General features: G+C 64.7%; 103 protein-coding genes and 1 tRNA gene. 79 read left to right on the top strand and 25 right to left on the bottom strand.

What is annotated here, in order from left to right:
• Positions 1 to 22 precede the first annotated feature (22 nt).
• From C265_RS07670 to msrQ, 7 genes are all read left to right on the top strand, one after another.
• Complete coding sequence (locus C265_RS07670; protein ID WP_010812366.1) at positions 23 to 2,209, top strand: cytochrome c biogenesis protein ResB; 2,187 nt, start codon at positions 23 to 25, stop codon at positions 2,207 to 2,209.
• A gap of 49 nt (positions 2,210 to 2,258) precedes the next feature.
• Complete coding sequence (ccsB, locus tag C265_RS07665; protein WP_099045598.1) at positions 2,259 to 3,425, top strand: c-type cytochrome biogenesis protein CcsB; 1,167 nt, start codon at positions 2,259 to 2,261, stop codon at positions 3,423 to 3,425.
• Positions 3,426 to 3,584: 159 nt separating this feature from the next.
• Positions 3,585 to 4,025, top strand: a complete 441-nt coding sequence (locus C265_RS07660; RefSeq protein WP_011616154.1) for a hypothetical protein — start codon at positions 3,585 to 3,587, stop codon at positions 4,023 to 4,025.
• 27 nt (positions 4,026 to 4,052) lie between these two features.
• Positions 4,053 to 4,595 (top strand): RNA polymerase sigma factor, encoded by a 543-nt coding sequence (locus tag C265_RS07655; protein ID WP_010812363.1) that lies wholly within the window; start codon positions 4,053 to 4,055, stop codon positions 4,593 to 4,595.
• Positions 4,592 to 5,431 carry an anti-sigma factor gene (locus tag C265_RS07650; protein ID WP_010812362.1) on the top strand — a complete coding sequence of 280 codons (840 nt, stop codon included), beginning with the start codon at positions 4,592 to 4,594 and terminating at the stop codon, positions 5,429 to 5,431. The genes C265_RS07655 and C265_RS07650 overlap by 4 nt, the downstream gene beginning before the upstream one ends.
• A gap of 179 nt (positions 5,432 to 5,610) precedes the next feature.
• Positions 5,611 to 6,612, top strand: coding sequence for a protein-methionine-sulfoxide reductase catalytic subunit MsrP (msrP, locus tag C265_RS07645; protein WP_010812361.1), 1,002 nt, complete (start codon positions 5,611 to 5,613; stop codon positions 6,610 to 6,612).
• Positions 6,612 to 7,310 carry a protein-methionine-sulfoxide reductase heme-binding subunit MsrQ gene (gene msrQ / locus C265_RS07640; RefSeq protein ID WP_010812360.1) on the top strand — a complete coding sequence of 233 codons (699 nt, stop codon included), beginning with the start codon at positions 6,612 to 6,614 and terminating at the stop codon, positions 7,308 to 7,310. The genes msrP and msrQ overlap by 1 nt, the downstream gene beginning before the upstream one ends.
• Positions 7,311 to 7,329: 19 nt before the next feature.
• Here the strand turns inward: msrQ and lysA are convergent, their stop codons facing one another.
• Positions 7,330 to 8,589: a diaminopimelate decarboxylase gene (gene lysA, locus C265_RS07635; protein ID WP_010812359.1), complete on the bottom strand. Its 1,260-nt coding sequence runs from the start codon at positions 8,587 to 8,589 to the stop codon at positions 7,330 to 7,332.
• A 381-nt stretch (positions 8,590 to 8,970) separates the two neighbouring features.
• Between lysA and cyaY the strand changes: the two genes are divergently transcribed.
• A complete protein-coding gene (gene cyaY / locus C265_RS07630; protein ID WP_010812358.1) occupies positions 8,971 to 9,306 on the top strand; it encodes an iron donor protein CyaY in 336 nt (111 codons plus the stop codon).
• A 72-nt stretch (positions 9,307 to 9,378) separates the two neighbouring features.
• Here the strand turns inward: cyaY and C265_RS07625 are convergent, their stop codons facing one another.
• Positions 9,379 to 11,754, bottom strand: coding sequence for a penicillin-binding protein 1A (locus tag C265_RS07625; protein WP_010812357.1), 2,376 nt, complete (start codon positions 11,752 to 11,754; stop codon positions 9,379 to 9,381).
• A 402-nt stretch (positions 11,755 to 12,156) separates the two neighbouring features.
• On the opposite strand from C265_RS07625, the gene pilM reads away from it, so the two are divergent.
• The 11 genes from pilM (at position 12,157) to C265_RS07570 (ending at position 27,943) form a co-directional block, all read left to right on the top strand.
• On the top strand, positions 12,157 to 13,227 hold the full coding sequence (pilM, locus tag C265_RS07620) for a type IV pilus assembly protein PilM (protein ID WP_037023846.1): 1,071 nt from the start codon (positions 12,157 to 12,159) through the stop codon (positions 13,225 to 13,227).
• A 17-nt stretch (positions 13,228 to 13,244) separates the two neighbouring features.
• Positions 13,245 to 13,904, top strand: a complete 660-nt coding sequence (locus tag C265_RS07615; protein WP_010812355.1) for a PilN domain-containing protein — start codon at positions 13,245 to 13,247, stop codon at positions 13,902 to 13,904.
• Between the two features lie 2 nt (positions 13,905 to 13,906).
• Positions 13,907 to 14,578 carry a type 4a pilus biogenesis protein PilO gene (locus C265_RS07610; protein ID WP_010812354.1) on the top strand — a complete coding sequence of 224 codons (672 nt, stop codon included), beginning with the start codon at positions 13,907 to 13,909 and terminating at the stop codon, positions 14,576 to 14,578.
• The gene (locus C265_RS07605) at positions 14,575 to 15,129 is read left to right on the top strand and encodes a pilus assembly protein PilP (RefSeq protein ID WP_010812353.1); all 555 of its coding nucleotides are present in this window, start codon (positions 14,575 to 14,577) and stop codon (positions 15,127 to 15,129) included. Before C265_RS07610 ends, C265_RS07605 begins: the two co-directional genes overlap by 4 nt.
• On the top strand, positions 15,126 to 17,246 hold the full coding sequence (gene pilQ / locus C265_RS07600) for a type IV pilus secretin PilQ (RefSeq protein WP_010812352.1): 2,121 nt from the start codon (positions 15,126 to 15,128) through the stop codon (positions 17,244 to 17,246). The genes C265_RS07605 and pilQ overlap by 4 nt, the downstream gene beginning before the upstream one ends.
• Positions 17,247 to 17,589: 343 nt before the next feature.
• Positions 17,590 to 18,150, top strand: a complete 561-nt coding sequence (locus tag C265_RS07595) for a shikimate kinase (RefSeq protein WP_010812351.1) — start codon at positions 17,590 to 17,592, stop codon at positions 18,148 to 18,150.
• A complete protein-coding gene (aroB, locus tag C265_RS07590) occupies positions 18,147 to 19,253 on the top strand; it encodes a 3-dehydroquinate synthase (protein ID WP_010812350.1) in 1,107 nt (368 codons plus the stop codon). The genes C265_RS07595 and aroB overlap by 4 nt, the downstream gene beginning before the upstream one ends.
• 48 nt (positions 19,254 to 19,301) lie before the next feature.
• Positions 19,302 to 20,438 carry a deoxyguanosinetriphosphate triphosphohydrolase gene (locus C265_RS07585; protein ID WP_010812349.1) on the top strand — a complete coding sequence of 379 codons (1,137 nt, stop codon included), beginning with the start codon at positions 19,302 to 19,304 and terminating at the stop codon, positions 20,436 to 20,438.
• Positions 20,439 to 20,539: 101 nt separating this feature from the next.
• Positions 20,540 to 21,265, top strand: coding sequence for a transposase (locus C265_RS07580; protein WP_010812348.1), 726 nt, complete (start codon positions 20,540 to 20,542; stop codon positions 21,263 to 21,265).
• A gap of 288 nt (positions 21,266 to 21,553) precedes the next feature.
• Complete coding sequence (locus tag C265_RS07575) at positions 21,554 to 26,359, top strand: glutamate synthase-related protein (RefSeq protein ID WP_037023843.1); 4,806 nt, start codon at positions 21,554 to 21,556, stop codon at positions 26,357 to 26,359.
• 120 nt (positions 26,360 to 26,479) lie between these two features.
• Positions 26,480 to 27,943, top strand: coding sequence for a glutamate synthase subunit beta (locus tag C265_RS07570; protein WP_010812346.1), 1,464 nt, complete (start codon positions 26,480 to 26,482; stop codon positions 27,941 to 27,943).
• Positions 27,944 to 28,019: 76 nt separating this feature from the next.
• Here C265_RS07570 and C265_RS07565 read toward each other — a convergent pair whose 3' ends face one another.
• Complete coding sequence (locus C265_RS07565; protein WP_010812345.1) at positions 28,020 to 28,559, bottom strand: GNAT family N-acetyltransferase; 540 nt, start codon at positions 28,557 to 28,559, stop codon at positions 28,020 to 28,022.
• 224 nt (positions 28,560 to 28,783) lie between these two features.
• On the opposite strand from C265_RS07565, the gene C265_RS07560 reads away from it, so the two are divergent.
• The 27 genes from C265_RS07560 (at position 28,784) to C265_RS07430 (ending at position 49,893) form a co-directional block, all read left to right on the top strand.
• Complete coding sequence (locus C265_RS07560; protein WP_037023841.1) at positions 28,784 to 29,872, top strand: tripartite tricarboxylate transporter substrate binding protein; 1,089 nt, start codon at positions 28,784 to 28,786, stop codon at positions 29,870 to 29,872.
• A 143-nt stretch (positions 29,873 to 30,015) separates the two neighbouring features.
• The gene (locus tag C265_RS07555; protein WP_010812343.1) at positions 30,016 to 30,834 is read left to right on the top strand and encodes an ABC transporter ATP-binding protein; all 819 of its coding nucleotides are present in this window, start codon (positions 30,016 to 30,018) and stop codon (positions 30,832 to 30,834) included.
• Positions 30,831 to 31,610, top strand: a complete 780-nt coding sequence (mlaE, locus tag C265_RS07550) for a lipid asymmetry maintenance ABC transporter permease subunit MlaE (RefSeq protein WP_010812342.1) — start codon at positions 30,831 to 30,833, stop codon at positions 31,608 to 31,610. The genes C265_RS07555 and mlaE overlap by 4 nt, the downstream gene beginning before the upstream one ends.
• Before the next feature lie 63 nt (positions 31,611 to 31,673).
• Positions 31,674 to 32,186, top strand: a complete 513-nt coding sequence (gene mlaD / locus C265_RS07545) for an outer membrane lipid asymmetry maintenance protein MlaD (RefSeq protein ID WP_010812341.1) — start codon at positions 31,674 to 31,676, stop codon at positions 32,184 to 32,186.
• Positions 32,183 to 33,157, top strand: a complete 975-nt coding sequence (locus tag C265_RS07540; RefSeq protein ID WP_010812340.1) for a VacJ family lipoprotein — start codon at positions 32,183 to 32,185, stop codon at positions 33,155 to 33,157. The genes mlaD and C265_RS07540 overlap by 4 nt, the downstream gene beginning before the upstream one ends.
• 213 nt (positions 33,158 to 33,370) lie before the next feature.
• Positions 33,371 to 34,000 carry a phospholipid-binding protein MlaC gene (locus C265_RS07535; protein ID WP_010812339.1) on the top strand — a complete coding sequence of 210 codons (630 nt, stop codon included), beginning with the start codon at positions 33,371 to 33,373 and terminating at the stop codon, positions 33,998 to 34,000.
• A 150-nt stretch (positions 34,001 to 34,150) separates the two neighbouring features.
• Entirely contained in the window at positions 34,151 to 34,447 is a 297-nt protein-coding gene (locus C265_RS07530; protein WP_010812338.1) for a lipid asymmetry maintenance protein MlaB, read from the top strand.
• A 251-nt stretch (positions 34,448 to 34,698) separates the two neighbouring features.
• Positions 34,699 to 35,649, top strand: coding sequence for an ABC transporter ATP-binding protein (locus C265_RS07525; RefSeq protein ID WP_010812337.1), 951 nt, complete (start codon positions 34,699 to 34,701; stop codon positions 35,647 to 35,649).
• Entirely contained in the window at positions 35,646 to 36,467 is an 822-nt protein-coding gene (locus C265_RS07520; RefSeq protein WP_010812336.1) for an ABC transporter permease, read from the top strand. Before C265_RS07525 ends, C265_RS07520 begins: the two co-directional genes overlap by 4 nt.
• A 40-nt stretch (positions 36,468 to 36,507) precedes the next feature.
• Positions 36,508 to 36,756: a BolA family protein gene (locus C265_RS07515; RefSeq protein WP_010812335.1), complete on the top strand. Its 249-nt coding sequence runs from the start codon at positions 36,508 to 36,510 to the stop codon at positions 36,754 to 36,756.
• Positions 36,757 to 36,837: 81 nt separating this feature from the next.
• Positions 36,838 to 38,088, top strand: coding sequence for a UDP-N-acetylglucosamine 1-carboxyvinyltransferase (gene murA, locus C265_RS07510; protein WP_010812334.1), 1,251 nt, complete (start codon positions 36,838 to 36,840; stop codon positions 38,086 to 38,088).
• Positions 38,089 to 38,097: 9 nt separating this feature from the next.
• On the top strand, positions 38,098 to 38,772 hold the full coding sequence (gene hisG, locus C265_RS07505) for an ATP phosphoribosyltransferase (RefSeq protein WP_010812333.1): 675 nt from the start codon (positions 38,098 to 38,100) through the stop codon (positions 38,770 to 38,772).
• 39 nt (positions 38,773 to 38,811) lie between these two features.
• Entirely contained in the window at positions 38,812 to 40,152 is a 1,341-nt protein-coding gene (gene hisD / locus C265_RS07500) for a histidinol dehydrogenase (RefSeq protein ID WP_010812332.1), read from the top strand.
• 47 nt (positions 40,153 to 40,199) lie between these two features.
• Entirely contained in the window at positions 40,200 to 41,300 is a 1,101-nt protein-coding gene (hisC, locus tag C265_RS07495) for a histidinol-phosphate transaminase (RefSeq protein ID WP_010812331.1), read from the top strand.
• Positions 41,301 to 41,304: 4 nt separating this feature from the next.
• Positions 41,305 to 41,892: an imidazoleglycerol-phosphate dehydratase HisB gene (gene hisB / locus C265_RS07490; protein WP_010812330.1), complete on the top strand. Its 588-nt coding sequence runs from the start codon at positions 41,305 to 41,307 to the stop codon at positions 41,890 to 41,892.
• Between the two features lie 92 nt (positions 41,893 to 41,984).
• Positions 41,985 to 42,608 carry a YchE family NAAT transporter gene (locus tag C265_RS07485; protein WP_010812329.1) on the top strand — a complete coding sequence of 208 codons (624 nt, stop codon included), beginning with the start codon at positions 41,985 to 41,987 and terminating at the stop codon, positions 42,606 to 42,608.
• On the top strand, positions 42,605 to 43,258 hold the full coding sequence (hisH, locus tag C265_RS07480; protein ID WP_010812328.1) for an imidazole glycerol phosphate synthase subunit HisH: 654 nt from the start codon (positions 42,605 to 42,607) through the stop codon (positions 43,256 to 43,258). The genes C265_RS07485 and hisH overlap by 4 nt, the downstream gene beginning before the upstream one ends.
• 137 nt (positions 43,259 to 43,395) lie before the next feature.
• Positions 43,396 to 44,142 (top strand): 1-(5-phosphoribosyl)-5-[(5-phosphoribosylamino)methylideneamino]imidazole-4-carboxamide isomerase, encoded by a 747-nt coding sequence (hisA, locus tag C265_RS07475; RefSeq protein WP_010812327.1) that lies wholly within the window; start codon positions 43,396 to 43,398, stop codon positions 44,140 to 44,142.
• Positions 44,143 to 44,202: 60 nt separating this feature from the next.
• On the top strand, positions 44,203 to 44,973 hold the full coding sequence (gene hisF / locus C265_RS07470) for an imidazole glycerol phosphate synthase subunit HisF (RefSeq protein ID WP_010812326.1): 771 nt from the start codon (positions 44,203 to 44,205) through the stop codon (positions 44,971 to 44,973).
• Between the two features lie 2 nt (positions 44,974 to 44,975).
• Positions 44,976 to 45,380, top strand: a complete 405-nt coding sequence (gene hisI / locus C265_RS07465) for a phosphoribosyl-AMP cyclohydrolase (protein ID WP_010812325.1) — start codon at positions 44,976 to 44,978, stop codon at positions 45,378 to 45,380.
• Entirely contained in the window at positions 45,377 to 45,748 is a 372-nt protein-coding gene (locus C265_RS07460) for a phosphoribosyl-ATP diphosphatase (protein WP_010812324.1), read from the top strand. Before hisI ends, C265_RS07460 begins: the two co-directional genes overlap by 4 nt.
• A gap of 60 nt (positions 45,749 to 45,808) precedes the next feature.
• Positions 45,809 to 46,201 carry a membrane protein gene (locus C265_RS07455; RefSeq protein WP_010812323.1) on the top strand — a complete coding sequence of 131 codons (393 nt, stop codon included), beginning with the start codon at positions 45,809 to 45,811 and terminating at the stop codon, positions 46,199 to 46,201.
• A 54-nt stretch (positions 46,202 to 46,255) separates the two neighbouring features.
• Positions 46,256 to 46,612, top strand: coding sequence for a histidine triad nucleotide-binding protein (locus tag C265_RS07450; RefSeq protein WP_010812322.1), 357 nt, complete (start codon positions 46,256 to 46,258; stop codon positions 46,610 to 46,612).
• A 148-nt stretch (positions 46,613 to 46,760) separates the two neighbouring features.
• Positions 46,761 to 46,994 carry a Sec-independent protein translocase subunit TatA gene (tatA, locus tag C265_RS07445; protein WP_010812321.1) on the top strand — a complete coding sequence of 78 codons (234 nt, stop codon included), beginning with the start codon at positions 46,761 to 46,763 and terminating at the stop codon, positions 46,992 to 46,994.
• 95 nt (positions 46,995 to 47,089) lie between these two features.
• Positions 47,090 to 47,602 (top strand): Sec-independent protein translocase protein TatB, encoded by a 513-nt coding sequence (gene tatB / locus C265_RS07440; RefSeq protein ID WP_010812320.1) that lies wholly within the window; start codon positions 47,090 to 47,092, stop codon positions 47,600 to 47,602.
• A gap of 140 nt (positions 47,603 to 47,742) precedes the next feature.
• Positions 47,743 to 48,540, top strand: coding sequence for a twin-arginine translocase subunit TatC (gene tatC, locus C265_RS07435; RefSeq protein ID WP_010812319.1), 798 nt, complete (start codon positions 47,743 to 47,745; stop codon positions 48,538 to 48,540).
• Between the two features lie 243 nt (positions 48,541 to 48,783).
• Positions 48,784 to 49,893, top strand: a complete 1,110-nt coding sequence (locus C265_RS07430; RefSeq protein WP_010812318.1) for a porin — start codon at positions 48,784 to 48,786, stop codon at positions 49,891 to 49,893.
• 455 nt (positions 49,894 to 50,348) lie between these two features.
• Here C265_RS07430 and C265_RS07425 read toward each other — a convergent pair whose 3' ends face one another.
• A complete protein-coding gene (locus C265_RS07425; protein WP_010812317.1) occupies positions 50,349 to 51,542 on the bottom strand; it encodes a Do family serine endopeptidase in 1,194 nt (397 codons plus the stop codon).
• A 20-nt stretch (positions 51,543 to 51,562) separates the two neighbouring features.
• On the opposite strand from C265_RS07425, the gene C265_RS07420 reads away from it, so the two are divergent.
• Positions 51,563 to 52,309 (top strand): Nif3-like dinuclear metal center hexameric protein, encoded by a 747-nt coding sequence (locus C265_RS07420; protein WP_010812316.1) that lies wholly within the window; start codon positions 51,563 to 51,565, stop codon positions 52,307 to 52,309.
• A 72-nt stretch (positions 52,310 to 52,381) separates the two neighbouring features.
• Here the strand turns inward: C265_RS07420 and mscL are convergent, their stop codons facing one another.
• Positions 52,382 to 52,807: a large conductance mechanosensitive channel protein MscL gene (gene mscL / locus C265_RS07415; RefSeq protein ID WP_010812315.1), complete on the bottom strand. Its 426-nt coding sequence runs from the start codon at positions 52,805 to 52,807 to the stop codon at positions 52,382 to 52,384.
• A 214-nt stretch (positions 52,808 to 53,021) separates the two neighbouring features.
• On the opposite strand from mscL, the gene petA reads away from it, so the two are divergent.
• From petA to C265_RS07380, 7 genes are all read left to right on the top strand, one after another.
• Positions 53,022 to 53,639 (top strand): ubiquinol-cytochrome c reductase iron-sulfur subunit, encoded by a 618-nt coding sequence (gene petA, locus C265_RS07410; RefSeq protein ID WP_010812314.1) that lies wholly within the window; start codon positions 53,022 to 53,024, stop codon positions 53,637 to 53,639.
• 2 nt (positions 53,640 to 53,641) lie between these two features.
• On the top strand, positions 53,642 to 55,045 hold the full coding sequence (locus C265_RS07405) for a cytochrome bc complex cytochrome b subunit (RefSeq protein WP_010812313.1): 1,404 nt from the start codon (positions 53,642 to 53,644) through the stop codon (positions 55,043 to 55,045).
• 36 nt (positions 55,046 to 55,081) lie between these two features.
• On the top strand, positions 55,082 to 55,825 hold the full coding sequence (locus C265_RS07400; RefSeq protein ID WP_010812312.1) for a cytochrome c1: 744 nt from the start codon (positions 55,082 to 55,084) through the stop codon (positions 55,823 to 55,825).
• A gap of 219 nt (positions 55,826 to 56,044) precedes the next feature.
• Positions 56,045 to 56,656 (top strand): glutathione S-transferase N-terminal domain-containing protein, encoded by a 612-nt coding sequence (locus C265_RS07395; protein ID WP_010812311.1) that lies wholly within the window; start codon positions 56,045 to 56,047, stop codon positions 56,654 to 56,656.
• 57 nt (positions 56,657 to 56,713) lie between these two features.
• Positions 56,714 to 57,202: a ClpXP protease specificity-enhancing factor gene (locus C265_RS07390; protein WP_010812310.1), complete on the top strand. Its 489-nt coding sequence runs from the start codon at positions 56,714 to 56,716 to the stop codon at positions 57,200 to 57,202.
• A 52-nt stretch (positions 57,203 to 57,254) separates the two neighbouring features.
• Positions 57,255 to 57,330: transfer RNA gene (locus tag C265_RS07385), tRNA-Thr, on the top strand.
• Between the two features lie 97 nt (positions 57,331 to 57,427).
• Positions 57,428 to 58,471, top strand: a complete 1,044-nt coding sequence (locus C265_RS07380) for a site-specific integrase (protein ID WP_010812309.1) — start codon at positions 57,428 to 57,430, stop codon at positions 58,469 to 58,471.
• A 528-nt stretch (positions 58,472 to 58,999) separates the two neighbouring features.
• Here C265_RS07380 and C265_RS07375 read toward each other — a convergent pair.
• On the bottom strand, positions 59,000 to 59,872 hold the full coding sequence (locus C265_RS07375; RefSeq protein ID WP_144062242.1) for a hypothetical protein: 873 nt from the start codon (positions 59,870 to 59,872) through the stop codon (positions 59,000 to 59,002).
• Positions 59,873 to 60,329: 457 nt separating this feature from the next.
• Between C265_RS07375 and C265_RS07365 the strand changes: the two genes are divergently transcribed.
• Both C265_RS07365 and C265_RS33155 read left to right on the top strand, forming a co-directional pair.
• Positions 60,330 to 60,941 carry a helix-turn-helix domain-containing protein gene (locus C265_RS07365; protein WP_010812306.1) on the top strand — a complete coding sequence of 204 codons (612 nt, stop codon included), beginning with the start codon at positions 60,330 to 60,332 and terminating at the stop codon, positions 60,939 to 60,941.
• 53 nt (positions 60,942 to 60,994) lie between these two features.
• Positions 60,995 to 61,741: an HAD family hydrolase gene (locus C265_RS33155; RefSeq protein WP_371258343.1), complete on the top strand. Its 747-nt coding sequence runs from the start codon at positions 60,995 to 60,997 to the stop codon at positions 61,739 to 61,741.
• Positions 61,742 to 62,826: 1,085 nt separating this feature from the next.
• On the opposite strand, the gene C265_RS31280 is transcribed toward C265_RS33155, so the two are convergent.
• The gene (locus tag C265_RS31280; RefSeq protein ID WP_168163307.1) at positions 62,827 to 64,155 is read right to left on the bottom strand and encodes a C1 family peptidase; all 1,329 of its coding nucleotides are present in this window, start codon (positions 64,153 to 64,155) and stop codon (positions 62,827 to 62,829) included.
• 447 nt (positions 64,156 to 64,602) lie between these two features.
• Here C265_RS31280 and C265_RS07355 point away from each other — a divergent pair, with 447 nt between their 5' ends.
• The 3 genes from C265_RS07355 to C265_RS07350 all read left to right on the top strand — a co-directional run bounded on the left by C265_RS07355 (position 64,603) and on the right by C265_RS07350 (position 68,444).
• Entirely contained in the window at positions 64,603 to 66,723 is a 2,121-nt protein-coding gene (locus tag C265_RS07355; protein ID WP_010812304.1) for a DEAD/DEAH box helicase, read from the top strand.
• Complete coding sequence (locus C265_RS31275; RefSeq protein WP_010812303.1) at positions 66,720 to 67,415, top strand: DUF2290 domain-containing protein; 696 nt, start codon at positions 66,720 to 66,722, stop codon at positions 67,413 to 67,415. The genes C265_RS07355 and C265_RS31275 overlap by 4 nt, the downstream gene beginning before the upstream one ends.
• Before the next feature lie 753 nt (positions 67,416 to 68,168).
• Positions 68,169 to 68,444 (top strand): type II toxin-antitoxin system Phd/YefM family antitoxin, encoded by a 276-nt coding sequence (locus C265_RS07350; RefSeq protein ID WP_010812302.1) that lies wholly within the window; start codon positions 68,169 to 68,171, stop codon positions 68,442 to 68,444.
• 20 nt (positions 68,445 to 68,464) lie between these two features.
• On the opposite strand, the gene C265_RS07345 is transcribed toward C265_RS07350, so the two are convergent.
• On the bottom strand, positions 68,465 to 70,297 hold the full coding sequence (locus C265_RS07345; protein ID WP_010812301.1) for a DEAD/DEAH box helicase: 1,833 nt from the start codon (positions 70,295 to 70,297) through the stop codon (positions 68,465 to 68,467).
• A 389-nt stretch (positions 70,298 to 70,686) separates the two neighbouring features.
• Between C265_RS07345 and C265_RS07340 the strand changes: the two genes are divergently transcribed.
• Together C265_RS07340 and C265_RS07335 are read left to right on the top strand one after the other, a co-directional pair.
• The gene (locus tag C265_RS07340) at positions 70,687 to 71,529 is read left to right on the top strand and encodes a sensor histidine kinase (RefSeq protein ID WP_010812300.1); all 843 of its coding nucleotides are present in this window, start codon (positions 70,687 to 70,689) and stop codon (positions 71,527 to 71,529) included.
• Positions 71,530 to 71,542: 13 nt separating this feature from the next.
• Positions 71,543 to 72,304, top strand: a complete 762-nt coding sequence (locus C265_RS07335; RefSeq protein ID WP_010812299.1) for a LytTR family DNA-binding domain-containing protein — start codon at positions 71,543 to 71,545, stop codon at positions 72,302 to 72,304.
• A gap of 38 nt (positions 72,305 to 72,342) precedes the next feature.
• On the opposite strand, the gene C265_RS07330 is transcribed toward C265_RS07335, so the two are convergent.
• Positions 72,343 to 72,666 carry a 2TM domain-containing protein gene (locus tag C265_RS07330; RefSeq protein WP_010812298.1) on the bottom strand — a complete coding sequence of 108 codons (324 nt, stop codon included), beginning with the start codon at positions 72,664 to 72,666 and terminating at the stop codon, positions 72,343 to 72,345.
• Positions 72,667 to 72,914: 248 nt separating this feature from the next.
• Between C265_RS07330 and C265_RS07325 the strand changes: the two genes are divergently transcribed.
• The 7 genes from C265_RS07325 (at position 72,915) to C265_RS07295 (ending at position 78,249) form a co-directional block, all read left to right on the top strand.
• Complete coding sequence (locus C265_RS07325; RefSeq protein WP_010812297.1) at positions 72,915 to 73,691, top strand: FadR/GntR family transcriptional regulator; 777 nt, start codon at positions 72,915 to 72,917, stop codon at positions 73,689 to 73,691.
• A 106-nt stretch (positions 73,692 to 73,797) separates the two neighbouring features.
• Positions 73,798 to 75,219, top strand: a complete 1,422-nt coding sequence (locus C265_RS07320; RefSeq protein ID WP_011616135.1) for an amidase family protein — start codon at positions 73,798 to 73,800, stop codon at positions 75,217 to 75,219.
• A gap of 15 nt (positions 75,220 to 75,234) precedes the next feature.
• On the top strand, positions 75,235 to 76,239 hold the full coding sequence (locus tag C265_RS07315; RefSeq protein WP_010812295.1) for a Bug family tripartite tricarboxylate transporter substrate binding protein: 1,005 nt from the start codon (positions 75,235 to 75,237) through the stop codon (positions 76,237 to 76,239).
• Between the two features lie 264 nt (positions 76,240 to 76,503).
• Positions 76,504 to 76,911 (top strand): hypothetical protein, encoded by a 408-nt coding sequence (locus C265_RS07310; RefSeq protein ID WP_010812294.1) that lies wholly within the window; start codon positions 76,504 to 76,506, stop codon positions 76,909 to 76,911.
• Positions 76,908 to 77,366, top strand: coding sequence for a DUF2846 domain-containing protein (locus C265_RS07305; protein WP_010812293.1), 459 nt, complete (start codon positions 76,908 to 76,910; stop codon positions 77,364 to 77,366). The genes C265_RS07310 and C265_RS07305 overlap by 4 nt, the downstream gene beginning before the upstream one ends.
• 209 nt (positions 77,367 to 77,575) lie before the next feature.
• Positions 77,576 to 77,830 carry a type II toxin-antitoxin system Phd/YefM family antitoxin gene (locus tag C265_RS07300; RefSeq protein WP_010812292.1) on the top strand — a complete coding sequence of 85 codons (255 nt, stop codon included), beginning with the start codon at positions 77,576 to 77,578 and terminating at the stop codon, positions 77,828 to 77,830.
• Positions 77,827 to 78,249 carry a type II toxin-antitoxin system VapC family toxin gene (locus C265_RS07295; protein ID WP_010812291.1) on the top strand — a complete coding sequence of 141 codons (423 nt, stop codon included), beginning with the start codon at positions 77,827 to 77,829 and terminating at the stop codon, positions 78,247 to 78,249. Before C265_RS07300 ends, C265_RS07295 begins: the two co-directional genes overlap by 4 nt.
• 608 nt (positions 78,250 to 78,857) lie before the next feature.
• On the opposite strand, the gene C265_RS07285 is transcribed toward C265_RS07295, so the two are convergent.
• Together C265_RS07285 and C265_RS07280 are read right to left on the bottom strand one after the other, a co-directional pair.
• Positions 78,858 to 80,264, bottom strand: a complete 1,407-nt coding sequence (locus tag C265_RS07285) for an amidohydrolase family protein (protein ID WP_010812289.1) — start codon at positions 80,262 to 80,264, stop codon at positions 78,858 to 78,860.
• A gap of 3 nt (positions 80,265 to 80,267) precedes the next feature.
• Positions 80,268 to 81,617, bottom strand: coding sequence for a nucleobase:cation symporter-2 family protein (locus C265_RS07280; RefSeq protein ID WP_010812288.1), 1,350 nt, complete (start codon positions 81,615 to 81,617; stop codon positions 80,268 to 80,270).
• A 345-nt stretch (positions 81,618 to 81,962) separates the two neighbouring features.
• Between C265_RS07280 and C265_RS07275 the strand changes: the two genes are divergently transcribed.
• Positions 81,963 to 82,970 carry an AraC family transcriptional regulator gene (locus C265_RS07275; protein WP_037023832.1) on the top strand — a complete coding sequence of 336 codons (1,008 nt, stop codon included), beginning with the start codon at positions 81,963 to 81,965 and terminating at the stop codon, positions 82,968 to 82,970.
• A gap of 38 nt (positions 82,971 to 83,008) precedes the next feature.
• Here C265_RS07275 and C265_RS07270 read toward each other — a convergent pair whose 3' ends face one another.
• Both C265_RS07270 and C265_RS07265 read right to left on the bottom strand, forming a co-directional pair.
• Positions 83,009 to 84,199 carry a CaiB/BaiF CoA-transferase family protein gene (locus C265_RS07270; RefSeq protein WP_052181602.1) on the bottom strand — a complete coding sequence of 397 codons (1,191 nt, stop codon included), beginning with the start codon at positions 84,197 to 84,199 and terminating at the stop codon, positions 83,009 to 83,011.
• A gap of 130 nt (positions 84,200 to 84,329) precedes the next feature.
• Complete coding sequence (locus C265_RS07265; protein WP_011616132.1) at positions 84,330 to 85,232, bottom strand: LysR family transcriptional regulator; 903 nt, start codon at positions 85,230 to 85,232, stop codon at positions 84,330 to 84,332.
• Positions 85,233 to 85,389: 157 nt separating this feature from the next.
• Between C265_RS07265 and C265_RS07260 the strand changes: the two genes are divergently transcribed.
• Positions 85,390 to 86,373: a tripartite tricarboxylate transporter substrate binding protein gene (locus tag C265_RS07260; RefSeq protein ID WP_010812284.1), complete on the top strand. Its 984-nt coding sequence runs from the start codon at positions 85,390 to 85,392 to the stop codon at positions 86,371 to 86,373.
• Positions 86,374 to 86,427: 54 nt separating this feature from the next.
• A complete protein-coding gene (locus C265_RS07255) occupies positions 86,428 to 86,904 on the top strand; it encodes a MaoC family dehydratase (RefSeq protein ID WP_010812283.1) in 477 nt (158 codons plus the stop codon).
• Between the two features lie 33 nt (positions 86,905 to 86,937).
• Here C265_RS07255 and C265_RS07250 read toward each other — a convergent pair whose 3' ends face one another.
• The 5 genes from C265_RS07250 to C265_RS07230 all read right to left on the bottom strand — a co-directional run bounded on the left by C265_RS07250 (position 86,938) and on the right by C265_RS07230 (position 92,336).
• Complete coding sequence (locus C265_RS07250; RefSeq protein WP_010812282.1) at positions 86,938 to 88,026, bottom strand: GTP-binding protein; 1,089 nt, start codon at positions 88,024 to 88,026, stop codon at positions 86,938 to 86,940.
• Positions 88,027 to 88,088: 62 nt separating this feature from the next.
• The gene (locus C265_RS07245) at positions 88,089 to 88,685 is read right to left on the bottom strand and encodes a UbiX family flavin prenyltransferase (RefSeq protein ID WP_010812281.1); all 597 of its coding nucleotides are present in this window, start codon (positions 88,683 to 88,685) and stop codon (positions 88,089 to 88,091) included.
• On the bottom strand, positions 88,682 to 90,970 hold the full coding sequence (locus C265_RS07240) for a xanthine dehydrogenase family protein molybdopterin-binding subunit (protein ID WP_010812280.1): 2,289 nt from the start codon (positions 90,968 to 90,970) through the stop codon (positions 88,682 to 88,684). Before C265_RS07240 ends, C265_RS07245 begins: the two co-directional genes overlap by 4 nt.
• Positions 90,970 to 91,476 carry a (2Fe-2S)-binding protein gene (locus tag C265_RS07235; RefSeq protein WP_010812279.1) on the bottom strand — a complete coding sequence of 169 codons (507 nt, stop codon included), beginning with the start codon at positions 91,474 to 91,476 and terminating at the stop codon, positions 90,970 to 90,972. The genes C265_RS07240 and C265_RS07235 overlap by 1 nt, the downstream gene beginning before the upstream one ends.
• Positions 91,464 to 92,336 carry a xanthine dehydrogenase family protein subunit M gene (locus C265_RS07230; RefSeq protein WP_010812278.1) on the bottom strand — a complete coding sequence of 291 codons (873 nt, stop codon included), beginning with the start codon at positions 92,334 to 92,336 and terminating at the stop codon, positions 91,464 to 91,466. The genes C265_RS07235 and C265_RS07230 overlap by 13 nt, the downstream gene beginning before the upstream one ends.
• 210 nt (positions 92,337 to 92,546) lie before the next feature.
• Between C265_RS07230 and C265_RS07225 the strand changes: the two genes are divergently transcribed.
• Positions 92,547 to 93,452 carry a LysR family transcriptional regulator gene (locus tag C265_RS07225; RefSeq protein ID WP_011616129.1) on the top strand — a complete coding sequence of 302 codons (906 nt, stop codon included), beginning with the start codon at positions 92,547 to 92,549 and terminating at the stop codon, positions 93,450 to 93,452.
• 5 nt (positions 93,453 to 93,457) lie between these two features.
• On the opposite strand, the gene C265_RS07220 is transcribed toward C265_RS07225, so the two are convergent.
• The 4 genes from C265_RS07220 to C265_RS07205 form a co-directional block, all read right to left on the bottom strand.
• Positions 93,458 to 94,849, bottom strand: a complete 1,392-nt coding sequence (locus C265_RS07220; RefSeq protein WP_010812276.1) for a nucleobase:cation symporter-2 family protein — start codon at positions 94,847 to 94,849, stop codon at positions 93,458 to 93,460.
• Positions 94,850 to 95,079: 230 nt separating this feature from the next.
• Complete coding sequence (locus C265_RS07215; RefSeq protein WP_010812275.1) at positions 95,080 to 96,522, bottom strand: UbiD family decarboxylase; 1,443 nt, start codon at positions 96,520 to 96,522, stop codon at positions 95,080 to 95,082.
• 109 nt (positions 96,523 to 96,631) lie between these two features.
• A complete protein-coding gene (locus C265_RS07210) occupies positions 96,632 to 97,546 on the bottom strand; it encodes an amidohydrolase family protein (RefSeq protein WP_010812274.1) in 915 nt (304 codons plus the stop codon).
• 45 nt (positions 97,547 to 97,591) lie between these two features.
• The gene (locus C265_RS07205) at positions 97,592 to 98,494 is read right to left on the bottom strand and encodes an amidohydrolase family protein (RefSeq protein WP_010812273.1); all 903 of its coding nucleotides are present in this window, start codon (positions 98,492 to 98,494) and stop codon (positions 97,592 to 97,594) included.
• Positions 98,495 to 98,910: 416 nt separating this feature from the next.
• On the opposite strand from C265_RS07205, the gene C265_RS07200 reads away from it, so the two are divergent.
• Complete coding sequence (locus C265_RS07200) at positions 98,911 to 99,810, top strand: endo alpha-1,4 polygalactosaminidase (protein WP_010812272.1); 900 nt, start codon at positions 98,911 to 98,913, stop codon at positions 99,808 to 99,810.
• Here the strand turns inward: C265_RS07200 and C265_RS07195 are convergent.
• The gene (locus C265_RS07195; RefSeq protein WP_037023855.1) at positions 99,792 to 100,316 is read right to left on the bottom strand and encodes a M48 family metallopeptidase; all 525 of its coding nucleotides are present in this window, start codon (positions 100,314 to 100,316) and stop codon (positions 99,792 to 99,794) included. The genes C265_RS07200 and C265_RS07195 overlap by 19 nt on opposite strands.
• A gap of 49 nt (positions 100,317 to 100,365) precedes the next feature.
• The gene (locus C265_RS07190) at positions 100,366 to 100,590 is read right to left on the bottom strand and encodes a hypothetical protein (protein WP_010812270.1); all 225 of its coding nucleotides are present in this window, start codon (positions 100,588 to 100,590) and stop codon (positions 100,366 to 100,368) included.
• 138 nt (positions 100,591 to 100,728) lie between these two features.
• Here C265_RS07190 and ettA point away from each other — a divergent pair, with 138 nt between their 5' ends.
• Positions 100,729 to 102,396 carry an energy-dependent translational throttle protein EttA gene (ettA, locus tag C265_RS07185; protein ID WP_010812269.1) on the top strand — a complete coding sequence of 556 codons (1,668 nt, stop codon included), beginning with the start codon at positions 100,729 to 100,731 and terminating at the stop codon, positions 102,394 to 102,396.
• Between the two features lie 363 nt (positions 102,397 to 102,759).
• On the opposite strand, the gene C265_RS07180 is transcribed toward ettA, so the two are convergent.
• The gene (locus C265_RS07180; RefSeq protein ID WP_010812268.1) at positions 102,760 to 103,908 is read right to left on the bottom strand and encodes a metallophosphoesterase; all 1,149 of its coding nucleotides are present in this window, start codon (positions 103,906 to 103,908) and stop codon (positions 102,760 to 102,762) included.
• Positions 103,909 to 104,279: 371 nt separating this feature from the next.
• Here C265_RS07180 and C265_RS07175 point away from each other — a divergent pair, with 371 nt between their 5' ends.
• The 5 genes from C265_RS07175 to C265_RS07155 form a co-directional block, all read left to right on the top strand.
• Positions 104,280 to 106,676 (top strand): periplasmic protein, encoded by a 2,397-nt coding sequence (locus C265_RS07175; RefSeq protein ID WP_010812267.1) that lies wholly within the window; start codon positions 104,280 to 104,282, stop codon positions 106,674 to 106,676.
• A gap of 207 nt (positions 106,677 to 106,883) precedes the next feature.
• Positions 106,884 to 108,119, top strand: coding sequence for an efflux RND transporter periplasmic adaptor subunit (locus C265_RS07170; protein ID WP_010812266.1), 1,236 nt, complete (start codon positions 106,884 to 106,886; stop codon positions 108,117 to 108,119).
• Positions 108,116 to 111,274: an efflux RND transporter permease subunit gene (locus C265_RS07165; RefSeq protein WP_010812265.1), complete on the top strand. Its 3,159-nt coding sequence runs from the start codon at positions 108,116 to 108,118 to the stop codon at positions 111,272 to 111,274. The genes C265_RS07170 and C265_RS07165 overlap by 4 nt, the downstream gene beginning before the upstream one ends.
• The gene (locus C265_RS07160) at positions 111,271 to 112,719 is read left to right on the top strand and encodes an efflux transporter outer membrane subunit (protein WP_010812264.1); all 1,449 of its coding nucleotides are present in this window, start codon (positions 111,271 to 111,273) and stop codon (positions 112,717 to 112,719) included. The genes C265_RS07165 and C265_RS07160 overlap by 4 nt, the downstream gene beginning before the upstream one ends.
• A 198-nt stretch (positions 112,720 to 112,917) precedes the next feature.
• Positions 112,918 to 113,287, top strand: a 370-nt coding sequence (locus tag C265_RS07155; RefSeq protein ID WP_010812263.1) for an IS256 family transposase, incomplete at its 3' end; no start/stop codon positions are given.

Below are 113,287 nucleotides of genomic sequence, written 5' to 3'. Positions count from 1 at the left end.
GTTGTTTTAGGTTTCCCTGCACATGTCGACCGCTTCCACTTCAGGGCTGCACCTGAAGACCTCTCACCGCGTGCTGCGCGACGCGGTCGAATTGTTGTCCTCGATGCGCTTCGCGATCGCGCTGCTGACGGTGATCTCCATCGCCAGCGTGATCGGCACCGTGCTCAAGCAGAACGAGCCGTATCCCAACTACGTCAACCAGTTCGGGCCGTTCTGGGCCGATGTGTTCCACACGCTGTCGCTGCAGAAGGTCTACGGTTCCTGGTGGTTCCTGCTGATCCTGGCCTTCCTGGTGGTATCGACCAGCCTTTGCCTGATCCGCAATGCGCCCAGGATGGTGGCGGACATGCGCTCGTGGAAGGACCATGTGCGCGAGCGCAGCCTGCGCGCCTTCCATCACCGCGGCGAATTCGACGGCGCGCGCCCGCGCACCGAGGCGGTGAGCCGCCTGTCGGCGCTGCTGCGCAACCGCGGCTACCGCCTCAAGGCGGTCGAGCATGACGGCGCCACCCTGCTGGCGGCCAAGGCCGGCGCGGCCAACAAGGCCGGCTATATCCTGGCGCACACCGCCATCGTGGTGATCTGTATTGGCGGCCTGCTGGACGGCGACCTGCTGATCCGCGCGCAGATGTGGCTGGGCGGCAAGACCCCGATCAGCGGCAACGCGGTCATCAGCGAGATCCCGCCGCAGCACCGGCTGTCGGCGAGCAACCCGGGCTTTCGCGGCAACGCCTACGTGCCCGAGGGCTCGACCGTCTCCACCGCTATCCTGAACATCTCGGACGGCGCGCTGGTGCAGGACCTGCCTTTCGCGATCACGCTCAAGAAGTTCAAGGTCGATTTCTACGAGACCGGCATGCCCAAGCTGTTTGCCTCGGACGTGATCGTGACCGACCGCGCCACCGGCAAGCAGACCGAGGCCACCATCAAGGTGAACGAGCCGCTGATCGTCGACGGCATCGCCATCTACCAGTCCAGCTTCGAGGACGGCGGCTCGCGCCTGAAGTTCGTCGGCTACCCGATGCAGGGCAGCGGCCACGCCACCTTCACCATCGATGGCGCGGTGGGCGGCAACAAGCCGCTGGCGGGCACCGGCACCAACGCCGACAGCGATGGCCTGACGGTCGAGTTCAGCGACTTCCGGCTGATGAATATCGAGAACGTCACCGATGCCTCGGGCAAGCCCGACGCGCGTGGCGTGGCGCGCAAATCGTTCAACGAGACCCTGGAAAAGCACCTGGGCGCCGCCGCCAGCACCGACCGCGCCAAGACGCTGCGCAATGTCGGCCCGTCGGTGCAGTACAAGCTGCGCGACCGCACCGGCCAGGCGCGCGAGTTCAACAACTACATGGTGCCGGTGCAGATGGACGGCCAGTCGGTGTTCCTGGCCGGCATGCGTGAATCGCCCAGCGAACCATTCCGCTATCTGCGCATCCCCGCCGACGACCAGGGCAGCGTGGCCGACTGGATGCGCCTGCGCGCCGCGCTGCAGGACCGCGCGCTGCGCGGCGAAGCCGCGCGCCGCTTTGCGCTGGCGTCGATGCCGGGCGATGACAAGGCCGACCTGCGCCGCCAGCTGGCCGAAAGCTCGCTGCGTGCGCTCGACCTGTTCGCCGGCGCCACGCGGCCCACGCCGGATTCGCCCCCGGGCGGTTTCACCGCGGTCGCCGCCTTCCTCGAGAAATCCGTGCCCCCGGCCGAGCAGCAGAAGGCCGCCGACGTGCTCCTGAAGATCCTGAACGGTTCGATGTGGGAGCTGTGGCAGCTGGCGCGCGCCCAGGACAAGCTGCCGGTGGTGGCCAACAGCGCCCAGAGCGGCACCTTCCTGCAGCAGGCCATCAACGCGCTGTCGGACAGTTTCTTCTACGGCGCGCCGGTGTTCCTGCAGCTCGACGACTTCAAGGAGATCAAGGCCAGCGTGTTCCAGCTGACCCGTGCGCCGGGCAAGAACATCGTGTATCTTGGCTGTCTGCTGTTGGTGCTGGGCGTGTTCGCGATGTTCTATATCCGCGAGCGCCGGGTCTGGATCTGGGTGAAAGACAAGCCCGCCGAGGGCGACACCGAGCCTGGCAGCCATGTGCTGATGGCGATGTCGACCCAGCGCCGCACGATGGATTTCGAAAAGGAATTCACGGCGCTGCGTGACGATATCGGCCGCGCCGCAGGGGGCCGCAGCGAGGCGCCCGAGCCCGCCGGCACCCCCCACTGAATTGAGCAGGTACGCTATGTCCTCAAATGTGAACCAGGCCGGTCCCGCCATGCGCGGCACCACGCGCGCCGACACCGGCGCTGACGAGGCCTATCTCGAACCTTCCTTCCTGCGCCGTCTGACCTGGGTGGACTGGCTCTTTGCGCTGGCGCTGGCGGTTGGCGCCGGCGTGGCGCTGTCGCAATACGGGCAGTGGATGGATGGCTACGACAAGGCCGTGCTGGTCGGCGCCGTGCCTACCTTCGCGCTGCTCGGCTGGCACTGGAAGGCGGTGCGCCCGCTGATGCTGGCGCTCACCGCGCTGTCGCTGTTCGCGATCCAGCTCTACCAGGGGCAGCTGGCGCGCGCGGACCAGGCCTTCTTCCTGAAGTACTTCCTGTCGAGCCAGTCAGCCATCCTGTGGATGAGCGCGCTGGTGTTCCTGTCCACGCTGTTCTACTGGCTCGGGCTGGCGGCGCGCTCGAACACGGGCTACAGCATCGGCAGCAAGCTGTGCTGGGGCGCGGTGGTGCTGGGCTTCACCGGCCTGCTGGTGCGCTGGTACGAGTCCTACCTGATCGGCACGGACATCGGCCACATCCCCATTTCCAACCTCTATGAAGTGTTCGTGCTGTTCACGCTGATCACTTCGCTGTTCTACCTCTACTACGAAGGCCGCTACGCCACGCGCGCGCTGGGTCCGTTCGTGATGCTGGTGGTGTCGGCCGCGGTGGGCTTCCTGCTGTGGTACACGGTCAGCCGCAATGCGCAGGAGATCCAGCCGCTGGTGCCGGCGCTGCAAAGCTGGTGGATGAAGATCCACGTGCCGGCCAACTTTATCGGCTACGGCACCTTTGCGCTGGCGGCGATGGTCTCGGTGGCCTACCTGCTCAAGCAGCGCGGCATCCTGGCCGAACGCCTGCCATCGCTGGAACTGCTCGATGATGTGATGTACAAGGCCATTGCAGTCGGCTTTGCCTTCTTCACCATCGCCACCATCCTGGGCGCGCTGTGGGCGGCCGAGGCCTGGGGCGGCTACTGGAGCTGGGACCCGAAGGAAACCTGGGCGCTGATCGTCTGGCTGAACTACGCGGCGTGGCTGCACATGCGGCTGATGAAGGGCCTGCGCGGCACGGTGGCGGCCTGGTGGGCGCTGGTCGGCCTGCTGGTGACGACCTTTGCGTTCCTGGGCGTCAACATGTTCCTGTCGGGCCTGCACAGCTACGGCGAACTGTGACGCGGCGCCATGCTGCAATGCAAGAACCTGCCTCCGGGCAGGTTTTTTTTCGTCTTTTTTCAATTTTTCTGGATGCCCATGGAATAAAGGCGTCACATCCGGTGTTTACTTGAGGAGCGGTGCCGGCTGGCGGCACCGGTTTGCATGGAGAACAAGATCATGGCACGTGTGCGTCTTACCACTGCAGCATCCCTCGTTCGTCCCGCCGCGCTCGCGCTCGGCTGTGCGGCTGTCCTGCTCGCCGGTTGTTCCGGCATGGGCCTGGGCGGTGGCGGCGGCGCCGGCAACTTGCCGCCCACGGTGAAGGTGACCAGTGGCGTGCTGACCGATCCGCAGGGCCTGACGCTGTACACCTTCGACCGCGACACCGCCGGCAGCGGCAAGAGCGCCTGCAATGGCCCGTGCGCCACCAACTGGCCGCCGCTGATGGCCGCGCCTGGCAGCAATGCGTCGGGCCAGTACACCATCATCACGCGCGATGACGGCGGCAAGCAGTGGGCGTACCGCGGCATGCCGCTGTACCGCTTTGCCAAGGACGCCAAGCCGGGCGACCGCACCGGCGACAACCTCAACAACGTCTGGCACGTGGCCAAGCCCTGACGCTTCGGCAGCCACCGCAGCCACGGCATGGAAGGGTTTGACGGCCAGCTCGTCGCGCTGGCGCCGCGGCTGCGGCGCCATGCGCGCGGCCTCACCGGCGACGCGGCGCTGGCCGACGACCTGGTGCAGGACACGCTCGAGCGCGCGCTGCGCTACCGCTGGCGCTTCCGCCTGCGCCCCGGCGCCTGGTGGGGCGACGGCGCCGATGGCCTGCTGCCGTGGTTGCTGACCCTGATGCACCGCCTGCGCCTGAATACCGTGCGCAGGAAGGAACTGGTGGTCACCACCGAGACGCTGCCCGAGGTCAGCGCCCCCGCTGACGACCCCGGCCTGCGCCGCGACCTGGTGCAGGCGCTGGCGCAACTGCCGGAGGCGCAGCGCGCGGTGCTGCTGCTGGTCAGCCTGGAACAACTGACGTACGCCGAGGCCGCGCGCGTGCTCGATATTCCGCAGGGCACGGTGATGTCGCGCCTGGCGCGGTCGCGCGAGCAGATGCGGCGGCTGCTCGACGGCAAGGCGCCCGCTGCCGTGCCGGCAGCTTCCGGCAAGCCCCTGCAGCGGGTGAAATGATGTCCGCCATCCACGAAGCCGATCTACATGCCTACGCCGATGGCCAGCTTTCCGGCGCGCGGCGCGCCGCCGTGGAGGCGTACCTGGCGCAGCACCCGGAGGCGGCGGCACAGGTCGCAGTCTGGCGCAGGCAGGCCGATGCCCTGCACGGGGCGCTGGATCCCGTACTGAACGAACCCGTACCGCTCGCGGCCTTGCCGCCGGGGCTGCACGGAGATCGCAAGCGCAATGCCGCGCGAACCAGGCCGCGATGGGCGATGGCGCTGGCGGCCACCTGCGCGTCGGTGGCGCTGCTGGCGGTGGGCGGCGCTCTCGGCTGGCTGGCGCATGACCGCCTTGGCGGCAGCACGCTGGTGCTGGCGCCCGGCGAGCGCTTTGCGCGCGAGGCGCTGGCGACGCACGCGGTCTACGCTCCGGAAATGCGCCACCCGGTTGAAGTCGCGGCGACGGAAGAGGCTCATCTGATCGCATGGCTGTCCAAGCGCCTGGGCACGGCGCTGCAGGTGCCGGACCTGCGCGCGCAGGGCTTCCACCTGATTGGCGGCCGCCTGGGCGTGGCCGAAGGCGGCCCGTCGGCCATCCTGATGTATGAAGCGGACGACGGTACGCGCCTGTCGCTGCAGTTGCGGCGCATGGCACAGGGCACGCCCGATACGGGCTTCCGCGTCGAGCGCATGCCAGGCGCAGGCTCCAGGCGGCCAGCCGCCGGCCGCGACCCGATGATGGCCTTCTACTGGATCGACCGCGACCTGGGCTTTGCGCTGGCGGGCCCGCTGGAGCGGGCGCGGCTGCTCACGGTGGCTCAGATGGTGTACCAGCAATACCAGGGCGGATAGCCGCGCGCGAGGTGCAGGCGGCACATTGCGTGCGCCTGGCGCCTCATGACCCGCGGCATTCCGACGCAGGCACAAAAAACTGTCAGGACTGGCCAGCACTCTCCGACCAAGGCCAGAGTCCAATCCTGCAAGCGTGTGGGCGCGACCGGCGCCGGCACGGCCAGGCAACGAGGAAAACCATGCTGATCCCTTCCCCCAAATGGCTGCGCGGCGGCGATATCGCCGCCGGCGAGGTCACGCCCCGTCACGTCTTCGAAGCGCGCCGCCGCATGCTGGCGCTGGCCGCGGCCGGCGCAGCCGGCAGCACGCTGGCGCCGTGGTTTGCGCGCCAGGCCCTGGCGCAGGGGCAGCACGGCCAGAAGCTGGCCGCCACGCCCAACAACGCCTATGTCATCACCGACAAGCGCACGCCCTTCGAGGACGTCACCACCTACAACAACTTCTACGAATTCGGCACCGACAAGTCCGACCCGGCGCGCAACGCCGGCACGCTGCGCCCGCGCCCATGGCAGGTGTCGGTGGAGGGGCTGGTGAAGAAGCCCAAGGTCTATGACCTGGACGAGCTGATGAAGCTGGCGGCAATGGAAGAGCGCGTCTACCGCCTGCGCTGCGTGGAGGGTTGGTCGATGGTGATCCCGTGGGTCGGCTACCCGCTGGCCGAGCTGATCCGGCGCGTCGAGCCGCAGCCTGGTGCCAGGTATATCCAGTTCATCACGCTGGCCGACAAGAAGCAGATGCCCGGCGTCAGCAGCGGCGTGCTCGACTGGCCGTACAGCGAGGGCCTGCGCATGGACGAGGCCATGCACCCGCTGGCGCTGCTGACCTTCGGCCTGTACGGCGAGGTCCTGCCCAACCAGAACGGCGCGCCGGTGCGCATGGTGGTGCCGTGGAAGTACGGCTTCAAGAGCGCCAAGTCGATCGTGAAGATCCGCTTTGTCGACAAGCAGCCGCCCACCAGCTGGAACCTGGCCGCGCCGCAGGAATACGGCTTCTATTCGAACGTGAATCCGGACGTGGACCATCCGCGCTGGAGCCAGGCCACCGAGCGCCGCATCGGCGAGGAGCGCGGCAGCGGCTTTGGCGCGTTGTTCGCACCCAAGCGCAAGACCCTGCCGTTCAATGGCTACGGCCAGCAGGTGGCGTCGCTGTACCAGGGCATGGACCTGAAGAAGTTCTTCTGATGCAAGGCGAGCGCATGGCTACCTCTTCCACCAGCGCCGCCGCCGTGGCGGCGCGCAAGCCGGCCGGCCTGGCCACGCTGTCGCCGCAGCGCGTGCGCGCGCTCAAGCTTGCGGTCTGGCTGCTGGCGCTGCTGCCGTTCGTACGGCTGCTGTACCTCGGTGCCACGGAGCAGTTCGGCGCCAATCCGCTTGAATTCGTGACGCGCTCCACCGGCACCTGGACGCTGGTGATGCTGTGCCTGACGCTGACCATCACCCCGATGCGCCGCCTCACTGGCTGGAACTGGCTGATCAAGCTGCGGCGCATGCTGGGCCTGTTCGCGTTCTTCTACGGCCTGCAGCACTTCCTGCTGTGGATCGGGGTGGACCGCGGCTTTGACCTCGCCTACATGATCAAGGACGTGTACAAGCGGCCCTTCATCACGGTGGGTTTCACCGCCTTCATGCTGATGATCCCGCTGGCGCTGACTTCCACCAATGGCATGGTGCGCTGGCTGGGCGGCAAGCGCTGGCAGGCGCTGCACAAGCTGGTCTATGCGATCGCGGTGCTGGCCATCCTGCACTACTGGTGGCACAAGGCGGGCAAGAACGACTTTGGCGAAGTGTCGATCTACGCGGCGGTGGTGTTCGTGTTGCTGGGGATGCGGCTGTGGTGGCGGCTGCGCAAGCCCGCGGGGGCGCGCCAGCCCGCCGCGTAGGCGGGCCGGGCTTGGGGTATTAGTCCTGCAGCAGGCGCTCGTCGCGGAACAGGTCCTCGACCAGTTCGCGCTCGCGCACCAGGTGCACGCTGGCGCCATCGACCATCACTTCGGCGGCGCGCGGACGGGTGTTGTAGTTGGAGCTCATGGTGAAGCCGTAGGCGCCGGCCGACATCACTGCCAGCAGGTCGCCCGGCTGCACCGCGAGCGCGCGGTCGCGGCCGAGCCAGTCACCGGATTCGCACACCGGGCCGACGATGTCGTAGGTCGCCGCTTGCGCGTCGCGCAGCACCACCGGCTCGATGCGGTGGTAGGCCTCGTACATGGCCGGGCGTGCCAGGTCGTTCATGGCGGCATCGACGATGCAGAAGTTCTTGGCCGCGCCGGGCTTGAGGAACTCCACCTGCGTCAGCAGCACGCCGGCGTTGCCCACCAGCGAGCGGCCCGGCTCGAACAGCACCTCGCGGTGGCCGTGGCCGCGCGCGGCCACGCGTTCCAGCAGCGTGGTGGCAAAGCCGGTGATGTCCGGCGGGGTTTCGTCGGTGTAGGTGATGCCCAGGCCGCCGCCCACGTCGATATGCTCCAGGCGGATGCCGTCGCGCTCGAGCGCCTCGACTACGTCCAGCACCTTGTCCAGTGCTTCCAGATAGGGCTCGACCTCGGTGATCTGCGATCCGATATGGCAGTCGATGCCAGTCACTTCCAGATGCGGCAGCGCGGCCGCGGCGCGGTAGGTCGGCAGCACGTCCTCGAAGGCGATGCCGAACTTGTTGCCCTTCAGGCCGGTGGAGATATACGGGTGCGTCTTGGCATCCACGTCCGGGTTGATGCGCAGCGACACGCGCGCACGCTTGCCCACGCGGCCGGCCACTTCGTTGAGGCGGTCCAGCTCGGGGATCGACTCGACATTGAAGCAACGCACGTCATGTGCCAGCGCCAGTTCCATTTCCGCCGCGCTCTTGCCCACGCCCGAGAACACTACCTTGCGCGGGTCGCCGCCGGCGGCCAGCACGCGCTTGAGTTCGCCGCCCGAGACGATGTCGAAGCCGGCGCCGAGCTTGGCAAACACCTGCAGCACCGCCAGGTTGGAGTTTGCCTTCATGGCGTACTGGACCTGCGCCTTGCGGCCCTGGCAGGCGGCGGCGTAGGCCTGGTAGGCAGCGGTCAGCGCCGCGCGCGAGTACACATAGGTGGGCGTGCCGAATTCAGCGGCGATGCGCGCCAGCGGCACCTGCTCGACGGCAAGCGCGCCGTCCTGGCGATGGAAAAATGCGGTCATGGTTATCGGGTGGTGGGGGCGGCAGGAGACGAGGCCGGCTGCGCGGCGGGGGCAGGGGTGGCGGGCGGGCCCGGCATGGCATCTGCGCGGCCCAGGCCCGGATCCGTCACGGTCGGCGGGGTCGGCTCGGGCGGCACTTTGGGCATGGTCAGCGGCCCGCGGATGCCGCATCCGCCCAGTAGGGGCATCGCAAGGGCGGCGGCAAACGCCGATACAATCGCAACACGACGCAGCATCGGGTCGTCCTTTAGGCTGTTGGCAAGGCGTTGGATGGTCCGACGCGCAACGGCCGGGCATCCGAAGGATTCTTAACAAAAAAGCCGTTCGCGCCACGTACGCCCGGTCCGGGCAGCGGCGGCAACGGCGGTCTCGGAGTTTAGCATGCCCCCCTTGAGCGAAAGCGAGTTCCTGGCCCTGGCCACGCAGGAGCTGGACCGCATCGAAGCCACGGTCGAGGCGGCCGCCGACGCGGCCGACGCCGATATTGAGATCAGCCGCACCGGCAACGTGATGGAGCTGGAGTTCGAGAACGGCACCAAGATCATCATCAACAGCCAGGCGCCAATGCAGGAACTGTGGGTGGCCGCGCGCGCCGGCGGCTTCCACTTCCGCCGCGACGGCGAGCGCTGGATCGACACCCGCAACGGCGGCGAGCTGTACGCGGCGCTGTCGGGCTACGTCAGTGAGCAGGCCGGCGCGGCCCTCACGCTGGGCTGACGCAAAGCCTGCCTGGCGGGCAAAAGAAAAGCCGGCCTCGTGGGCCGGCTTTCTGCTGTCTGGCGGCCGTGATCAGGCGCCGCCGAACATCTCCAGGATCTTCTTCTTCTCGGTCTCGGTGTCGGCCGGCGCGTTGGTCGACTCCTCCGGCTTGCCCGGCCACGGATCGCCCAGGCCCACCGAAGCCACCCCGGCGCCGCCGGCGTTCTCTTCGAAGGTCCAGTCGCCGCCCACCATCAGCACGCCTTCCGGCGCCGGGCGCTCGGGCGACTCCGGCACGCCCTTGAGCGCCTTGCTCATGTAGCCGACCCAGATCGGCAGCGCCAGGCCGCCACCGGTTTCGCGCACGCCCAGGCTCTTGGGCTGGTCGTATCCCATCCAGGCGATCGCCACCAGGTTGGGCGTGTAGCCGGCGAACCAGGCATCGACCGCGTCGTTGGTGGTGCCGGTCTTGCCCGCCAGGTCGTTGCGGCCCAGGCGCTGCTTGGCGCTGTTGGCGGTGCCTATGCGCACCACGTCGCGGAGCATGGTGTCGGCGAGAAAGGCGGTGCGTGCATCAAGCACGCGCACGGCGTCGGTGCCGGCGCGTTGCGGCTGGGTTTCGGAGATCACGTTGCCGCGCGCGTCCACCACCTTCTGGATCAGGTACGGGTTGACGCGGTAGCCGCCGTTGGCGAACACCGAGTACGCGCCCGCCATCTGCAGCGGCGTCACGGCGCCCGAGCCCAGCGCCATCGGCAGGTAGGCCGGGTGCTTGTCGGCCTCGAAGCCGAAGCGCGTGATGTAGTCCTGCGCGTACTGCGTGCCGATCGCGCGCAGGATCCGCACCGAGACCAGGTTCTTGGACTTGGCCAGCGCGCGGCGCATGGTCATCGGGCCCTCGAAGCGACCGTCATAGTTCTTCGGTTCCCACACCTGGCCGCCGGTATCGGGGCCGATCGTCAGCGGTGCGTCGTTGATCACCGTGGCTGGCGAGAAGCCCTTTTCCAGCGCGGCCGAGTAGATGAACGGCTTGAAGCTGGAACCCGGCTGGCGCCAGGCCTGGGTCACGTGGTTGAACTTGTTGCGGTTGAAGTCGAAGCCGCCCACCATCGAACGGATCTCGCCGTCCTGCGGGTTGATCGACACGAACGCCGCGGCCACTTCCGGCAGCTGGGTCACCGACCAGTTGCCTTTCTCGTCCTGGGTCACGCGGATGACCGCGCCGGGGCGCATCTTCATCTTGGGTTGCGCGTTGGACGACAGCGACGGCGCGATAAAGCGCAGCGCCGAGCCCTCGATGGTTGCCACTTCGCCCGACAGCAGCGTCGCCTTCACCTGCCTGGCCGACACGCTGGTGACCACGGCCGAGCGCAGGTCGCCGCTGCCCGGGTGCTCGACCAGCGCATCGTCGATGGCCTGCTCGCGCTCGGCCGGGTCGGAAGGCAGGTCGATAAAGGCCTCGGGGCCGCGGTAGCCGTGCTTGCGCTCGTAGTTCATGATGCCGGAGCGCACCGACTCATAGGCGGCGTCCTGGTCCGGCTTGGTCAGCGTGGTGTAGACCGTCAGGCCGCGCGTGTAGGTTTCTTCGCGGTACTGCGCGTACATCAGCTGGCGCACGATCTCGGCGACGTACTCGGCGTGGGTCGAGAACTCGTTGCCCTCGGTGCGCACCTTCAGCTCGGCATGCACGGCCTGCTCGTACTGGTCGGGCGTGATATAGCCCAGGTCGCGCATGCGCTGCAGGATGTACTCCTGGCGCACCTTGGCGCGGCGCGGGTTGACCACCGGGTTGTACGCCGACGGCGCCTTGGGCAGGCCGGCCAGCATGGCGGCCTCGGCCGGCGTCACGTCGCGCACCGACTTGCCGAAATACACGCGCGCGGCGCTGTCGAAGCCGTAGGCGCGCTGCCCCAGATAGATCTGGTTCATGTACAGCTCGAGGATCTGGTCCTTGTTCAGGTTGGCCTCGATCTTGTACGCCAGCAGCATCTCGTAGATCTTGCGCGTGTAGGTCTTTTCGCTGGACAGGAAGAAGTTGCGCGCCACCTGCATGGTGATGGTGGAGGCGCCCTGCGACAGCCCGCCGCGCAGGTTGGCCAGCCCGGCGCGCAGCACGCCGACGAAGTCGACGCCGCCGTGCTCGTAGAAGCGGTCGTCCTCGATCGCCAGGACCGCCTTTTTCATCACGTCCGGAATCTCGGCGATGGGCACGAAGTTGCGTCGCTCTTCGCCGAATTCGCCGATCAGCACATTGTCCGCGGTATAGATGCGAAGCGGGATCTTGGGCCGGTAGTCGGTGATGGTGTCCAGCGAAGGCAGGTTGGGCGCGGCCACCAGCAGCGCGTAGCCGAGCAGCAGCGCAATCACGACGGCACCGGCGACAACCAGTCCGACCGCCCAGAACATGAGCCGCGTCCAGATCGGACGGCGGGCAGGGTTGGACGGCTTGTGTTGTGCGGTGGCCATAAGGGAAATACCTAGTCAGGGGTGCCCGGGATTATATCTTCCGGCATCGGCCCGCCCGGGCGTACAGTGGTGCGGGCGCCGCTATCGCGCTGTTACAAGATGTAATGTGGCGAATGCGTGCACGCACGGCGCTGTTGCGTGCAGCTAAAGGGGTGCGGGCAGGCGCACAAGCGCCCACGGAAGGGAACCCGACGACCGTGGGGTTTTGGCAACGGATTGGTGAGGGGCTTCTCAAAAAGAACTCGGCGCCAGTTCGGCACATTGCCACCGATGCTGGATTTTGTGAGAATCGACCAACATAAAAGAGCAAACGTTTCATTCAAGAAACAAGGCTCGCCCGATTAGAGCGTTCAAGCCAGGGGCGAGTTCAAAAGTCAGGGGGTCACCTTGCGTCGGGGCATTTTGTCGGGGCTTCTACGCCGGACTACGGTCGGTGTGGATATCGGGTCGTCCAGTGTCAAGGTAGTCGAGCTGTCCGTAGGGGGCAGCAGGCAAGACTATCGGCTGGAAAAATGCGCCAGCGAACTGCTGGACCGCAACGCCGTTGCCGATGGCAACGTCATCAATATCGAGGCCGTCGGGATCGCGCTCAGACGCGCGCTGGGCAAGGCCGGCATCCGTTCGAAGGACGTGGTGCTGGGCGTGCCGTCCATGCTGACGGAGTCACAGACGGTCAGCCTGCCGGACAACCTGTCCGACGACGAGCTGTATTCCCAGGTCGAATCCGAGGCGCACCGGCTCTATCCGCCGTCGCAGGCGGTCAACTTCGACTTCGCCGTGATCGGCCCCAGCGAGACCGAGGGCGGTATCGGGGTGCGCGTCACGGCGGCCAACAGCGACCGCGTGCAGGAGCGCGTGACCGCGGCCGAGATGGCGGGGCTCAAGCCCCAGGTCATGGATGTCGAGGAATACGCGGTGCAGCGCTCGATCGTGCAGATGCTGGGCGTGCCGCACGAGATGCCCGAGGCCGATGCGCGCGCGCTGCCGGTGGTGGCGGTGATCCATCTGGGCGGCAGCCGTTCCAAGGCGATCTTCTACCAGGGCTGGAAGGAACTCTACGAGCAGCCGCTGAACAGCTACGGCGACCAGCTCACGCAGAGTGCGGCGCGCATGTTCACCCTCGACGCGCTCAAGGCCGAGATCAAGAAGCGCAAGAACACGCTGCCTGAAGCCTGGCGCGCGCAGCTGCTCAAGCCGTCGCTGGATGCACTGGCGATGGAAGTGCAGTCCGCGGTCGGCAACTTCATCGCCAGTTCCAGCCTGGGCCGGGTCGACGAGATCCTGCTCTCGGGCGGACATGCGTCGCTGCTCGGCGTGCAATCGGCAATCCAGCACCAGACCAAGATCACCACCACGCTGGCGAACCCGTTCGCCAACATGGCGACCAACGCCAAGGTCAACGAACGCTACCTGCAGCGCGACTTGCCGGCGTACATCGTCAGTGCCGGCCTGGCCTTGCGCGGCCTGCAATAACGCACCGGAGGCATCAGATGTCTACGAACACACTGCCTTCGGTCAACCTGCTGCCTTACCACGAAGCCCGCAAGGCAGCACGCCGCAAGAAGGTCTATACGATGCTGGCCGGTGCCGCGGTGGCTGGCGCTGCCGTGGTGCTGCTGGGCGGCTTCTATATCGACGGGCGCATCGCTTCGGTGGTCGCGCTCAACCAGGTATTGAGCACTGAGAACGCCAGGCTGGACGGGCAGATCCGCGAGGTCAACAGCCTGAAGAAGGACATCGACGCGCTGCTGCAGCGCCAGAAGGCGGTTGAAAGCCTGCAGACCGAGCGCAACCGCCCGGTGCAGCTGCTTGAGGAACTGGTGCGGCAGGTGCCGGAGGGCGTCTACCTGACCAGCCTGAAGCAGACCGGCGAGGCCTTCACCATCGCGGGCGTGGCGCAGTCCAACGAGCGCATTTCCGAGCTGCTGCGCAACCTGAGCGGGGTGGCCTGGCTGGACAAGGCCGAACTGGTCGAATCCAAGGCCGTCACCATGACCAACAACCTGCGCGAGCAGCGCCGCTTGTTCGACTTCTCGATGCGCTTCGCGTACCGCGCGCCGGAAGCGGCGGCCGACGGCAAGAAGACCGTGCCGGGCGCCTCCGCACCCGCAGCCGCCCCAGTTCCCGCACCCGCAGCCGGAAAGGCCTGACCATGGCGCTCAATACTGAAATCAACCTGGCCGACCTGACCGGCCAGTTCCGCGGGCTCAACCTGAGCGAACCGGAGACGTGGCCGGCCGCGCCGCGTGTGCTGTTCGCGGTGCTGGCCGCGGCCGTGGTGCTGGTGCTGGGCTGGCAGTTCTACTGGAGCGCCAGGTTCGACGAACTCGACCGCCAGCGCCAGGAGCAGGAAAGCCTGAAGCAGGCGTACCAGTCCAAGGTGGCGCAGGTGGCCAACCTGGACGCACTGCGCGAGCAGAAGAAGCAGGTGGAGCAGCGCGTGGCGCTGCTGGAGCGGCAGCTGCCCAACAAGGCCGAGATGGATGCACTGCTGGCCGACGTCAATCACGCCGGTGTCGCACGGGGGCTGCAGTTCGAGCTGTTCAAGCCGCAGGGGGCGGTGATCAAGCCCTATTTCGCCGAGATCCCGGTGAACCTGCGCGTGACCGGGCGCTACCACGAGGTGGCGCAGTTCAATGCCGACGTGGCGGCCCTGTCGCGGATCGTGTCGATGCAGAACCTGCAGCTGGCCAATACCAAGGAAGGCGGGATGTCGATGGAGGCGGTGGCGATGGCCTACCGCGCGCTCGACCCGGACGAGCAGGCCGCGCAGCGCAAGGCCGCGGCAGCCGCTGCGGCAGCCAAGGCAGGAGGTGCCAAATGAGCCGCACCGCCCGTACCCGCAGCCTCTCCTGGACCACGGCGGCGCCACGCACGTTCGCGGCGGCGGCGCTGGCTGTCGGCCTGCTGGGCGCCTGCGGCGCCAGCGATGAAGACGCCTTGCGCCAGTGGATGGATGCCACCCGCAGCGCGCGCGCCAAGCCGCCCGAGCCGCTGCCCGACGCCCGGCCCTATGTGCCGCGCGAGTACGCCGCAGCCAAGGCGCCCGAGCCGTTCGCGCAGGCCAAGATCGGCGAGCTGAACAAGACGCTCGCGGATTCGCCCGAAGCCGGGCGGCGCCGCGAGCCGCTGGAGGACTACCCGCTCGAGAACTTCAAGATGCTCGGGATGATGAAGAAGCACGGGGAGACCTTCGGCATCGTGCGGGTTGATAACAAGATCCACCATATCAAGGTGGGTCAGTATCTCGGCCAGAGCTATGGCCGGGTGGTCCGCATCACCGATCAGGAGATCGTGCTGCGCGAATTGGTCCGGGAGGGGGTATCAGAGTGGAAAGAGAAAATGACCAGCCTGAAGCTGGAGGTGGCGGCATGACCCTCGCGCGCTGGTACCGTGCGCTCGCGGGCGCCGCAAGAATGGCGATGGCGCTGTTGCTGGTGATTGCCGCACCGGCCGCGCTGGCACAAAGCAACCGCATCAAGTCGGTTGACGTCAGCATGGTCGGGGAGCAGACCGTGTTCACGATCGAGCTCGAACGGCCGCTGGCGCAGAAGCCGGCGGACTTCACCACGCAGAACCCGGCACGGCTCGCGATCGATTTCTTCGATACCGGCTTTGCCAACCGGCGCGCGCAGTACGACTACGGCGGCAAGCTGGTCAAGTCAGCCAACGTGGTGCAGATCGGCGACCGTACCCGCGTGATCCTCGACCTCACGCGCAACGCCACCTATCGCACCGACCAGCGCGGCAACTACTTCGTGGTGGCGCTGGATAACGTGGCGCCGGCGCTCAAGAACGCTGCGCCCACGTTTGCGCCGGCTGCGACGCCTGCGGCCGCGGCGGCGCGGCCGTCGGTGCGCAATGTCGACTTCCGCCGCGGTGCCGATGGCGCCGGGCGCGTGGTGGTGGACCTGTCCTCGCGCGACTCGGGCATCAACATCGCGCAGCAGGGCAAGAATATCGTGGTCGATTTCCTCGGCACCACGCTGCCTGACAACCTGCGGCGGCGTTTCGACGTCAGCGATTTCGGCACGCCGGTGCAGGGCATGCACGCCTCGGACACCAACGGCAACGCGCGCCTGACGATCGAGCCGCGCGGCAACTGGGAATACAGCTCGTACCAGACCGATACCCAGTTCGTGGTCGAGGTGCGCCCGGTCAAGGAAGACCCGACCAAGCTGATCAGTGGCCCGGGCTACCGCGGCGAGCGCCTGTCGCTGAACTTCCAGAACATCGACATCCGCTCGCTGCTGCAGGTGTTTGCCGATTTCACCAACCTGAACATCATCACCAGCGAAAGCGTGCAGGGCAACCTGACGCTGCGCCTGAAGGATGTGCCGTGGGACCAGGCGCTGCAGATCGTGATGGATGCCAAGGGCCTGGCCTCGCGCCGCAACGGCAATGTGCTGTGGGTGGCGCCCAAGGCGGAGCTGCAGACCAAGGAGAAGCTGGAGCTGGAGTCGCAGCAGCAGATCAATGACCTGGAGCCGATCCGCAGCCAGGTGTTCCAGCTCAACTACCAGCGTGCCGAAGACGTGCGCAAGATGCTGCTCGGCATGGGGGCGGGCGGCGGTGCCGTGGCCGCCGTCAGTACCGCCGGGTCGGCGGGCGCCAGCGCGCGCATGCTGTCCAGGCGCGGTTCGCTGACGGCCGATGCGCGCACCAACCAGCTCTTCGTCTCGGATATCGCCAGCAAGTTGGAAGAGGTGCAGAACTTCATCGGCAAGATCGACATCCCGGTGCGCCAGGTGATCATCGAGGCGCGCATCGTCGAGGCCACCGACTCGTTCAGCCGCAACCTGGGTGTGAAGCTGGGCTTTGCCGGGCAGTACAACAACGCCCGCGTCGGCAACACGTACAACAACGTGCTGCCCGGGGCGACCTCCGACAACGGCCCGTTCCTGAGCCTGCCTGCCGGCGCCATCAACGGCACCAACCCGGCCAATATCGCGGTCAGCCTGTTCAACAGCGCCGCCACCAAATTCCTGGCACTGGAGTTGTCGGCGCTGGAAGCGGATGGCAAGGGCAAGATCATCTCCAGCCCGCGCGTGGTCACGGCCAACAACATCAAGGCGCTGATCGAGCAGGGTACCGAGCTGCCATACCAGGCGGCGACCTCCAGCGGTGCGACCTCGGTGCAGTTCCGCAAGGCCAACCTGAAGCTGGAAGTGACGCCGCAGATCACGCCCGAAGGCAATGTGCTGCTCGATGTGGACGTGAACAAGGACAGCGTCGGCATCCAGACCACTTCCGGCTTTGCCATCGACACCAAGCACGTGCAGACCCAGGTGCTGGTGGAGAACGGCGGCACGGTGGTGATCGGCGGCATCTACACCCAGACCGAGTCCAACGAAACCGACAAGGTGCCGCTGCTGGGTGATATCCCGGTGCTGGGCTACCTGTTCAAGAACAACGCCAAGGTGCGCAACCGCACCGAGCTGCTGGTGTTCCTGACCCCGCGCATCCTGAACGAGAGCGTGTCGCTCCGGTAGGGACATGGCGTCCGGAGGACGCCGGATACAGTAGACTGGCAGGCCGCATCGAGGGATGCGGCCTTTTTTTGCGCGCCGCGGGGGGCGGAGACGGCCCGGGACGGGCCAGCCATGTGGGCCATGCCGCATTCGCCACTTGCCGGCCGCGCCACAACATAAGAAGATGATGCAGTTCCCAACCGGGGAGGACGGCCCGCATGCCGCGCTCCCGAACGACAGTCCAGTGACAGCCTCAGCGACAGGCCCGGCGGCACAGCGCCAGGCCCAGGATCGGCGCGATGCCGATCGATCTGACTCCGAGCGACCGGAATCCGATCGACCCAACCTCTTTTTCGTCGGCCTGATGGGCGCCGGCAAGACCACCGTGGGCCGCACGGTGGCGCGGCGCCTGCACTATCCGTTTTTCGATTCCGACCATGAGCTGGAGGCCCACTGCGGCGTGCGCATCCCGGTGATCTTCGAGGTCGAGGGCGAAGCCGGCTTCCGCGACCGCGAGGCCGCGATGATCCGCGAGCTGGCCGCGCGCCAGGGCATTGTGCTGGCCACCGGCGGCGGCGCCGTGCTGCGCGCCGAGAACCGCGAGGTGCTGAAGGCCCGCGGCACGGTCGTGTACCTGCGCGCCAGCCCGCACGACCTGTGGCTGCGCACCCGCCACGACCGCAACCGGCCGCTGCTGCAGACCGAGGACCCCAAGGGCAAGCTCGAGGCGCTCTATGCCGAGCGCGACCCGCTCTACCGCGAGGTTGCCGACTTCATCATCGAAACCGGCAAGCCCTCGGTGGCGCAGCTTGCTAATATGGTGTTGATGCAACTTGAAATGGCCGGTTTCCCGATCGATCCCCCGCAGCCGGCCTCCGTGCCGCCGGAAGCGTCGGAGCCGCCGGCGCAGGACCCCAATCCATGATTACGCTTGAAGTCGACCTGGGCGAGCGCAGCTACCCCATCCATATCGGCACCGGCCTGCTGGACAACGCCGAACTGCTGCGCCCGCATGTACGCGGCCAGCACGCCGTCATCGTCACCAATGAAACCGTCGGCCCGCTCTACGCGGCGCGGGTGGAGGCGGCCCTGGCCGCGCTCGGCAAGACCGTGCGCACCGTCACGCTGCCCGACGGCGAAGCCTTCAAGCACTGGGAAACGCTGAACCGGATCTTCGACGCGCTGCTGCAGGCCGGCGCCGACCGCAAGACCACGCTGGTCGCGCTGGGCGGCGGCGTGGTGGGCGACATGACCGGGTTTGCCGCGGCCTGCTACATGCGCGGCGTGCCCTTTATCCAGATGCCGACCACGCTGCTGGCGCAGGTGGATTCGTCGGTGGGCGGCAAGACCGGCATCAACCACCCGCTCGGCAAGAACATGATCGGCGCGTTCCACCAGCCCAACGCGGTGATCGCCGACATCGACACGCTGCGCACGCTGCCCGCGCGCGAGCTGGCCGCCGGCATGGCCGAGGTCATCAAGCACGGCGCCATCGCCGATGCCGAGTACTTCGGCTGGATCGAGCGCAACATCAAGCCGCTGAATGCCTGCGACCCCGACCTGATGGCGCTCGCCGTGCAGCGCTCCTGCGAGATCAAGGCCGGCGTGGTGGCCCAGGACGAGCGCGAGGGCGGCCTGCGCGCCATTCTCAATTTCGGCCACACCTTCGGCCATGCGATCGAGGCCGGCATGGGCTACGGCGCCTGGCTGCACGGCGAGGCCGTCGGCTGCGGCATGGTGATGGCCGCGGACCTGTCGCACCGGCTGGGCTTTATCGACACCGAGACCCGCGCCCGCATCCGCGAGCTGACGCAGGCCGCCAACCTGCCCGTGGTGGCGCCGGAACTCGGTGCCGACCGCTATATCGAACTGATGAAGGTCGACAAGAAGGCCGAGGCGGGCAGCATCAAGTTCATCCTGCTGAAGCAGCTCGGCGAAGCGTTCATCACCACTGTGCCGGACGCTGACCTGCGCGCCACGCTCGCGCACGCCGTGCTCAAACCACCCACCGAGGCCCCGGTCGCCTGACCGATCGGTTATGCCTCGCCACCCCGCCCCAGCCACCGGACGCGCCGCATGACCGACTTTGAAAGCCATCTCGCCCCTTACGCCGCCCGCTCTGCGCAGACGCGCGGGCGGGTGCATGCAGAACCCGCATCGCTGTCGCGCAGCGAATTCCAGCGCGACCGCGACCGGGTCATCCACAGCACGGCGTTCCGGCGGCTCGAGTACAAGACCCAGGTCTTCGTCAACCATGAAGGGGACCTGTTCCGCACCCGGCTGACCCACAGCCTGGAGGTGGCGCAGATCGCCCGCTCGATCGCGCGCAACCTGCGCCTCAATGAAGACCTGGTCGAGGCGATCTCGCTGGCGCACGACCTGGGGCACACCCCCTTTGGCCACGCCGGGCAGGATGCGCTCAATACCTGCATGAAGAACCACGGCGGCTTCGAGCACAACCTGCAGAGCCTGCTGGTGGTGGACGAGCTGGAAGAGCGCTACGGCGGCTTCAACGGGCTGAACCTGACCTTCGAGACGCGCGAGGGCATCCTCAAGCATTGCTCGCGGGTCAATGCCTCGGCGCTGGGCGAGCTGGGCCGGCGCTTCCTGGAGGGCACGCAGCCGTCGCTGGAGGCGCAGCTGGCCAACCTGGCCGACGAGATCGCCTACAACAATCACGATATCGACGACGGCCTGCGCTCGGGGCTGCTGACGCTGGAGCAGCTCGACGAGGTGCCGATGTGGGCCCGCCACCGCGCCGAGGTGGCCGAGGTCTTCCCTGGCGTCAACGGCCGACGCGCGATCAACGAGACGGTTCGGCGCATGATCAATACGCTGATCGTCGACCTGATCGAGACCACCAGCAGCAATATCGCCGCGGCCAATCCGCGCAATATCGACGCGGTGCGCGCCGCCGGCCCGCTGGTCGGCTTCAGCCCGCAGATGCATGAAGAAGCGGCCGAACTCAAGCGCTTCCTGTTCCGGCACCTGTACCGGCACTACCTGGTGATGCGCATGTCGGCCAAGGCGCAGCGCATTGTCGGCGACCTGTTCCAGGCCTTTATGTCCGATCCGCGCCTGCTGCCGCCGCAGTACCAGGCCAGCCATGGCGGCGACCAGTCGCGTCTGATTGCCCACTACATCGCGGGCATGACCGACCGCTACGCGATCCGCGAGCACCGCCGCATCTTCGCGGTCAGCGAAGGCAACTGACGACCGCGTTCCGGCTGGCCCTCCAATCGGCGCGCCAGCCTGCCGCATAAGTGGGGACGGATCAGGCTATGATGCGGGCATCAATGCTCGCATGACCTGTCATGGCACGCCTTCCCCGCTTTTCCCCCGCCGGTCTGCCCGCTCTGGTGTTGCAGCGCGGCAACAACCGCCAGCCCGTATTCCTGGGGCCGGACGACTACCTGCACTACCTCGACTGCCTGCGCATGGCCGCGCGCGAGCATGACCTTGCCGTCCACGCCTACGTGCTGCGGCCTAACCACGTGCACCTGGTGGCCACACCCAAGGAGGCAGACTCGCTGAGCCTGACCATGCAGGCGGTGGGGCGGCGCTATGCGCGCTACTTCAACCGGGTGGCCAGCCGCACCGGCACGCTGTGGGAAGGGCGCTTCCGTTCCGCGGTGTTCGATCCGGCCCGGTGGATGCTGCCGGCGATGCTCTATGTCGAGGGCAACGCGCTGCGCGCGGGCGAGGTCAGCGCCCCCGAGGGTGACCGCTGGAGCAGCTACCACCATCACGCCGGTATCGAGGCCAGCCCGTTTGTGAGCGACCACTCCGCGTACTGGGAGCTGGGCAATACGCCGTTCGAGCGCCAGTCGAACTACCGGATGCTGACCGCCGAGGGCCTGGCGGGCAAGACCCTGGAAACCCTGCGCGCCCATGCCCACAGCGGCTGGCCGCTTGGCGACGAAGCGTTCCTGGCCCAATTGGAGCGGCACGCAACCCGGCGCGTGCAACCGCTGCCGAAAGGGCGCCCCAAAAAGGTGCAAACGGCACCGGTGAATGCGTCAGAGCCGTCGCATAATTAATGTGTCCCCATTTAAATGGATCACCGAAACGGTGCGCAACTTAATATGATCTGACCCCATTTAAAAATTTTGCGAGGCGAACGCGATTCCCATATAGTTGCTCCACCCACAGTCATTGTGCGGCGCGTCACGCTCGTGTACGCCGCTGCGGCCCGCTGACAGCTTCGTCCCCATTTTCCGTCCCGCCGGTTTCCGGTTTGGGTGGAGGAATAAAGAAAACGAGAAAGCGCGCGGTCCCCGTTCCGGTACGCCCAGCCAGTTCGCGCAGCCTTCACCGGAATTCAGCCCGTGGACCAAACGAAAAATCTTTCGGCCCAAGCTCAGGCACAATCGCAGACCAGCGAGTCTTCCCACGCCATTGACCTGCGCCCGCAAGCGCAGGGCATGTACGATCCCAGCAACGAGCATGACGCCTGCGGCGTCGGCATGGTCGCGCATATCAAGGGCAAGAAGTCCCACGAGATCATCTCGCAGGGCCTGAAGATCCTGGAGAACCTGGACCACCGGGGTGCGGTCGGCGCCGATGCGCTGATGGGCGACGGTGCCGGCATCCTGATCCAGATCCCGGACCAGTTCTACCGCGAGGAAATGGCCGCGCAGGGCGTGAGCCTGCCGCCCGCCGGCGAATACGGCGTGGGCATGATCTTCCTGCCGAAGGAACACGCCTCGCGCCTGGCCTGCGAGCAGGAACTGGAGCGCACGGTCCGCCTGGAAGGCCAGGTCGTGCTGGGCTGGCGCGACGTGCCGGTCGACGCCAAGATGCCGATGTCGCCGACGGTGCGCACCACCGAGCCGGTGATCCGCCAGATCTTCATCGGGCGCGGCCGCGACATCATGACCACGGACGCGCTGGAACGTAAGCTCTACGTCATCCGCAAGACCGCCAGCCATGCCATCCAGGCGCTCAAGCTCAAGCACGGCAAGGAATACTTCGTGCCGTCAATGTCGGCCCGTACCGTGGTGTACAAGGGCCTGCTGCTGGCCAACCAGGTTGGCGAGTACTACCTGGACCTGCTGGACCAGCGCGCCGTCTCGGCCCTGGCCCTGGTGCACCAGCGCTTCTCGACCAACACCTTCCCGGCCTGGGAACTGGCCCACCCGTACCGCATGGTCGCCCACAACGGCGAAATCAACACGGTCAAGGGCAATGTCAACTGGATCAACGCGCGCACCGGCGCGATCTCGTCGCCGGTGCTGGGCGACGACCTGCCCAAGCTGTGGCCGCTGATCTACCCGGGCCAGTCCGACACCGCATCGTTCGACAACTGCCTCGAACTGCTGACGATGGCCGGCTACCCGCTCGTCCACGCGATGATGATGATGATCCCGGAAGCCTGGGAACAGCACACGCTGATGGACGACAACCGCCGCGCCTTCTACGAGTACCACGCCGCCATGATGGAGCCGTGGGACGGCCCGGCCGCGATCTGCTTCACCGATGGCCGCCAGATCGGCGCCACGCTGGACCGCAACGGCCTGCGCCCGGCACGTTTCTACGTGACCGAGGACGACATCGTGGTGCTGGCTTCGGAAGCCGGCGTGCTGCCGTTCCCCGAGTCGCGCATCGTTGAGAAGTGGCGCCTGCAGCCGGGCAAGATGTTCCTGATCGACATGGAACAGGGCCGCATCATCGACGACAAGGAACTCAAGGACAACCTGGCCAACGCCAAGCCGTACAAGAGCTGGATCGACGCCGTGCGCATCAAGCTCGACGAACTCGACGCCAAGCCTGAAGACGTTGCCGCCGAGAAGAAGCCCGTGGCCAAGCTGCTGGACCGCCAGCAGGCCTTTGGCTACACCCAGGAAGACGTCAAGTTCCTGATGGCGCCGATGGCGCTGGCCGGCGAGGAAGCCACCGGCTCGATGGGCAACGATTCGCCGCTGGCCATCCTGTCGTCCAAGAACAAGACGCTGTACCACTACTTCAAGCAGCTGTTCGCCCAGGTCACCAACCCGCCGATCGACCCGATCCGCGAGAACATGGTGATGTCGCTGGTGTCGTTCATCGGCCCGAAGCCGAACCTGCTCGAGCTGAACAACATCAACCCGCCGATGCGCCTCGAAGTGTCCCAGCCGGTGCTGGACTTCAAGGACATCGCCAAGATCCGCAATATCGAGCACTACACCGGCGGCAAGTTCCGTTCGTACGAGCTGAACATCTGCTACCCGAAGGCCTGGGGCAAGGAGGGCATCGAAGCGCGCCTGGCCTCGCTGTGCGCCGAAGCCGTGGATGCGGTGCGTTCGGGCTTCAACATCCTGATCGTGTCGGACCGCCGCGTGGATGCCGAGCATGTTGCGATTCCCGCGCTGCTGGCCACGTCCGCCATCCACCACCACCTGGTGGAGAAGGGCCTGCGCACGTCCACCGGCCTGGTGGTCGAGACCGGCACCGCCCGTGAAGTGCACCACTTCGCGCTGCTGGCCGGCTATGGCGCCGAAGCCGTGCATCCGTACCTGGCGATGGAAACGCTGGCCGAAATGGCCCAGGGCCTGTCCGGCGACCTGTCGCCCGAGAAGGCGGTCAAGAACTTCGTCAAGGCGATCGGCAAGGGCCTGTTCAAGGTGATGTCCAAGATGGGCATCTCCACCTACATGTCGTACACCGGCGCGCAGATCTTCGAAGCCATCGGCCTGTCGCGCGAACTGGTGCAGAAGTACTTCCATGGCACCCCGTCGAATGTCGAGGGCATCGGCATCTTCGAAGTGGCCGAGGAAGCCCTGCGCCTGCACCGCGACGCCTTTGGCGACAACCCGGTGCTGGAAAGCATGCTGGACGCCGGCGGCGAATACGCCTTCCGCATCCGCGGTGAAGAGCATATGTGGACCCCGGACTCGGTCGCCAAGCTGCAGCACTCGGTGCGCGCCGACGACGGCAAGGGCGCCTACCAGACGTACAAGGAATACGCCAACATCATCAACGACCAGAGCAAGCGCCACATGACGCTGCGTGGCCTGTTCGAGTTCAAGGTCGATCCGGCCAAGGCGATTCCGCTGGAAGAGGTGGAGTCGGCCAAGGAGATCGTCAAGCGCTTCGCCACCGGTGCGATGTCGCTCGGCTCGATCTCGACCGAAGCCCACACCACGCTGGCGCTGGCGATGAACCGCATCGGCGGCAAATCCAACACCGGCGAAGGCGGCGAGGACGAGAAGCGCTACCGCAACGAGCTGCGCGGCATTCCCATCAAGCAGGGCGATACCCTCAAGGGCCTGCTGGGCGACAACGTGATCGAACGCGACCTGGAACTGCAGGAAGGCGATTCGCTGCGCTCGAAGATCAAGCAGGTGGCGTCGGGCCGTTTCGGCGTGACCGCCGAATACCTGGCTTCGGCCGACCAGATCCAGATCAAGATGGCGCAGGGTGCCAAGCCCGGCGAAGGCGGCCAGCTGCCCGGCCACAAGGTCTCGGACTACATCGGCAAGCTGCGTTACTCGGTGCCGGGCGTGGGCCTGATCTCGCCGCCCCCGCACCATGACATCTATTCGATCGAGGATCTGGCACAGCTGATCCACGACCTGAAGAACGTCAACCCGGTGTCGGACATCTCGGTCAAGCTGGTGTCCGAAGTCGGCGTCGGCACGGTGGCCGCGGGCGTGGCCAAGGCCAAGGCCGACCACGTCGTGATCGCCGGCCATGATGGCGGCACCGGCGCTTCGCCGTGGTCGTCGATCAAGCATGCCGGCACGCCGTGGGAGCTGGGCCTGGCCGAAACGCAGCAGACGCTGCTGCTCAACGGCCTGCGCAACCGCATCCGCGTGCAGGCCGACGGCCAGATGAAGACCGGCCGCGACGTCGTCATCGGCGCGCTGCTGGGCGCCGATGAATTCGGCTTCGCCACCGCGCCGCTGGTTGCGGAAGGCTGCATCATGATGCGCAAGTGCCACCTGAACACCTGCCCGGTGGGCGTGGCCACGCAGGATCCGCAGCTGCGCAGGAAGTTCCAGGGCAAGCCTGAGCACGTGGTCAACTTCTTCTTCTTCGTTGCGGAAGAAGCCCGCGAAATCATGGCCCAGCTGGGCATCCGCAAGTTCGACGAGCTGATCGGCCGCGCCGACCTGCTCGACACCAAGCCCGGCATCGAGCACTGGAAGGCGCGCGGCCTGGACTTCGGCCGCATCTTCCACCAGGTCTCGCTGGGCGCGGACGTGCCGCTGTACCACACCGACGTGCAGGACCACGGCCTGTCGGCCGAGGCCGGCAAGGCGCTGGACCACGTGCTGATCGCCAAGGCCCGACCGGCGATCGAGAAGGGCGAGCGGGTCTCGTTCATCCAGCCGGTGAAGAACGTCAACCGTACCGTCGGCGCGATGCTGTCGGGCGTGGTGGCGCGCCAGCATGGCCACGAAGGCCTGCCTGACGATACCATCCACATCCAGCTGCAAGGCACCGCCGGCCAGTCGTTCGGCGCGTTCCTGGCGCACGGCATCACGCTGGACCTGGTGGGCGACGGCAACGACTATGTCGGCAAGGGCCTGTCGGGCGGCCGCGTGATCGTGCGCGCTCCGCATGAGTTCCGCGGCGACCCGACCCGCAACATCATCGTCGGCAACACCGTGCTGTACGGTGCTATCGCCGGGGAAGCGTTCTTCAACGGCGTGGCCGGCGAGCGCTTCGCGGTGCGCAACTCGGGTGCGGTGGCAGTGGTGGAAGGCACCGGCGACCACGGTTGCGAGTACATGACCGGTGGCACGGTGGTGGTGCTGGGCGGCACCGGACGCAACTTCGCGGCCGGCATGTCGGGCGGCGTGGCCTACGTCTACGACGAGGACGGCCTGTTCGACAAGCGCTGCAACACCTCGATGGTGGCGCTGGAAGCAGTGCTGGCTTCGGCCGACCAGGAGAAGGGCCAGCCCGAGGCTTCGTGGCACAAGGTCGACGGCAAGCGCCAGCTGGATGAGGTCATCCTGCGCAACCTGATCGAGCAGCATTTCCGCTACACCGGTTCCGAGCGCGCCAAGGCGCTGCTGGCCGACTGGACCACGGCACGCCGCAAGTTCGTCAAGGTCTTCCCGACCGAGTACAAGCGCGCGCTGGGCGAGATGTACGCCAAGGAACAGGCCGCCCGCGACAGCGACCGCGAAGCCATCGCGGCCTGAGCGAGCGCAACGCAACCACGCAGAGGGGCCGCGGCAGCCGCCGCGGCCCTGACAAGATTCTGACCCCACCGCAGGGCTGGCGACGCCGCCGGTCCCGCGCAGCATGACCAAGGACGCAACATGGGTAAGGCGACTGGCTTTCTCGAATTTCCGCGCCAGAACGAAGGCTACGAACCGGTAGTCAAGCGCGTGAAGCACTACAAGGAATTCGTGTTCGCGCTGTCCGACAGCGAAGCGAAGATCCAGGGTGCGCGCTGCATGGACTGCGGCATCCCGTTCTGCAACAACGGCTGCCCGGTCAACAACATCATTCCCGACTTCAACGACCTGGTGTACCGCCAGGACTGGAAGTCGGCGATCGAGGTGCTGCACCAGACCAACAACTTCCCCGAGTTCACCGGCCGCATCTGCCCCGCACCGTGCGAGGCCGCCTGCACGCTGGGCATCAATGAACTGCCGGTGGGCATCAAGTCGATCGAGCACGCCATCATCGACAAGGCCTGGGAAGAGGGCTGGGTCAGGCCGCAGCTGCCGCGCCACAAGACCGGCAAGACCGTGGCCGTGGTCGGCTCCGGTCCCGCCGGCATGGCTGCCGCGCAGCAGCTGGCACGCGCCGGCCATGACGTGACCGTGTTCGAGAAGAACGACCGCATCGGCGGCCTGCTGCGCTACGGCATCCCCGACTTCAAGATGGAGAAGACGCTGATCGACCGCCGCATCGAGCAAATGCAGGCCGAAGGCGTGACCTTCCGTCCGGGCGTGATGGTGACCGACGGCGAACTGCCGGCCGGCATCAAGAACTACGCCCGTGAAACCATCTCGGCCCAGGCCCTGATGGACCAGTTCGACGCCGTGGTGCTGGCGGGCGGCTCGGAAGTGCCGCGCGACCTGCCGGTGCCGGGCCGCGACCTGGCCGGCATCCACTTCGCGCTGGAATTCCTGATCCCGCAGAACAAGGAAGTGGCCGGCGACGGCGAAAACGAGATCCGCGCCGAAGGCAAGAACGTGATTGTGATCGGTGGCGGCGATACCGGCTCCGACTGCGTGGGTACGTCCAACCGCCATGGCGCCACCTCGGTGACGCAGTTTGAACTGCTGCCGCAGCCGCCGGAAGAAGAGGACAAGCCGCTGGTGTGGCCGTACTGGCCGATCAAGCTGCGCACCTCGTCGTCGCACGATGAAGGCTGCGAGCGCGACTGGTCGGTCGCCACCAAGGAATTCATCGGCGAGAACGGCAAGGTCACCGCACTGAAGGCCTGCCGCGTCGAATGGAAGGATGGCCGCATGCAGGAAGTCGAAGGCAGCGAGTTCATCCTGCCGGCCGACCTGGTGCTGCTGGCGATGGGCTTTACCAACCCGGTGGGTTCGATGCTGGAAGCGTTTGGCGTGGATACCGATGCGCGCAAGAACGCCAAGGCCTCGACCGAGGGCGAGCGTGCCTACCACACCAACGTGCCCAAGGTGTTCGCCGCTGGCGACGTGCGCCGTGGCCAGTCGCTGGTGGTGTGGGCGATCCGCGAAGGCCGCCAGGCCGCGCGTTCGGTCGATGCCTTCCTGATGGGTCACACCGAACTGCCGCGCTGATTCACCCCGGCAGGAACAAAAAGCCCGCCTGGCGCAAGCCGGCGGGCTTTTTGTCGTCCTCGCGCCGGCGCAGCGCTCAGTCGGCCAGCGTGCGCTCCATCAGCACCGCACTGGCGCCGTAGCTGGCCAGCTTGGGCGCATGGGCGGTGGCCGTGTGCGCCGCCACCGGGACGTATCCGAGCCTGCGCCACCACGGCGCCGCCGACTGCACCGCGATCAGCCGCGAACGCCGCAGCCCCGCCGCGCGCGCGGCCGCCTGTGCCGCGGCGTACAGGCGCGGCGCCAGGCCGGCGCCGCGTCCGGCGGGCGCCACCGCCATGTCGTGCACGAACCAGGTGAGGGCGTCCGGCGCGGCGCCATGGCGCCAGCCGTGGTCGAGCACGCCGTCCAGCGGCGGCAGGGTGGCTTCGGGCCAGGCGTGGGTAAAGAGATAGGCGGCAAGCGCGCCGGGATGTCCGGGATCGTCCGCGACCCAGCAGGTGGCGGGGGACAGCGCCAGCCGGCTTGCCAGCGCGGCCTGGCTCTCCAGCAGGACTTCGGTATAGCAGCTGGCTTGTACCGCCAGCACGGCCGGCAGGTCGGCTGTGACCATCGGCCGCACGGTGAAAATCGTCATCGGCCGATTATAGCCGGCGAGGTCCGTGCATCCTGGCCGCCATGGCGCGTTTGGCAAGGCCTGGCGGGGCCTTCAGGGTTCTCCCGGCTATGGTTTACGTGCCTGTGGTGCCCTGGGCAATGTCCTTACAATTTTCAAAAAACAACTAACGGAAACTGCCTCGCAAATCCTTTTTCCCCAGAACCAGCTTGCCGCCTCCTCAGGGGACCGGCCGGAGGAAATTGATGCCCGAAGTGCGCAATTTGTCGCGGCTTTGGCGAGGTAAAGCGAAGTTCGCGCCGCGCCCCCCAATGGGCGCAGTCCGGCGCTGGCTCCGGTCTTTCCTGTGCCTGTACGCCCTGGGGTGTGCCACGCTGGCGCTTGCGGTGCCAGCCATGCCGGCGCATGCGGGGACCCAGCAGCTCGCCCGCAGCATGTCGTTCCCCGACCGCCCGATGCGCCTGATCGTGCCATTCCCGGCCGGCGGCGTTGCCGATGCGGTGGCGCGCATGCTGGCCGAGCGCCTCTCCGTCCGGCTGGGCGTGCCGGTGGAGGTCGACAACCGGCCCGGCGCCGCCGGCACCATCGCCGGCGACGTGGTCGCCAAGGCCAGCTCCGATGGCCACACCCTGTTGTTGCACCAGGCCAATATGCTGATCCAGCCCGGACTGGAGCCGGTGCCGTACGACGTCGTGCGCGATTTCACGCCGGTTGCGCGCGTGGCCACCACGCCGCTGTTCCTGGTGATCGATGCCCGGCTGCCCATGCGCACGCCGGAGCAATGGATGACCGCGGTCAGGTCGAACCCGGGCTCCTACAGCTATGGCTACGGCCAGCCGGGCAGCCCCTCCCACCTGTACGCCGAGTACGCCGTGCGCGGCATCCGCAGCGGCGTGCCGCTGGTCACCGCCAAGGGTGAGGCCGCCGTGGTCCAGGAGATGCTGGCCGGCCGCGTCAGTGCCTGTTTCTGTTCGTTTGCCGCGGTCCAGGGCCAGGTCAGAAGCGGCGGGCTGCGCCTGCTCGGGGTGACGGGCGTGGCCCGCTCGCCGCTGGCGCCGCTGGTGCCGACGCTGCAGGAGTCGGGGCTGGAAGGCTATGCCGCGGCTGCCTGGTTTGGCGTGATGGCGCCGGCCAAGACCCCGCGCGCGATCGTCGCCAGGCTGGCGGTCGAACTCGACGCGGTCATGTCCGAGCGCGAGGTGCGTTCGCGTCTGCAGGCGGCGGGGGTCACGCCGCTGCGCGATTCGCCGGAGGCGTTTGCCACCGCGATCCGCTCGGAATCTATCCAATGGCAGGTGATCCTGAAGGACGTCTCGCCGATACAGGAGCCTTGAGCAGCAAAGGGATGGGCAGGTTTGGGGGGCTAGGGCAAGTCTGAGAGGCTTCCCCGACGGGGGCATGTGGCGCGGGGCACACGGGCGCCAGCAGGGCTAGGTAGTACACCTTATAATGCGCGACTGTCCTGACCGGTGCCAACGTGACCGATTCTGCTCAAAACCTCGTCGAACTGACTGCGGTGGACTTCGCCTATGCGGACCACGGCAAGCCGATCCTGTCCGGCCTGACCATGCAATTCCCGCGTGGCAAGGTGATTGCGGTGATGGGCGGCTCGGGTTGCGGCAAGACCACGGTGCTGCGGCTGATCGGCGGCCAGGTCCGTCCGCAGGCAGGCACGGTCAGCTTTGCCGGCACCGATATCCACACGCTGGATACCCGCGGCCTGTACGCGGTGCGCCGCCAGATGGGCATGCTGTTCCAGTTCGGCGCGCTGTTTACCGACCTGTCGGTGTTCGACAATGTGGCGTTCCCGCTGCGCGAGCACACCGACCTGCCCGACTCGATGATCCGCGACCTGGTGCTGATGAAGCTCAACGCGGTCGGCCTGCGCGGCGCGCGCGACCTGATGCCGGCGCAGATCTCGGGCGGCATGGCGCGGCGCGTGGCGCTGGCGCGCGCGATTGCGCTGGACCCGGCGCTGCTGATGTATGACGAGCCCTTTGCCGGGCTGGACCCGATCTCGCTCGGGCTGACCGCGCGCCTGATCCGCAGCCTGAACGACGCGCTGGGCGCCACCACGATCATCGTCTCGCACGACGTGCACGAGACCTTCCAGATCGCCGACTACGTCTATTTCATTGCCGACGGCCGCATCGTCGCGCAGGGCGAGCCCGAGGCGCTGCGCGCCTCCACCGACCCGTTCGTGCACCAGTTCGTCCATGCCGAGGCCGACGGCCCGGTGCCGTTCCACTACGCCGGACCTTCGCTGGCCGAGGATTTCGCCGGAGGTGTGCGGTGACGGACTTCTTTATCACCATCGGCGCGGCCGTGCGCCGCAGCGTGTCGGGGCTGGGCCGCGCCACGCGCATGTTCCTGACACTGCTGGGCCTGTCGCCGGCGCTGCTGCGCCGCTTCCGCCTGGTGACCGACCAGGTCTTCTTCGTCGGCAACCTGTCGCTGGTGATCATCGCGGTGTCGGGCCTGTTCGTGGGCTTCGTGCTTGGCCTGCAGGGCTACTACACGCTGAACCGCTACGGGTCCGAGCAGGCGCTGGGGCTGCTGGTGGCCTTGTCGCTGGTGCGCGAGCTGGGCCCGGTGGTGACCGCGCTGCTGTTCGCCGGCCGCGCCGGCACCTCGCTGACGGCCGAGATCGGCCTGATGAAGGCGGGCGAGCAGCTGACGGCCATGGAAATGATGGCGGTGAACCCGCTGCAGCGCGTGATCGCGCCGCGCTTCTGGGCAGGCGTGATCGCCATGCCGGTGCTGGCGGCGATCTTCAGCGCGGTCGGCATCCTGGGCGGCTACGTGGTGGGCGTGCAGTTGATCGGCGTCGACGCCGGCGCCTTCTGGTCCCAGATGCAGGGCGGCGTCGACGTGCGCGCCGACGTGCTCAATGGCGTGATCAAGAGCTTTATCTTTGGCATCGCCGTGACGTTTATTGCCCTGTACCAGGGCTTCGAGGCCAAGCCCACGCCGGAAGGCGTCTCGCGCGCGACCACCCGCACCGTGGTGATTGCGTCGCTGGCCGTGCTGGGGCTGGATTTCCTGCTGACCGCGCTGATGTTCAGCAACTGACGCGGGCCATACCAACGACAAGACAGCGACAAGAACACTACGGGGTTGAAGAAAGAGATTCCAATGAAAAAGAACGCACTCGATTTCTGGGTGGGGCTGTTTGTGGCGGCGGGGTTCGTCGCCGTGCTGTTCCTGGCCCTCAAGGCGGGGAACATGAGCGCCTTTTCCTTCCAGGACACCTACAGCGTGCAGGCGCGCTTTGACAACATCGGCGGGCTCAAGCCGCGCGCGCCGGTCAAGAGCGCGGGCGTGGTGGTCGGCCGCGTGGCGGCGATCCGCTTCGACGACAAGACCTACCAGGCCACCGTCGAGATGAGCCTGGAGAAGCGCTACCAGTTCCCCAAGGACACCTCGGCCAAGATCCTGACATCCGGATTGCTCGGCGAGCAGTACATCGGCCTCGAAGCCGGCGGCGACACCGCCATGCTGGCCGAAGGCGCGCGCATCACCATGACGCAGTCGGCCGTGGTGCTGGAAAACCTGATCGGCCAGTTCCTGTACAACAAGGCGGCGGATGCCGGCGGCGGTGCGCCGGCCGGTGCCAGCGCGCCGGCGCCGGCAGGGGACCTCAAATGAGCGCTGCGCCATCGTTCTGCAAGGGCCTGGCCGCAGTCGCTGCCGCGGCCGTGCTCGCCGGTTGCGCCACTGGCCCCACCGCCAATCCGAAAGACCCGCTGGAGCCGTTCAATCGCGAAGTCTCGAAGATCAACGAGGACTTCGACAAGGGCATCCTGCGCCCGGTGGCCCAGGTCTATGCCGACTACATGCCCACGCCGGTGCAGCGTGCGGTGGAGAATTTCTTCTCCAACGTGAGCGATGTCTACTCGGCGGCGAACAACCTGCTGCAGGGCAAGCCCACCCGCGCCGCCGAGGACACCATGCGCGTGGCCATGAACACCGTGCTGGGGATCGGCGGCCTGATCGACATCGCCACCCCGGCCGGCCTGCCCAAGTACAAGGAAGACTTCGGCCAGACGCTGGGCGTGTGGGGCGTGCCGCCCGGGCCGTACCTGGTGCTGCCGCTGTTCGGGCCCAGCACCGTGCGCGACACCGGCGGCATGCTGGTGGACCGCAGTTTCGACCCGTCGGCCTATCTCTATCCGGTATCGCTGCGCAATTCACTGACCGGCGTGCGCATCGTCGCCGGCCGGGCGCAGCTGCTCGGCGCCAGCAACCTGCTGGAGCAGGCGGCGCTGGACAAGTACTCGTTCCTGCGCGATTCCTACCTGCAGCGGCGCCAGTACCTGGTCTATGACGGCAACCCGCCCGACGGCGACGAGGATGCGGACAGCGCTCCGGAGACCCCGACGGCGCGCCCTGAAGCCCCTGCCGGGACCGAAGGTGAAAAGCCCGCCACGCCCGCTACGCCGGCGCAGCCCGCGGCACCGGCTCCTCCCGCGCCGCCGGCCGACGCCTCGGCCCCGGCCGCCACCCAGGCCCAGCCTGCGCAGACGCCCTCGGGCGACCTGCAGCCTGAGAGCCAGAGCCTGCCGATACCACCCATGGACCCGATGCAGCGGATCGTGCCGGGGGTCCGTATCCGCTGACCCTGCGAGGCGCGGGCGGCTCCAGGGCCCACGCCAGGCTGTGAGTGCCCTGTGAGGGCTGAAACAATTTGTTTGTAAGTAGCGGAAAAGGCGCTTGTGGGTGCAACCACCGCCCCCCGCTTATGTTCCAATCTCCGCAAGGCCGCGCGCCAGCCATGGCGCCTGGCCAGTTCGCCCTCGGCGAAGAACGTCTTTGATAAAGAAGGAAAATCCATGATAAAGCGACTGTTGGTCCCCTTCCTTACGGTAGTTGCCTTCGCAGGCACGGCGCATGCCCAGGTGGCGGCCCAGGACGCGGCCACCCCGGACGGGCTGGTCAAGGCCGTGGTCAGCGACGTGATGACCACCGTCAAGGCCGACAAGGACATGCAGGCCGGCAATATCGGCAAGATCACCGCGCTGGTCGAGCAGAAGATCATCCCCAACGCCAACTTCCAGAAGACCACGCAGATCGCCATGGGGCGCAACTGGTCCAAGGCCACGCCCGAGCAGCAGAAGCAGATCACCGAGGAGTTCAAGACCCTGCTGATCCGCACCTATGCCGGCGCCATTGCCCAGATCCGCGACCAGACCGTGCAGTACCGCCCGTACCGCGGCACGGCTGAGGATACCGATGCCACCATCCGCACCCAGGTCGTCAACAAGGGCGAGCCGATCCAGATGGACTACCGTCTGGAAAAGACCGCCCAGGGCTGGAAGGTCTATGACATCAACGTGCTGGGCGCCTGGCTGACCGAAGCCTACAAGGGCAGCTTCAACACCATCGTCGGCCAGCAGGGCGTCGAGGGCGTCATCAAGACGCTGCAGGACCGCAACCGCCAGCTGGCCAGCGCCAAGAGCTGAGGCGCCTGCCCAACGGTGCGCCGCTGCAATGCAGCACGGCGCACCGATCTGCTCTACAATGGCCGCTCGCGGCACAGACTCCCGCCTGACGTGCGGGAGTCGTCGTTTTTGCCACTGTATTCAAGCTACCGATCCCCAGGCCACGCATCCATGCTCTCGCTAGGTACCTCGCTGACCAACCAGAACGCCGCCGCCGTGCTGCGTGACGGGCTGGCGCGCCTGGCGCAGGGCGAGGTGCAGGTCGACTGCACCGGCCTGGCGCAGGTGGATTCCTCCGCGGTCGCCGTGCTGCTGGCATGGAACCGCGCCGCCGCCGCGCGCAACCAGGCGCTGTCGCTGCGCGGCGTGCCGCCGCAGCTGTCGCAACTGGCCAGCCTGTACGGCGTGGACGGTCTGCTGGGCCTGGCCCCCGCAGCCGCAGCGCAGGGGCACCACCACCGACATTGATCCGGCATCGCCGGTCGCCAGCACGGCGGCCGCCCGCGATGCCGCGGCGACGGCCCTGCGCGGTCGCCGAGCCCCTGGGGGCGGATCAAGCGGGACCATCCCCGCATCCCCTATAATTCCGGGTTGTTCGCCCATCCCCCCGCCTGCTACCGGTTCATGCCATGCCGGGCCAGGAAGTCCGGGCACGCAGTTGCTCCCCAATTCCCGGCGGCTGGCCCTGAAAATGCCGAACCCGCCACAAACAATCGGCCATGAAAGCCATTGAAATCCACGACGTTCGCAAGCGCTACCGCAACCTGCAGGCGCTCAAGGGCGTCAGCTTCACCGTCGAACGCGGCGAATTCTTCGGCCTGCTCGGGCCCAACGGCGCCGGCAAGACCACGCTGATCTCGATCCTCGCCGGCCTGAACCGCGCCGATTCCGGCCGCGTCAGTGTGCTTGGCCACGATGTCGTTGCCGACTACCGGATGGCCCGGCGTATGCTGGGCGTGGTGCCGCAGGAACTGGTGTTCGATCCGTTCTTCACGGTGCGCGAGACGCTGCGGCTGCAGTCGGGCTACTTTGGCCTGACCCGCAACGACGACTGGATCGACGAGATCATGGCCAACCTGGACCTGACCGGGAAAGCCGACGCCAATATGCGCCAGCTCTCGGGCGGCATGAAGCGGCGCGTGCTGGTGGCGCAGGCGCTGGTGCACCGCCCGCCGGTGATCGTGCTGGACGAGCCCACCGCCGGTGTGGATGTGGAACTGCGCCAGACGCTGTGGAAATTCATCTCGCGCCTGAACCGGGAAGGGCACACCATCATCCTGACCACCCACTACCTGGAAGAGGCCGAGGCCCTGTGCGACCGCATCGCCATGCTCAAGTTCGGCGAGGTGGTGACGCTGGACCGCACCAGCAACCTGCTGACGCAGTTTGCCGGCCTGCAGCTGGTGCTGACCTTTGCGCGCGGCGTCCTGCCGCCGGCGCTGGAGCCGTTGCGCATGCCGGCCAACCCCGGCGAGCGCGCGGTACGCCTGCGGTTGTCGGGCTACCAGGCGGTTGAACCGATCCTGGCCGCCTGCCGCGAAGCGGGCTGTGACATCGAAAACATGGAAATCAACAAGGCCGACCTCGAGGACGTATTTGTGCAGATCATGCGCCGCGAGGGGCATATGCCCGGTGCGCTGCCCGATCCGGCGATGGAGGCCGTGGCATGAAGCAGCCTGGCGATATCGAGGTCCTGGACGACACCGGCCTCGGGCCGATGGCCGTGGGCGGCCTGGTGGGTTTCCGCACCCTGCTGTACAAGGAAGTGCTGCGTTTCTGGAAGGTGAGCTTCCAGACCGTGGCCGCTCCGGTGCTGACCGCGGTGCTGTACCTGCTGATCTTCGGCCATGTGCTGGAAGACCGGGTCAAGGTCTATGACCAGATCAGCTACACCGCCTTCCTGGTGCCCGGCCTGGTGATGATGAGCGTGCTGCAGAACGCGTTTGCCAACAGCTCGTCATCGCTGATCCAGTCCAAGATCACCGGCAACCTGGTGTTCGTGCTGCTGCCGCCCTTGTCGCACTGGGAAATGTTCGGCGCTTATGTGGTGGCCTCGGTGATCCGCGGGCTGACCGTGGGCCTGGGCGTGCTGCTGGTGACGGCGTGGTTTGCCAACCTGCATTTTGCCAATGTGGGCTGGATCCTCGTCTTTGCGCTGCTTGGTGCGGGCATCCTAGGCACGCTGGGCCTGATCGCCGGCATCTGGGCCGAGAAATTCGACCAGCTGGCCGCGTTCCAGAACTTCCTGATCATGCCGGCAACTTTCCTGTCCGGCGTGTTCTATTCGATCCATTCGCTGCCCGCCTTCTGGCAGGCGGTGTCCCACGCCAATCCGTTCTTCTACATGATCGACGGCTTCCGCTATGGCTTCTTCGGCGTCTCGGACGTGTCGCCGCTGTTCAGCCTGGCGGTGGTCGGATCGGCGTTCGTGGTGCTGGCCGCGCTGGCGCTGCGCTTGCTGAAGTCCGGATACAAGCTGCGCCACTGAACTGTGGCCGGCCATACTGAATCACGCTGAAGAGAACCCCATGCTGCCTACACCGGAACAAGTCAGGGATTACATTGCCCAAGGACTGCCCTGCGAACATCTGCAAGTCGAGGGCGATGGCCAGCACTTCTTTGCCACCATCGTCAGCGCCGAATTTGAAGGCAAGCGGCTGATCCAGCGCCACCAGCGCGTCTATGCCGCGCTGGGCGACCGCATGCGTGCCGAGATCCACGCGCTGTCGATGAAGACGCTGACGCCTGCCGAGTGGCAGGCGGGCGAAGGCAAGTAAGCCCCGCCAACATGCGCCGCGCCACCCGCGCGGCCCCAGAACCATGACGCCGGGCGCGTGCCCGGCTCCAGACGACAGAACATGGACAAATTCCAGATCCACGGCAATGGCCCGCTGAAGGGCGAAATCCGCGTGTCGGGCGCGAAGAACGCAGCCCTGCCGATCCTGTGCGCGGGCCTGCTGACGGCGGATACCGTTTCGCTGGACAACGTGCCTAACCTGCAGGACGTGCGCACCACCCTCAAGCTGCTGCGCCAGATGGGCATGCAGGCCGAGCTGGATGGCGCCCGCGTGACCCTGAACGGCGCCGACGTCAACGTGCTCGAGGCCCCGTACGAGCTGGTCAAGACCATGCGCGCCTCGATCCTGGTGCTGGGCCCGCTGGTGGCGCGCTTCGGCGAGGCCCGCGTGTCGCTGCCCGGCGGCTGCGGCATCGGCGCGCGCCCGGTCGACCAGCACATCAAGGGCCTGCAGGCGATGGGCGCCGAGATCACCATCGAACACGGCTTTATCCATGCGCGGGCCAAGCGCCTGAAGGGCGCGCGCGTGGTCACCGACATGATCACCGTGACCGGCACCGAGAACCTGCTGATGGCCGCCACGCTGGCCGAAGGCGAGACCGTGCTGGAAAACGCCGCGCGCGAGCCCGAGGTGACCGACCTGGCCCAACTGCTGGTCAAGATGGGCGCGAAGATCGAAGGCATCGGCACCGACCGCCTGGTAGTGCAGGGCGTGGAGCGCCTGCATGGCGCCAGCCACAGCGTGATCGCCGACCGCATCGAGGCCGGTACCTTCCTGTGCGCCGCCGCCGCGACGCTGGGCGACCTGGTGCTGCGCGGCGTGCAGCCGGACATCCTCGACACCGTGCTCGACAAGCTGCGCGAAGCCGGCGCAAAACTCGAGACCGGCGCCGACTGGATCCGTCTGGCCATGCCGCAACGCGCCAAGGCCGTGAGTTTCCGCACCTCGGAATACCCGGCCTTCCCGACCGATATGCAGGCGCAGTTCATGGCGCTCAATGCCGTGGCCGAAGGCACCGCGCGCGTGACTGAGACCATCTTCGAAAACCGCTTCATGCACGTGCAGGAACTGAACCGCCTGGGCGCGGACATCACGGTCGAAGGCAATACCGCGGTGGTCAACGGCGTGCCGCGCCTGTCGGGCGCCAACGTGATGGCGACCGACCTGCGCGCCTCGGCCAGCCTGGTGATCGCCGGCCTGATGGCCGATGGCGAGACCGTGATCGACCGCATCTACCACCTGGACCGCGGCTACGACCGCATGGAAGACAAGCTGTCGGCAGTGGGCGCGAAGATCCGCCGCATTGCCTGAGGAAGTCCGATGAGCCCCACTTTCAACGCATCGCCCAACCAGCTGACGCTGGCGCTGTCCAAGGGCCGCATCTTCACCGAGACGCTGCCGCTCCTGGAAGCCGCCGGCATCCGCGTCACCGAGGACCCCGAGACCTCGCGCAAGCTGATCCTGCCGACCTCCGATCCGGCCGTGCGCGTGGTGATCGTGCGCGCCTCGGATGTGCCGACCTACGTCCAGTATGGCGCCGCCGATTTCGGCGTGGCCGGCAAGGACGTGCTGATGGAAAGCGGCATGGCCGGCCTGTATGCGCCGATCGACCTGAACATCGCGCGCTGCCGCATGTCGGTGGCGGTGCCGGCCGGGTTTGACTACGCCAACGCGGTGCGCCAGGGCGCGCGCCTGGCCGTGGCCACCAAGTATGTGCAGACCGCGCGCGAGCATTTTGCGAAAAAGGGCGTTCACGTCGACCTGATCAAGCTGTACGGTTCGATGGAGCTGGGCCCGCTGGTGGGCCTGTCCGACGCCATCGTCGACCTGGTCAGCACTGGCAGCACGCTGCGCGCCAACAACCTGGTTGAAGTCGAAGAGATCGTGCAGATCTCGTCGCGGCTGGTGGTGAACCAGGCCGCGCTCAAACTCAAGCGCGAGCGGCTTGCGCCGATTCTCGACGCATTCGAACGGGCTTCGGCGGCGCTGGCGTAAGGCCACACCAGGCCCGCGCCGACTGAGAGGAAAGTAGTCATGAACGCAACCGAAATGGAAAACCTGCCGATCCGCCGGCTCGATTCCAGCAAGCCTGGCTTTGCCGAGGCGCTGCGCCAGGTGCTGGCCTTCGAGGCTGGCGAGGACGAGGCCATCGATCGCGCCGCCGCGCAGATCCTGGCTGATGTGAAGGCGCGCGGGGATGCCGCGGTGCTGGAATACACCCGGCGCTTCGACCGCGTGGAAGCGTCGTCGATGGGCGCGCTGGAGGTATCGCAGCAGCAGCTCGAAGCCGCGCTCGAAGACCTCGAACCCAAGCGCCGCGCCGCGCTGGAGGCCGCCGCCGCGCGCGTGCGCGCCTACCACGAGAAGCAGAAGATCGAATGCGGCAGCCACAGCTGGGAATACACCGAGGCCGACGGTACCATGCTGGGCCAGAAGGTGACGCCGCTGGACCGCGTCGGCATCTACGTGCCGGGCGGCAAGGCCGCGTATCCGTCGTCGGTGCTGATGAACGCGATCCCGGCGCGCGTGGCGGGCGTGAAGGAAATCATCATGGTCGTGCCCACGCCGGGCGGCGTGCGCAATGAGCTGGTGCTGGCCGCCGCGCAGATCGCCGGCGTCGACCGCGTGTTCACCATCGGCGGCGCCCAGGCGATTGGCGCGCTGGCCTACGGCACGGCGACGCTGCCGCAGGTCGACAAGATCGTCGGCCCGGGCAATGCCTATGTGGCCGCGGCCAAGCGGCGCGTGTTCGGCACCGTCGGCATCGACATGATTGCCGGCCCGTCCGAGATCCTGGTGATCTGCGACGGCACCACCGACCCCGACTGGGTGGCGATGGACCTGTTCTCGCAGGCCGAGCACGACGAACTGGCGCAGTCGATCCTGCTGTGCCCGGACGCCGGCTATATCGCCCGTGTCGAAGCCAGCATCCAGCGCCAGCTTGGCACCATGCCGCGGCGCGAGGTGATTGCCGCCTCGATCTCCGGCCGTGGCGCGCTGATCAAGGTGCGCGACATGGAAGAGGCCTGCGAGATCGCCAACGCGATCGCGCCCGAGCACCTGGAGATCTCGGCCGAGAACCCGCGCCAGTGGAGCGAAAAGATCCGCCACGCCGGCGCCATCTTCCTGGGCCCCTATACCAGCGAGTCGCTCGGCGATTACTGCGCGGGCCCGAACCACGTGCTGCCGACCTCGCGCACCGCGCGCTTCTCTTCGCCGCTGGGCGTCTATGACTTCCAGAAGCGTTCGAGCCTGATCGAAGTGAGCGAGGGCGGGGCGCAGATGCTCGGCCAGATCGCCGCCGAGCTGGCCTATGGCGAAGGCCTGCAGGCCCACGCCCGCAGCGCGGAATATCGTTTCACCAAACGCAGTTGATCTACTGACCCACGCTGCCTGATAAGGCAGCCAACTTAGGAGTTCCCATGCCAGCCGTAGAGCCCTCCCTGATCGAACGCATCATCCGTGACGACGTACGCGCCATGGGCGCCTACCACGTGCCGGATTCGCACGGTCTGGTCAAGCTCGACGCAATGGAGAACCCGTACCGGCTGCCTCCCGCTCTGCGCCGCGAACTGGCCGAGCGCCTGGGCGAGGTTGCGCTGAACCGCTACCCGGTGCCCAGCAGCGAAGCGCTGCGCGCCAAGCTGAAGACCGTGATGCAGGTGCCGGCCGGCATGGACGTGCTGCTCGGCAATGGCTCGGACGAGATCATCAGCATGCTGGCGCTGGCCGCGGCCAGGCCCGGCGCCAAGGTAATGGCGCCGGTGCCGGGCTTCGTCATGTACGCAATGTCGGCGCAGTTCGCCGGCCTGCAATTCGTCGGCGTGCCGCTGCGCGCGGACTTCACGCTCGACCGCGCCGCCATGCTGGCGGCGATGGCCGAGCACCAGCCCGCCATCATCTACCTGGCGTACCCGAACAACCCCACCGGCAACCTGTTCGATGCCGCCGACATGGAGGCCATCGTCCGCGCCGCCCAGGGCGAGGTCTGCAACAGCCTGGTGGTGGTGGACGAGGCCTACCAGCCGTTCGCGCAGCACAGCTGGATGCCGCGCCTGACGGAATTCGGCAACCTTTTGGTGATGCGCACCGTATCCAAGCTGGGCCTGGCCGGCATCCGCCTGGGCTACCTGGCCGGCGCGCCCGAATGGCTGTCGCAGCTGGACAAGGTGCGCCCGCCGTACAACGTCAACGTGCTGACCGAAGCCGCCGCGCTGTTCGCGCTGGAGCACGTGTCGGTGCTGGACGAACAGGCCGCCCAACTGCGCGACGAACGCGCCCGTGTGGCCGAAGGCATGGCCGCGAATGCGGGCGTGACGGTGTTCCCCAGCGCCGCCAATTTCCTGCTCGCGCGCGTGCCGGATGCCGCACAGACGTTCGACCGGCTGCTGGCCCGCAAGGTATTGATCAAGAACGTGAGTAAAATGCACCCGTTGCTGGCCAATTGTCTGCGCGTCACGGTCAGCACCCCCGAAGAAAACGCGCAGTTCCTTGAGGCATTCGCAGCGTCGCTGCAGGATTAACACCATGCGTGTTGCAGAGGTCACCCGCAATACTTCGGAAACGCAAATTCGCGTTTCCCTGAATCTCGACGGCAGCGGCCGCCAGAAACTGGCGTCCGGCGTGCCGTTCCTTGACCACATGCTGGACCAGATCGCCCGGCACGGCATGTTCGACCTGGAGGTCGAAGCCACCGGCGACACGCATATCGACGACCACCACACGGTGGAAGACGTGGGCATCACGCTCGGCCAGGCGGTTGCCAGGGCCATCGGCGACAAGAAAGGCATCACCCGCTACGGCCACAGCTATGTGCCGCTGGACGAATGCCTGTCGCGCGTGGTGATCGATTTCTCCGGCCGTCCCGGCCTGGAATTCCACGTGCCGTTCACGCGTGCGCGCGTGGGCAGCTTCGACGTGGACCTGACCATCGAGTTCTTCCGCGGCTTCGTCAACCATGCGGGCGTGACCCTGCATATCGACAACCTGCGCGGCATCAATGCCCACCATCAGTGCGAAACCGTGTTCAAGGCCTTTGGCCGGGCATTGCGCATGGCGGTGGAGCTGGACCCGCGCGCGGCGAACACGATCCCGTCGACCAAGGGTACGCTCTGACCTTTCCACCACGGTAGGCGTGCCGGCTGGTTGCGGCGCCCGCTGACCTTCCAAGCCTGAACCTGGCCAGCGATGCTGGCGACCCGCAACCGATGGATACGCTCAAGTCGTTTATTTCGCTGCTGGCGCTGATCAACCCGATCGGGGCGATCCCGTTCTTCATCAGCCTGACCAGCCTGCAGACGGAAGCGGAAAAGCTGCGTACCATCAAGATCGCATCGGTTTCGGTGGCGATCGTGGTGGCGGTGTCGGCCTTGCTGGGGCAGCAGATCATCGAGTTCTTCAATATCTCGGTGGCGTCGCTGCAGGTGGGTGGCGGGCTCATCATGATCATGATGGCCATGAACATGCTGAACGCGCAGACCAGCCGCACCAAGGCCACGCCGGAAGAAGAGGACGAGGCCGAGGTAAAGTCCAGCATCGCGGTGGTGCCGCTGGCGCTGCCGCTGCTGACCGGGCCGGGCTCGATCAGCACGGTGATCGTCTATGCCGGCAAGACCCAGCACTGGTACCAGTTGCTGATCCTGGTCGGCCTGGGCGTGGTGATCGGTGCGGTGGTGTACCTGGTGTTCCGCGCGGCCGACCCGATCGCCCGGGTCATCGGCCGCACCGGCATCAATATCGGCACGCGCCTGATGGGGCTGATCCTGTCGGCGCTGGCCGTGGAATTCATTGTGGACGGGCTGAAGACATTGTTGCCTGTTTTGAAATCATGACTACCATAGCAATTGTGGATTACGGCATGGGCAACCTGCGCTCGGTGGCGCAGGCGCTGCGTGCCGCGGCGCCGGAAGCGGACGTGCGCGTGGTGGATGCCCCCGAAGGCATCCGCTCGGCGGACCGCGTGGTGCTGCCCGGCCAGGGCGCGATGCCCGACTGTATGTCGGCGCTGGGCGCGTCCGGGCTGCAGGAGGCGGTGGTGCAGGCCGCCGCCAGCAAGCCGATGCTGGGTGTGTGCGTGGGCGAGCAGATGCTGTTCGAGTTCAGCACCGAAAGCCGGGCCGGCGCGGACCGTACGCCGGCGCTGGGCCTGATGCCCGGCCAGGTGGTGCGCTTTGCGCTGGACGGCATGACGCAGCCCGACGGCTCGCGCTACAAGGTGCCGCAGATGGGTTGGAACCGGGTGCGCCAGGCCAGGCCTCACCCGCTGTGGGACGGTATCCCGGACGACAGCTGGTTCTATTTCGTCCACAGTTACTATGTGCAGGCGCAGGACCCGGCCCATGTTGCTGGTGAAACGGAATACGGAGTCGTATTTACCAGCGCGGTAGCGCGCGATAATATTTTCGCGACGCAGTTCCACCCCGAGAAGAGCGCGGCCCTGGGCCTGCAGCTGTACCGGAACTTCGTCCACTGGAAGCCCTGACCCGATTCGTTTTTTTACCGATCATCGACCGCTAACTCGACCGTCACCCGACCTGTTTCCGATCGACTATCGACCCGACCTGACCGGCAGCGCCGGTCTCGCTCAATCTCTATCACTCAACCACGCTCGTCACGCATATGTTGCTCATTCCGGCCATCGACCTGAAGGACGGTCAGTGTGTACGCCTCAAACAAGGCGACATGGACCAGGCCACCGTCTTTTCCGAAGATCCCGCCGCCATGGCACGCCACTGGGTGGAGCAGGGCGCCCGCCGCCTGCACCTGGTGGACCTGAATGGCGCGTTCGTGGGCAAGCCCCGCAACGAGGAGGCCATCAAGGCCATCATCGCCGAGGTCGGCGACGAGATCCCGGTGCAGCTGGGGGGCGGCATCCGCGACCTGAACACCATCGAACGCTGGCTGGATGACGGGCTGTCGTACGTCATCATCGGCACCGCCGCGGTGAAAAACCCCGGTTTCCTGAAGGATGCCTGCTCGGCCTTCGGCGGCCATATCATCGTCGGCCTGGATGCCAGGGACGGCAAGGTAGCGACCGACGGCTGGAGCAAGCTGACCGGCCACGAGGTGGCGGACCTGGCACGCAAGTATGAAGACTACGGCGTCGAGGCCATCATCTACACCGATATCGGCCGCGACGGCATGCTGCAGGGGATCAATATCGATGCCACCGTCAAGCTGGCGCAATCGATGTCGATCCCGGTGATCGCCAGCGGCGGGCTGTCCAACCTGGCCGACATCGACAATCTCTGCGCGGTCGAGGGCGAAGGTGTCGAAGGCGTCATTTGCGGCCGCGCGATCTACTCCGGGGATCTCAACTTTGCCGCCGCGCAGGCACTGGCGGACAAGCTGCGCGACGGGCAATAAGGCAACGCGCCGCGGGCGCAGCCGCCGCCAGACTGGAGCTGGCGGCGGACAAGGAATCTCATGCTAGCCAAACGTATCATCCCCTGCCTGGACGTGACCAACGGGCGGGTGGTCAAGGGCGTCAACTTTGTCGAGCTGCGCGACGCGGGCGATCCCGTGGAAATCGCGCGCCGCTACGATGAGCAGGGCGCCGATGAAATCACATTCCTGGACATCACCGCGACCAGCGACGGGCGTGACCTGATGCTGCACATCATCGAGGATGTGGCTTCGCAGGTCTTTATTCCGCTGACGGTGGGTGGCGGCGTGCGCACGGTCGAAGACGTGCGGCGCCTGCTCAATGCCGGCGCGGACAAGATCAGCGTCAATTCGTCGGCCATCGCCAATCCGCAGCTGGTGTCGGATGCGACTGCCAAGTACGGCTCGCAATGCATCGTGGTGGCGATCGACGCCAAGCGCAGTTCCGCCCCGGGCGAAGCGCCGCGCTGGGAAGTCTTCACCCACGGCGGGCGCAAGGCCACCGGGCTGGATGCGGTCGAATGGGCGCGCGAGATGGCCGCGCGCGGCGCCGGCGAGATCCTGCTGACCAGCATGGACCGCGACGGCACCAAGAGCGGTTTCGACCTGGAACTGACCCGCGCCGTCAGCGACGCGGTGCCGGTGCCGGTAATCGCCTCGGGCGGCGTCGGCGGCCTGCAGGACCTGGCCGATGGCATCACCCGGGGCCGCGCCGACGCGGTGCTGGCCGCCAGCATCTTCCACTACGGGCAACACACCGTGGGCGAAGCCAAGGCATTCATGGCCCGCGAGGGCATTCCCGTGCGGATCTGATCATGGCAAAGAAGTGGCTCAACAAGGTCAAATGGGACGATAACGGCCTGGTGCCGGTGATCGTGCAGGAAGTCGGCTCGAACGACGTGCTGATGTTCGCGTTCATGAACCGCGACGCGCTGCAGCGCACCGTGGAGCTGGGCGAGGCCGTGTTCTGGTCGCGCTCGCGCAAGCGCCTGTGGCACAAGGGCGAAGAGTCCGGCCATGTGCAGAAGGTGCACGAGATCCGCCTGGACTGCGATGAAGACGTGGTGCTGCTCAAGGTGACCCAGATCGACAATATCGCCTGCCATACCGGGCGCCATTCCTGCTTCTTCCAGAAGTTCGAGGGCGATGTGGAAGCCGGCGACTGGCAGACAGTCGAGCCGGTGCTGAAGGACCCTGCCCAGATCTACACCAAGCCATGAGCGACAACCAACTCAGCAGCAATGATGTCCTGGCGCGCCTGGCCGAAGTGCTGGAATCGCGCAAGCCCGCCAACGGCGGCGACCCTGACAAATCCTATGTGGCGCGCCTGTTCAGCAAGGGCGACGACGCCATCCTGAAGAAGATCGGCGAGGAAGCCACCGAGACCGTGATGGCCGCCAAGGACGCGCGCGCCGCCGGGCAGACTGGCGCCGAGGCCGGCAAGGTGGTTTATGAAGTGGCCGACCTGTGGTTCCACAGCATGGTATTGCTGGCCAACTTCGGCCTGACGCCGGCGGATGTGGTCAACGAGCTCGCGCGGCGCGAGGGGCTGTCCGGCCTCGAGGAAAAGGCCCGGCGCAAGGACTAGCTGGCGCAGGCGCCGGCCGGTCTTCCGCCTGCCCGCAAGGCAGGCTTCTAACCAAGGGCAATGATGGCGAACGACTACACCGGGCAAGTCACCACCCCCAGCGGCGAGCAGTTGAGCAGCCTGCGCAAGCTGCTGCACATCCTGTATGCCCTGTATGCGATCTTCTGGCTGACCGGCGGCATCACCGCGCTGATCGCCATCGTGATCGACTACGTCAAGCGCGACGACGCGCGCGGCTCGCTGTATGCCTCGCACTTCGCCTGGCAGATCCGCTCGTTCTGGTGGTCGGTGGTGTGGGGCGTGCTGGGCGGGGTGTTGTTCGCGACAGTCGTGCTGATGCCGCTGGCCTTTGCCGTCTGGGGCGTGCTGTCGCTGTGGATGCTGTATCGTATCGTCAAGGGCTGGCTGTACCTGAATGACAGCAAGCCGATGTACCCGGATCAGCAGTTCTGATCCCGGGCGCGTGAAGCTGACACCGGGTGCCGCGGCCGTCGCAATGAAATCTTCATGAACGCTCAGGATAATTGCATCTTCTGCAAGATCGTGGCCGGCCAGCTACCGTCGCGCAAGGTCTACGAAGACGACGATATGGTGGCCTTCCACGATATCCATCCCAAGGCACCGGTACACTTGCTGGTCGTTCCCAGGTCGCATGTCGACTCGCTGGCCGATTGCGGCGCCGGCGAAGGGGAGCTGCTTGCTAGAATGATGCTGAAGGTGCCTGAACTGGCGCGGGCGGCAGGCTGTGCCAACGGATTCCGGACGGTGATCAACACCGGCCCGGACGGCGGCCAGGAGGTCTACCACCTGCATCTCCATGTGCTGGGCGGGCCGCGCCACCAGTGGAAGGGACCGCTGCCCTGACCGGCAGCTTTTGGCATGGGAGTGTCCGCGGCGGCAACGCCTCGGGCAGAAGCTGCGTCGGCAACCGTCGCCCGGCGCGGCCATAACGGGACGGAACAACGGGTCCGGGCATATCTGATTGCGCCCGCGGCTTCATCAGGAGCAAGAAATGGGTTCGTTTAGCATTTGGCACTGGCTGATCGTGCTGGTGATCGTCATGCTCGTGTTCGGCACCAAGAAACTGCGCAATATCGGCCAGGACCTGGGCGGCGCGGTCAAGGGCTTCAAGGACGGCATGAAGGACGGCGAGGGCAAGGCTGCCGCCGATCCCGCCCAGTCCAAGGAACTGCGCGACTCCACCACCATCGACGTCGAAGCCAAGGAAAAGACCCGCCAGCAGTAATCCGGCGGTGTGCCATCCCTTCTACGCAAACCTCGCTGCCTGCGTGTCGTCCCGCGCCTGCGCTTTTCCGCATGTTGTCCGCATGATGTGTCCGCATGATTGATCTCGGCATTTCCAAGCTGGCGCTGATCGGCGCCGTGGCACTGATCGTGATCGGTCCCGAACGGCTGCCCAAGGTTGCGCGCACTGTGGGCGCGCTGGTCGGCCGGGCGCAGCGCTACATCAACGACGTCAAGGCCGAAGTCAGCCGCGAGGTTGAACTGGAAGAACTGCGCAAGATGCGCACGGAATTCGAGGACGCCGCGCGCGATGTCGAGCGCACCATCCATAAGGAAGTCAACGAGCAGACCCAGGCGCTGAACGAAGCCCTGGGCGGTGCCGAGGGAACCAGCGGCGGCGGTAGCGCCGACGCCGGCGGCGGCTTCGTGCCAAGCTGGGATGCGGCCCACAAGGCGCACAACGGGCGCAAGAGCTGGCGCGTCAAGCAGGGCGCCCGCCCGCTCTGGTTCAAGCGCCAGCACAATGTCCGCGTCTGGGTGCAGTCGGGCGCGGCGCGCGTCAAGCGCCACCGGCCGGTCACCCGGCCATCCCGATCCTTCTTCGAGTGAGCATGCGCCGCGGCATCACCTTGCCGGCCGTCGTTCCGGCCGCTGCCGTCGTGGCTGCAGTCCTGGTTGCATTCGCGCGCCGCCGCGTTGCGGCCCCATCGATCCACCTTGCCAGCCCCCGCGGCTGAGCGGTTCACGCCATGAGCGACACCCGGTCCCCAGATCCCCAAGACCCGCAAGACGAGTCGCAGCAGGAAACCTTTATTTCCCACCTGGTCGAACTGCGCCAACGCCTGGTCAAGGCGGTGGCCGGCATCATCCTGGTCTTCGTCAGCCTGGTCTACTGGGCCCCGGTGATTTTCAACCTGTTTGCCGCGCCGCTGATGGAGTCGCTGCCCAAGGGCGGCAAGATGATCGTGACCGATGTCACCGGCTCGTTCTTCGTGCCGATGAAAGTCACCTTGCTGGTGGCCTTCCTGATCGCGCTGCCGTGGGTGCTGTACCAGGTCTGGCAGTTTGTCGCGCCCGGCCTGTACCAGCATGAGAAACGCCTGATCCTGCCGCTGGTATCGAGCAGCTATTTCCTGTTCCTGTGCGGCGTGGCGTTCGCGTATTTCCTGGTGTTCCCCACGGTGTTCCATTTCATGGCGCACTACAACGCCCCGCTGGGGGCGGAGATGTCGACTGACATCGACAAATACCTCAGCTTTGCCATGACCACTTTCCTGGCCTTCGGCATCACCTTCGAGGTGCCGGTGGTGGTGATCGTGCTGGTGCGCTTTGGCGTGGTGGAGCTGGAAAAGCTCAAGCAGATCCGCCCCTATGTGATCGTGGGGGCCTTCATCATCGCTGCCATCGTGACCCCTCCCGATGTGCTGTCGCAGCTGCTGCTGGCCGTGCCGCTGGTGGCGCTTTATGAACTCGGACTGCTACTGGCGCGCTTTGTCGGCCGTCCGTCACCTGAAGCGACTGCTTCAGGGGAAACGCAGCCCGACTAATTCGGCTGAGGTAGGTCTTTCGTATCTGCTAATCCCCGTTTTTGCACCAAAACGGGGATTTTCCCTCCCATTCCTGTTGCTCCCCCACAACAAAAACCGCCAGTAAGCATGGTTTACGCCGAAAAAGCCTTCTGACGGCCGGGGGGGCTGGCACATAATACGCAGCAGACGTGAATGTAAATGCGTCGCCCAAGTACTTGGGCAACCAAGATTTCCCAATCAGTTGACAAGGAAAGTGTCGATATGAAGATGAAACTGTTTGCTGCTGCCGTCGCCGCTCTGGCCGCTGGTGGCGCCTATGCCCAATCGAGCGTAACCCTGTACGGCGTGGCTGACGTCGGCCTCGAGTACGTCAACAACGCTAACGCCGCTGGCGACGACCTGTTCCGCATGTCGTCGGGTAACCAGTCCGGTTCGCGCTGGGGCCTGCGTGGCGTGGAAGATCTGGGCGGCGGCCTGAAGGGCGTGTTCGTGCTGGAAAGCGGTTTCGACCTGGACACGGGCAGCAATGCCACGAGCCAAGGTGGTCGTCTGTTCGGCCGTCAAGCCTACGTCGGTCTGCAAAGCCAGTTCGGCTCGCTGCTGCTGGGCCGTCAACAAACGTCGTTCTATGACTTCGGTCTGCAGTTCGACCCGATGGCCATTTCGTCGCGTTACGGCATCCTGTCGCAAGACAGCGCCTTCGCTTCGCGCGCTGACAACACCGTCAAGTACATCGGCAAGTTCGGTGGCCTGACCGCTTCGGCCTTCTACAGCTTCAACAACAACGGCCAGGAAGTCGCCGGCGCATTCCGCCGCGGCCAACAGTACGGCGCGCTGGTGAGCTACGCAGCTGGCCCGTTCGCGGTTGGTGCTGCTTATGACGAAATCCACGGCTCGACCACCGGTACGCCTCCCGTCGATGCAAGCGGCCAGCGTACTCGCCGTGCTACCGTTGGCGCCAACTACGCCTTCGGTCCGGCCAAGGTCTACGCCGGCTATCGCTGGGCCAAGGCCTTCGACGGCGCTGCTCTGACGGGCGGCACGACGGTTGACAATGGTGTCCTGACCACGTCGACGGCTTCGAACCTGTACTGGCTGGGTCTGGGTTACCAACTGACCCCGGCGTTCTCGCTGTCGGGCGCTGCGTACTACCAAGACTTCCGCAAGAGCGAAGCCGATCCGTGGCAGTTCGTGATCACGGCCGACTACGCGCTGTCGAAGCGTACCGACGTGTACACCTCGCTGTCGTACACCCTGAACGACAAGGGCTCGGCCCTGGGCGTGAACGGTTTCAACACCGCCACCACCACCAACGTTCAGGCGAACAAGGATCAGTTCGGTGCTGTGGTTGGTCTGCGCCACAAGTTCTAATCTGACGCGGGTGTAAGCCCGCTTAGGATTGGCTTGAACCAAGAGGCCGGCATCCCAAGGATGCCGGCCTCTTGTCTTTTGTGGCACCAAATGCTGGTACAGGCTGTTGCGCTGTTATCGTGCTGTGCCAGCCATGCCGCGCCTGGATGGCCGGCCAGAGGGCGGGTGGCGTGGGTGCAGCGCGGTGTGCCGGCGTTCTGCTTCGCGGCGATGTGGATCAGGCGCGGCGTTGCTCATGTCGATCGTGACCCGGTATGCACGTCGATCACGCCCCCCGGGCGTGAGTTTGCGCCTGCCAGTGACGGCCCCTGGTTCCACCGCCGCGATCCGGCAGCGCGGCGCGGCATTCCGTGACCGTTGCCTCGATGCCAAGGGCAGCAGCTGCGTCAGGCATAAAAAAACCCCGCCATCCAAGGCGGGGTTCCGTCTTCAGGGCCGTGTCGTCGTGCCCAGCCTCACTCTTCCTCTTCAAACGGCAGCGCGCGGCGCGGCGGCGGAGGCCGTTTGCCGATCGTCACCGTCAGGTCCGTTGCCTTGCCGCGGCGGATCACGGTCATCTTGATGTCCACTCCCGGCTTGAGCTGGGCAATCGCATTGAGCAGCGCGGTCGTGTCTGTGATCGACAAGCCATCCACCTTGGTCAGCACATCGCCGGGCTTCACGCCCGCCTTGTCGGCCGGCCCACCCTGGACCACCGCGGCGATCAGTGCGCCTTCCTTGGCATCGAGGCCGAACGATTCGGCGATCTCGGGCGTCATGTCCTGCGGCTCGACCCCGATCCAGCCGCGCGTCACGCTGCCGGTGGAGATGATCGATTCCATCACCTGCTTGGCCGTTGACACCGGAATCGCAAAGCCGATCCCCAGCGAGCCGCCCGAACGCGAGTAGATCGCCGTATTGATGCCCAGCAGGTTGCCCTGCGCATCCACCAGCGCGCCGCCCGAGTTGCCCGGGTTGATGGCCGCGTCGGTCTGGATGAAGTTCTCGAAGGTGTTGATGCCAAGGTGGCTGCGACCCAGCGCCGAGACAATGCCCATCGTCACCGTCTGGCCGACGCCGAACGGGTTGCCGATGGCCAGCACCACGTCACCGACCTTTACGTTCTCGAGCCGGCCCAGCGTGATCGCGGGCAGGTCCTTGAGCGTCACTTTCAGCACGGCCAGGTCGGTTTCCGGGTCGGAGCCCACCACCTTGGCGTTGGCCTTGCGGCCGTCGGTCAGCGCGATCTCGATTTCATCGGCGCCGTCGACCACGTGGTGGTTGGTTAGAATGTAACCCTCGGCGCTGACAATGACGCCGGACCCCAAGCTGGAGACCGGCTCCTGCCGCTCAGGCAGGCGGTCGCCAAAGAAGAAGCGGAACCACGGATCCTCGGCCTGCGGGTTGGGCGAGCGCTTGTTGCCGTTCTTGCTGGTAAAGATATTGACCACGGCCGGCATGGCCATCTGGGCGGCTTCGCTGTAAGACCCTTCGGCGGCAGGACCGGACACGTTGGGCACGACTTCCTTGAGCGCCACGATGGGCGAACCGGACTGGACCGCGACGCGCCCCCTCTGCAGCCAATCAGGCTTGAGCGTTGCCACGACGAACCAGACCGCCAGCACGACGGTGACAGCCTGGGCAAAGAACAGCCAAAAGCGCCGCAACATATTGGAGTTTTGAGCAGAAAATGAAAACAAAAGAGCTTGAATTGTACTTGAATGACCTGTTGGAAGTTTCCCGCTACAAGGACTATTGTCCCAACGGGCTGCAAGTGCAAGGTCGCTCGGAGATCACACACATCGTGACGGGAGTGACTGCAAGCCTGGCATTGGTCGATGCCGCAATCGAAGCGGGGGCCGACGCCATCCTCGTCCATCACGGCTACTTCTGGAAAAACGAAGATGCACGCGTGGTCGGGCAGAAGCACGCTCGTCTGAAGCGCCTGCTTGGCGCGGACGTCAACCTGTTCGCCTTCCACCTGCCCCTGGACAACCACCCGGAGTTCGGCAACAACGCCCAGCTCGGGCTGCAGCTCGGCTTTACCCCGACCGGCCGCTTCAGCGACGACCAGCTCGGCTGGACCGGCACGCTGCCCGCGCCGATGCCGCTCTCCGCGCTGGCCGCGCACGTTGGTGGCGTACTGGGGCGCGAGCCGCTGGCCATCGGTGAGCCGGACCAGATGATCCGCACCGTCGGCTGGTGCACGGGCGGGGCGCAAGGCTATTTCGATGCCGCGGTGGCCGCGGGTGTCGATGCCTACCTGAGCGGCGAAGTCTCGGAGCAGACCACGCACCTGGCGCGTGAAAGCGGCGTGGCTTACCTTGCCGCCGGCCATCACGCCACCGAGCGCTACGGCATCCGCTCGCTCGGCGAGCATGTGGCCGAACGCTTTGGCCTGCTCCATACGTTTATCGATATTCCTAATCCCGTCTGATCTGACGCAAAACAAAACGGCCCCATCGGGGCCGTTTTATCTTCTGGGGTCGGCGCGCATATGGCGCACCAGTCAGCGGGTCTTCAGGCTGTCGCGGATTTCACGCAGCAGCACGACTTCCTCGGGCGGTGCGGCGGGCGCTGCTTCCGGTTCCGCGGCGCGCATCCTGTTAAAGGCACGCACCATCAGGAAGATGATGAAGGCCAGGATCAGGAAGTTGACAACGATGGTCAGGAAATTGCCGTAGGCGAACACGGGCACGCCGGCCTTCTTCAAGGCATCGAGCGTAGTGGGAGTTCCGGGTGGGGGATCCGCCAGCACGATGAACATGCTGGAGAAGTCCAGCTTGCCGATCACGCGGCCTACCAACGGCATGATCAGGTCGTTGACCACTGAATCCACGATCTTGCCGAAAGCCGCGCCGATGATCACACCGACCGCGAGGTCGATGACGTTGCCGCGTACGGCAAAGGTTCTGAATTCCGAGATCATGCCCATGGGGGGTTCTCCTTCTTGTCGCTAGCGATGAACGGTTTCAAGCTCGAAGCCTGCCGCATCACTCACCGGAAAGCAAGCACCGAAGCCGCTTTCCGGGTTGCACGTCCGATAATCGCGCATGGCCGTGGCATTTTCTGCCTATCTAGTGCGCTGGTGTCTAAGGTACACTTTATGGTTGACGCAAAATCTAAATTGACTTCCCCTGGGGTTTGGAATGAGTGACCAGCAAGACGTGAAGAGCGTGGATAAGGGTCGCCGCAATTGGTTGATCGCGACATCCGTCGCTGGCGGCGTCGGAGGCGTAGCGGTAGCGGTTCCTTTCGTCAGTACTTTTGCACCATCGGAGAAGGCCAAAGCCGCGGGTGCTCCAGTCGAGGCGGATATTGGCGCGCTGAAGCCAGGCGAGATGATGACTGTCGAATGGCGCGGCAAGCCGGTCTGGATCATGCGGCGCACGGACGAACAACTGGCGTCGCTGAAGAAGACGGACGGCGAGGTGGCCGATCCCAATTCCGAGATTGCATTCACCATGCAGACGCCTGAATACTGCAAGAACGAAACCCGTTCGCGCGCAGAACACAAGGACGTCCTGGTCGTGGTGGGTATCTGTTCCCACCTGGGCTGCTCGCCGTCGGGCCCCTTCGCTGCCGGTGCCAATTCCCAGCTCGGCTCCGATCCCGGTTTCCTTTGCCCCTGCCACGGGTCGACCTTTGACCTCGCCGGGCGCGTCTTCAAGAACAAGCCGGCTCCGCAGAATCTCGATGTTCCCCCCTACCAGTTCCTGACCGACAGCAAGATCGTGATCGGCAAGGACGAGAAAGGAGAAGCCTGATCATGGCGGCCGAAAAACAAGTCAAGACGACCGGCCTGCTGGGCTGGATCGACGCCCGCTTCCCCGCAACCCAGCTGTGGGAAGACCACCTCTCCAAGTACTACGCGCCGAAGAACTTCAACTTCTGGTACTTCTTCGGTTCGCTGGCGCTGCTGGTGCTGGTGATCCAGATCGTCACCGGCATCTTCCTGGTGATGAACTACAAGCCCGACGGCACTCTGAACGCCGCCGGCATTCCCGTGGCCTTCGCCAGCGTGGAATACATCATGCGCGAAGTCCCCTGGGGCTGGCTGGTGCGCTACATGCACTCGACCGGCGCCTCGGCCTTCTTCGTGGTGGTCTACCTGCATATGTTCCGGGGCCTGCTGTACGGTTCGTACCGCAAGCCGCGCGAGCTGGTCTGGATCTTCGGCTGCCTGATCTTCCTGTGCCTGATGGCGGAAGCCTTCATGGGCTACCTGTTGCCATGGGGCCAGATGTCGTACTGGGGCGCCCAGGTGATCGTGAACCTGTTCTCGGCGATTCCCGTGATCGGCCAGGACCTGTCGCTGTTCATCCGCGGTGACTACGTGGTGAGCGATGCAACGCTGAACCGCTTCTTCTCGTTCCACGTCATCGCCGTGCCGCTGGTGCTGCTGGCGCTGGTCATTGCCCACATCATCGCGCTGCACGAAGTGGGTTCGAACAACCCGGACGGCGTCGAGATCAAGGCCAAGAAGGATGAGAACGGCATCCCGCTGGACGGCATCCCGTTCCACCCGTACTACTCGGTGCACGACACGCTGGGCGTTGCCGGCTTCCTGCTCCTGTTCTCGGCCGTGATCTTCTTCTTCCCGGAAGTGGGCGGCTATTTCCTGGAACACAACAACTTCTTCCCGGCTGACCCGCTGAAAACCCCGCCGCATATCGCGCCGGTGTGGTACTTCACGCCGTTCTACTCGATGCTGCGTGCCACCACGTCGAACTTCCTGCCGATCCTGTGGGTGTTCTTCGCGCTGCTGCTCGGCATGGTGTTCCTGCGCAGCAAGGATGCGCGCGTGAAGATCGGCGCCATCGCCGTCGCGGTGATCCTGGCCGTGGGCTTCTACTTCATCGACGCCAAGTTCTGGGGCGTGCTGGTGATGGGCGGCTCGGTGGTGATCCTGTTCTTCCTGCCGTGGCTGGACCACTCGCCGGTCAAGTCCATCCGCTATCGTCCTGCCTTCCACAAGACCATCCTGGCCGTCTTCGTGGTGGTGTTCCTGGTGCTCGGCTATCTTGGCGTGCAACCGCCGTCGCCGGTCGGTGAGAAGGTGTCGCAGCTCGGTACGCTGCTGTACTTCGCCTTCTTCCTGACCATGCCGCTGTGGAGCCGTGTCGGCGAGTTCAAGCCGGTCCCGGAGCGTGTCACGTTCCACCCGCACTGAGCGAAGCGAACCCCGACAAGAGCACAAGGACACAAGATGAAAAAGCTGCTTTCGATCCTCGCGCTGGCCGGCGCCTGCTTTGCCGGCGCGCCTGCCATGGCATCCGAGGGGGGCTTCCCCCTTGAGCCGGCACCGGTGAACACCGCTGACCTGTCGTCGCTGCAGCGCGGCGCCAAGCTGTTCGTCAACTACTGCCTGAACTGCCACGGCGCATCGATGATGCGTTACAACCGGCTCAAGGACATCGGCCTGACCGACGACCAGATCCGCGAGAACCTGCTGTTCAGCGCGGACAAGGTTGGCGAGACCATGACCATCGCCATGCAGCCGAAGGAGGCCAAGGCCTTCTTCGGTGCGCAGCCGCCGGACCTGTCGGTGATCGCCCGCGCCCGCGGTGACGACTGGCTCTACACCTACCTGCGCACGTTCTACCGTGACGACAGCCGCGCCACCGGCTGGAACAACCTGGTGTTCCCGAGCGTCGGCATGCCGCACGTGCTGTGGGAACTGCAGGGCCAGCGCGCCGCCAAGTTCACGGAAGTGGAAGAGCACGGCGAGAAGGTGCACAAGTTTGCCGGCTTCGAGCAACTGAGCCCGGGCAAGCTGAGCAAGGTCGAGTACGACCAGGCCGCCGCTGACCTGGTCAGCTTCCTGGACTGGATGGCCGAGCCGGCGCAGAACCACCGCAAGCGCCTGGGCGTCTGGGTGCTGCTGTTCCTGGGCGTGTTCACTGTCTTTGCCTGGCGCCTCAACGCCGCGTACTGGAAGGACGTGAAGTAAAGGCATGCCAGGGCCCGAATCCGGGCCCGGACAAGGCAAAGGCCAGGGGTGGCCGCTGCGAAAGCAGCACCGCCCCTGGCCTTTTCTCTTGGAAAACCTGCCGAAGCGGGCCAATAAAGTGCGTCATTTGCCACTAATTTGCTTTCTGGTGGTCGACTTTGGCAGAATGGCAGACCTTACTGTCCGACCCTGCTTCGGCTAAGCCCAAGGAATCCAACCATGATGGTGTTGTATTCGGGTACGACTTGCCCGTTTTCCCAACGTTGCCGCCTTGTCCTGTTTGAAAAGGGCATGGATTTTGAAATCCGCGACGTCGACCTGTTCAACAAGCCCGAAGATATTTCGGTGATGAACCCGTACGGCCAGGTGCCCATCCTGGTCGAGCGCGACCTCATCCTGTATGAGTCGAACATCATCAACGAATACATCGACGAGCGCTTCCCGCACCCGCAGCTGATGCCGGCCGATCCGGTGCAGCGTGCCCGCGCCCGCCTGTTCCTGTTCAACTTCGAAAAGGAACTGTTCACCCACGTCTACACGCTGGAGAACGAAAAGGGCAAGGCCGCGGAGAAGAACCACGAACGCGCCCGCGCTGCGATCCGCGACCGCCTGACGCAGCTCGCGCCGATCTTCGTCAAAAACAAGTACATGCTGGGCGAAGAGTTCTCGATGCTCGACGTCGCCATCGCGCCGCTGCTGTGGCGCCTGGACCACTACGGCATTGAGCTGTCGAAGAACGCCGCGCCGCTGCTGAAGTATGCTGAACGCATTTTCAGCCGTCCCGCGTACATCGAAGCGCTCACCCCGTCCGAAAAGGTGATGCGCCGCTAACCGGCACCGGCCCGAAGGCATCCGCCCTCGGGCCACTACGGCGCCATTGGAAGCACAATGCCTGAAACCTCCACCAAGCCCTACCTGATCCGCGCCATCTATGAATGGTGCACGGACAACGGCTTCACGCCGTACATCGCCGTCTTCGTCGACGCCAACACCAGCGTGCCGCGCGAGTTCGTCAAGAACAACGAGATCGTGCTCAACGTCAGCTTCGACGCCACCAGCGGCCTGGACATGGGCAACGAGTGGATCACCTTCAGCGCACGCTTTGGCGGCGTCTCGCGCAAGATCGACGTCCCTGTCGAGAACGTGCTGGCCATCTACGCCCGTGAGAACGGGCAGGGCATGGCCTTCCCGGTCGAACGCAGCCTGCCGGAAACGCAGGCCGCCACCGAGCGCGAAAACAACCCGCCGCCCAAGCTGGCCCCGGTGGAAGCCGAGACCTCGGCAACTACCACCGACTCCGGCCCCGGCGACGACGACACGCCACCCCCGGTGCCCCGCATTGGCAGCAAGAAGCCCGCACTGAAAGTGGTGAAGTAAGCCATCCCAAAGCGGACCGCAATGCAGTAGAATCGCGGTCTGCACCAGACATGCCGGCTTAGCTCATCAGGTAGAGCAGTTGATTTGTAATCATCAGGTGGCGGGTTCGAGTCCTGCAGCCGGCACCATATAAAACAAGGGGTTACGTGAATTTCACGCAACCCCTTGTGCTTTCTGGGCGCTGAAAAGTACATTTTCGGTACAGTCAGCTCTCAGAACAGGTACATGGCAACCATCGTCAAGACACCTTCCGGCACCTGGAAGGCGGTCATTCGCAAGATCGGCTGGCCGACCACGGCCAAGACATTCCGTACGAAGCGCGACGCCGAGGATTGGGCGCGACGGACCGAGGATGAGATGGTCCGAGGGGTGTACCTTTCTCGCGCACCGTCTGAAAAGCTCACCGTATCCGTTGCCTTGAAGCGTTACATGGAGGAGGTGTCGATCACTAAGAAGCCCACCACCCAGCGCAGCGAGCGCTTTACCTCCCAGCACTTGGATGCCTTCTTCGGGAAGTATTCAATGGCGGCAGTCAGTGCCGACCTGGTGGCCAGGTACCGTGATGTGCGTTTGGCTGCTGGAAAGTCGAACAACACGGTGCGCATCGAGTTGGCGATGCTTGGGCACCTTTTCCGCATCGCGATCCAAGAGTGGGGCATCGGGCTAACCTTCAATCCGGTCGCAAACATCCGAAAGCCTAGTCCTGGGCCAGGGCGCAATCGCCGCCTGACCGCTGACGAGCAGAAGCTGCTGTTCACCGCCGCGGAGTCGCACAGCAACCCCATGCTTGGATGGATCGTTCACCTCGCAGTAGAAACTGGAATGCGGTCCTCCGAGATCACAGGCCTGCGCCGTTCCCAGATTGACCTGCGGCGGCGCGTTGTAACGCTCGTGGATACGAAGAATGGATCTGCCAGGGTGGTGCCTCTGACGCGTGCTGCCACCGCGGTTCTCCAGCAGGCACTCGACAACCCAGTTCGTCCCATTGACACGGATCTCATCTTTTTTGGTGAGCCGGGTAGGGATGGTCGGCGCGCGCCCTACGTATTCCAGAAGCTTTGGGCTCAGATCACCGCAGACATAGGCCTCGGCGACCTGCACTTCCATGATCTGCGGCATGAGGCCGTGAGTAGGCTGGTGGAGGCAGGGCTGAGCGACCAGGAGGTGGCGGCAATCAGTGGCCACAAGTCGATGCAGATGCTGAAGCGCTATACGCATCTTCGCGCCGAAGATCTGGTGGTGAAAATGGATCGGCTAGGGGCTAACTGAACGGCCAAGCGAACGTGGTCAACCGGCTCGTACTGGAGACGCAACCGCTTCGGTTGGTAGTTAGGGCGTGGACTGACTTGCGTCCATTGCCTGTGGATATCCTGTGAAGACGCTGGGGATATTTCCCCCTATTTGGGGACATGTCACCCCCTAAACTGGGACATACGACCCCCTAAATGGGGACATATCGCCCCGCATTTCCAAGCCAGGCAAGGGTTTCAGTGACGTAAACGTTGTTTAAAGGTTTACTAAAAGTTGTTGATAAGGAACGTGGCCTGCAAGCACCGGCATGATCGACGCCGTTCACCATATGTCCCCAAATAGGGGAGCTGATGAGCGTTAGTTTCCAAAGATCGTGACGGTCGTGACATAAATAACCAAATAACACGGACAGCTGGCAATTTAAGATCTGTTTTTTGTCGTGTGGCCGCATTCCTCCTCTTTGGCGGGGACAAATTACCAAGTGGGAGTGTGATCGAAGTGACTTGGGCCCGACTTATGGCCACGGTCAAGATCAACAGAGCCAGCTCATTTGTAGGCGGAATACAGCGCCAAAGCAGCGTACCGACGAGCCTGTTGTGGCCTCCATTCGAGAAGATGCAAGAACGGATTCTCAACGAACATGCCGACGTTAAAGGGCCCGTGAGGGCGGTACGCATGCTGGATTGCCTGGCGGTGGCGTCGGTCTGATGAAATTCTTTCCTGTTCTAGCCCCACGATGTAGCTCGACAGGTCATCAAAAATGCCCCAGGCGCGTAACAGAGGATGGAGGCCTGCTAGTGCAAGCCTTACGCATAGGTACGCTCTTAGCCCATGCTCTGCCAGAAAGCCACGGGCATGGCCTTTCAGGCGATATAGGACCAGCGCTCGACTAAGGTCTTCGATCGTAGTGGCCAGGCCGCAATCGTAGTTGCCATACAGGCGCATTTCCAAGTCAGTGACAACGACTTCGAAGTCCGCTGTAGGTCCCCAGGTCCCGTCATATTCGCCTGCGAGCGGCAAAAGGTCCCAAAGCCGCTCCGCCGCGTGTTCGTGGCCCCAGAGCGCCGTCCATAGATTGGCTGGCCCTTGCCAAAACAGTTCAGTCACGCCGAGGTAGGGAAGGTACTCGCGCCCATACTTCGGCTGCTGCGAGAGCACTGCATACGCGCGGGCTACCGGGCGCAACCCGCGAGGAGCTGTCACAGCTGCGTAGTAGCGATCGTCGGGAAACAATTCATGCAAAAGGTCCAGGGATTCCCTGGTCAACGCCGCATCGCCACGGAAGTTTCTTCTCCACTTCCTAGATCGCTCGGTACCCCAATCGACCAATGGGTGTCGCTCAGACATTGTCTGATCAAACCATCGAGCAAACTGGTCTGCGTTGTCGGCGCATGTTGTACGGGCGAGCAGATCAAACATTGTCGCGACGGTTCGGATCCGATCTCGCAATCGAGCGTCGCGGCACTTAATTGTTCCGGCCGGCCGGCCACGCTTCTTTCGAGGTGACGCATTCAGCCAAGGGTCCTGCGGTTGTCCTTGCATCGGCCTCTTAGATGCGGAATTTCTTTTACCCCGAAATGTAGCGCAGTTTGCGGAAGAATACCGACGTCAATCGCAACATTGCGATGCAAGAGGAGTGGGCTTTGACCTCAACATTTGCGATCCTGAAGGACAAGTATTCGGTGTTACTCACGCTGCAGCAGCTGGCTGAAGTTCTAAGTCGGAGTCCGGACGGGCTTCGCATCAGCTTGGCCACATCTCGGTCGGATTGGGCTAGTCACATCAACGCGACGAAGATCCACATTGGCCGGCGCATGTACTTCCGTACGGAAGGCATTGCTCGACTTATTGACGAAGAAATCTCGGCGTCGCAAAGATGAGTGCCATAGCACCGACTGCGGACGCGAGCTTTCGAGCCGAGACCACGTGGTTTCATGTGTTTCGCTCGATGTTCTCCTCGCGCGATGCAGCAAGGATGGGGCCTTATGCTGTCACCGTGTACCTGGTCATCAAGGCGCATGCCAACTTCAATACTGGTAACTCCTTCCCTTCGATTGACGTAATCGTCGATGAAACAGGCATCAGCAAAAGCCAGGTGATACGGGTCCTAAAGGTCTTGGAGACCTTTGGTTACCTCAAGCGGACAAAGGCCGGCCGGAAGAACGAGTATCGCCTTCGCGAAAAGGTGTCGATTCGCGATGGAAGGGGGCAACAGGCAGCCGTGGCGACTTGGGATTACCTTCCGACCACTGTACAAGCAGCCATGGCCGACTTAAAGAACCTCATGCTATCCGGAGATTTCTCTGGCTCCAGGGTCGTTCATATCGAGCGCTTGCAGATCAATGTCACGCATGCCGGCCGCGATGTCATCACACTAAACGCAGCGGATTTCGATGAGCTTCCGATCGCGACCCAGGAGGCACTCCTGTCCCTGCGAGGCAAGCTTCCCTCAAGGGACGTGATAGAAGTTATACACAGCTCTGAGTGACACGTATCCATCAGACACCTGATGCCATCGAATCGGTGTCTGGTAGGTACCTGATGGGCAGGGAAAGGTGTCTGCCAGAAACCCTAACAAGATATATCTTTTTACTAAAAAAGAAGCGCCCCCGGACTCTTGTTGGCTGTGGACAACTGAAAATGAAGACGGCAAAAGAGGCCCAGTGGGCCAGGAGCGTGCAACCGCGGCCCCCAACGCGAGCGGTAGTCTTCGACGCGTTTGGCACGCTAGTAGCGATCAGGCAACGGCGATGGCCATTCGCAAGGCTTGTGCGAGCGACGGCCGACCCGCGTCACGCGCTACAAGTTGTTATGACAAGACCGCTTGGGCTGCGCGAGGCAGCGCAGACGCTACGTTGCAACGAAGTCCCGCTCTCATCCCTTGAAGCTGACTTGGCTATCGAGCTGGACAGCATCACGCTGTTTCCAGAGGTTTCAGAGGCGCTGGCGGCCATTCGTGCGCTTGGTCTCAAGATCGGTATCGCCTCGAACTTGGCCGCACCCTATGCGGAGCCTGTGGCGCGGCAATTGCCTATGGTGCTCGACGCCTATGCATGGTCATTTGAGATCGGTTTCCTCAAGCCCGATCCCATGCATTACCGGTGGGTCTGTGAGGAGCTGCAAGTGACACCAGAAGAAACTCTGATGGTTGGTGATACCCTTCTGGCGGATTTCCACGGGGCGCGCTCCTACGGGCTGCAGGCGGTTCACCTAGATCGTAGTGGGCGAGCGCCAAAGCCAGATGTCCCGACAATTCGGACGCTGGTTGAGACCTTGGCGTGGCTTTGACTTGTTGGGGGTATTCACGGTGAATACCCCGTGCTGTTGTTTAGCCCTTTTTGGCGTGATTCACGGTGAATCAGGGGGAACTAACAGTCTGCCAACAGAAAACTAACACCCAACTAACACAAAGCTAACACAAAGCTAACACAAAGCTAACACTTCTCGGGCTGGCCTCACCCCTTGCTAACATTTTACTAACACATAGCTAACACAAAACTAACACCTGCTAGCTGAAGATGGCCTCAGGCCGCCGGATCGTCGCCGCGAAAATCCGCGGGAATGGAACATAAAGGGTGTGGCACATGTGTTGTGCAAATTGGAGTTATGTTATTGTTTTATATAGAATTTTTTGTGCTACGATGATCGAAATTTTCGGCGAATTGTGTTCGGATCCGAATACAAAACGTGCGTAGTTAGGCGAACTAGTCGGCCTGCCGTTAAGTTTTGAACACCACTCCACAGCTTACCAACCTCCACAGCTTACCAACAAATTTCCTACGGCTTTCCGGCAGTCCCAAGGAGCCTTCCAACACCCTTCCAACACCCTTCCAACTGAGGTTAAGCGCACCTGCTGTCGGTAGTAAGCGAGCTGCTATCGCGCAGGCCCTGCAATTATGGTGAAAGGCCGTTGTTCTTCACCTTCCTGGGCGTTTCGGCTGATTCGTTGAAGAACAGCGCCTGCCGCCATATGTGGCTGAGCAAATAACGCCTCAACGCGAGCTCGCGCAGCATGTAGTTCTGCCCTTACGTCGTCCGTACGCCGCCACCGGCGGCCGAGGCGAATCGTTTCGAACTTCGAAGGTTCGTTCGAAAAGGCGATGTTCAAGAGGACATCTGCCTGTGCGCGCGCACGAGCGAACGACAACGATTTCCTGGAAGGCCGCGGCATACGAGCTTGGGGCATGGCACTTTCTGGGGAGCAGTATGCAAAATATTAACCCGGGGCGATGCGACAACGTTCTCCGGGGGCTCGACCGTTTGCCGGCGACCTGGTCGGGCGCCAAGCGCTCTCTGCCCCGCTGACCGGCTACCTCGACCGGCGCGGTGCCGGCGCTCGATGCGCCGAGGGGCGAGCAAGAATGGTTCGCCGCCTAGCGTCCCCCTATGCTATTTGCATACGCGACGAGGGTTACTTGCTCTCCTGTGCGGGACAACCCTTGAATTGATGCTGCAATTACCGTATCGCGGACGCGTATCAAGCTTTGAACTTGAGGGTCATTTACGGCAAAAGTATAGCTAGCGCCTTTGACCCATTGGTCTATCTTCGCAGTCCCGAAGGTAATCGCCTTGGATGGGTCCGAGTTAGGGTAATGGATTCCATAGGACGTCACGCGAATTGCATCACTCAAGAGAAAATCAAACGCCAAAGAATTCTTGGGGTCGCGATAACTGAAGGTTGGATAAGCCCTCGCCTTTATTACCTGAACGCCGGCGGAGGTGGCGGATGCGGTGGGAATTAAGGTATTAGGGAAAAACGTGTTATCAAAATATAGATATGGCGCATATACCTCGTTAACTATGCGTGAAAAAGTTTCGTAAGCAATCCAGCCGAATCCATTATCACCCCATTCCGATGCTCCCCAGCTATTCATGATCTTAAAAGCATTGCGATTATCGTCGTAACCTGTCACGACCATGCAGTGTCCTCCTAGTGAACAACTGGTATCGCTTGCGGGATGGGAGTAAACTCCTTTCCCAGCTGGGCCTGTGAAATTTTGGAAGTCAGGGTAGACCTGCATTCCAAATGGCAATAGTTGCTGAAAGAACAAAGCGTCTCGTATTGAAAGAATATCCTTGGGGTCAATCTTGCTATAGCCGTGAATTGTGAAAAGCCTGGCATTGCTTGGGGCGTAGCAGACTTTATCCGAGTACGGCACATCTAGATTAGATGCTATTCCCTCTGTCACCAGAATATCCAGTGCGTCGCGAACATACGTGCCATTGCCACACGAATTTCGCTCACGAAGCATAAGTTTTGCATAAAGATCTGCTGGACTGGCCTGACTGGCAGCAGTATTGGGCAGGGTGCGGTTGAATAGAGATGACATCGACGACGCCATTGCGTAACCCGTACCCCACGCAACGCACGATCCCTGCTGCCCCTGATTTCCGACCGGCGGTATGAGACCGCTTCGATATCCGAAATCCGACAGATCGGCGGAATTGTCAAACGTTGCCGGCAATGGGTTACTAGAGGGAATGGATATTCGCGGCGCTGCTGCAACGGCCTGGAGATCGGCTTGAGAAGCGAAGGCCATGCCCATGGAGAACGTTGGGCGAGTGCAGGCCGGGGTTATTTGAGGATTTGGGGCTGGCGATGGATCATCGCCGCCACCACCGCCACAACCAGATAGAAGCGGTAGTTCCAAAGCGAGCGACGCGCCGGCCAGCCCGGCCTTCAGGATGTCTCTTCGTTTCATGTCTTCCTCCCCCATGAGCGGAAATGCGTGACGTGATTTACCACATTGGATGGAACCTGGCTCTGGCGTTTGATTTATGAGGTCGCCGTATAAAGTGGCAAGGGACCACGATGAATGCAATTACCCATAAGGAGGTAGCCTTCGGGATAGGTTGACAATCTCTTAATGCGCGGATAGTGCGTATTACGAGCACTGTCAACGGAGCGAGACGCCAAAGGAGGGGACTGGCAGTAACCGGTATCGGAGACGAGCAGCGAGGTTAGGCTGGTAGCCCGTCGTGGAAGGCTTCCAGGGACCCTATGCTGTGCTCGGGCAGCGTGGCAGAATCCCCTCTCTAATGGCGGCGACACTCTATGGGTGACCAATAGCCACCTCGTGAGCAGCAGCGAGCACCCGGTACAGATCTCAGGGGTGCGGTCTCCCTAGACAAGCTACATAGATTGATTCATGGAAAAACTAATCTCTTCGGCCAGCCTCAAGACTGACCAGCTAGCTCAGCAACTGATCGAGCACCTCGAAACAAACGAGCAGCGCCTTGGGCTTGAGAATGCCATTCTGTACTACGGCTTTCCGCTTTTCCGTGACTACGACTATGAGATCTTCCGCCCGACCGTCCTGCTGCTGGACAAGGTACAGGGGATTACGGCCATCAAGATCGTAGGGACGACGCTAGAGCTGACATTAGAAGATGAGGGGCTCGACCAGTTCCACAGCATGCTGTTTGGCCGACTACTGAACAGTAGGAAACTCCGGCGGGGCAAACGCGATCTGGCGCTGGATTTGAACATGATCCTCTACGCGCCGGGAGGCGATGGCGCGGGCACTGACCCAGAGGAACTGAACAGCGAGCTATGCTTTTCGTTACAGGGACTTGATGATGTCTTGGGCGGAGAGCAGAACCAGGAGTTGACTGACGAACAATTTGCAGAAGTTCGATCAATTGTCGAGGGCGTTCGTGCGCTTGTGAAGCCCGTGGCCCGGGATGTTCCCTCCGAGCAGAATAGGGCAGACATTCTGCGGGCATTGGAAACAGAGGTCTCCAATTTCGATATCAGCCAACGAAAAGCCGCAATCTCGGTCACTAGCGGCCCCCAGCGTATTCGTGGACTGGCGGGATCGGGTAAGACCATTGTACTGGCTTGGAAGGCAGCCTATTTCCATCTGGAGAATCCAGATCACAAGATACTGTTCACCTTTTACACAAAGAGTCTGTACGATACTATTCGACGTCAAATCACGAAATTTTATCGACACTTCAGAGACGTCGATCCGAATTGGGATAATCTCCATATTATGCATGCCTGGGGCGGTAGAAACGTCGAGGGCGTCTACTACAATGCATGTTTGGATAACGATGTTGTTCCGAAGAATTTCGCAGATTTAAAGAACGTTGTTGATCCATTCGGTGTCGCCTGCGCGGAGTTAATTACCAAGGTAAGTGTTAAGCCCGCATATGACCATGTATTTATAGACGAAGCACAAGACTTCCCTAATACATTCTTCCAGCTTTGCTTCTTCCTTGCTAAAGGCGAGCGCGATTCGAAGTCGTTAATTTGGGCGTATGACGAACTCCAGTCCATTTTTGACGTTCGTACTAGGACGCCCGCCGAGTTGTTTGGGAAAGATAAGGATGGTTCCGCCCGCATGGACCTGACTCGCGCCGCTGCGGCATCGGGCTTGGAGCGATTTGTATCAAATGACGTGGTGCTGGAAAAATCGTATCGTAATCCGCGCGAAATTCTTGTTTGTAGTCACGCCTTGGGCTTCGGACTTTATGGCCCTAAGATTGTGCAAATGCTGGATGGCGAAGCCCATTGGCAGGATGTAGGGTATGAAGTAACAAGCGGGAAATTGGAGAAAGGCCAGAAAGTTGAAATTTTCAGGCCCGAAAAGAACAGTCCCTTATCCATCAATAGATTTCAGTCGAAGAGCGAATTGCTCGAACTTTATGCGGCGGCCGACTTCAAGGATGAAATCCGATGGGTGGTTGATGCTATCCTAAGCGATCTGGCAGCCGGTCTTCGCCCGGATGATATTATGGTCATTTCTTTAGATGAAAGAAATGCCAGAACATATTTTAAAGCGCTTGGAAACCAATTATCGGAGAACGATGTCTCGGTTCACGATATGCTCTCCAACCCCTTTGGAACATCGCGCTTCTCCGTGGATGGCCATGTCACGCTCTCTACAGTGTTTCGCGCTAAAGGGAACGAGGCCGCTTCGGTCATATGTATTGGTGTTGATTCAATGGCTGCGCAGCGTGCGACACGGAAGGGGAGGAATAAGCTGTTTACCGCCTTTACTCGGACACGCGCCTGGCTACGAGTAAGCGGCATGAAGCCGTCAGCAGATCTCCTTATAAGCGAGCTCGCAACGGCATTGCAAAATGCCCCTTATCTTAAGTTTACGTTCCCTGATTTGGGCGAGATCGATACTATTCAGCGAGATCTAAGTAAGCGTGAGGAGCGCATTGGCAAGCTGCGGGCTAAGTGGGCAAAAGATCTCGAAATGGCTGGTCTTACGGAAGAGGAAATGGCCGTCGAGCTCACCGCGGAGCTCAAAAAATGACGCTGGCAGATTTTTGCCGCAGTATAAGAAAGGCCCAAGCGTACATAGCTGAAATGGATGAGATCCGGCAAGTTGGGCCGGTATCGTCGCTGGAGGTTTCGACTGATATTAAAAGGTTGGCTCTTACGCCAGGGGTGAAATATCGGGATATCTATTTTGCCGCTATGCGGGAGTCAGCATTTAATGTGCTCCTTCGTGATTACTCCTTTTTTCAATATTCATATACCACTGAATACGAGATTCGTTGCGCTTTCTATCCGTCGCCGTTTACTGATGCGGCGCTGAAAGAAATGTTTGAATACGAGGACCTTGTAGCGGAAGGGGTGCTGGAGTTCGAGGAATTATCGAGTCAGCTGGATTCTACGCAAATTGAAGTAATTCGACCGCTCATTCGCTACGAGTATTCTCACGAACAATATCGAAAGCTCTTACACCCAACTTCGCATCTTCATATTGGGATGCATGGGGAAGATCGGTGGCCTGTCGCGAAGCGATTGAATCCAGCCACTTTTACCCTGTTGATTTTTAGGATGTATTTTTCTGCTGCCTGGGCTAAAGGTAAATTGCCGTTAGAGGAAAACGGATACCTTAATCGCTTCGACTGGGAGTATGCGCAAGAACGAAGAATTTTGGCTGCAACCCCCGATGCAAAGTTTTGCGCAGAGGAGAAGGCGCATTTTCATATTTTCTGATCGCCACTTTCGATGCCATTTGGGCTATTGAACGGCCGCAAGGTCCGTCACGAAAAATACCCGTGAGCATCCAGATTGACGGTACCCTTCTGCCCAACTGTCATCATCTTTTCAGAAGTAAGCCTTGGCATGGCTTTTGGACGTGTGCGGCTTCTGGCGCCGGCGAGCAAAAGTCTTCATTCCTGCGGGCGCAACCAAGGTTGCAGCCGTCACCGTACTTTGTAGCCAGGTCCCACAAATCTGGCATCTTGGTTGAGAAAGCAGTCTTTGAGGCGGCAAGGTACCGCAGCTGGGCGAAGGCGATTGCCTATGAGCATCCACACACCGCCAAGGCCCTTGACACCCTGGCGGACAGTTATGAGGACCAAGTGCGTCGACATGATGAAGACGCTGAGCGTCTGGACTGGAAACACTAGACTCGTGGCAGGCACAAAAACCGTTCTCTCCTCGTCGGCCTTGGCGAACCCAATTCCCTGAGCTACTGCCGTGCCTCTAGGTGCGTAACAGTGTGCTGATATTTTGGCACCTTGGCATCACACGCATCGGTACATCTTCAGTACAGACGGTAGTTCGGGCGGGCTACGCCAAACTACGCTAAGTTGCTGATGTATAAGTACTTTTATGTGCTTTAGATTACGCTCGCATTCGGTTGATTTCTCTAAGCGCACGGCGTTAAGGGCAAATTTGTAATCATCAGGTGGCGGGTTCGAGTCCTGCAGCCGGCACCAGAATTTGAAAACGGGCTACGCAAGATTGCGTAGCCCGTTTTGTTTTTGTGGCAAGGGCGCACAGCCGCTCAATGCCGAGCTGATTTCCAAGACCGAGTTCAAGGCGCGCGCCCTCGAGTATTTCCGCCAGATCGAAGCCTCGGGCGAGCCGGTCATTGTCACGGACCACGGCAAGCCCACACTTGAAGTGCGTCCCTATCGCGGGCTGGAGCGCGACCCCCTTCAGGTATTACGCGGCACCGTGGTGCGCTACGACGCGCCGACGGAGCCAGTGGACGTTGAGGGGGAGGCCGAGCGGTGATCGTGCTGGATAAGCGTGCCTTATTCCCTTACTGCACCCAGCGCAGCACTCAGCTTTCCAGCAAACCGCGACCCATCCCCAAACGTCATCACCAACTGCCGCGTAGCCCGCGTCATCGCCACATACATCAGCCGCGCTTCGTCTTCATCCGCCTCATCGTGCTTATGCGGCATCCCCGTGGCCGGAATGCACACCAGCGGAAACTCAAGCCCCTTGCTGCTATGCATCGTGATTACCTTGACGCTGTCCGCGCCGGGCGTAAATCGCTTGGTGATTTGGGGACATTCGAACGGAATGCCCTTGCGCGTCAGCGCGCTGGTGACGTGTCCGACCGTGTCCCAATGGCGATAGAGCACCGCCATTTCTGACCAGGGCGTACCAGCCCGGTTCTCGTCAGTCAGGATCTGCGCAATGCGCTCAGCTTCCGCCTCTACGTTTGGCAATTCGATCAGCAGCGGTTTGTTGCCGCGGCGCCCGGCACCGACAGGTTGCACGGTAGGCGCTTCGTCTTCGGTTGCCTCGGTCGGCCGCAGCAACTCATCCGCAAAGCTGCGCGCGACAGCCAGAATCTCCTGCGTATTGCGGTAGTTCAGCTTGAGGATGGTCGTACGGCCTCGGGCCTGGATGCCCACGCTGGCAAAGGTCATCCCGCGTTTCCTGGCGCCGCCATAAATGGACTGCGCATCGTCGTAGAGCACCAACAGGGAATTGCTCTCCGGATTCACCATCTGCACGACCAGCTTGAACCACTCCGGCCGGAAGTCATGCCCCTCATCGATCAGCACGGCGTCGTACTGGCCGGCCGGGATCGCTTTCCGGTCCACGCCCTGGATGACCCGATTCACCATTTCCTCAAACAGCGCATCACTGGGGCGGCCCTTGGGGCGGTCAATGTTGTAAGTCTCCAACTGCCGCGAGCACCACGCGTGGAAGTTATAGACATGGACCTTTTCTTCGATGCCTTTCTCGATCATCGTCGCCGCCAGCTTGGCGGCGAGGGTCTTGTTGTAGCAAAGCACGAGCACTGGCCGTGTGACGATCTTTGCCAGATGCTCAGCCCGGTAGCCGAGGATCATCGTCTTGCCAGAGCCGGCGACGCCATGAATGACCCGGTGACCTTCGCCAAGGCTGCGTGCCAGCTGCTCCTGCTGGAGATCCATGACGCGAAGGATGTCAGGCATATCCAGCGGCTCCGCGGCTTCCTCCGGGAAGAGCGCGCGTTGCTCCGGCATGCGGATCTGCGGGAACAGGTGCCAGCGAATCCGCTCGATCTGCGGCAAGGAAAGCTTGAAGGTGAACTTGACCGGGAACATCTCCCACAGGCGCTGCTGGAAGTGTTCCGCGTCGACCGACTCGTACATCTCGTCCTGGCAGATCACCAGGTGCGGCGGCAGGACGTCGCCGAGGTTGGTCTTGTCGAACTGGGCACGCGTGATGTTGGACAGGACGACGCCGCAGCCGTAGGGAAAGAAGGGTTTGCCTTTCAGCGAGCCGCTAGGCCAGACCAACTGCGGATCGCGCTGCAGCAGGTTGGTGACATAGAACATGTACTGGCGGGCTTGCTCGAGGGGATTCATCTCCCGCACCAGCCCGCGATCCGTCAGCAGCGTGACATCGCGCTGGTCGATTTCCCGGATGGTATCCAGCCTCCAGTCTTTCACCTCCAACACCAGCAGACCCCGGCTGGGATGGAAGACGATGAAATCCGGATGCCTGGTTTTCTCTCCGATGGCGACGTCATACCAGCACAGGTAGTCGTCCTCCAGCTTTGTCTCCAGACGCTCGGCGAAGCGTCTCTCTCCACTGGTCATGCGCGAAGTGACCGAACCCAGCGCGGGAATCAGCGTGGCCATGCGTTGTTGCTCTTCTTATTGCCCGTTCAGGAGCTGCGCTGACCACGGTAGGTGTCGCGGACCCGGTGCGACGGCGGTCAGGCAGGTTTGTTATGCGGCAATTGTAGGCACAAAACGGTAACGGTGGCTATTTCGGTAGTTTTGGTGATTTGCCGGTTGGCGACACTGGCGAGCCGGCGGCTCCGGGGGACTGCCAAGCAGTCTGCGCCTGCTTTCCGGCGATACGCGCCGCCGATCCGTCGATTCCCGCCACCCCCATATCAGAGCCCGGATCGCAGTGGTAACCTCCCGCTATCTCCGCCCCCAGCCACCCGCACGTGCACCCCCCAGACTCCCGCATCTGGCGATCCGCCCCCGAGCAGCGCGCCTTTGAAGACGCCCGCCGCCGCGTGCGCGCGCTGCGTTTCTTCTATATGCACGCCATGGTCTACGTGGCGGTCAATGCATTGCTGATCGGCTTCCATCTGGTGGGATCGCCGCATCGGCCGTGGTCTGGTGGGCCGCTCGTGGGCTGGGGTATCGGGCTGGCGATACACGGCGTGATGACGTGGAGTCGCGTCGGCCTGCTCGGGCGGCAGTGGGAAGAGCGCAAGATCGCGCAATACATGGCGCAGGAACAGGTGCGCACGCTGTCGACGGAGAAGCAGCTGGTCGAAGCCCGCATGCGCCTGCTGCAGGCCCAGATCGAACCGCACTTCCTGTTCAACACCCTGGCCAACGTGGTCAGCCTGATCGAGCCCGCGCCGCAGAAGGCCACGCTGATGCTGGAGCATTTCATCGCGTACCTGCGCGCATCGCTTGCAGCCAGCCGCGCCACGCAAGGCACGGTAGCGCAGGAGGCCAAGCTGCTGCGTGACTATCTGGCGCTGATCCGGATCCGCATGGGGGACCGGCTGCACTACTCGGTCGATGTCGACCCCGAACTCGAATCGATGCCGCTGGCGCCGATGCTGCTGCAGCCAGTGGTCGAGAATGCGATCAAGCATGGGCTGGAGCCCAAGATCGAAGGCGGGCGGCTGCTGGTCCGGCTGGAGCGGCGCGGCCCGCGCATGCTGGCGACCATCGAGGACGATGGCATGGGCTTTCGTCCCTCGGCCGGCGCTGGCGTCGGGCTTTCTAACCTGCGTGAACGGCTGGCCGTGCTGTATGACGGTGACGCCCACGTTCGGATTGAAGAACGCTCGCCCGGCACTGCCGTGCTGATCGAAATCCCGCTGCCGCGTGCATTCTGAAACGGAGACGCCCATGACGCCCACCGCCCTGATTGCCGACGACGAAGAGCACCTGCGCGCATATCTGCGCAGCAAGCTGCAACGCCATTGGCCAGAACTGCAGATCGTTGCCGAGGCGACCAACGGCATCGAAGCCGCCGACGCCATCGCACGGTTGTCGCCGAGCGTAGCCTTCCTCGACATCAAGATGCCCGGCCTGTCCGGCCTGGAGGTGGCGCAAGGGATTGAAACCGATACGCGGCTGGTGTTCGTTACGGCCTATGATGAATTCGCGCTCGATGCGTTCGAGCGCGCGGCCGTCGATTACCTGGTCAAGCCGGTCAGCGAGGAACGGCTCGGCCGCACCATCGAGCGGCTGCGCAAGGCGTTGCAGGAAGCGGCGCCTTTGCCGGAACTGGCACAGCTACTCAGCCAGCTCACACGCGCCCAGCCGCGCGCGGAAAGCGGCGGCCAGTTGCGCTGGGTACGCGCCAGCCGTGGCAATACCACCAGCCACGTGCCGATCCAGGAAGTGATGTACTTCCAGAGCGACGACAAGTACGTGGTCGTGCATACCCGCGATGGCGAGCACCTGATCCGCACGCCGCTGGCGGAGTTGATCGCCGGCCTCGATCCCGAGGTGTTCTGGCAGATCCACCGCTCGTCCATCGTCAACATGGAATACGTGGCCGGAACGCGCCGCGATGAGGCAGGGCGGCTCTTTGTCCGGATGCGTGACAGCGAAGCCGAACTGCCGGTATCGCGCGCCTACATGCACCGCTTCCGGCAGATGTAAGGCGGTCGGTGGCGCCACTGCGCCGCCGGCTGAGGGATTCACTTGCGATCCATGAATTCCTGGATCTTGCGCTGTTCCCAGTCACGCCCGCGGCGCGACAGCCGCATCCATACCAGCAACCCATGCACGGTCAGCGCCAGGCCCCAGGCCAGGGTGGTGGTCAGCGGCCATGGCCAGCCGGTGGCGGCGTAATGCGACCACCGCGGCGACGGAAAGTAGAAGAAGCGGAACCACAGCCAGCCGTTGACGACAGCGTAGACCAGCAGGTGGATGTACCAGCCGCGCAGGGCGTGCACCATGCGGCGCGCGCGCCAGTAGGCCATGGCGTTGGGGTCGTCGTTGGGCGGGAAGGCGTGGTGCATGGGATACCTCGTGATCAAGATGGTTGGCTTGCGTCAGGTATAGGCCATCGCAAAGCGCCGCTCCAGGCCCAAGGGCCGAATCGACGGATTTCGTTCGCCGGTGGGCGCGCGGATCGCGCGAATGTCGGCGGGTCCGACCCTCCCCCCGACTTGTTGCAGCTCTTGACCCGTCTCGCCGGGAATACCCGCATAGGAAAAGCCCAGTCCTTCACCATAATCATAGTAATTATGATCATAAATACGAAGCGATGGATTCCAAGCCGACCCCGCAGATAGAGGGCAGCAAACGCGTGAAGCGCTCGGACCAGGTGGTCAACGATATCAAGCGCTGGATCGTGCAGACGCACCAGAAGGTCGGAGACAAGCTGCCGCAGGAAGCAGCGTTGATCGAACAGATGGGCGTCGCACGCGGGACGGTGCGTGAGGCGCTTGCCTCGCTGCAGGCGCAGGGGCTGGTCAAGGTCAGCACGGGGCCAAACGGCGGTGCCACGCTGACGCAGCCGCCTTATGAGCGATGCCTGGAGGCAGTGTCCAACTTCCTGTACTTCCAGTCGGTCGACATCGTCACGCTGTACGCCCTGCGCCGCGCGGTTGAGCCGGAGCTGGCCGCCAACGCCGCCTTGCGCCTGACCGATGCCGACATCGCCGATCTCGAAGCGCTGATCGGGCTGAGCCACCCGGAACATGGCGGCAGCACGGACTGGAACGAGCGGCGCGAGGCCGACCTGCTGTTCCACGACCGCCTGGCCGATGCCTGCAGCAGCCCAATGCTGGCGTTGTTCTGCCGCCTGCTCAACGACATCATCCGCCGCGTCATCGTGGTCCGGAATGCTCAGGATGATTTCGACGACTTTGATGAAGAGATCTTCCACAGCCACAACGCGCTGATTGAAGCCTTCCGGTCGCGTGACCCGGAGCGTGCGCGTGCCCTGATGCAGGAGCACATGGAGCATGCCGAATCCCTGGCCCTGGAAGCCGAATCCCGCGTGGACCGCGGGAGCTTGCTGATGAGCCCGGTCGACTGATCCCCTGACGCGCTAGCGTCCCCCTTTTTTCTGCACACCCAACCGCCATCGTCGCATCCGACACGGCGGGTGGGATTCCTATTGCCTGAATCCTGGGAGCCTTGACGTGAAACCTGCTGAATTGCTTTGGCGCTGGAGCGCTGTCGATATTGCCGATGCCGTGCGGCGGCGCGAGATTTCCTGCCGCGAGGTCACGGCCAGCGTGCTGGCCCGCATCGATGCCCTTAACCCTCGCCTGAATGCGTTGCCGGAGGTGCTGGCAGAAGAGGCGCTGGCCAGCGCGGATGCCGCGGACCGCCAGGTCGCTGAGGGCGCAGAGCTGGGGCCGCTCCATGGCGTGCCGGTCACGATCAAGATCAATGTCGACCAGGCCGGCCATGCCACCACCAACGGCGTGATCCCGCTGAAGCACAACATTGCGCGTGAGGATGCCCCCGTGGTTGCGAACCTGCGTAGTGCCGGGGCCATCATCGTCGGGCGCAGCAATACGGCTACCTATTCCTCGCGCTGGTTTACCGACAACGGCCTGCACGGGCGCACGCTGAACCCGTGGGATGCGGATATCACCCCCGGCGGCTCCAGCGGCGGTGCCGCGTCCGCGGTCGCTTCCGGCATGGGGGCGCTGGCGCATGGCAATGACATCGGCGGCTCCATTCGCTATCCGGCCTATGCCTGCGGTGTCGTCGGCTTGCGGCCGACGACCGGGCGGGTGCCCGCGTACAACCCGTCGGCCACTGCCGAGCGCAGCATCACGCCACAACTCATGTCCGTGCAGGGGCCGCTTGCGCGCAGCATTGCCGACCTGCGGCTCGGCTACCACGCCATGGCCCGCTATGACGGGCGCGACCCGGCATGGGTGCCGGTGCCGCTGGAACTGCCGCTGCCGCCGGGACCGATACGCGTGGCGCTGTTCCGGCGGTGTCCGGGCGTTCCCGTCGATCCCGCGGTCAGCGCGGCGCTGGACAGTGCCGGGCAATGGCTGCAGCAAGCGGGCTACGCCGTCGAAGAAGCCAGGCTGCCTGACTTCATGGAAGCGGCAGCGCTGTGGCGCACGCTGACGGTCGACGACAGCCGCCGCAACATCATCGCAGGCGTTGACCAGCATGGCGACGACGCCATGCGGCAAAGCCAGCGCAACATGCTGGACGGGATGCAGGAGACCGACCGCGATGGCTTTCTCGATGCCCTGGCGCGACGCCAGGCGATCGCACGCAACTGGTCGCTGTTCATGCAAACGTATCCGCTGGTGCTGATGCCGGTGTCGTGGCAGCGCCCGAGCGTGCAAGACGCGGATACCCGCACGCCCGAAGAGAACCGGGCCTTGCTGGACGCACAGAGCCCCATGCTGGCAACAGCGATGCTCGGCATGCCGGGGCTGTCCGTGCCGACTGGCATGGCCGGCGGCGTGCCGGTCGGCGTGCAGCTGATGGCATGGCGCTTCCGCGAAGACCTGTTGCTGCGAGCCGGCCAGGCCATTGAGGACGCGGCGCGTTTTACCCCTTACAGCGACCTGCAAACCGGCATCTAGACCCAGGAGCTTCCCATGAACGAACGCAAACCTGCTTACGCCCCACGGCTGTCGCGCCGCGCCATGCTGGCCGGCACCGCCGCCGCTCTGTGTACCGGTGGCCTGCTCTCCAGGGCCGTATGGGGGCAGTCCGTATCGCGCATCATCGTGCCGTTTCCGCCGGGAGGGCCGGCCGACTACATGGGCCGCCTGCTGTCCGAGAAGCTGAAAGATGCCATGGGCCGTACCGTCATCGTCGACAACCGCCCCGGTGCCGGGACGCGCGTGGCGGCCGAAATGCTGAAGAACGCCCCGGCCGACGGCACCACCGTGCTGCTGGCACCTGTCGATCCGATGTTCATCGGGCCGCTGATCTACAGCAATATGCGCTTCAACCCCGCCACCGACTTCACGGCGATCACCGATGTGACGGGCGTCCAGTTCGGTATTGCAGTCAGCGCCAGCTCACCCATCAAGACACTGGCCGACTTCGTCAAGGCCGCCAGGGCCAAGCCGGCTGACTATTCGATCGGCATCAGCACGGTTGGCTCGCTGCTGCATTTCCTTGCCGTGGAGTTCGTCAGCCAGTCGCGCACCGGCAGTACGCTGGTACCGTATCGCGGTGGCGCGGCGATGGTGACGGAAATAATGGGTAACCAGGTCGCGGCGGGCATGGACGCCATCACGAGCTTCACCGAACTGCATCGCGGCGGCAAGCTCCGCGTGCTGGCCGTGGCAGGGGAAAAGCGCGCTGATGCCTTGCCGGATGTGCCTACGTTTGCGGAGTCTGGTTTCCCCAACCTGGTGACCTCGTCGCGCTACCTGCTTTATGTCCGCGCCAACACGCCGCCCGACGTGACCACGCAGTGGTATCAGGCCGTGCGCAAGGTGCTGGCCATGCCGGATGTGCGCGAAAAGCTCGCGCGCGCTGGCTATGACATCTTGCCGGGCGGCACTGCTGATGAGGTTGCCAGGTATGCGAGCGCGCTTTCGGCACGGTGGACGCCGGTGATCAAGGCGTCGGGTTTCAAGGGGGATTGAGAGGAATTTCGTAGCCGCACCCCAAACTCGGCTGGAGACGATTTCCATTTGTGTCAGCTTGCTGGAGAATTCCCGCGGCACCCTCCTCCTGTAGGGTGCCGCTTTGTATTAAGCATGTCTGTCCCAGTGTCGTAATTGGCCTCAGAAGACAACCTGGGCGGCGCCAAGGGAAAGTGCCAATGGCGCCGCATCGTGCCGACTGGCGCAATTGCTGTGGCTCGCAGCCGCTCAGGCTGCGAGCCATACACCCGAGCGTATCCAGCCATGACCTCCTTCTCTTTCCGCGCCCGCCGCCTGTGGCTCGCCACAGGCTTTGGCCTGGCACTCTCCGCCTGCGCCCCGATGATCGCGACCACCCCGGCAACGGTGGAGCTCATGCAGCCAGCCGCCACGGCCAAGCGCGTCCAGCTTCTGGCGCCGGCGCAGGTCAAGCTCGACACCGGCTATTCCCGAGACCTCGCTGCCAGGTCGACCTGGTCGCAGGTCGGGCGCCTCCCGCAAGGCGATGTCTACCGCCCCATCGGCACCATTCTCACAATCGAGGGCCGCCATGTTCACGAGGCCTACCTGGTCGTCCGCAACAAGACGCTGGTGGGCTTCTATCTGCCTGGGGAGCAGAACTACTCCCCGCTAACGACAGCAGTACCTTTGAACTTGGGAGAATCGGAATGAAACGGGTTGCGCGCATGCTGATCGCCGGACTGGCGGTGTCATCGCTGCTGGCGGGATGCGCTTCGGGCGTGAAGCACGCCGAGATGGCGGCATCGATGCCCACGCTGAAGCCGGGCGAGGGTCGGATTTATTTCCTGCGTTCGGCGTCGATGTTCGGGGCGGCCATCCAGCCGGATATCCGCCTGAATAGCCAGGTCGTTGGCGAATCCAAGCCCGGCGGTTTCTTCTTCGTGGACCGCACGGCTGGCAAGTATGTCGCGGCGGCCTCGACCGAAACCGAGAAGACACTCAGCTTCGTGCTGGATGCCGGCGAGACCAAGTACGTGCGCAGCTCGCCGTCGCTGGGGCTGATGGTGGGCCGCGTGGTGCTGGAGCTGGAAACGCCGGAGAAGGCGAAGGAAGAGCTGGCGTCGCTGAGCTACACGGGGGACCAGGTGAAGACTGCGGCGAAGTAAGCGGATTGATTCAGCCGCGTTGCAGGCTGAGTCGCGTTGACGACGCCGGTGCGTCGTCAATTGACGCATCGGAATTCCGCATGGCTTGCGGCTCAGCGCGGGCCTATCAACGTAGGCGGGGCACCTCCTCGTGATGTTGGCAAAGCAGGGTTGCGCCACCCTTTTCATTGTAGTAACGTAACTACATTGAAGTTGCTAGGAGGGTCATCATGACGATCACAACCCTATCGAGCCGAGAACTCAATCAGGACGTGACAAAAGCCAAGAAGGCGACGAAGGACGGTCCGGTCTTCATCACGGACCGCGGCAAACCGGCGCATGTGCTGTTGAGCTTCGAGGAATATCAGAGGCTCACCCAGCAGCGTCGCAATATTGCAGATGCACTCGCGATGCCCGGCATTGAGGACATCGAGTTCAATCCGCCACGTGCCAACATCAAATTCCGGCCCGCTGATCTCACATGATGTTCGTGCTCGATACCAATGTCGTTTCCGAACTGCGCAAGGTCCGAGCCGGTAAGGCTGATGCAAACGTTGCAGCGTGGTCTGCCAGCGTTGATGCAGCTTGGCTCTTTGTGTCGGCGGTCACCATCATGGAACTGGAAACCGGTGTCTTGCAAATCGAGCGGCGGGATGCCCGCCAAGGTGCGCTGCTGCGGGCGTGGCTGGACCACCATGTATTGCCCGAATTCGCAGGCCGCGTTTTGCCCATTGATACCGCCGTGGCCCTGCGTTGCGCTCGGCTGCACGTACCAGACCGGCAATCGGAGCGGGATGCGTTGATTGCCGCAACAGCAATCGTGCATGGAATGACCGTCGTTACACAAAATGTCGCCGACTTCATGGCAACTGGCGTGAGCGTCCTGAACCCTTGGGACGCCTGATCGTGAGCCGCCGTCTTTTCCCAAGGAGCTTCCCGACGTCACAGTCATCAAGCCGGGAAGCCATCCCCGTTAAGACGCAGGCAGCTCATCCGCCAACACACTCTCCAGCTGCGCCTTCACCAGCCCCAACAAGCAAAATGCACTAAAGCAGCCCTCGAATTGCACACTCTGCTGTTCCAGCAGGGTAAGCACACCATCCATACCAGCCGAGACTGACTGAAGGCTGTACCGCGCCGTGGATAGATCGATTTCCGACTAGGACCTCCTATCGTTGAGTGAAGGTCCGCCGCACGACGTTAGGGAAGGGCGGCGGGCCTGACGACGAGGGTGGAAACCGGTGCCACAGCCATTGCCGGTCAGCCTTGCGGCTGCCTCATCCGGCCCGCCATAGATGGCTTGCCCGTATAGGCAAGAACGGTCGTCAGGGACGACCGTCCGGCTGCTGACATTCGGGTTTCCACACCCGGTCACCGTTGTGTGCGATGACCGTGTCAGTCTCACGCGTCAGAGCCAACAACTCGATAAGACACTTCGCATTCCTACACGGACGCCGCATCCTGCCCGAGCCACGCCCGCCAGCAAATAGCCAAACGCCTAAACCACTCGCCTCAATCCACCAGCGTCGCCAATGCCTCCCGCGCCTCCCGGCGCAGCTTCTCCAGATCCAGCCCCACGATCGCGCCATCACGCACCACGTGCCGCCCGCGCACCAGCACATCCCGCACCGGCGTAGGCTCGCCAGCCGCCACAGGCGCAGTGCCGATGTCATGGAAGCCATGGAACCGCAGCCCGCTGACGTCATAGATCGCCAGGTCGGCAGACTGCCCTGGCGCGAGCGTGCCGATACCCGGCAGCCCCAGCACCTGCGCACCGCCTGCGGTACCCCAGTGGATGACTTCCTCCACGCGGGTTTGCGCGGCCCCGCCCAGCGCCCGGTGCACCAGCCACGCGAAATTGGCCTCATGCACCATGCTGCCCGATTCATTGGACGCCACTCCATCCACGCCCAGTGAAATCGGCACGCCCGCATCGGCCATCGCGCGCACTGGCGCAATGCCGCTGCCGAGCCGCGCATTGCTGACGGGGCAGTGCGCCATGCCGGTGTTGGTTACGGCGAGCATTCGGATCTCTTCGGGATTCACGGTGACCAGGTGCGCGAACCAGACGTCCGGCCCCAGCCAGTCGTGGTCGGCCACGAACTGCACCGGCGTGCACTGGTACTTCTCGCGGCAGAACTTCACGTAGTTGTCGGTCTCCGACAGGTGCGAATGCAGCCGCAGGTCCATGCCGCGCCCGAAGGCGGCCAGCTCGCGCAGCAGTGCGGGGGGCAGCGAAAAGGTTGGCGTCGTTGGTGCGACCACTACGCGGCGCAGGCCATCGGCCGAAGCGTCGTGATAGCGCGCCTTCAGTCGCTCGATATCGGCCAGCATCTCGTCCAGCGTCTCGGGCACCAGCGCGGTGGCGCGCATACCCGGATGATCGGAGGCTGACTGGATGGCGCCGCCGCGGCACAGCACCAGGCGCATGCCAAGCTCTTCCGCTACCTCGAACAGCACGTCCCCGGTCTCCGCCCCATTGCCGTGGTGATACAGGTAGTGGTGATCGGCGCAGGTGGTGGTGCCGGACAGCAGCAGTTCGGCCATGCCCAGTCGCACGGCGGTACGAAAGATCTCCGGCGTGAAGCGCGCCAGGCGCGGGTAGGCGACGGAGGCCAGCCATTGTTCCAGCCCCACGTTCATGCCGCTGGGCACGGCCTTGAGCAGGTTCTGGAACAGGTGGTGGTGGGTGTTGACCCAGCCCGGGTAGACCACGCAACCGGTGGCGTCCAGCACAGTTTCGTCGCCCTGGCGCAGCAGGCCTGCACCGATCTCGGCGATGCGGCCGTCGCGGATGCGGATGTCGGCGGCGCCCGCTCGCGCGGCATTGCCGGTGCGGCCGGTCATCACGGCGGCGGCGTTGCGGATCAGAAGGCCGCCGGCGGGCGCGGCGCTGGTGGCGTTGGTGTTCTGCACCATGTTTCAGACCCCTTGGACGTTGTCGGCACTGGCGGGCAGCTCGTCGGCTTCACGGGCGGGCACGCCGTTGAGAATCAGGTTGAGCAGCACAGAGACCACGCAGGCGATGATCACGCTGCTGTGGACAAAGGGCTGCAGGAAGCCGGGCAGCTTCTCCAGCATGCCGGGCAGCATCACGGGCATCATCGCGCAGCCGAGCGTGATGGAGACGATGGAGAGGTTGTTGGGATTGCGGTCGTATTCGACCTCTCCCAGCGTCTTGATGCCGGCGGCCACGACTACGCCGAACATGACCATGGTTGCACCGCCCAGCGCCGCGGCCGGGATCGAGGCAAACAGGGCGCCGATCTTGGGCACCAGCGCTACGGCGCACAGCATCGCGCCGCAGGTGGCCACTACCCAGCGGCTGCGCACCCCGGTGACGATGACCAGGCCCACGTTCTCCATGAAGGCGATATACGGGAACGCCGCGAACATGCCGCCGATGGCGCTGGCCAGGCCGTTGGCACGCAGGCCGCGGGTGGCATCGCGCTCGGTCAGGGGGCGCTTGACGATATCGCCGACGGCGATGAACAGGCCCATCGATTCCACCATCTGCACCACCATCACGATCACCATGGTGGTGATGGCGCCCACGTTGAAGGTGGGCATGCCGAAGGCAAACGGCGTCACCATGGTGAACCACGGTGCGCGCGCGACTTCGTCGAAGCTGCCCATGCCCAGCATCCACGCCACCGCGCCGCCGACCAGCAGGCCGATCACGACGGACAGGTTGCGGATCAGCTCGCCGCCGTGCCGGTTGATGAACAGGATCAGCGCCACCACGCCGAAGGCAACGATGAAAAAAATGGGGGCGCCGAAATCCGACGCCCCCCTTCCGCCTCCAAACCAGTGAAACGAAACCGGGAACAGCGACAGGCCCACCGCGGTGATGGTGCAACCGCTAACCACCGGCGGGAAGAAGCGCTTGAGCTTGCCAATGATCGGCGCAAGGAACATCGCGATTACGCCCGCGGCGATGATGGCGCCGCAGACGCCGTTGAAGCCCAGCGACGGATCGGCGCCAATGGCGATGACGGGGCCCACTGAACTGAATGCAACGCCCTGCATCAGCGGCAGGCGCACGCCGAACTTCCAGAAGCCGACGGTCTGCAGCAGGGTGGCGATGCCGGAGGTGAACAGCGCGGTGCTGATCAGCATGGTGGTCTGCGCCGGCGTCATCTTGAGTGCGCCGGCCACGATCATCGGCACGGCGATGGCACCGAGATAACTGACCAGCATGTGCTGGAAGCCGAGCGTCGCCATGGCGCGTGCCGGCAGGACCTGGTCGACGGGGTGAACCGCTGCTTGCATGATGTTGTCTCCTGCCGCGTGCTGGGGGAAAGTGCGCCATGCCGGCGGCGGCTGGCCCGGTCTGTTGGTTGCCGGGCTCGGTCCGTCACGGTGCCATGCGCGGCGCATGGCCGACGCATGCCTTGCACAGTAGTGATGCACGGCATGCCGTCATAGCGCTATTGCGAAGGCCCTGGCACCGGGCCGCAATCGCGCTTGCAAAATGCGCGCCCGGGGCATCAGGGGTTTCCCTTGGGTTGCGTGAGGGCGGGGGTGGTCATAGGATGGATGCGCTTCTTCATTGCTATCCGAATGCGCCGGAAGCGAAGACGTATTCCCGGCGCTTTCCACCATTTTCCCAACGCCATGTCACCCACCGCAGGATGGTCTGCTGCTGCCTCCCGCTCGCCAGTCAGCCGCGGCGGTGACCTCGACCGCATCCAGTCTCTGTCCGGCCGCGTGTTCGGTCCCACGCGGCTGCGCGCGACGGAGGCCGATGCGGCGCTCGATGCCCGTATCGACACCAGCACCATCGGCCGGCTGACGCTGGTCACCATTGCCTACAACCAGGCAGTGCAGATCGAGCCGCAGCCGAACAAGGATGAGTTCGTGATCCAGACCGTGCTGGCGGGTACGTGCCGCGTGGAGACCCCGCGCGGTGCGATGCTGATGCCGCCGGGTGCGACCTTTGTGTTCTCGCCCACCGTGCCGGCCACGTTGTCGCTGGACCCTGGCTGCGAGCGCTTCAGCGTGGTGATCCGCCGGCAGCTGATCGACGAGGCGTTCCGCCAGCAGTTCAGCTTCGAGCCGCCGGTGCCGATTGAATTCGACATGCAGCCGGTGGCGGACGATGGCCGCGCCGCGCGCTGGCAGGCGCTGGTGAGCTACCTGCGCGCGGAAACGCGGGTGCGGCGCGAAGGCAGCGGCGTGCCGGCGGTGGACGGCAGCATCGAGCGCATCGTGCTGTCGACACTGCTGCTCGACCGCTTTGCCGCGGACGGCAATATGCTGCCGCGCCGGTTCGAGGCGGTGCTGCCTGACTATGTGCGCAATGCCATCGCCTACCTGCGCGCCAATCTTGAACAGCCGCTGACGCTGGAGCAGATCGCCGCACATTGCGGCGTATCGGCGCGCACCTTGCAACTGGGTTTTCGCAAGAGCAAGAACACCACGCCGATGGAGTACCTGCGTCTGCTGCGCCTGCATGGCGCACGCGCCGATCTGCAACGGGCGCGGCAACAGAAGGGGATGGTCAGCGCGATTGCGTTGCGGCACGGCTTTACGCACCTGAGCCTGTTCTCGCGCGAGTACCGGCGCGAGTTTGGCGAGCTGCCGTCGCAGACCTTGCGGGCGGCAGCGCAGCAGGGGGGCTGACGGCGAGCCGGCCCCCTGTTGCTCAGGACCTTCAGCACTCAGATCGTGCCCGCCGCCGCCAGTGCCTCGATCTCTGCCTCGTTCATGCCGAGCGACTTCAGGACAGAAGCAGAGTGCTCGCCGACTGCCGGAACATTCCCCATGGAAGCCGGTACGCCCGACAGCGTAGCCGGCGGCAGAAGTGCCTGGATGGCGCCACCCGGCGTCTGGACTTCCCGCCAGCGATTGCGTGCGGCAAATTGCGCGTGCTGCCAAACATCATGCATGTCGTTCAGGGGCGAGTTGGCAATGCCCCCGCGATCGAGACGTTTGACCAGCTGTTCCCCGGTCATGGAGCGGAGATGACTGGCGATCTCCTGGTCCAGCGCCGCGCGATTGGCGACGCGTTGGAGATTGGAGTTAAAGCGGTCATCTGCCGCCAGGGCCGGGTCCTCCAGCACCTCGGAGCAGAACCGCTGCCATTCCCGTTCGTTCTGCAGCCCGAAGATGACGCTGGCCCCATCGCCGGTCTGGTACTGGCCATAGGGGGCGATACCCGGATGCGCAACGCCGTTGCGTGCCGGCGGCGTGCCGCCATAGTGAGCAAAGTTCAGGGGATATGACATCCATTCGCTCAACGCCTCGAGCATGGTGACTTCAACCCGGAGGCCGGCGCCAGTCCGTGCGCGTTGCAGCAAGGCGGACAGGATGCCGGTATAGGCGTACATGCCAGCGGCAATGTCCGCGATGGAAATGCCGGTGCGCGACGGCGCAGCTTCCGTACCGCTTACCGAGATCAGGCCCGCAGCGGCCTGGATCAACAGGTCATAAGCCTTCTTGTCGCGGTATGGCCCGCTGTCACCATACCCTGAGATATCGCAGACGATCAGCTCAGGATAGTCAGCATGCAATGACTCGAAGTCCAGTCCCATGCGTTGGGAGGCTCCCGGCGCCAGGTTCTGGATGAACACGTCCGCTTCGGCGAGCAGCTTGTGCACGATCGCCTTGGCCTCGGGCTTCTTGAGATCCAGCGTGAGGCTTTCCTTGCCGCGATTTGCCCAGACAAAGAACGACGACTGGCCGTGCACGGAATGGTCATAGTCGCGGGCGAAATCGCCAACGAGCGGGCGTTCCACCTTGATGACGCGGGCGCCGAGATCGGCGAGCTGGCGGCTGGCGAAGGGCGCCGCTACAGCGTGCTCAAGCGCCAGAACGGTGATGCCATCAAGGGGGCGTAGGCTGGGTTTCATGGAGGGAGAATGAAGGGGCCTGGCGGCACACGGGCCGGACGACAAAGTATAGGAATGGTCCTCTTCCCCCGAACAGTCGAGAATTCCTAAGGCGGCTTCGAAGTCTTCGAAACTGGCCGCATGCCTGCCCTTAGGGCGCAGCGTCCGGTGCGCCCCATTCGGCGACATACCGGATAAAGTCCCGCGTATAGGCCGGGAGCGCCTTCTGGCTCCGCACGACAATCCGCTGCTCGCGCCGGGCCCATGGCTCATCCAGGGTGACCCCTTCCACCACCCCTTGCTCAATCAGGGGGCCCGCTACGGAACGTGGCACGAGGGAGATGCCGGCGCCTTCCTGTACGCAACGCATGGCCGCGGCAAAGTCGGGTGCATGCACGCGAACGCGTGGCTTGATGCCGGCACGCGCGGCCATGTCATTGAGGAAGAGGAAATTGCTGCTCTTGCTGCCGACGGATACCAGGTCGTAAGCCAATGCCTGTGCAAGGGACATCTTGTCGAGCAGCCCGGACGGGTGGCGTGCCGGAACCACGAACATCAACTCATCGACGCCATATCGAATGAACTCCAGGCCCCGCATATCGATCGCGCCGGCCACCAGTCCGACGTCCGCCCGGTCCTCGATCACTGCCCGCACGCTGTCCTCGCTGAGGTGCTCCTCCAGGTCGACATTGACGTTCGGGTACGCCGCCAGGAACCGGCTAAGCGCCGCGGGCAGGCTGGCCATGGTGCTGCTGTTCGCGTAGACACGGATATGCCCTTCAATGCCGTCGGTATGGCGCCGCATGTCCGACTGCAAGCGTTCGACGTTCTCCATGATCGCCTCGGCATAGTGCTGTACCGTCTCGCCCGCCGGCGTCAGGGCCATGCCCTTCTGCGTCCTGTTGAACAACGGGACGCCCATCGCCTGTTCGAGGTTCTTGAGGCGGTAGCTGGCCGAAGGCGCCGTCAAATGCATATCTGACGCTCCTGCCGTCACGCTCTTGGCCTGCGCAATGGCGAGGAATACTCGCAGATCGGTGAGTTCGAAACGCACGCTTGTCTCCGTTGCCCGACAGTTCCTGGGGATGTTTAGAGGAATTCTAACGACACCCCAGGAGCTTTCGACTGGTGTCCTTGCAGGGTCCGATTCTATATTTCGGCTCGTCACGGCAGCTACCGCTGTGCTATGCGAGAAATAATCGGAGACCAACATGACTATATTCTTCCGCAGGATCGCCAGCGCGCTGGGCAGCGCCGCGACACTCCTGGCCTGGGCGTCCCCGTCAGTGGCGCAGACAGACTACCCGGTGCGGCCTGTCCGACTCATCGTTCCGTACCCCGCTGGCGGGCCGACGGACACCTTCGCCCGATCGCTGGCTGCAAGCTGGGGCCGCAAGCTGAACACCTCGGTGGTTGTCGAGAACAAGTCGGGGGCCGGCACGATAGTCGGCACCGAGCTCGCGGCGAAAGCGGCACCGGACGGCTATACGTTGCTGCTGACCACTGTCGCGCATGCCGTGAACCCAAGCATTCACGCCAGCCTGCCGTATCGCACGATCGAGGACTTTGCGCCAGTCGGGCTGGCGGCTCGTGCGCCGCTGGTGCTGGTCGTGAACAAGGGCGTCCCGGCGAAAACACTGCCGGAATTCTTCGCTTATCTGAAGTCGCGTCCCGGCCAGGTCAACTATGGCTCAGCCGGAGTTGGCAGTGCCCCGCATCTCGCCGGGGAACTGCTGAACTACACGGCAGGAACGAAAGCGGTCCACGTCCCATATCGGGGGAGCGCGCCTGCCATGGCCGATCTTATCGGTGGCCATGTCGAATTCATGATCGACAGCGCACCGACAGGGCTGGCGCAGGTGCGCGCGGGAACGGTGCGATTGCTGGGAACGTCGATGGGAAAACGCCTGCCGCAGACCAGGGAGACGCCGGCGATTGCGGAAGCCGTGTCAGGCTATGAGGCGTACACCTGGAACGCGGTATTCGTGCCAGCCCGAACACCGTCGGCAGTTGTCCAGAAGCTGGTCTCGACACTTGGCGATGCACTCAGCGATCCCGCCCTGCAAAGCAAAGCCTTCGAACTCGGATTGCAGCTGGAGACGCAGCCTACACCAGCGGGGCTCGACCAGTTCCTGCGCGCGGAACTGGAGAAGTGGAAGCGGGTGGCCGTCGCCACGAATATGAAAGCCGACTGAGCGAAACCCGCGCAGGCCAGCGCCGGAACCAACCATCAGGAATACGGAGAAGCCATGAACGCCTATCAACTTTGTCCGCAACGCTACTTTGAGGATTTCGAACTCGGAGAGCACTTCAACCTGCCGTCCCGCACCATGACCGACGCGCTGTTCGCGGCGTTCCAGCTGGCAAGCGGGGACAACCATCCGGTTCACTACGACGTCGAGTACTGCCGTGCTCTCGGCATGCCGCACATGCTGGCGCACGGCTTCCAGGTCGTGATCCAGACTGCCGCGGGGGCGGGCCTGTTTCCCCATATGGTCGAGGAGTCCCTGAAGGGCTTTATCGAGCAGAGCAGCCGCTTCCTCGCGCCTGTCTATGTCGGCGATACGTTGTACTGCCGCCTCACCGTCACCGAGCTGGTTCCCGGTCGTACGACCGGCGTGCTGGCGATGCGGTCGGAGGTGCGAAACCAGAACGACGTCTGCGTCATGGAGGGTACGCAAAGGTACTTGCTGCGCAAGCGTGTGCCGGGCAGCAGCGGGGACTGACGGGAGGTCAGCCTCCGCTGCCGGTCAGGACCGTCAGGCTGCCTGGGCCACGGGCAGGCAGACCCTCAGCAGCGTCTGCAAGCGCAGCTTGTCGAGGTGCCGGCCGATAAATACGAACTTGCTTTGCGCGGCCTCCGCGCCCCACGCATCGGCGGGATGAAAATCCATCAGCCGGTGCACGGCTTGCAGCACGTAGCGGCGGTCATCGCCCTCCACGGCCACGATCCCCTTCATCCGGAACACATCGTCCCCTTGCGCCGCGAGCAGTGCCTTCAGGCCGTGCTCCAGGCGCTGGCGGTCGAACGGCTGGTCGAACACCAGCGATACGGACGTCACCGACGGATCGTGGCGGTGGCCGTGCGCGTCGTCATCGTGCACGTGGTCGCAATGCTCGTCGCACACGTGGTCGTGATGGTCGTGGTCGTGCGCATGTTCGTGGTGGTCAGCGTGCGCGTCCGCCTGGATCGTGCCCGTGGTAAAGCCGCCGATGCCGAGGATCTTGCCGAGGTCCACCTGCGCAAAGTTTGAGCGCAGGATCTGCGCACCCTCATTCAGGCGGTGGATGCGTGCCTCCAGCCTGTCTAGCTGCGCGGCGTTCACCAGGTCGGTCTTGTTGAGGATCACGCGGTCGGCCGCCACGATCTGGTCGACGGCCTGGTTGTCGAAGCCGGTCAGTTGGGGATCATCGAGGTGGCTCTCGATATGCACCGCGTCCACCAGCGTCAGGATGCCGTCGAGCGTGACCTGCTTGGCGACTTCGTTGTCCATGAAGAAGGTGGCCGCCACCGGCGTGGGATCGGCCAGGCCGCTGGTCTCGACCAGGATATGGTCGAAGCGCTCGGGCTGCTCCAGCAGCTTCTGCAGGATGCGCACGAGGTCGGTGCGCACATCGACCACGCAGCAGATGCAGCCGTTGGTCATCTGGTAGATCTCTTCGTCGGAGGTCATCACCAGGTCGGAATCGACATCGACCTCGCCGAACTCGTTCTCGATCACGGCGATGCGGTGGCCATGCTTCTGCGTCAGGATGTGGTTGAGCAGCGTCGTCTTGCCCGAGCCGAGGAAGCCGGTAAGGATGGTGACCGGGACGGGCGGTTGTTGTGCGACGGCAGGTGCGTTCATGTTGTCTCCTGATTGGGTACTGCGTTCCCCGCTATCGCGGGGCGAAAGTTCTCTAGTTCTCTTCAGGCGGTAGCCACGTTGGGGCGCAAGCCTTGCCAGCGTTCCACCAGCCCGTCGTGCGGCACGTCGAACAGGTCCAGCACGCGCCCCACGGTGTGGTTGACGATGTCGTCCACTGACTGCGGATGTGTGTAGAAGGCCGGCACCGGCGGCACCACGATGGCGCCCATCTCGGTCACCGTGGTCATGTTGCGCAGGTGCACCAGGTGGAAGGGCGTCTCGCGCGCCAGCAGCACCAGCCGGCGGCGCTCCTTGAGCATCACGTCGGCGGCGCGGGTGACGAGGTTGTCGGCAAGCCCGGTGGCGATGGCGGCCAGCGTGCGCATGGAGCACGGCGCCACTACCATGCCGTCGCAGCGGAACGAGCCGCTGGCGATGGTGGCGCCGATGTCGCGCACGTTGTGCACCACGTCGGCCATGGCTTCGAGCTGCGGGCGCTGCAATCCCAGTTCATGGTGCGCGGTCAGCAGGCCGGACGGCGAGCAGACCAGGTGGGTCTCCCAGCCGTCCAGTGCCGACAGTGCCTGCAGCACGCGCACGCCGTACACCGCGCCGCTGGCGCCGGTAATGGCCACCACCAGGCGTTGCTTGCGGGTCATGGGGTGGCGCCTTCCTTCGCTGCCTTCTCAGCCAGTGCCTGCAGCACTTGCTCCGGCTTGATCGGGTAGTGCCGGAAGCGCACGCCGATGGCATCGAACACCGCATTGGCAATCGCCGGCCCGATCGCGACGATCGGGTCCTCGCCCACCCCCTTGGCGCCGAACGGGCCGCCGGGGTCGGGGGCCGCTTCCAGGATCACCGTGTGGATGGGTGGCATGTCCATCGCCAGCGGCATCTTGTAGTCGACGAAGTTGGCGTTGAGCGAGCGCCCGGTGCGCATATCGATCTGGTAGTCCTCATACAGCGTATGGCCGATGCCTTGCTGGATGCCGCCTTCGATCTGCCCTGCGGCAGCCACCGGGTGGATCACCTTGCCGACGTCATGCACAGGCAACACCTGCTGCACGGTGATGAAGCCGGTTTCGGTATCGACCGCCACCTCGACAAAATGCGCGGCGAATGAATACGACTTGGTCGGGTGATAGGTGGCGGTGCCCACCAGCTGCGCGGCGGGGATGCCCTTGCGCGGCATCACGGCCTCGCGCACGGTCAGGGTCGGGCCGTCGCGGTCGCGCACGGCGATCACGCCGGCGGTCAGTGTCAGGGCCTCGGGCTCGCATTCCATCAGCTTGGCCGCGCGATCGAACAGCTGGCGCTTGATCTCGCCCGCCGCCATCTGCGCGGCCTTGCCGACCATATAGGTGGTGTGGCTGGCAAAGGCGCCGATGTCCCAGGGCACCACGTCGGTATCGCCGTGCACGACCGCCACCGCTTCGAACGGCAGGGTCAGTTCTTCTGCAACGATCTGGGCGAGGGCGGTATGCGCACCGGTACCCAGCCCGGCCGCGCCGGTCAGCAGCACCACGGTGCCATCCTCATTCATCTTGATGATGGCGTTGCCCTGCTCCTTGATGCCGGGATAGGCGCTGCTGCCGTGCATTTCGCAGCCCAGGCCCCAGCCGGTGCGGATCGGGCCGTTGGTGTCGCGCGGGCGCCGGCGTAGCGCGGGCCAGTCGACCAGTTCCATGCCTTTCTCGATGCAGGCCTCCAGGCCGTGCCCGATCAGCGGATGGTTGGACGGCGCAATGTCGCCTTCGCGCACGGCGTTCTTCAGCTTCAGCCCGGCGGGGTCCAGGCCCAGGTGCTCGGCGGCCTCGTCCATCTGCACGTCGAGCGCGTAATAGGTCTGGACCACGCCATAGCCGCGGAAGGCGCCGGCGATGGGGCTGTTGGTGTAGACGCAGCGGCCTTCGAGCAACACGTTGTCGCAGCGGTACAGCGAGACCATGGCGGCGGTGCCGACATTGGTCACACCCGGGCCATGCGAGCCATAGGCGCCGGAGTTGAACACCACTTTGGCCTGGCGCGCGGTGATGGTGCCGTCGTTGCGGAAGCCTTGCTTGAGCCAGATCTTCGCCGGATGGCGCGTGCGCCCGCCGAGGAAGGTTTCCTCGCGCGTGTATTCCATGCGCACCGGGCGGCGCGTCTCGCGCGCCAGCAGCGCGCACAGGAACTCCTGCTGGAACAGGTCCTGCTTGGCGCCGAAGCCGCCGCCCATGTGGTCGACCAGCACGCGCACCTTGTGCAGCGGCAGGCCCAGCACCTCGGCCATGATGCCGCGCACCATGAAGGCGGTCTGGGTGGAGATCCACACCGTCAGGTTGCCGTTGCCGTCCCAGCTGGTGGTGCAGACGTTGGGCTCCATGTAGGCGGGGGTGGGGCGGCCGCCTTCGTAGATGCCTTCGAGGATGAAGTCCGCCTCGGCAAAGCCCGCTTCGACGTCGCCGCGCTTGATGATCACCGGCGGCAGCACCAGGTTGCCGCCGGGTTCGCGGTCGTGGATGCGCGGGGCGTCAGAGCGCTCGGCGTCCTCGGTGGTGAAGACGGCGGGCAGCGTTTCGTACTCGACTTCGATCAGCTCGACCGCGCGCTCGGCGATCTCTTCGCTGATGGCGGCCACCGCGGCGACGCCTTCGCCCCAGTAGCGCACCTTGTCGTCCAGGATGTACTGGTCGCAGGTCACCGAGGCGGAGCGCGGGTGGGGCGAGCCGGCGTGCAGCACGCGCGGCACGTTCTCATGGGTCAGCACGGCTTTGACGCCTGGCAATGCCAGCGCACGCGAGGTGTCGATGCGGTGGATTTTCGCGTGCGCGAGGTTGCAGCGCTTCATCTTGCCGAACAGCAGGCCGGGGAAGGGCATGTCGGCAACGTATCTGGCGTTGCCGGTGACCTTGTCGAGCAGGTCGGTGCGCTTGACGCTGTGTCCGATCACGGCGTGGGTCATCATGCCTCCTCGCTGGCGCGGGCCTTGCAGCCCGCGAATTCCATGGCCTCGGCGGTCCTCTCGATGGCCTCGATGATCTTGGTGTAGCCGGTGCAGCGGCAGATATTGCCGGCAATGGCAAAGCGGATTTCGTCGCGCGTGGGACGCGGGTTCTCGTCCAGCAGCGCCTTGGCCATCACCACGAAGCCCGGCGTGCAGAAGCCGCACTGCGCGGCGCCGCACTGCATGAACTGCTCCTGGATCGGGTGCACGGTGTCGGGCGCGGGCTGCACGCCTTCGATGGTGGTGATGTGGCAGCCGTGCGCTTCGGGCGCCAGCACCAGGCAGGAATTCATCGGCTGGCCGTCGATGATGACGGTGCATGAACCGCATTCGCCCACGTCGCAGCCCTTCTTGGTGCCGGTCAGGCAGGCGTCGTTGCGCAGGGCGTCGAGCAGCGTGCCGTGCGGTTCCACCGCCAGTTCGCGCGGTTCGCCGTTGATGACGAGTTCGATTATCTTTCGCATGTTGCGGCCTCCAGGGCTTGTTCCAGGGCGCGGCGGGTCAGCACGCTGACCATCTGCCGCCGGTAGGCTTCGCTGGCGCGCACGTCGCTGATGGGGCGCGCTTCGCCCATGGCGGCGTGCGCGGCCTGCAGGACCAGGGCGTCCGTCACGCGCTGGCCGCGCAGCACCTGCTCGGCACGCATGGCGCGTACCGGGGTGGGGCCGACCGCTGCCAGCACGATGCCGACCTCGGCGCAATGGCCGTTCTCGACTGTCAGCGATACCGCCACGCCGACAGTGGCCAGTTCCATCTGCACGCGGCGGCCATGCTTGAGGTAGACCTTGCCGGTGTGGGGGCGCGGCGCCGGCACGGTGATGCGGGTGACGATCTCGTCCGGCGCGATGGCGGTCTTGCCGACGCCGGTGACGAAGTCCTCGACGCGCAGCTCGCGCGAGCCTGACAGGCCATACAGGTGTACCGAAGCACCGTCCGCCACCAGCGGCGCGATCGAATCGGCCGACGGTGACGCGCGGCAGACGTTGCCCACCACGGTGGCGCGATGGCGCACCTGGATCGAGGCGAAGTCCGTCACGGCTTTCGCCAGGCTGGCGTAATGGCGCTGCACGAAGCCCGAGGTCTCCACCGCGCGCGTGGTCACCAGCGCGCCGATGCGCAGGCCGTTGACGGGGTCGAACGTCAGCACGTCCATGCCCGGGATCTTCTTGATATTGATCACCTGCTCGGGCTTGCGCACGGACTCCTTGATCTGGACCAGCAGGTCCGTGCCGCCGGCCAGCACGCTGGCCTTGCCGCCGCACCGGTGCAGCATGGCCGAGGCTTCCGCCAGCGTTGCCGGTTCGAAATATTCAAACGCTCTCATTGCTCCTCCTGGTCTGTGCCATCGGCGTCTGCCTGTCGTGTGGGGCGCGCACCGTTGAAGTCATCATGGGCGGATGGGCTTCATCGGTAAAGACCCGGAAACGGATTAATTGATCGTGTTACCCTCTGAATCAGACGCGCCGGCCAATCTGGCAAGACAAGTGCGCACCCCGACATCCCGGAGGTAGACAACGTGCCAAACATCAGCAACATGAACGTGTCGCTGCGCCAGCTGCGCGCGTTCATCGCCGTGGCGCAGGAGCGCCACTTCACCCGCGCGGCCGAGAAGCTGGACCTGTCGCAGTCGTCGGTCAGCGCGCTGATCCACGAGCTGGAAGGCAACCTCGGCCTGAAGCTGTTCGACCGCCACACGCGCCAGCTGCACATCACGCAGGCGGGCGCGGAGCTGCTGCCGCTGGTGAAGAAGGCGGTGGCCGATATCGACAGCGTGATCGAGAACTCCAGCGAGCTGCGCACGCTGGGGCGCGGGCGCGTGTCGATCTCGGCGTCGTCGATCCAGGCCGCGCTGATGCTGCCGCGCGTGATCCGCGAGTTCTGCGTGAGCCATCCCGGCGTGAAGGTGGAACTGCACGACGTGTCCGAGCATGAGGTGACCAAGATGGTCAGCTCGGGCGAGGTGGATTTCGGCATCGGCACCATTCCCGAGGGCCAGCCCGACCTGAGCGCCCACCGGCTGATGTCCGATCCCTTCGTGATCGTGATGCCGGCGCATCATCCGCTGCGGCGGCGCAAGACGCTGCGCTGGGAAGACGTGGCGGGCCTGCCCGTGATCGGGCCGCACAAGGGCAACCCGATCCGCGACTGCCTGGATACCGCGCTGGCCGCGCGCGGCATTTCGCTGCAGCGGGTGCACGAGGTGTTCCTGCCGCTGACCATGGTGGGTATGGTGGATGCCGGGCTGGGCATCGCGGTGATGAGCGCGGCGGTCACGCGGCTGACTTCCGCGCTGGGGCTGGCCACGGTGATGCCGACCGATCCGGTGATCCACCGCGAGATCTCGCTGCTGGTGCACGCGGACCGGTCGCTGTCACCGCCGGCCCAGGCTTTCCGCGACCTGCTGATGCGCTATCGCGCCAAGCTGGCCGACGCAGCCTGACTACGTCATGCCGGCTCCTTCGCCAGCCCGTGGGCCTGGGGGACCGGCGAGCGGGCGTTGAACAGCAGGTTCAGCAGCACCGCGGTCAGCGTGCCGAGCAGGATGCCGTTCTGGCAGAACTTGGCCAGCAGCTCCGGCATCTGCGCGAAGAACTTGTCCGACACCAGCGGGATCATGCCCAGCGCTACGCTGACGGCGACGATATAGGCGTTCTTCTTGTTCTCGACAAAGTCCACATGGCCGAGGATGCGCACGCCGGTGGCGGCCACCATGCCGAACATCACCAGCGCGGCGCCGCCCAGCACGTATTGCGGGATCGAGGCGGCAAAGAAGGCCAGCTTGGGCAGGCAGCCCAGCACGATGAGGATGCCGCCGGCGGTGGCGCAGACCCAGCGGCTGCGCACGCCGGTGACCTGCACCAGCCCCACGTTCTGCGCGTACGAGGTGTAGGTGAAGGTGTTGAACACCGCTCCCACCAGCGCGCCCACGCCGTCGGCACGCAGGCCGCGCGCGAGGTCGTCGCAGCCCACCGGGCGGCCCACGATCTCGCCTAGCGCCAGGAACTGGCCCACGCCCTCGATCATGATCACGATCATCACCACGCACAGCGTGACCGCGGTCATGGCATCGAAGGTGGGCCAGCCGAAGTGGAAGGGCGTGATGAACTCCACCCAGTGCGCGTTGTGCAGGCCGTCGAAGTTGACCTTGCCCAGCGACAGCGCGATCACGAAGCCCACCGCGATGCCGATCAGCACCGCCACGTTGCACAGGAAACCCCTGGCAAAGGCCACCAGCGCCAGCACCGTGCACAGCACAGCGGTGGCGATGGCGATGTTCACCGGCAGGCCGAAGTTGGGATTGGGCACGGGGCCGGCCGCCGTGTTGATGGTCGGGTTGCCGCCCGCCGCCCAGTTGATGCCGACGCGCATCAGCGAGACGCCGATCACCAGCACCACCGTGCCGGTCACTACCGGCGGGAACCAGCGCACCATCTTGCCGACATAGGGCGCGGCAATGTAGGTGAAGATGCCCGCCACCATCACCGCGCCGAACACGGCCGGCAGGCCCAGCGACGGATTGGAGCCGGTGGCGATGATCGGTGCGATGGCGGTGAAGGTGACGCCCATCATCACCGGCAGGCGGATGCCGACCTTCCAGATGCCGATGCTCTGGATCATCGTCACCAGGCCGCAGCAGAACAGGTCCGCGGCGATCAGGAAGGCCACCTGGTCCTTGGGCAGCTTGAGGGCGCCGCCGATGATCATCGGCACGGCAATGGCGCCGGCATACATCACCAGCACGTGCTGCAGGCCAAGGGCCAGCAGGCGGGTCGGGGGCAGGACCTCGTCGACGGGATGCACGGGGGCATTCCCTTGCGTAGGCAGGGTGGAATTCATACTGTCTCCTTTGGTCGGTACCACGCCGGTCGCGCATTGCGCTCACGTGTCGCCAAGGTCGCCGGCAGTTTCCTTTCCGGGATGGTCAGTGGCCATCCTTCTCGTGCGATGCCCGCGCCTGTCCTGTCTTGTCAGTCCAGCATGACAGCGGCGGCGGGAAGGTACAACGTTCGCGGCGGATTTATCGATCGGGTGAAACGATGAGTCCGCCCGTTTCAGCGGGTTATCCCTTACGGCACGTGGGAGCCCGCGCGTTCCAGCCGCTTCAGCAGTGCTGCCGCGCGCTCCATCGCGGCAGGGTCGATGCGAGCGCGGATACCGTCGAAGGCAGGTCCGCGCGTGGCGTCCAATCCCATGCGTGATGTGGTGCCCACACCCGAGGCCGAGGGGTCGAGTGCGCTGCCAGGCAGGCCGTCGACCACCACCACGTCCAGGTGCGGTTGCAGGTGCGTGGCCATCGCCCACAGCACTTCTTCATCGCGGGTGATGTCGACGTCCTCGTCCACCGCGACCACCGTCTTCAGGTACGGATCCCAGCCGAGCAGGCCCAGCATCACCTGGCGCGCCTCGCCTGGGCGGCTCTGGCGCAGCGCCACGTAGGCGTGGAAGTGCGTACCGGAGCTGGGGTAGTGCACGGCGGTGACGCCGGGGAAGCGCTCCCTGAGCTTGTCGACCATCTCCGATTCGCGCGGGATGCGGCCCAGGTTCAGGTGTTCGGCCGAGTTGCCGCCGACCACGTCGACCAGCCATGCATCGGTGCGGCGCATCACGCTTTCCACGCGCAGCAGGTTGTTGGTCGAGCGGTCCGACGAATAGCCGGTGAATTCACCGAAGGGGCCTTCGTCGACGCGCGCGTCGGGATCAATCACGCCTTCAAGCACGATCTCCGCATGCGCCGGCACCAGGATGCCGTGGCGCGGCGTGCGTACCGCTTCCAGCGGCGCGCCGAACAGGCCGCCGGCAACGTGGCGCTCGTCCACGCCGTAGGGCAGCCGCGCAGCGCCGGCCAGCATGAACAGCGGATGCGCGCCGATCACCATGGCCACCGGCAGCGGCCGGCCCAGTTCGGTGGCGCGCTGCTGCATGCGCCACAGGTGCCCGCGCGAATGCAGGCTGGTGGCGATCTCGGTCGGCGAGTGCAGCATCGAGCGGTGGTAGCTGGCGTTGCCGATGCCGGTGTCGGGGTCTTCCGCGATCAGGATCGCGTTGGTGATGTATGGGCCGCGGTCGGTGGCGAAGTGCTTGATCGCCGGGATCGTGCGCAGGTCGATGTGTTCAGTCTCGACATGGCCGGTGACGGCGCCGCTGTCCAGCACGCGCGGCGCCACCATGCGGCGGCTGCGGGTCTGGTATTCGCCATGGATGCCGGCGGGCGCCACGCCGCCCAGCATGCGCCCCACGCGCTCGCGCGAGGCGAAGAGGTTGGTCGCCAGCGACGTGCCCAGCCCTTCGACATGGTCGAACAGCAAGGCCGGATGGCGGCCCTGCGCGGCCAGCGCCCACACCAGTGCGGTCGGGTCCTGGTCCGCGCCGACCGGCTCGCGGATATGCAGCACGTCTTCGGGAAAGGCCTCGCGGTAGGCGGCCAGGAACTGGTGGAAGTCCTGCGAGGTGTCGTGAAAGGGCTTGCGCGCCGATGCCGCTGAGGCGAAGGGCGCTGAGGGTGAGTTCATGGATCGGCTCCTGTGGTCAGGGTTGGCCAGGGCGAAGGCTGCCCCGGCGGCCGGGAGTGCTCCCGGCCGCCGTGCCGTGCCTGCCTGCCGAACAGCTAGCGACTACATGTCAGCGCGTGCTGGCGTACGTATCCTTCAGCCGCGCCAATGCCTCTTGCTGCGTCCTGGGCGGCGCCGTGGTCTCGATGCCGACCAGCCGGGCGATGTTGTTGCCCATGTAGTCCTCCAGCCCGTCCTCGTCCAGGTCCATGCCCTGCGGCGCGGGACCGCACAGCATCTCCAGCTCGCGCAGCCACATGCCGGGCTCGTTGGGCGGGGTGTCGGTGCCGAACACGATCTTGTCGCGCGGCAGCTGGCGCGCGAACTCGACGATGCGCGACTGGAAGCACCAGCCCGATTCGCAATACACGTTGGGCGTGTCCATTGCCATCCAGAAGGCCTCGAACGAGTAGTTGCCGCCGGTCTGGATGCCGAAGTGGCCGATGATGAAATTGACCATCGGGAATTCGCGGATGATCGGGTAGAACATCGTCGGGATGGTGTACGGGCCGTCGCCGGTGTGGATCAGCACCACCACGTTGTACTTGGCGCAGACCTTCATCGCCGGGCGCAGCCAGTCCAGCGCGCGGTCGGGGCGGTAGCCGTGCATGTTGGCATGCAGCTTGAGCATCTTGAAGCCGTATTCCTTGACGTGGAATTCCAGCTCCTGCGCGCCTTCTTCCGGGCCCCAGCGCGGGTTGAAGGTGAAGTTGCCGATAAAGCGGTCGGGGTACTTCTGGCAGAGCTCCGCGATGTAGGCCATGTAGTCGCGGATGCCTTCGCGCCCGCGGCGGTTGCCGTCGCGGTAGCCGGTGTTGCCCGGCGGCGGCTGGATAAAGCCCATGTCGATGCGGCGCGGCTTGCCGTTGATCATGTAGGGGCCGTCCATCATCTTGAGCATGCGCTCGCCGTTGAAGGGCTCGCCGGTGTGGCGCCAGGCCTCGTCGACGAGATTGGTCGGGTGCAGATGGGTATCGATAATCATGTTGTGTGCTCCGGAGTCCGTTGTCGGTGGCGCGGGCCTGTGCGCTTACGCGGCCAGGCGTGCTTTCGCTTCTTCGAGCGTGCGCGGGACCGGCGTCGGTTCCAGGCCGATCATCCGGGCGACGTTGTTGCCGAGGTAGTCTTCCAGCGTGTCTTCATCCAGGTTCAGGCCCTGCGGCGGCTCGAAGCACAGCACTTCCAGCAGGCGCAGCCACATGCCGGGCTCGTTGGGCGGGGTGTCGGAGCCGAACAGGATCTTGTGCTTGGGCAGCACTTTGGCGAACTCGACGATGCGCGACTGCAGGCACCAGCCCGATTCGCAGTACACGTTGGGCATGTCCATGGCCATCTGGAACGGCTCAAAGCAATACACGCCGCCGGTCTGCACGCCGAAGTGGGCCATGATGAAGTTCACCGTCGGGAACTCCTTCATCATCGGCACCCATTCGGTCGGGATGCTGTAGGGGCCGTCGCCGGTATGCAGCTTGACCAGCACGCCCAGCTCGGCGCACTTCTGCAGTGCCGGGCGCAGCCAGTCGAGGGCGCGGTCCGGGCGGTAGGCATGCATGTTGGCCTGGAACTGGACCATCTTGAAGCCCAGCTTCCTGACGTAGTGCTCCATGGCGTTGACGCCGTTCTCGACGCCGCAGCGCGGGTTGTAGACGAAGCAGCCGATAAAGCGTTCCGGATACTTCTTCACCATCTCCGCGGTGTAGGCCATGTACGCGTCGATGGACTCGCTGCCTGACTTCACGCCGTCGGTGTAGGTGTAGATGGTGTTGCCCTGCGGGGGCTGGATAAAGGCTTTGTCGATGCGGCGCGGCTTGCCGTTGATGGTGAACGGGCCGTCCATTATCTGGATCAGGCGCTCGCCGGTGAACGGGTCGCCGTCGTGGCGCCAGGCCAGGTCCACCAGGTTGGTCGGATAACAGCTGGTGTCGATGATCATGGGAGATCCCCTAACAATGACTAGGTTGGACACGCATGCGGCGGGCGTGCGCGAACAACGCCGCGGGGCCGGCCTTGCATGCTGCTATCGGGAGTCTTTGTCAGGGGAGCTGTTGGACCACTGCGCCACCGACGAAACCCTCCGTCAGTGAGCAATCTCCAGTTGAACCTCGCGGCATTGCACCGCTGCTGTCCAATCGACCGCTTCTACCCACGCGCTCTTTATACCTAGCGCGCAAGCGTTGCGTCAAGCGCATCGTGTGTTGCGCCGCACGAACAGCGGGCGCACGTGCATTCCAACCATGGTACGAATCCGCTACATTGCATAAACCGTGGTGGCAGGCCCGCCGGCGCGGGGCAGGGAGAACTCGGGCCGATTGCTTTGAACGGGGTTTATCACGGGGAAGGGTGAAAAACATGCACGGCAACTATGCGGTGATGGCGGGGGCCATGCTGTCTGTTGCGCTGTCGATGGCGCTGGGCGGCTGCGGCGGGGATGGGGGCCAGACGGAGATGGTGTCGCCGACTGCGACGACCACGGCGGCCACGACAACAAAATACGGGGTCACGGAAACCACCACCAGCGCGACCACGCGCTGGGCACCGGCGCTGACCGATACCTGGCAGATCCAGCTGACCGGCAAGCTCAACACCAGCTATGCGGTGACTGCCTATGACTTCGACCTGTTCGATACGCCGCAGGCCACTATCGCTGCGCTCAAGGCCCAGGGCCGGCGCGTGATCTGCTATTTCTCCGCGGGCAGCTCCGAGGACTGGCGCCCCGACTACAACCAGTTTGCCGCCGCGGACATGGGCGCGCCGCTGTCGGGCTGGGCGGGCGAGCGCTGGCTCGATACGCGCTCGGCCAACGTGCGCCGCATCATGCAGGCGCGCATGGACCTGGCGGTCAGCAAGGGCTGCGACGCGGTCGATCCGGACAACGTCGATGGCTATACCAACAGCACCGGCCTGCCGCTGACGGCCGAGACCCAGCTCGACTACAACCGCTTCCTGGCGGCCGAGGCGCATGCGCGCGGGCTGGCGGTGGGGCTGAAGAACGATGTGGAGCAGGTGGCGGACCTGGCGGCGAGCTTCGATTTCGCCATCAACGAGCAGTGCTTCCAGTACCGGGAGTGCGGCGCCTATACGGCGTTCACGGGGCAGGGCAAGCCGGTGTTCCAGATCGAGTACGCCACCAAGTACAAGGACGCGGCCACGCGCGCCGGGCTGTGCGCCAAGGCGCAGGCCGCCAACCTGCGCACGCTGGTGTTGCCCAAGACCCTGAACGGCTCGTTCCGCTACGCCTGCGACGCCTGAGTGCCTGCGCCGGCGGGGGCGGCGCGTTCCAGCTCCCGCCAGGCCAGGTAGAGCCGGGTATCGAATTCCAGCTGGTGGTAGCGCGGCTCCATGTGTTCACAGAGCCGGTAGAAGGCCTTGTCGTGATCGCTCTCCTTCAGGTGGGCGAGCTCGTGCACGACGATCATGCGCAGGAATTCCGGCGGCGCTTCCTTGAACAGCGACGCCACGCGGATTTCCTTCTTGGCCTTGAGCTTGCCGCCCTGCACGCGCGAGATCGCGGTGTGCAGGCCCAGCGCACGCTGGGCCGAATCGAGGCGCGCATCGAAGCCGACCTTGTGCAGCGGCGGCGCGCTGCGCAGATATTCCTGCTTGATGTCCGTGGTGTACTCGTACAGCGCGCGATCGGTCTGCACGGTATGGCGCCCGGGGTAACGGCGGGCGATATGGTCCCCGAGCCGGCCGGCGGCGATCAGCTCGCGCACCTGCTCCAGCACGCCGGGCGGGTAGCCGCCCAGGAAGCGCATCGGGTCCTTGGCGGCGGGGCGCCAGGTTTCACTCACGGCAGTGGCCTGCTCAGTGGTGGTGGTGATGGTGGTGCATCCAGCTGTTGTCCAGCGAGTTGACGAAGGACTCGACCGCGTCCTTGTCGCCGGTGGCGTGGCGCATCATCTCGCCGCACTTGCAGAAGCCCTGGTACGGGGTGATGTGCGAGCAGGCCGACGTCTTCTGCAGGTACAGCGTGACGGGTTTGGTGCACTTCTTGCACTTGAACTTCAGGGTCAGGGCGGGTTTGCTCATGGCGATGGCTCGGGAAATCGGCGAAAAATCGAACCTGTCATTGTACCGGCCAGGGCGGAATCGAGCAGCGCTGCCTCAGCGCGCCGCGCCTGCCTGATACACTCCCGCCATTCCCGAACAACCCTCCAACACGCACCCATGGCACAGTACGTTTTCACCATGAACCGCGTGGGCAAGATCGTCCCGCCCAAGCGTCACATCCTGAAGGACATCTCGCTGTCGTTCTTCCCCGGCGCCAAGATCGGCGTGCTGGGCCTGAACGGCTCGGGCAAGTCCACGGTGCTCAAGATCATGGCCGGCCTCGACAAGGAAATCGAGGGCGAAGCCACGCCGATGCCGAACCTGAACATCGGCTACCTGCCGCAGGAACCGCAACTCAATCCCGAGCAGACCGTGCGCGAATCGGTGGAAGAGGCGCTGGGCGGCGTGTTCGAGGCGCGCAAGAAGCTCGACGAGATCTACGCGGCCTATGCCGAGCCGGACGCCGACTTCGACGCGCTGGCCGCCGACCAGGCCAAGTACGAAGCCATCCTGGCCGCCAGCGACGGCAATAACGTCGAGCTGCAGCTGGAAATCGCCGCCGACGCGCTGCGCCTGCCGCCGTGGGACGCCAGGATCGAGCATCTCTCCGGCGGTGAAAAGCGCCGCGTGGCGCTGTGCCGCCTGCTGCTGTCGCGCCCCGACATGCTGCTGCTGGACGAGCCGACCAACCACCTGGATGCGGAATCGGTGGAATGGCTGGAACAATTCCTGACGCGCTTCCCGGGCACCGTGGTGGCGGTGACCCACGACCGCTACTTCCTCGACAACGCCGCCGAGTGGATCCTGGAACTGGACCGCGGCCAGGGCATCCCCTGGAAGGGCAACTACAGCTCGTGGCTGGACCAGAAGGAAGCGCGCCTGAAGCAGGAAGAGGCCAGCGAATCGGCCCGCCAGAAGGCGCTGCACAAGGAGCTGGAGTGGGTGCGCCAGAACCCGAAGGGCCGCCAGGCCAAGTCCAAGGCGCGTCTGGCCCGCTTTGACGAACTGAACAGCCAGGACTACCAGAAGCGCAACGAAACCCAGGAAATCTTCATCCCGGTGGGTGAGCGCCTGGGCAACGAGGTGATCGAGTTCGACGGCGTGAGCAAGGGCTACGGCGACCGTCTGCTGATCGACAACCTCAGCTTCAAGGTGCCGCCGGGCGCCATCGTCGGCATCATCGGCCCGAACGGTGCCGGCAAGTCGACCTTCTTCCGCATGCTGACCGGCAAGGAACAGCCCGACAGCGGCGAGATCAAGATCGGGCCGACCGTGAAGATGGCCTTTGTCGACCAGAGCCGCGACGCGCTTGATGGCACCAAGACCGTGTTCGAAGAGATCTCGGGCGGCTCCGACATCCTGACGGTGGGCAGGTACGAAACGCCGTCGCGCGCCTATATCGGCCGCTTCAACTTCAAGGGCGGCGACCAGCAGAAGCAGGTCGGCACGCTGTCGGGCGGCGAACGGGGCCGCTTGCACATGGCCAAGACGCTGATTGCGGGCGGCAACGTGCTGCTGCTGGACGAACCGTCCAACGACCTTGACGTGGAAACGCTGCGGGCGCTGGAAGATGCGCTGCTGGAATTCGCGGGCTGCGTGATGGTGATCTCGCACGATCGCTGGTTCCTGGACCGGATTGCTACGCACATCCTGGCGTTCGAGGGGGACTCGCATGTGGAGTTCTTCCCCGGCAACTACCAGGAATATGAGGCGGACAAGAAGCGGCGGCTGGGTGAGGAAGGGGCCAAGCCCAAGCGGATTCGGTATAAGCCGATTGTGCGGTGAGCGTTGTGGAGGGGAGTTAATTCGCCGTTCGCGTTTTCGCGCGAATGGCGAATGACGCAGTGTTGTCGCAAGTCCTGCAGGACGGGAGGAGTGATGATGAAATCTAGCAGGTCTCCAGTTTCCCTATACCTGACGAAATCCGAAATCGCCGAGCTAAGGCGGAACAAGAAACGCATCTCAGACTTGGCTCGAAAGGCATTCAGCTCGATGAACCTGAAGGGCAAATAAAGCCCCTTGGGCCCGAGCGGCGCCAAGCGGTGAGCAGACAGCGCTCGTGCCATAAGCAAAAGCCCCGACTCAAATGAGCGGGGCTTTCTGCTGAGTAATCCCTGCGACCATTCTTCGGCCTTCTACGGCATTCTCCTAGCCCGCTTTCACCAGCCTAACCCGCGTAATCTCCGACGGCGCCCCAAACCGCTTCGGCGGCCCCCAATACCCGGTGCCACGGCTGATATAGATCCACAGTGAACCATGCCGCACCAGTCCGGCGGTGTATGGCTGCTGCATCGGCACGAACAGGTTCCACGGCCAGAACTGGCCGCCGTGGGTATGGCCGGACAACTGCAGGTCGAAACCGGCTTCCGCCGCGGCGGCAGCGGTGCGTGGCTGGTGGGCCAGCAGCACGCGCGCGCCGGCGTGTGCCGGGGCGCCGGCGATGGCGCGGTGCGGGTCGCTGCGGTGGCTTTCGTGGAAGCGGCCGGCGGAGTAGTCGGTGACGCCGCCAAGTACCAGCGCGTCGCCGTCGTGCTGCAGCACCACATGTTCGTTCATCAGCACGCGCACGCCCAGGCGGCGCAGCTCAATGATCCACGGCTCCGCGCCGGAGTAGTACTCATGGTTGCCGGTGACGAAGTAGGTGCCGTGGCGCGCCTGCAGCCGGGCCAGCGGCGCGGTGTGGGCGGATAGTTCGCGCACGGTGCCGTCGACCAGGTCGCCGGTGATGGCGACGGCGTCGGCCTGCAGGCTGTTGACGCGGTCGACGATGCGGTCGAGGTAGGGCCGCTTGATGGTGGGCCCGACATGGATGTCGCTGATCTGGGCGATGGTGAAACCATGCAGGGCGTCGGGCAGGCCGGCCACGGGCACGTCGACTTCAACCACGCGCGCCAGCCGGCGGGCATTGATATAGCCGGCCAGCGTGACCAGCAGCGCCAGCAGCGGCACCGCCACCGCACTGCCCGCGGACAGGCCGGGCGCGTGCCAGCCGAGCAGTTGCCCGGCCAGCCAGGCCGCCGCCAGCGCCACATCGCGTACCAGCGTCAGCACCAGCAGGGATGAGAAGAATCCCATTGCCAGCATGCCGATCCAGGAAACCAGGTCCGACCAGGGCTGGCTGACGCGCCGCGCCAGCAGCCCGGCCGGCAGCAGGGCGCAGGAGAGGGCCAGCCAGGCGACGGCCAATGCCTTGACCGCCATCGGCACCGGCATCGCCGGCAGCAGGCGCAGCCCGATATAGCCGTGCAGCAGGGCTGTCACGAGGGCGGCGGTCAGGATGGTGGTGCGTGGAGGCATGGGGGCGGGCCTGGGCGGAGTCTTCAAAGATGAGGCCGTGCGGGGCGGCTTCAAGGGCCGTTGTGGTGGCATCAGGCCAAGCAAGATGCACACCCGCCTTGCCTGCGCGTGTCGCAACGGCGCATTGCGGCTTGACATGGCCGCCTGCCGCCCCGACTACTTCTTTGTATGAAGGCCGCTGTCGATGGCCGCCGCGCATGCCCCATGCCACCGGCTGATCTGTCTTTTTTGGGACGGATCCTGAATGTTTTCGAATCAGATTGTTCGGCTTGGCGGCCTAATTTAGATTCGCGGGATGGGCCGTCTGTTGTGCAGCATCGTGCCCGCGGTGCCGGCCCGCCGGTGCAGGCGGCTTCCTCCCGGAGAAACCCATGTCTTTTCGCCTGAAGCAGACCAGCGCCCTGATCGCCGCGGCGTGGCTTGCATTTGCACCGCTCAGCCCGCAGGCCGCCACGCCGGCCAAGCCAGCGGCGACTGCCCTGGGCTGGCCGCGCAACTTCGACGCCGCCAACGATCACGTGGAGCTGTACCAGCCCCAGATCGAGACCTGGGACGGCAACCGGCTGTCCGGGCGCGCGGCGGTGGCGGTGGGCGAGAAGTCGGGTTCTCCGACCTACGGCGTGGTGCATTTCTCGGCAACCGGCGATATCGACAAGTCCTCAGGGCTGGTGCAACTGACCCGAATCACGGTGGACAGCGTCGAAGTGCCGACCCGGCCCGACGCCGCCGACCGGGTGCGCCAGGCGCTGGTGTCGCGCCTGCCGGCCAACGGGCTGACGGTGCCGCTGGACCAGCTGCAGGCCAGCTACGCGGTATCGCAGCAACTGGCCAAGGCTGGCCGCGTGGCGGTGCGCAATGACGTGCCCCAGATCCTTTTTGCCACCACGCCGACGCTGCTGGTGCTGGTCGACGGCGAGCCGGCCTGGCGCGCCGTGCCGGGCACGCAGTACGAACGGGCGCTGAACAGCCGAGCGCTGCTGCTGCGCGAATCCGGCGGCGAGCTGCACCTGAAGGCGGCCGGCTACTGGTATCGCTCCGAATCGGCCGGAGGCGCCTGGGAAGTGATGACGACCGTGCCCAAGGCGCTGGAGAGCGCGGCCACCAAGGCGGCGGCCGGCATGAAGCCCGACACGATGCTGCCGGCCGACGGCAAGCGGCCGGCGAGGGCGCCGGCGATCCTCTTTGCCACGCAGCCGACCGAGCTGGTCATGACCAGCGGCGCGCCGCAGATGACGCCGGTCAGCGGCGTCAGCCTGCTGACGATGTCCAATGCCGACCACGCGGTCTTTGTCGATCCGGGTGCCAACCAGTATTACGTGCTGGTCTCGGGCCGCTGGTTCCGCGCGCCGATGCTGACCGGGCCGTGGGAGTACGTGCCCGGCGCCCAGCTGCCGGCAGACTTCGCCAGGATCCCGGCGACCGACCCCAAGGCCAATGTGCTGGTCTCGGTGCCCGGCACGCCGCAGGCACGCGAGGCCGAGATCGCGGCGACCATTCCGCAGACCGCCACGGTGTCGCGCAGCAAGGCCAGCCTGGCGGTGGCGTATGACGGCGCGCCGCGCTTCACGCCGGTCACCGGCACCTCGCTCAGCTACGCGGTCAACAGCGGCACGCCGGTGATCGAGGTCGACAGCAGCCACTACTACGCGGTCGCCAACGGCGTCTGGTTCACGGCGCCGGCACCGTCCGGCCCGTGGCGTGTGGCCACCGAAGTGCCGTCGGCGATCTACACCATCCCGCCGACTTCGCCGGTGTACTACGTGACCTATGTGCGCATCTATTCGGTCACGCCGGAGACCGTGGTGGTGGGCTACACCCCCGGCTACATGGGCGTGGTGGTCAGCGCCGACGGCACGGTGGTGTACGGCACCGGCTATGTCTATCCGCCCTATGTGGGCGCGGTCTACTACGGCTACCCGGCCACCTATGGCTACGGCGCCGGCTTTGGCATCGGCATGGCCGAGGGCTTTGCCTTCGGCTTCGCCGCCGGTGCGTTCTGGGGCGCGGCGTCGCCGTACTGGGGCCCTTATTGGTGGGGCGGCGCGTACAACTGGAACTACGTCAACGTGAACCAGGCCAATTTCTACGGCCGCTGGGGCCAGGGCACCGTGACCCACGCCCAGGGCTGGAACGCCTGGACCGGCACCGAATGGCGCGGCACCGCCGGCGCCGGCTACAACCCGGCCACCGGGGCGCGCTACCAGGGCAGCCGCGGTGCGGCGTTCAATCCCTATTCCGGCAACTATGCGGCGGGCCGCCAGGGCTCGTTCGCCAATCCGTCGACCGGGCGCGAGGGCGCCGCGCGCGGCGGCGTGGCCGGCAACACCTACACCGGCAACTATGCCGCCGGCCGCCAGGCGGCGGGCTACAACGCGCAGACCGGCCGCGTCGGCGCGGCCGAGGCGGGCATTGCCGGCAATACGCAGACCGGCCAGCACACTGCCGGCAGCCGTGGCTTTGTCGCCAATCCGGACAAGAACAATGCGGTGGTGTGGAACAACGGCAACGTGTATGCCGGCCACGACGGCTCGGTGTACCAGCACACAGACAACGGCTGGCAGAAGCACACCCCCAGCGGCTGGGAACCGGTGCAGCCCGGCAACGACGCCACTGCGCGGCTAGAGCAGCAGCGCCAGGCGCGTGAGATCGGCCAGCAGCGTTTCCAGGGCACGGCCCAGCAGTGGCAGGGGCGCGGCGGTGGGGGCGGTTTTGGCGGCCGTGCCGGGGGTTTCCGCGGCGGCGGTTTCCATGGCGGGTTCCGCCGCTGAGACAGGGCCCTGGCAGCCCGCGCGGGTGCGGGCAAAAGCAAGTCGAAAGCAGTAAAGACGCCTACAAAAGAATTGAATTGGCGCCCGCAGGGCCGAGCCTTACCCTGCCGGTAAAGAGGCGAGTGCGGCCACCGGTCCGGCGCGACGGAAGGCCGCCAGCGTGCGCGCGCGGCGATCGCGTGCATAACCATGGCGGGAGAGGGATCCGTGAACACTGCTTTCCATTGGCGCGGCGCGCTCTGGCTGGTCTGCGCGATGACGCTGGCCGCCTGCGGCAAGGACAAACCGGCGCCCAGCGCACCGCCCGCGGCCGAGGTCGGCACCATGACGGTGGCGCCGCGCGATGTGCCGATCGTCTATGACTTCGTCGGCCAGACCCAGAGCTCGCAGCAGGTGGAGATCCGCGCGCGCGTCAATGGCTTCCTGGACCGGCGCGTCTATACCGAGGGCGCGGTGGTCAAGGCCGGCGAGACCATGTTCCTGATGGATCCCAAGCCTTTCGCCGCGGCGCTGGATGCGGCCAATGCCGAAATGGCGCAGCAGGTGGCGCGGCTCAAGACCGCCAATGCCGACCTGGCGCGGGTGCGCCCGCTGGCCGAGCGCAACGCGCTGAGCCAGCGCGACCTGGACGACGCCGTGGGCAAGCAGCAGGCCGCCGCGGCCGCGGTCGAGGCGGCCCGGGCCAATGTCACCAATGCCAGGCTGAACCTGGGCTATACCACGATCAAGTCACCGGTCACCGGCGTGTCGAGCTTTGCCAAGAAGCAGGCCGGCAGCTATATCGATCCGTCGAACAGCCTGCTGACCTACGTGGCCAAGCTCGACCCGATGTGGGTCAATTTCAGCCTGTCCGAGAACGAGGTGCTGTCGTCACGCTCGGAGCAGGAGTCCGGCGCGCTCAAGTTCCCGCCCAAGGGCGCCTTTGACGTGGTGATCGTGATGGCCGATGGCAGCCAGTTCCCGCATCACGGCAAGATCACCTTTGCCGATGCCTCGTTCAGCGCCGAGACCGGCACCTACATGATCCGCGCCGAGGTTGCCAACCCTGACGGCACGCTGCGCCCCGGCCAGTTCGTGCGCGTGAAGCTGCATGGCGCCGAGCGCACCAAGGCCGTGGCGGTGCCGCAGGAAGCCGTCATCCAGGGCCCGCGCGGGCAGATGGTGTGGGTGGTCGGCGCGGACAACAAGGTCCACCAGCGCGTGGTCGACGTGGGCCAGTGGACCGGCGACAACTGGGTGATCCGCTCCGGCCTGAAGCCGGGCGAGCGCGTGGTCGTCAGCGGCGGGCTGCGGCTGGCGCCCGACGCGCCGGTCAAGGCCACCGAGGTCGCGTCCGGCCAGAAGCCCCCGGCGGGTGCGGCGCCCGCCAGCGCACCGGGTGCGCCAGGCGCGTCATCCCCCGCCCAGGCCAAGAGCACGCAGAGCGCGGGGAGCAAGCCATGAAGCTTGCCCACTTCTTCATCGACCGACCCATCTTTGCGTCGGTCCTGTCCATCATCATCGTGGTGGGCGGCCTGGTCGCGCTGACCAAACTGCCGATTGCCCAGTTCCCGGACGTCACGCCGCCGTCGATCACGGTGACGACTCGATACCCCGGAGCCAGCGCGGAGGTGGTCGCCCAAAACGTAGCGGCGCCGATCGAGCAGCAGGTCAATGGCGCGGACCGGATGATGTACATGAACTCGACGAGCTCCTCGACGGGTGACCTGACCTTGACGGTGTATTTCGAGATCGGGACCGATCCGCAACTGGCGCAGGTAGACGTGCAGAACCGGGTCAACCTGGCGCTGCCAACCCTGCCTGAAGCGGTCACGGCCCAGGGCGTTTCCGTGCAGAAGCGTTCTTCCGCGTTCATGATGGTGATTGCCATCTTTTCGCCGGACAACAGCTACGACCAGACCTTTGTCGGCAACTACGCCAACATCTATGTGCTGGATGCGCTCAAGCGCATTCCCGGCGCCAACCAGTCAGCGATCTTCGGCAATCCGGACTACGCCATGCGGCTCTGGCTGCGGCCGGACCGGATGGCGTCGCTGGGCATTACCACGGAAGACGTCAAGAACGCTGTCAGCGCGCAGAACCAGCAGTTCTCCGCCGGGCGTATCGGACAGTCGCCGACCACCGATCCCGTCCTGCAGACGTTCCCGATTGCGACCAAGGGCCAGATGACCGAGCCCGCCGAGTTCGAGAACATGATCCTGCGCGCGCAGTCGGGCGACGCCGCGCTGGTGCGGCTCAAGGACATCGGCAGGGCTGAACTCGGCGTCAAGGATTATTCGCTGCGCAGCCGCTACAAGGGCAAGACCGCCACGCTGCTGGCGGTCTACCAGCAGCCGGGCGCCAATGCGCTGGACGTGGCCAAGCAGGTGCGCGGCACGCTGGCGGAGCTGAAGAAGTCGTTCCCGCCCGGGCTGGAATATGAGGTTGCGCTCGACACCACCGAGTTCGTGAACGAATCGATCAACGAGGTGGTGCACACGCTGCGCGATGCGGTGATCCTCGTGATCCTGGTCGTCTACCTGTTCCTGCAGAGCCTGCGCGCAACCATCGTGCCGATCCTTGCCGTGCCGGTGTCGATCATTGGCGCCTTCGTCGGCATGAGCATGTTCGGCTTTTCGGTCAACATGCTGACCTTGTTCGGGATGGTGCTGGCCATCGGCATCGTGGTCGACGACGCGATCGTGGTGATCGAGAACGTCGAGCGCAACATGGTGGAGTTCAAACTGCCACCAAAGGAGGCGGCCAAGCGTGCCATGGACGAGGTGAGCGGCCCCGTGGTTGCGATCGTGCTGGTGCTGCTGGCGGTGTTCATCCCGGTGGCGTTCCTGTCCGGCATTACCGGCCAGCTCTACAAGCAGTTTGCCGTCACCATCGCGGTGTCGGTGGTGTTGTCCGGGGTGGTGGCGCTGACCCTGTCGCCGGCGCTTGCGGCAATCCTGCTCAAGCCCGGCGAGCACAAGAAGAACCGGTTTTTCCAGTGGTTCAACAATTCGTTCGATCGCCTGATCCAGGGGTACGACAAGTCGCTGCAGGTCGTGATCAGGCGGACGGTGATCTCCATCGTCATCATCCTTGTCATGATCGGGGTGAGCGTGCTGATGTTCGTGCGGATACCGTCGTCGTTCCTGCCGGTGGAGGACCAGGGCTATCTGTTCGGTGCCGTGGTGATGCCGGATGCGGCCAGCCTGGACCGCACCGGCAACCTCTCCTCCCGTGCCGAGGCCTGGTATGCCAAGCAACCCGGCGTCAGCTCGGTGGCGTCCGTGGACGGGTACAGCCTGATCGATTCGCAGAACAAGGCCAATGCTTCCACCTTGTTCATCACGCTGAAGGGCTTCCATGACCGCAAGGAAGGCGAGAGCGCGGCGGATCTGATCGCCAAGGCGAAGAAGGAGTTTGCGAGCTACCAGGACGGTGTGACCATTCCGATCAACCCGCCCTCGATCCCGGGCCTGGGAACGACCGGTGGTTTTGAGTTCTGGCTCCAGAGCACGGCGGACGGCACCTACCAGCAGCTGGAGGAGCGGGTGCATGCCTTTATCGCCAAGGCGCGGCAGCGGCCGGAGCTGACCGGGATCAATTCCACTATCAACACGCGCTCGCGCCAGTTGCTGGTGGAGGTGGATCGCGAACGCTCCGAAACCCAGGGCGTGCCCGTCGAGCAGGTCTATTCCGCGCTGCAGACCATGTTCGGTTCGCTCTTCGTCAGCCAGTTCCCGAAGAACAGCCGGCTGTTCCAGGTGATCCTGCAGGCCGAGGCCGACTACCGCTCGCGTCCGGAGGATCTCGACAAGGTCTACGTGCGCAACCGCACTGGCGAAATGGTGCCGATCAAGGCGGTGACGACATCCCGGTATGTCCCGGGCGCCGATATCATGACCCGCTTCAACAATTTCCCGGCCGCCAAGATCATGGGCGATGCCGCGCCGGGCTACAGCTCCGGCCAGGCGCTTGCGGCCATGGAGGACGTGGCGCGGGAGGTGCTTGGCCAGGGCTACAGCTTTGCCTGGAGCGGACAGGCGTACGAGGAGAAGACTGCCGGGTCGACGGCAGCAATGGTCTTTGCCTTTGCCTTGCTGATGGTGTTCCTGATCCTTGCTGCGCAGTACGAAAAATGGACGCTGCCGTTCGGTGTGCTGCTGGCGGTACCGTTCGCGCTGTTCGGTGCACTGGTTGCCATCCTGTTGCGTGGCATGCAGAACGACGTCTACTTCCAGATCGGGCTGACGGTGCTGATCGCGTTGGCGGCGAAGAATGCCATCCTGATCTTCGAGTTCGCGGTGGAAATCCGGCACAAGGAAGGCCTCAGTGCCTACGACGCGGCCTTGCATGCGGCCAGGCTGCGCCTGCGCCCGATCATCATGACCTCGCTCGCCTTTATCCTCGGCTGCGTGCCGCTGGCGATCGCCAGTGGCGCGTCGGCGGCCAGCCGACAGTCGCTGGGCACCGGCGTGATCGGCGGGATGCTCGGCGCCACGGTGATTGCGCTGTTCTTCATCCCGATGTTCTTCTGGGGGCTGGAGGTGATGTCCGAGCGCAAGCCTAAGCCCAAGGTCGGGGCCGCAGCCACCACGCCACCGGCCGGAGAACCGTCATGAGCGCGCGCCACCGGCTGGCCGGTGCCTGCCTGGCCGCAGCGCTGGGCGGCTGTGCCATCGGCCCCAACTATGAGCGCCCGGCCACGCCCGAGCCGGCGCAGTACCGCATCGATACCGGCGTGCTGTCGGTGGCCGCGGACAGCGCCTGGTGGGACAGCTTCGGCGACCCGGTGCTGAACACGCTGGTCGAGACGGCGCTGCGCAACAGCTACGACGTGCGCATCGCCGCGGCCCGCATCGATGAGTTCCGCGGCCAGCTGATGGTGGTGCGCTCGGGATTCTTCCCGCAGGTGAACCTGTCCGCGGCGGCAACGCGCCAGCGCGCCGGCACCTTCAACGGCACGCCGTTCGCGTCGCTCGATGGCCCGCGCAACTCGTACCAGCTGCTCGCCAATGCCAGCTGGGAGATCGACCTGTGGGGCCGCATCCGGCGCCAGGCGGAGTCCGCCGAGGCCAGCCTGTGGAACGCCGAGTACGCGCGCCGTGGCGTGGTGCTGTCACTGGCGGCATCGGTGGTGCAGGGCTACGCCACGCTGCGCGGGCTGGACGCGCAGCTGGAGATCGCGCAGCAGACGCTGAAGGCGCGCGGGGCTGGACTGGATATCTTCCGGCAGCGCTATGAGGGCGGGGTGATCTCGCAGGTTGAGCTGTCGCAGGCCGAGAACGATTTCTACGTGACCGAGGCGACGATCCCGGTGCTGCGCAGCGGCATCGCGCAGACCGAGAACGCGCTGTCGGTGCTGCTGGGCCGCGAGCCCGGGCCGATCGAGCGCGGCAAGCCGGTCAATGAACTGCAGCCGCCGCCGGTGGGTGCGGACCTGCCAGCCGCGCTGCTGTCGCGCCGGCCTGACGTGCTGCAGGCCGAGCAGTCCGCCATTGCCGCCAATGCGCAGCTGGGCGCCGCGCAAGCGTTGTACCTGCCGGCCGTCAACCTGAGCGGGCTGTTCGGCGCCATTGCCAGTTCGCCGGCCGGGTTGTGGCATAGTGCCTCGCAGGTGTGGGGCATCGGTGCCGGCCTGACCCAGCCGATCTTCCAGGGCGGCGCCATCCGCGGCCAGGTGCAGACCGCCTCGGCACAGCGCGAGCAGGCCATGCTGGCCTACCAGGGCACCGTGCTGTCGGCCCTGGCCGACGTCAACAGTGCACTGTCCAACGGCATCGAGACCCGCAACCGCCTGGTCAGCCTGCGCCAGCAGGAGAAGAGCCTGGTGGTCTATGCCGACCAGTCGAGCGCGCGCTACGAGGGCGGCTATTCCAGCTACCTGGAGGTGACCACGGCACAGGAGAAGCTGTTCGCCGCGCAGCTGTCGGCGGTGCAGGGGCAGGTGGACGTGCTGACCGGCACCGCGGCGTTGTACAAGTCGCTCGGCGGCGGCTGGCCGTCGGTGCCGCAGGACGTCAGAGAGGCGGGGATGCAGGGGGATGCGAAGGTGTTGAGGCGGTAGGACGAAGTGCTGGCGCAATTGCCAGGCGCTAGCGCACCGCGTGCGCCGGAATTCACTGCCACCTCTCGCGGACGCTCCCCTCTCCCGCGAAGTGGGAGAGGGGTGGGGGAGAGGGCCGGAGTGTCCACGAAGTGCAGCGCGTCGGGGACCTGTCAGAAATTTTGTGTTTAGGGCATAACATGTCGCCAAGGAGCATGTATGCCACGCAAGACGAAGACCAGCCAAGCCGCAGGCCGTGAACTGCCGGCTATTCCCGAGGACCTGATCGCTCATTTCGTTAAGGGTCCGATGACCGCCGAAGCGGTTCAGGACGCCTCGATGGCATTCAAGAAGGCCCTGATCGAGCGGGCCCTAGGCGCCGAGCTAGGCCATCACTTGGGCTACCAGCCGGGCGCGGAGCGCCCGGCTGGCACAGCCAACCAGCGCAACGGCAAGAGCGCCAAGACCGTTCTAACCGAGGATGGCCCGCTGCGGGTCGACATCCCGCGCGACCGCGACGGCAGCTTCGATCCGATCCTGATTCCCAAGCACGAACGGCGCTTCACTGGGTTCGATGACAAGATCATCG

Source organism: Cupriavidus sp. GA3-3 (genome assembly GCF_000389805.1).
GTDB lineage: Bacteria > Pseudomonadota > Gammaproteobacteria > Burkholderiales > Burkholderiaceae > Cupriavidus > Cupriavidus necator_D.
Note: the sequence above shows the minus strand (reverse complement) of the source record. Positions and strands in the feature narration are given on the sequence as shown.

Excerpts from the sequence above, each read along its gene's own strand:
- C265_RS07295 (WP_010812291.1), top strand. The coding sequence starts at position 77,827 with ATGATGTTCGTGCTCGATACCAATGTCGTTTCCGAACTGCGCAAGGTC.
- hisD (WP_010812332.1), top strand. The coding sequence starts at position 38,812 with ATGAACGCAACCGAAATGGAAAACCTGCCGATCCGCCGGCTCGATTCC.
- C265_RS07595 (WP_010812351.1), top strand. The coding sequence starts at position 17,590 with ATGGGCGCCGGCAAGACCACCGTGGGCCGCACGGTGGCGCGGCGCCTG.
- C265_RS33155 (WP_371258343.1), top strand. The coding sequence starts at position 60,995 with ATGGGCAGGGAAAGGTGTCTGCCAGAAACCCTAACAAGATATATCTTT.
- C265_RS07430 (WP_010812318.1), top strand. The coding sequence starts at position 48,784 with ATGAAGATGAAACTGTTTGCTGCTGCCGTCGCCGCTCTGGCCGCTGGT.
- C265_RS07175 (WP_010812267.1), top strand. The coding sequence starts at position 104,280 with ATGTCTTTTCGCCTGAAGCAGACCAGCGCCCTGATCGCCGCGGCGTGG.
- C265_RS07660 (WP_011616154.1), top strand. The coding sequence starts at position 3,585 with ATGGCACGTGTGCGTCTTACCACTGCAGCATCCCTCGTTCGTCCCGCC.
- C265_RS07335 (WP_010812299.1), top strand. The coding sequence starts at position 71,543 with ATGACGCCCACCGCCCTGATTGCCGACGACGAAGAGCACCTGCGCGCA.
- C265_RS07220 (WP_010812276.1), bottom strand. The coding sequence starts at position 94,849 with ATGAATTCCACCCTGCCTACGCAAGGGAATGCCCCCGTGCATCCCGTC.
- mscL (WP_010812315.1), bottom strand. The coding sequence starts at position 52,807 with ATGGGCATGATCTCGGAATTCAGAACCTTTGCCGTACGCGGCAACGTC.
- C265_RS07365 (WP_010812306.1), top strand. The coding sequence starts at position 60,330 with ATGAGTGCCATAGCACCGACTGCGGACGCGAGCTTTCGAGCCGAGACC.
- C265_RS07420 (WP_010812316.1), top strand. The coding sequence starts at position 51,563 with ATGAAAACAAAAGAGCTTGAATTGTACTTGAATGACCTGTTGGAAGTT.
- C265_RS07605 (WP_010812353.1), top strand. The coding sequence starts at position 14,575 with ATGAGCCGCACCGCCCGTACCCGCAGCCTCTCCTGGACCACGGCGGCG.
- C265_RS07375 (WP_144062242.1), bottom strand. The coding sequence starts at position 59,872 with ATGTTTGATCTGCTCGCCCGTACAACATGCGCCGACAACGCAGACCAG.
- C265_RS07540 (WP_010812340.1), top strand. The coding sequence starts at position 32,183 with ATGAGCGCTGCGCCATCGTTCTGCAAGGGCCTGGCCGCAGTCGCTGCC.
- hisA (WP_010812327.1), top strand. The coding sequence starts at position 43,396 with ATGTTGCTCATTCCGGCCATCGACCTGAAGGACGGTCAGTGTGTACGC.
- C265_RS07225 (WP_011616129.1), top strand. The coding sequence starts at position 92,547 with ATGAACGTGTCGCTGCGCCAGCTGCGCGCGTTCATCGCCGTGGCGCAG.
- pilQ (WP_010812352.1), top strand. The coding sequence starts at position 15,126 with ATGACCCTCGCGCGCTGGTACCGTGCGCTCGCGGGCGCCGCAAGAATG.
- C265_RS07610 (WP_010812354.1), top strand. The coding sequence starts at position 13,907 with ATGGCGCTCAATACTGAAATCAACCTGGCCGACCTGACCGGCCAGTTC.
- msrP (WP_010812361.1), top strand. The coding sequence starts at position 5,611 with ATGCTGATCCCTTCCCCCAAATGGCTGCGCGGCGGCGATATCGCCGCC.
- C265_RS07515 (WP_010812335.1), top strand. The coding sequence starts at position 36,508 with ATGCTGCCTACACCGGAACAAGTCAGGGATTACATTGCCCAAGGACTG.
- C265_RS07195 (WP_037023855.1), bottom strand. The coding sequence starts at position 100,316 with ATGCGCTTCCTGGGCGGCTACCCGCCCGGCGTGCTGGAGCAGGTGCGC.
- C265_RS07200 (WP_010812272.1), top strand. The coding sequence starts at position 98,911 with ATGCACGGCAACTATGCGGTGATGGCGGGGGCCATGCTGTCTGTTGCG.
- C265_RS07250 (WP_010812282.1), bottom strand. The coding sequence starts at position 88,026 with ATGAACGCACCTGCCGTCGCACAACAACCGCCCGTCCCGGTCACCATC.
- C265_RS07425 (WP_010812317.1), bottom strand. The coding sequence starts at position 51,542 with ATGTTGCGGCGCTTTTGGCTGTTCTTTGCCCAGGCTGTCACCGTCGTG.
- C265_RS07355 (WP_010812304.1), top strand. The coding sequence starts at position 64,603 with ATGGAAAAACTAATCTCTTCGGCCAGCCTCAAGACTGACCAGCTAGCT.
- C265_RS07260 (WP_010812284.1), top strand. The coding sequence starts at position 85,390 with ATGACTATATTCTTCCGCAGGATCGCCAGCGCGCTGGGCAGCGCCGCG.
- C265_RS07450 (WP_010812322.1), top strand. The coding sequence starts at position 46,256 with ATGAACGCTCAGGATAATTGCATCTTCTGCAAGATCGTGGCCGGCCAG.
- C265_RS07275 (WP_037023832.1), top strand. The coding sequence starts at position 81,963 with ATGTCACCCACCGCAGGATGGTCTGCTGCTGCCTCCCGCTCGCCAGTC.
- C265_RS07165 (WP_010812265.1), top strand. The coding sequence starts at position 108,116 with ATGAAGCTTGCCCACTTCTTCATCGACCGACCCATCTTTGCGTCGGTC.
- hisH (WP_010812328.1), top strand. The coding sequence starts at position 42,605 with ATGACTACCATAGCAATTGTGGATTACGGCATGGGCAACCTGCGCTCG.
- C265_RS07240 (WP_010812280.1), bottom strand. The coding sequence starts at position 90,970 with ATGACCCACGCCGTGATCGGACACAGCGTCAAGCGCACCGACCTGCTC.
- C265_RS07285 (WP_010812289.1), bottom strand. The coding sequence starts at position 80,264 with ATGGTGCAGAACACCAACGCCACCAGCGCCGCGCCCGCCGGCGGCCTT.
- C265_RS07380 (WP_010812309.1), top strand. The coding sequence starts at position 57,428 with ATGGCAACCATCGTCAAGACACCTTCCGGCACCTGGAAGGCGGTCATT.
- C265_RS07270 (WP_052181602.1), bottom strand. The coding sequence starts at position 84,199 with ATGAAACCCAGCCTACGCCCCCTTGATGGCATCACCGTTCTGGCGCTT.
- C265_RS31280 (WP_168163307.1), bottom strand. The coding sequence starts at position 64,155 with ATGAAACGAAGAGACATCCTGAAGGCCGGGCTGGCCGGCGCGTCGCTC.
- C265_RS07230 (WP_010812278.1), bottom strand. The coding sequence starts at position 92,336 with ATGAGAGCGTTTGAATATTTCGAACCGGCAACGCTGGCGGAAGCCTCG.
- C265_RS07560 (WP_037023841.1), top strand. The coding sequence starts at position 28,784 with ATGCCCGAAGTGCGCAATTTGTCGCGGCTTTGGCGAGGTAAAGCGAAG.
- C265_RS07390 (WP_010812310.1), top strand. The coding sequence starts at position 56,714 with ATGCCTGAAACCTCCACCAAGCCCTACCTGATCCGCGCCATCTATGAA.
- C265_RS07345 (WP_010812301.1), bottom strand. The coding sequence starts at position 70,297 with ATGGCCACGCTGATTCCCGCGCTGGGTTCGGTCACTTCGCGCATGACC.
- hisI (WP_010812325.1), top strand. The coding sequence starts at position 44,976 with ATGGCAAAGAAGTGGCTCAACAAGGTCAAATGGGACGATAACGGCCTG.
- C265_RS07580 (WP_010812348.1), top strand. The coding sequence starts at position 20,540 with ATGGCACGCCTTCCCCGCTTTTCCCCCGCCGGTCTGCCCGCTCTGGTG.
- C265_RS07585 (WP_010812349.1), top strand. The coding sequence starts at position 19,302 with ATGACCGACTTTGAAAGCCATCTCGCCCCTTACGCCGCCCGCTCTGCG.
- C265_RS07570 (WP_010812346.1), top strand. The coding sequence starts at position 26,480 with ATGGGTAAGGCGACTGGCTTTCTCGAATTTCCGCGCCAGAACGAAGGC.
- C265_RS07400 (WP_010812312.1), top strand. The coding sequence starts at position 55,082 with ATGAAAAAGCTGCTTTCGATCCTCGCGCTGGCCGGCGCCTGCTTTGCC.
- C265_RS07255 (WP_010812283.1), top strand. The coding sequence starts at position 86,428 with ATGAACGCCTATCAACTTTGTCCGCAACGCTACTTTGAGGATTTCGAA.
- C265_RS07280 (WP_010812288.1), bottom strand. The coding sequence starts at position 81,617 with ATGCAAGCAGCGGTTCACCCCGTCGACCAGGTCCTGCCGGCACGCGCC.
- C265_RS07565 (WP_010812345.1), bottom strand. The coding sequence starts at position 28,559 with ATGACGATTTTCACCGTGCGGCCGATGGTCACAGCCGACCTGCCGGCC.
- hisG (WP_010812333.1), top strand. The coding sequence starts at position 38,098 with ATGAGCCCCACTTTCAACGCATCGCCCAACCAGCTGACGCTGGCGCTG.
- tatC (WP_010812319.1), top strand. The coding sequence starts at position 47,743 with ATGAGCGACACCCGGTCCCCAGATCCCCAAGACCCGCAAGACGAGTCG.
- tatB (WP_010812320.1), top strand. The coding sequence starts at position 47,090 with ATGATTGATCTCGGCATTTCCAAGCTGGCGCTGATCGGCGCCGTGGCA.
- C265_RS07160 (WP_010812264.1), top strand. The coding sequence starts at position 111,271 with ATGAGCGCGCGCCACCGGCTGGCCGGTGCCTGCCTGGCCGCAGCGCTG.
- C265_RS07315 (WP_010812295.1), top strand. The coding sequence starts at position 75,235 with ATGAACGAACGCAAACCTGCTTACGCCCCACGGCTGTCGCGCCGCGCC.
- C265_RS07330 (WP_010812298.1), bottom strand. The coding sequence starts at position 72,666 with ATGCACCACGCCTTCCCGCCCAACGACGACCCCAACGCCATGGCCTAC.
- lysA (WP_010812359.1), bottom strand. The coding sequence starts at position 8,589 with ATGACCGCATTTTTCCATCGCCAGGACGGCGCGCTTGCCGTCGAGCAG.
- ccsB (WP_099045598.1), top strand. The coding sequence starts at position 2,259 with ATGCGCGGCACCACGCGCGCCGACACCGGCGCTGACGAGGCCTATCTC.
- C265_RS07310 (WP_010812294.1), top strand. The coding sequence starts at position 76,504 with ATGACCTCCTTCTCTTTCCGCGCCCGCCGCCTGTGGCTCGCCACAGGC.
- cyaY (WP_010812358.1), top strand. The coding sequence starts at position 8,971 with ATGCCCCCCTTGAGCGAAAGCGAGTTCCTGGCCCTGGCCACGCAGGAG.
- C265_RS07235 (WP_010812279.1), bottom strand. The coding sequence starts at position 91,476 with ATGCGAAAGATAATCGAACTCGTCATCAACGGCGAACCGCGCGAACTG.
- msrQ (WP_010812360.1), top strand. The coding sequence starts at position 6,612 with ATGCAAGGCGAGCGCATGGCTACCTCTTCCACCAGCGCCGCCGCCGTG.
- C265_RS07300 (WP_010812292.1), top strand. The coding sequence starts at position 77,576 with ATGACGATCACAACCCTATCGAGCCGAGAACTCAATCAGGACGTGACA.
- C265_RS07305 (WP_010812293.1), top strand. The coding sequence starts at position 76,908 with ATGAAACGGGTTGCGCGCATGCTGATCGCCGGACTGGCGGTGTCATCG.
- mlaD (WP_010812341.1), top strand. The coding sequence starts at position 31,674 with ATGAAAAAGAACGCACTCGATTTCTGGGTGGGGCTGTTTGTGGCGGCG.
- C265_RS07180 (WP_010812268.1), bottom strand. The coding sequence starts at position 103,908 with ATGCCTCCACGCACCACCATCCTGACCGCCGCCCTCGTGACAGCCCTG.
- C265_RS31275 (WP_010812303.1), top strand. The coding sequence starts at position 66,720 with ATGACGCTGGCAGATTTTTGCCGCAGTATAAGAAAGGCCCAAGCGTAC.
- C265_RS07615 (WP_010812355.1), top strand. The coding sequence starts at position 13,245 with ATGTCTACGAACACACTGCCTTCGGTCAACCTGCTGCCTTACCACGAA.
- tatA (WP_010812321.1), top strand. The coding sequence starts at position 46,761 with ATGGGTTCGTTTAGCATTTGGCACTGGCTGATCGTGCTGGTGATCGTC.
- C265_RS07325 (WP_010812297.1), top strand. The coding sequence starts at position 72,915 with ATGGATTCCAAGCCGACCCCGCAGATAGAGGGCAGCAAACGCGTGAAG.
- C265_RS07485 (WP_010812329.1), top strand. The coding sequence starts at position 41,985 with ATGGATACGCTCAAGTCGTTTATTTCGCTGCTGGCGCTGATCAACCCG.
- murA (WP_010812334.1), top strand. The coding sequence starts at position 36,838 with ATGGACAAATTCCAGATCCACGGCAATGGCCCGCTGAAGGGCGAAATC.
- C265_RS07520 (WP_010812336.1), top strand. The coding sequence starts at position 35,646 with ATGAAGCAGCCTGGCGATATCGAGGTCCTGGACGACACCGGCCTCGGG.
- C265_RS07190 (WP_010812270.1), bottom strand. The coding sequence starts at position 100,590 with ATGAGCAAACCCGCCCTGACCCTGAAGTTCAAGTGCAAGAAGTGCACC.
- hisC (WP_010812331.1), top strand. The coding sequence starts at position 40,200 with ATGCCAGCCGTAGAGCCCTCCCTGATCGAACGCATCATCCGTGACGAC.
- C265_RS07210 (WP_010812274.1), bottom strand. The coding sequence starts at position 97,546 with ATGATTATCGATACCCATCTGCACCCGACCAATCTCGTCGACGAGGCC.
- C265_RS07395 (WP_010812311.1), top strand. The coding sequence starts at position 56,045 with ATGATGGTGTTGTATTCGGGTACGACTTGCCCGTTTTCCCAACGTTGC.
- C265_RS07650 (WP_010812362.1), top strand. The coding sequence starts at position 4,592 with ATGATGTCCGCCATCCACGAAGCCGATCTACATGCCTACGCCGATGGC.
- petA (WP_010812314.1), top strand. The coding sequence starts at position 53,022 with ATGAGTGACCAGCAAGACGTGAAGAGCGTGGATAAGGGTCGCCGCAAT.
- aroB (WP_010812350.1), top strand. The coding sequence starts at position 18,147 with ATGATTACGCTTGAAGTCGACCTGGGCGAGCGCAGCTACCCCATCCAT.
- C265_RS07460 (WP_010812324.1), top strand. The coding sequence starts at position 45,377 with ATGAGCGACAACCAACTCAGCAGCAATGATGTCCTGGCGCGCCTGGCC.
- C265_RS07455 (WP_010812323.1), top strand. The coding sequence starts at position 45,809 with ATGATGGCGAACGACTACACCGGGCAAGTCACCACCCCCAGCGGCGAG.
- C265_RS07525 (WP_010812337.1), top strand. The coding sequence starts at position 34,699 with ATGAAAGCCATTGAAATCCACGACGTTCGCAAGCGCTACCGCAACCTG.
- hisF (WP_010812326.1), top strand. The coding sequence starts at position 44,203 with ATGCTAGCCAAACGTATCATCCCCTGCCTGGACGTGACCAACGGGCGG.
- ettA (WP_010812269.1), top strand. The coding sequence starts at position 100,729 with ATGGCACAGTACGTTTTCACCATGAACCGCGTGGGCAAGATCGTCCCG.
- C265_RS07535 (WP_010812339.1), top strand. The coding sequence starts at position 33,371 with ATGATAAAGCGACTGTTGGTCCCCTTCCTTACGGTAGTTGCCTTCGCA.
- C265_RS07655 (WP_010812363.1), top strand. The coding sequence starts at position 4,053 with ATGGAAGGGTTTGACGGCCAGCTCGTCGCGCTGGCGCCGCGGCTGCGG.
- C265_RS07530 (WP_010812338.1), top strand. The coding sequence starts at position 34,151 with ATGCTCTCGCTAGGTACCTCGCTGACCAACCAGAACGCCGCCGCCGTG.
- C265_RS07405 (WP_010812313.1), top strand. The coding sequence starts at position 53,642 with ATGGCGGCCGAAAAACAAGTCAAGACGACCGGCCTGCTGGGCTGGATC.
- C265_RS07215 (WP_010812275.1), bottom strand. The coding sequence starts at position 96,522 with ATGAACTCACCCTCAGCGCCCTTCGCCTCAGCGGCATCGGCGCGCAAG.
- C265_RS07245 (WP_010812281.1), bottom strand. The coding sequence starts at position 88,685 with ATGACCCGCAAGCAACGCCTGGTGGTGGCCATTACCGGCGCCAGCGGC.
- C265_RS07670 (WP_010812366.1), top strand. The coding sequence starts at position 23 with ATGTCGACCGCTTCCACTTCAGGGCTGCACCTGAAGACCTCTCACCGC.
- C265_RS07205 (WP_010812273.1), bottom strand. The coding sequence starts at position 98,494 with ATGATCATCGACACCAGCTGTTATCCGACCAACCTGGTGGACCTGGCC.
- hisB (WP_010812330.1), top strand. The coding sequence starts at position 41,305 with ATGCGTGTTGCAGAGGTCACCCGCAATACTTCGGAAACGCAAATTCGC.
- C265_RS07625 (WP_010812357.1), bottom strand. The coding sequence starts at position 11,754 with ATGGCCACCGCACAACACAAGCCGTCCAACCCTGCCCGCCGTCCGATC.